107 protein-coding genes and 7 tRNA genes (2 of these 114 running past the window's edge) are annotated in these 115,343 nt (G+C 59.3%); 84 read left to right on the plus strand and 30 right to left on the minus strand.

The window, feature by feature from the left end; genetic code table 11:
• Window positions 1-931, plus strand: partial view of a DEAD/DEAH box helicase gene (locus ACKFRY_RS07555; RefSeq protein WP_408922591.1) — the 3' portion only. It extends 836 nt beyond the left edge of the window; 931 of the gene's 1,767 nt are visible here — the last part of the coding sequence; the start codon falls outside the window, past its left edge; it ends in the stop codon at window positions 929-931.
• A gap of 86 nt (window positions 932-1,017) precedes the next feature.
• Here the strand turns inward: ACKFRY_RS07555 and ACKFRY_RS07560 are convergent, their stop codons facing one another.
• Together ACKFRY_RS07560 and ppgK are read right to left on the minus strand one after the other, a co-directional pair.
• A complete protein-coding gene (locus ACKFRY_RS07560) occupies window positions 1,018-2,478 on the minus strand; it encodes an RNA polymerase sigma factor (protein ID WP_408922592.1) in 1,461 nt (486 codons plus the stop codon).
• A 200-nt stretch (window positions 2,479-2,678) separates the two neighbouring features.
• Window positions 2,679-3,437 carry a polyphosphate--glucose phosphotransferase gene (gene ppgK / locus ACKFRY_RS07565; RefSeq protein ID WP_408922593.1) on the minus strand — a complete coding sequence of 253 codons (759 nt, stop codon included), beginning with the start codon at window positions 3,435-3,437 and terminating at the stop codon, window positions 2,679-2,681.
• Here ppgK and ACKFRY_RS07570 point away from each other — a divergent pair.
• Entirely contained in the window at window positions 3,436-4,323 is an 888-nt protein-coding gene (locus ACKFRY_RS07570) for an inositol monophosphatase family protein (protein WP_150851638.1), read from the plus strand. The two genes, ppgK and ACKFRY_RS07570, sit on opposite strands and share 2 nt — an antisense overlap.
• A gap of 112 nt (window positions 4,324-4,435) precedes the next feature.
• A complete protein-coding gene (locus ACKFRY_RS07575; RefSeq protein ID WP_005325023.1) occupies window positions 4,436-4,726 on the plus strand; it encodes a DUF4193 domain-containing protein in 291 nt (96 codons plus the stop codon).
• A gap of 111 nt (window positions 4,727-4,837) precedes the next feature.
• Here the strand turns inward: ACKFRY_RS07575 and ACKFRY_RS07580 are convergent, their stop codons facing one another.
• On the minus strand, window positions 4,838-5,308 hold the full coding sequence (locus tag ACKFRY_RS07580) for a DUF3093 domain-containing protein (protein ID WP_005328559.1): 471 nt from the start codon (window positions 5,306-5,308) through the stop codon (window positions 4,838-4,840).
• A 130-nt stretch (window positions 5,309-5,438) separates the two neighbouring features.
• Between ACKFRY_RS07580 and dut the strand changes: the two genes are divergently transcribed.
• The 5 genes from dut to dxs all read left to right on the plus strand — a co-directional run bounded on the left by dut (window position 5,439) and on the right by dxs (window position 10,928).
• Entirely contained in the window at window positions 5,439-5,912 is a 474-nt protein-coding gene (dut, locus tag ACKFRY_RS07585) for a dUTP diphosphatase (protein ID WP_408922594.1), read from the plus strand.
• A gap of 48 nt (window positions 5,913-5,960) precedes the next feature.
• Complete coding sequence (locus ACKFRY_RS07590) at window positions 5,961-6,908, plus strand: DUF3710 domain-containing protein (RefSeq protein WP_408922595.1); 948 nt, start codon at window positions 5,961-5,963, stop codon at window positions 6,906-6,908.
• 17 nt (window positions 6,909-6,925) lie between these two features.
• Window positions 6,926-7,648 carry a DUF3159 domain-containing protein gene (locus ACKFRY_RS07595; RefSeq protein ID WP_408922596.1) on the plus strand — a complete coding sequence of 241 codons (723 nt, stop codon included), beginning with the start codon at window positions 6,926-6,928 and terminating at the stop codon, window positions 7,646-7,648.
• Window positions 7,641-8,864 carry a class I SAM-dependent RNA methyltransferase gene (locus ACKFRY_RS07600; RefSeq protein WP_408922139.1) on the plus strand — a complete coding sequence of 408 codons (1,224 nt, stop codon included), beginning with the start codon at window positions 7,641-7,643 and terminating at the stop codon, window positions 8,862-8,864. The genes ACKFRY_RS07595 and ACKFRY_RS07600 overlap by 8 nt, the downstream gene beginning before the upstream one ends.
• 138 nt (window positions 8,865-9,002) lie before the next feature.
• Window positions 9,003-10,928 (plus strand): 1-deoxy-D-xylulose-5-phosphate synthase, encoded by a 1,926-nt coding sequence (gene dxs / locus ACKFRY_RS07605; protein WP_408922140.1) that lies wholly within the window; start codon window positions 9,003-9,005, stop codon window positions 10,926-10,928.
• Window positions 10,929-10,949: 21 nt separating this feature from the next.
• Here the strand turns inward: dxs and ACKFRY_RS07610 are convergent, their stop codons facing one another.
• Window positions 10,950-12,194 (minus strand): HRDC domain-containing protein, encoded by a 1,245-nt coding sequence (locus ACKFRY_RS07610; RefSeq protein WP_408922141.1) that lies wholly within the window; start codon window positions 12,192-12,194, stop codon window positions 10,950-10,952.
• Between the two features lies 1 nt (window position 12,195).
• Window positions 12,196-12,855, minus strand: a complete 660-nt coding sequence (locus ACKFRY_RS07615; protein ID WP_005325015.1) for a DUF3000 domain-containing protein — start codon at window positions 12,853-12,855, stop codon at window positions 12,196-12,198.
• A 146-nt stretch (window positions 12,856-13,001) separates the two neighbouring features.
• On the opposite strand from ACKFRY_RS07615, the gene hemQ reads away from it, so the two are divergent.
• Window positions 13,002-13,703, plus strand: a complete 702-nt coding sequence (hemQ, locus tag ACKFRY_RS07620) for a hydrogen peroxide-dependent heme synthase (RefSeq protein WP_040425314.1) — start codon at window positions 13,002-13,004, stop codon at window positions 13,701-13,703.
• A gap of 113 nt (window positions 13,704-13,816) precedes the next feature.
• On the opposite strand, the gene msrB is transcribed toward hemQ, so the two are convergent.
• From msrB to ACKFRY_RS07645, 5 genes are all read right to left on the minus strand, one after another.
• Window positions 13,817-14,239, minus strand: coding sequence for a peptide-methionine (R)-S-oxide reductase MsrB (msrB, locus tag ACKFRY_RS07625; protein ID WP_005325013.1), 423 nt, complete (start codon window positions 14,237-14,239; stop codon window positions 13,817-13,819).
• A 9-nt stretch (window positions 14,240-14,248) separates the two neighbouring features.
• Window positions 14,249-15,400 carry a glycosyltransferase family 87 protein gene (locus tag ACKFRY_RS07630; RefSeq protein WP_408922597.1) on the minus strand — a complete coding sequence of 384 codons (1,152 nt, stop codon included), beginning with the start codon at window positions 15,398-15,400 and terminating at the stop codon, window positions 14,249-14,251.
• An 18-nt stretch (window positions 15,401-15,418) separates the two neighbouring features.
• The gene (locus ACKFRY_RS07635; protein ID WP_408922598.1) at window positions 15,419-16,105 is read right to left on the minus strand and encodes a pyrimidine reductase family protein; all 687 of its coding nucleotides are present in this window, start codon (window positions 16,103-16,105) and stop codon (window positions 15,419-15,421) included.
• A 72-nt stretch (window positions 16,106-16,177) separates the two neighbouring features.
• Complete coding sequence (locus tag ACKFRY_RS07640; protein ID WP_408923418.1) at window positions 16,178-17,080, minus strand: DMT family transporter; 903 nt, start codon at window positions 17,078-17,080, stop codon at window positions 16,178-16,180.
• Window positions 17,081-17,153: 73 nt separating this feature from the next.
• Window positions 17,154-17,225: transfer RNA gene (locus ACKFRY_RS07645), tRNA-Val, on the minus strand.
• 245 nt (window positions 17,226-17,470) lie between these two features.
• Between ACKFRY_RS07645 and ACKFRY_RS07650 the strand changes: the two genes are divergently transcribed.
• The 15 genes from ACKFRY_RS07650 (at window position 17,471) to ACKFRY_RS07720 (ending at window position 26,861) form a co-directional block, all read left to right on the plus strand.
• Window positions 17,471-17,546: transfer RNA gene (locus ACKFRY_RS07650), tRNA-Gly, on the plus strand.
• 47 nt (window positions 17,547-17,593) lie between these two features.
• Window positions 17,594-17,665: transfer RNA gene (locus ACKFRY_RS07655), tRNA-Val, on the plus strand.
• 38 nt (window positions 17,666-17,703) lie between these two features.
• Window positions 17,704-17,779, plus strand: a tRNA-Gly gene (locus tag ACKFRY_RS07660).
• 30 nt (window positions 17,780-17,809) lie between these two features.
• A tRNA-Cys gene (locus ACKFRY_RS07665) sits at window positions 17,810-17,880 on the plus strand.
• A gap of 27 nt (window positions 17,881-17,907) precedes the next feature.
• Window positions 17,908-17,979 (plus strand) — tRNA-Val (locus ACKFRY_RS07670).
• Between the two features lie 44 nt (window positions 17,980-18,023).
• A tRNA-Gly gene (locus ACKFRY_RS07675) sits at window positions 18,024-18,096 on the plus strand.
• Window positions 18,097-18,626: 530 nt separating this feature from the next.
• The gene (locus tag ACKFRY_RS07680; protein ID WP_408922599.1) at window positions 18,627-19,193 is read left to right on the plus strand and encodes a copper resistance protein CopC; all 567 of its coding nucleotides are present in this window, start codon (window positions 18,627-18,629) and stop codon (window positions 19,191-19,193) included.
• A complete protein-coding gene (locus ACKFRY_RS07685; protein WP_005328539.1) occupies window positions 19,193-19,759 on the plus strand; it encodes a copper chaperone PCu(A)C in 567 nt (188 codons plus the stop codon). Before ACKFRY_RS07680 ends, ACKFRY_RS07685 begins: the two co-directional genes overlap by 1 nt.
• A gap of 2 nt (window positions 19,760-19,761) precedes the next feature.
• Window positions 19,762-20,988: a Dyp-type peroxidase gene (locus ACKFRY_RS07690; protein ID WP_408922600.1), complete on the plus strand. Its 1,227-nt coding sequence runs from the start codon at window positions 19,762-19,764 to the stop codon at window positions 20,986-20,988.
• Between the two features lie 77 nt (window positions 20,989-21,065).
• Window positions 21,066-23,129, plus strand: coding sequence for a threonine--tRNA ligase (gene thrS / locus ACKFRY_RS07695; protein WP_408922601.1), 2,064 nt, complete (start codon window positions 21,066-21,068; stop codon window positions 23,127-23,129).
• A gap of 49 nt (window positions 23,130-23,178) precedes the next feature.
• Complete coding sequence (locus tag ACKFRY_RS07700; RefSeq protein WP_150850607.1) at window positions 23,179-23,715, plus strand: HIT domain-containing protein; 537 nt, start codon at window positions 23,179-23,181, stop codon at window positions 23,713-23,715.
• Window positions 23,708-24,313 (plus strand): phosphatidylinositol phosphate synthase, encoded by a 606-nt coding sequence (gene pgsA / locus ACKFRY_RS07705; protein ID WP_005325002.1) that lies wholly within the window; start codon window positions 23,708-23,710, stop codon window positions 24,311-24,313. The genes ACKFRY_RS07700 and pgsA overlap by 8 nt, the downstream gene beginning before the upstream one ends.
• Window positions 24,314-24,352: 39 nt before the next feature.
• Window positions 24,353-25,297 carry a phosphatidylinositol mannoside acyltransferase gene (locus ACKFRY_RS07710; RefSeq protein ID WP_239228302.1) on the plus strand — a complete coding sequence of 315 codons (945 nt, stop codon included), beginning with the start codon at window positions 24,353-24,355 and terminating at the stop codon, window positions 25,295-25,297.
• Window positions 25,297-26,400, plus strand: a complete 1,104-nt coding sequence (locus ACKFRY_RS07715; protein WP_005324995.1) for a glycosyltransferase family 4 protein — start codon at window positions 25,297-25,299, stop codon at window positions 26,398-26,400. The genes ACKFRY_RS07710 and ACKFRY_RS07715 overlap by 1 nt, the downstream gene beginning before the upstream one ends.
• Window positions 26,400-26,861 carry a hypothetical protein gene (locus ACKFRY_RS07720; protein WP_179386583.1) on the plus strand — a complete coding sequence of 154 codons (462 nt, stop codon included), beginning with the start codon at window positions 26,400-26,402 and terminating at the stop codon, window positions 26,859-26,861. The genes ACKFRY_RS07715 and ACKFRY_RS07720 overlap by 1 nt, the downstream gene beginning before the upstream one ends.
• 21 nt (window positions 26,862-26,882) lie before the next feature.
• Here the strand turns inward: ACKFRY_RS07720 and ACKFRY_RS07725 are convergent, their stop codons facing one another.
• Complete coding sequence (locus ACKFRY_RS07725; RefSeq protein ID WP_408922602.1) at window positions 26,883-28,220, minus strand: DUF2029 domain-containing protein; 1,338 nt, start codon at window positions 28,218-28,220, stop codon at window positions 26,883-26,885.
• A gap of 182 nt (window positions 28,221-28,402) precedes the next feature.
• Here ACKFRY_RS07725 and ACKFRY_RS07730 point away from each other — a divergent pair, with 182 nt between their 5' ends.
• From ACKFRY_RS07730 to ACKFRY_RS07790, 13 genes are all read left to right on the plus strand, one after another.
• Window positions 28,403-29,275: an acyl-CoA thioesterase gene (locus ACKFRY_RS07730; RefSeq protein WP_408922603.1), complete on the plus strand. Its 873-nt coding sequence runs from the start codon at window positions 28,403-28,405 to the stop codon at window positions 29,273-29,275.
• Between the two features lie 93 nt (window positions 29,276-29,368).
• Entirely contained in the window at window positions 29,369-30,124 is a 756-nt protein-coding gene (locus ACKFRY_RS07735) for a YebC/PmpR family DNA-binding transcriptional regulator (RefSeq protein ID WP_150851185.1), read from the plus strand.
• 178 nt (window positions 30,125-30,302) lie between these two features.
• Window positions 30,303-30,869: a crossover junction endodeoxyribonuclease RuvC gene (gene ruvC / locus ACKFRY_RS07740; protein ID WP_040425252.1), complete on the plus strand. Its 567-nt coding sequence runs from the start codon at window positions 30,303-30,305 to the stop codon at window positions 30,867-30,869.
• 34 nt (window positions 30,870-30,903) lie between these two features.
• On the plus strand, window positions 30,904-31,521 hold the full coding sequence (gene ruvA, locus ACKFRY_RS07745) for a Holliday junction branch migration protein RuvA (RefSeq protein WP_408922604.1): 618 nt from the start codon (window positions 30,904-30,906) through the stop codon (window positions 31,519-31,521).
• Window positions 31,522-31,543: 22 nt separating this feature from the next.
• Window positions 31,544-32,623, plus strand: a complete 1,080-nt coding sequence (gene ruvB / locus ACKFRY_RS07750; protein ID WP_179386579.1) for a Holliday junction branch migration DNA helicase RuvB — start codon at window positions 31,544-31,546, stop codon at window positions 32,621-32,623.
• A gap of 74 nt (window positions 32,624-32,697) precedes the next feature.
• A complete protein-coding gene (yajC, locus tag ACKFRY_RS07755) occupies window positions 32,698-33,057 on the plus strand; it encodes a preprotein translocase subunit YajC (RefSeq protein WP_250408449.1) in 360 nt (119 codons plus the stop codon).
• Between the two features lie 238 nt (window positions 33,058-33,295).
• Window positions 33,296-35,188, plus strand: coding sequence for a protein translocase subunit SecD (gene secD / locus ACKFRY_RS07760; protein WP_408922605.1), 1,893 nt, complete (start codon window positions 33,296-33,298; stop codon window positions 35,186-35,188).
• 2 nt (window positions 35,189-35,190) lie between these two features.
• Window positions 35,191-36,351 carry a protein translocase subunit SecF gene (gene secF, locus ACKFRY_RS07765; protein ID WP_179386577.1) on the plus strand — a complete coding sequence of 387 codons (1,161 nt, stop codon included), beginning with the start codon at window positions 35,191-35,193 and terminating at the stop codon, window positions 36,349-36,351.
• A 236-nt stretch (window positions 36,352-36,587) separates the two neighbouring features.
• The gene (locus ACKFRY_RS07770; protein WP_005324979.1) at window positions 36,588-38,072 is read left to right on the plus strand and encodes an ABC transporter substrate-binding protein; all 1,485 of its coding nucleotides are present in this window, start codon (window positions 36,588-36,590) and stop codon (window positions 38,070-38,072) included.
• Window positions 38,073-38,125: 53 nt separating this feature from the next.
• Window positions 38,126-38,671, plus strand: a complete 546-nt coding sequence (locus ACKFRY_RS07775) for an adenine phosphoribosyltransferase (protein WP_200435678.1) — start codon at window positions 38,126-38,128, stop codon at window positions 38,669-38,671.
• An 86-nt stretch (window positions 38,672-38,757) separates the two neighbouring features.
• Window positions 38,758-41,046: a RelA/SpoT family protein gene (locus ACKFRY_RS07780; protein ID WP_408922606.1), complete on the plus strand. Its 2,289-nt coding sequence runs from the start codon at window positions 38,758-38,760 to the stop codon at window positions 41,044-41,046.
• A 204-nt stretch (window positions 41,047-41,250) separates the two neighbouring features.
• Window positions 41,251-43,323 (plus strand): bifunctional metallophosphatase/5'-nucleotidase, encoded by a 2,073-nt coding sequence (locus ACKFRY_RS07785; RefSeq protein WP_408922607.1) that lies wholly within the window; start codon window positions 41,251-41,253, stop codon window positions 43,321-43,323.
• 97 nt (window positions 43,324-43,420) lie between these two features.
• Window positions 43,421-43,993: a DUF421 domain-containing protein gene (locus ACKFRY_RS07790; protein ID WP_294164684.1), complete on the plus strand. Its 573-nt coding sequence runs from the start codon at window positions 43,421-43,423 to the stop codon at window positions 43,991-43,993.
• A gap of 129 nt (window positions 43,994-44,122) precedes the next feature.
• Here the strand turns inward: ACKFRY_RS07790 and ACKFRY_RS07795 are convergent, their stop codons facing one another.
• Window positions 44,123-44,410: a hypothetical protein gene (locus ACKFRY_RS07795; RefSeq protein ID WP_294164683.1), complete on the minus strand. Its 288-nt coding sequence runs from the start codon at window positions 44,408-44,410 to the stop codon at window positions 44,123-44,125.
• Between the two features lie 354 nt (window positions 44,411-44,764).
• Window positions 44,765-45,625, minus strand: coding sequence for a peptidylprolyl isomerase (locus ACKFRY_RS07800; protein WP_179386572.1), 861 nt, complete (start codon window positions 45,623-45,625; stop codon window positions 44,765-44,767).
• 142 nt (window positions 45,626-45,767) lie between these two features.
• Here ACKFRY_RS07800 and tpx point away from each other — a divergent pair, with 142 nt between their 5' ends.
• The 3 genes from tpx to hisS all read left to right on the plus strand — a co-directional run bounded on the left by tpx (window position 45,768) and on the right by hisS (window position 48,279).
• A complete protein-coding gene (gene tpx / locus ACKFRY_RS07805) occupies window positions 45,768-46,265 on the plus strand; it encodes a thiol peroxidase (RefSeq protein ID WP_408922608.1) in 498 nt (165 codons plus the stop codon).
• Between the two features lie 83 nt (window positions 46,266-46,348).
• The gene (locus ACKFRY_RS07810) at window positions 46,349-46,984 is read left to right on the plus strand and encodes an MBL fold metallo-hydrolase (RefSeq protein WP_408922609.1); all 636 of its coding nucleotides are present in this window, start codon (window positions 46,349-46,351) and stop codon (window positions 46,982-46,984) included.
• Between the two features lie 5 nt (window positions 46,985-46,989).
• On the plus strand, window positions 46,990-48,279 hold the full coding sequence (hisS, locus tag ACKFRY_RS07815; RefSeq protein WP_179386569.1) for a histidine--tRNA ligase: 1,290 nt from the start codon (window positions 46,990-46,992) through the stop codon (window positions 48,277-48,279).
• A 27-nt stretch (window positions 48,280-48,306) separates the two neighbouring features.
• Here hisS and ACKFRY_RS07820 read toward each other — a convergent pair whose 3' ends face one another.
• From ACKFRY_RS07820 to ACKFRY_RS07850, 7 genes are all read right to left on the minus strand, one after another.
• Entirely contained in the window at window positions 48,307-48,882 is a 576-nt protein-coding gene (locus ACKFRY_RS07820; RefSeq protein WP_179386568.1) for a TetR/AcrR family transcriptional regulator, read from the minus strand.
• A gap of 10 nt (window positions 48,883-48,892) precedes the next feature.
• Window positions 48,893-50,302 (minus strand): L-serine ammonia-lyase, encoded by a 1,410-nt coding sequence (locus tag ACKFRY_RS07825; RefSeq protein WP_408922610.1) that lies wholly within the window; start codon window positions 50,300-50,302, stop codon window positions 48,893-48,895.
• Between the two features lie 170 nt (window positions 50,303-50,472).
• Window positions 50,473-51,132: an FMN reductase gene (locus ACKFRY_RS07830; protein ID WP_005324961.1), complete on the minus strand. Its 660-nt coding sequence runs from the start codon at window positions 51,130-51,132 to the stop codon at window positions 50,473-50,475.
• 2 nt (window positions 51,133-51,134) lie between these two features.
• Window positions 51,135-52,247 (minus strand): LLM class flavin-dependent oxidoreductase, encoded by a 1,113-nt coding sequence (locus ACKFRY_RS07835; protein WP_005324960.1) that lies wholly within the window; start codon window positions 52,245-52,247, stop codon window positions 51,135-51,137.
• A 75-nt stretch (window positions 52,248-52,322) separates the two neighbouring features.
• Entirely contained in the window at window positions 52,323-53,045 is a 723-nt protein-coding gene (locus tag ACKFRY_RS07840; protein ID WP_408919930.1) for a CBS domain-containing protein, read from the minus strand.
• A gap of 143 nt (window positions 53,046-53,188) precedes the next feature.
• Complete coding sequence (locus tag ACKFRY_RS07845) at window positions 53,189-54,775, minus strand: inorganic phosphate transporter (RefSeq protein ID WP_408923419.1); 1,587 nt, start codon at window positions 54,773-54,775, stop codon at window positions 53,189-53,191.
• Window positions 54,776-55,015: 240 nt separating this feature from the next.
• Window positions 55,016-55,894, minus strand: coding sequence for a neutral zinc metallopeptidase (locus ACKFRY_RS07850; RefSeq protein ID WP_005328496.1), 879 nt, complete (start codon window positions 55,892-55,894; stop codon window positions 55,016-55,018).
• Between the two features lie 244 nt (window positions 55,895-56,138).
• On the opposite strand from ACKFRY_RS07850, the gene aspS reads away from it, so the two are divergent.
• From aspS to ACKFRY_RS07915, 13 genes are all read left to right on the plus strand, one after another.
• Complete coding sequence (gene aspS / locus ACKFRY_RS07855; protein WP_005328495.1) at window positions 56,139-57,971, plus strand: aspartate--tRNA ligase; 1,833 nt, start codon at window positions 56,139-56,141, stop codon at window positions 57,969-57,971.
• Window positions 57,972-58,094: 123 nt separating this feature from the next.
• A complete protein-coding gene (locus ACKFRY_RS07860) occupies window positions 58,095-59,309 on the plus strand; it encodes a phosphotransferase (protein WP_005328494.1) in 1,215 nt (404 codons plus the stop codon).
• 43 nt (window positions 59,310-59,352) lie between these two features.
• A complete protein-coding gene (locus ACKFRY_RS07865; RefSeq protein ID WP_005324949.1) occupies window positions 59,353-60,744 on the plus strand; it encodes a replication-associated recombination protein A in 1,392 nt (463 codons plus the stop codon).
• Between the two features lie 101 nt (window positions 60,745-60,845).
• Complete coding sequence (alaS, locus tag ACKFRY_RS07870; RefSeq protein WP_005328492.1) at window positions 60,846-63,530, plus strand: alanine--tRNA ligase; 2,685 nt, start codon at window positions 60,846-60,848, stop codon at window positions 63,528-63,530.
• Between the two features lie 10 nt (window positions 63,531-63,540).
• Window positions 63,541-64,092: a Holliday junction resolvase RuvX gene (ruvX, locus tag ACKFRY_RS07875; protein WP_408922611.1), complete on the plus strand. Its 552-nt coding sequence runs from the start codon at window positions 63,541-63,543 to the stop codon at window positions 64,090-64,092.
• A gap of 38 nt (window positions 64,093-64,130) precedes the next feature.
• Complete coding sequence (mltG, locus tag ACKFRY_RS07880; RefSeq protein WP_034668418.1) at window positions 64,131-65,324, plus strand: endolytic transglycosylase MltG; 1,194 nt, start codon at window positions 64,131-64,133, stop codon at window positions 65,322-65,324.
• A gap of 31 nt (window positions 65,325-65,355) precedes the next feature.
• Window positions 65,356-66,183, plus strand: a complete 828-nt coding sequence (locus ACKFRY_RS07885; protein ID WP_408922612.1) for a shikimate dehydrogenase — start codon at window positions 65,356-65,358, stop codon at window positions 66,181-66,183.
• Between the two features lie 112 nt (window positions 66,184-66,295).
• Window positions 66,296-66,688: a prepilin peptidase gene (locus ACKFRY_RS07890; RefSeq protein ID WP_250410601.1), complete on the plus strand. Its 393-nt coding sequence runs from the start codon at window positions 66,296-66,298 to the stop codon at window positions 66,686-66,688.
• A gap of 68 nt (window positions 66,689-66,756) precedes the next feature.
• Entirely contained in the window at window positions 66,757-67,968 is a 1,212-nt protein-coding gene (gene aroC / locus ACKFRY_RS07895) for a chorismate synthase (protein ID WP_408922613.1), read from the plus strand.
• 3 nt (window positions 67,969-67,971) lie between these two features.
• Window positions 67,972-68,508, plus strand: coding sequence for a shikimate kinase (locus ACKFRY_RS07900; protein WP_005328489.1), 537 nt, complete (start codon window positions 67,972-67,974; stop codon window positions 68,506-68,508).
• 65 nt (window positions 68,509-68,573) lie between these two features.
• Window positions 68,574-69,644: a 3-dehydroquinate synthase gene (gene aroB / locus ACKFRY_RS07905; protein ID WP_408922614.1), complete on the plus strand. Its 1,071-nt coding sequence runs from the start codon at window positions 68,574-68,576 to the stop codon at window positions 69,642-69,644.
• Between the two features lie 2 nt (window positions 69,645-69,646).
• Entirely contained in the window at window positions 69,647-70,075 is a 429-nt protein-coding gene (gene aroQ / locus ACKFRY_RS07910; protein WP_408922615.1) for a type II 3-dehydroquinate dehydratase, read from the plus strand.
• 121 nt (window positions 70,076-70,196) lie between these two features.
• A complete protein-coding gene (locus ACKFRY_RS07915; protein ID WP_408922616.1) occupies window positions 70,197-71,303 on the plus strand; it encodes an aminopeptidase P family protein in 1,107 nt (368 codons plus the stop codon).
• Here ACKFRY_RS07915 and ACKFRY_RS07920 read toward each other — a convergent pair.
• The gene (locus tag ACKFRY_RS07920; RefSeq protein ID WP_408922617.1) at window positions 71,300-72,196 is read right to left on the minus strand and encodes a GDSL-type esterase/lipase family protein; all 897 of its coding nucleotides are present in this window, start codon (window positions 72,194-72,196) and stop codon (window positions 71,300-71,302) included. The two genes, ACKFRY_RS07915 and ACKFRY_RS07920, sit on opposite strands and share 4 nt — an antisense overlap.
• A gap of 253 nt (window positions 72,197-72,449) precedes the next feature.
• Here ACKFRY_RS07920 and efp point away from each other — a divergent pair, with 253 nt between their 5' ends.
• Window positions 72,450-73,013: an elongation factor P gene (gene efp / locus ACKFRY_RS07925; RefSeq protein ID WP_005324919.1), complete on the plus strand. Its 564-nt coding sequence runs from the start codon at window positions 72,450-72,452 to the stop codon at window positions 73,011-73,013.
• Between the two features lie 38 nt (window positions 73,014-73,051).
• A complete protein-coding gene (nusB, locus tag ACKFRY_RS07930) occupies window positions 73,052-73,690 on the plus strand; it encodes a transcription antitermination factor NusB (RefSeq protein WP_408923420.1) in 639 nt (212 codons plus the stop codon).
• Between the two features lie 218 nt (window positions 73,691-73,908).
• On the opposite strand, the gene ACKFRY_RS07935 is transcribed toward nusB, so the two are convergent.
• The 3 genes from ACKFRY_RS07935 to ACKFRY_RS07945 all read right to left on the minus strand — a co-directional run bounded on the left by ACKFRY_RS07935 (window position 73,909) and on the right by ACKFRY_RS07945 (window position 76,329).
• Entirely contained in the window at window positions 73,909-74,418 is a 510-nt protein-coding gene (locus ACKFRY_RS07935; RefSeq protein ID WP_408922618.1) for a YbjN domain-containing protein, read from the minus strand.
• Window positions 74,411-74,902 carry a YbjN domain-containing protein gene (locus tag ACKFRY_RS07940; protein WP_086587601.1) on the minus strand — a complete coding sequence of 164 codons (492 nt, stop codon included), beginning with the start codon at window positions 74,900-74,902 and terminating at the stop codon, window positions 74,411-74,413. Before ACKFRY_RS07940 ends, ACKFRY_RS07935 begins: the two co-directional genes overlap by 8 nt.
• A gap of 74 nt (window positions 74,903-74,976) precedes the next feature.
• Entirely contained in the window at window positions 74,977-76,329 is a 1,353-nt protein-coding gene (locus tag ACKFRY_RS07945) for a TIGR01777 family oxidoreductase (RefSeq protein WP_408922619.1), read from the minus strand.
• Window positions 76,330-76,474: 145 nt separating this feature from the next.
• Between ACKFRY_RS07945 and pyrR the strand changes: the two genes are divergently transcribed.
• From pyrR to whiA, 25 genes are all read left to right on the plus strand, one after another.
• Entirely contained in the window at window positions 76,475-77,083 is a 609-nt protein-coding gene (gene pyrR, locus ACKFRY_RS07950) for a bifunctional pyr operon transcriptional regulator/uracil phosphoribosyltransferase PyrR (RefSeq protein WP_408922620.1), read from the plus strand.
• Between the two features lie 2 nt (window positions 77,084-77,085).
• Window positions 77,086-78,042 carry an aspartate carbamoyltransferase catalytic subunit gene (locus ACKFRY_RS07955; RefSeq protein ID WP_408922170.1) on the plus strand — a complete coding sequence of 319 codons (957 nt, stop codon included), beginning with the start codon at window positions 77,086-77,088 and terminating at the stop codon, window positions 78,040-78,042.
• 34 nt (window positions 78,043-78,076) lie between these two features.
• The gene (locus ACKFRY_RS07960; protein ID WP_408922621.1) at window positions 78,077-79,414 is read left to right on the plus strand and encodes a dihydroorotase; all 1,338 of its coding nucleotides are present in this window, start codon (window positions 78,077-78,079) and stop codon (window positions 79,412-79,414) included.
• Between the two features lie 23 nt (window positions 79,415-79,437).
• Window positions 79,438-80,619: a glutamine-hydrolyzing carbamoyl-phosphate synthase small subunit gene (carA, locus tag ACKFRY_RS07965; protein WP_408922253.1), complete on the plus strand. Its 1,182-nt coding sequence runs from the start codon at window positions 79,438-79,440 to the stop codon at window positions 80,617-80,619.
• Window positions 80,620-80,644: 25 nt separating this feature from the next.
• Window positions 80,645-83,986, plus strand: coding sequence for a carbamoyl-phosphate synthase large subunit (gene carB / locus ACKFRY_RS07970; RefSeq protein WP_408922622.1), 3,342 nt, complete (start codon window positions 80,645-80,647; stop codon window positions 83,984-83,986).
• The gene (pyrF, locus tag ACKFRY_RS07975; RefSeq protein WP_408922623.1) at window positions 83,970-84,809 is read left to right on the plus strand and encodes an orotidine-5'-phosphate decarboxylase; all 840 of its coding nucleotides are present in this window, start codon (window positions 83,970-83,972) and stop codon (window positions 84,807-84,809) included. The genes carB and pyrF overlap by 17 nt, the downstream gene beginning before the upstream one ends.
• Window positions 84,810-85,068: 259 nt before the next feature.
• Entirely contained in the window at window positions 85,069-85,389 is a 321-nt protein-coding gene (mihF, locus tag ACKFRY_RS07980; RefSeq protein ID WP_005328460.1) for an integration host factor, actinobacterial type, read from the plus strand.
• A gap of 8 nt (window positions 85,390-85,397) precedes the next feature.
• Window positions 85,398-85,967: a guanylate kinase gene (gene gmk / locus ACKFRY_RS07985; RefSeq protein WP_005328458.1), complete on the plus strand. Its 570-nt coding sequence runs from the start codon at window positions 85,398-85,400 to the stop codon at window positions 85,965-85,967.
• Window positions 85,968-86,007: 40 nt separating this feature from the next.
• Window positions 86,008-86,310 carry a DNA-directed RNA polymerase subunit omega gene (gene rpoZ / locus ACKFRY_RS07990; RefSeq protein ID WP_005324891.1) on the plus strand — a complete coding sequence of 101 codons (303 nt, stop codon included), beginning with the start codon at window positions 86,008-86,010 and terminating at the stop codon, window positions 86,308-86,310.
• A gap of 129 nt (window positions 86,311-86,439) precedes the next feature.
• Complete coding sequence (gene coaBC / locus ACKFRY_RS07995; RefSeq protein ID WP_179386547.1) at window positions 86,440-87,687, plus strand: bifunctional phosphopantothenoylcysteine decarboxylase/phosphopantothenate--cysteine ligase CoaBC; 1,248 nt, start codon at window positions 86,440-86,442, stop codon at window positions 87,685-87,687.
• A 109-nt stretch (window positions 87,688-87,796) separates the two neighbouring features.
• The gene (metK, locus tag ACKFRY_RS08000) at window positions 87,797-89,029 is read left to right on the plus strand and encodes a methionine adenosyltransferase (protein WP_408922624.1); all 1,233 of its coding nucleotides are present in this window, start codon (window positions 87,797-87,799) and stop codon (window positions 89,027-89,029) included.
• Between the two features lie 11 nt (window positions 89,030-89,040).
• The gene (locus ACKFRY_RS08005; protein WP_408922625.1) at window positions 89,041-91,080 is read left to right on the plus strand and encodes a primosomal protein N'; all 2,040 of its coding nucleotides are present in this window, start codon (window positions 89,041-89,043) and stop codon (window positions 91,078-91,080) included.
• Between the two features lie 99 nt (window positions 91,081-91,179).
• Window positions 91,180-91,692, plus strand: a complete 513-nt coding sequence (def, locus tag ACKFRY_RS08010; RefSeq protein WP_005328451.1) for a peptide deformylase — start codon at window positions 91,180-91,182, stop codon at window positions 91,690-91,692.
• A 76-nt stretch (window positions 91,693-91,768) separates the two neighbouring features.
• The gene (fmt, locus tag ACKFRY_RS08015; RefSeq protein WP_408922626.1) at window positions 91,769-92,716 is read left to right on the plus strand and encodes a methionyl-tRNA formyltransferase; all 948 of its coding nucleotides are present in this window, start codon (window positions 91,769-91,771) and stop codon (window positions 92,714-92,716) included.
• Complete coding sequence (locus ACKFRY_RS08020; protein WP_408922627.1) at window positions 92,713-94,266, plus strand: RsmB/NOP family class I SAM-dependent RNA methyltransferase; 1,554 nt, start codon at window positions 92,713-92,715, stop codon at window positions 94,264-94,266. The genes fmt and ACKFRY_RS08020 overlap by 4 nt, the downstream gene beginning before the upstream one ends.
• 19 nt (window positions 94,267-94,285) lie before the next feature.
• Window positions 94,286-94,954: a ribulose-phosphate 3-epimerase gene (rpe, locus tag ACKFRY_RS08025; RefSeq protein WP_250408511.1), complete on the plus strand. Its 669-nt coding sequence runs from the start codon at window positions 94,286-94,288 to the stop codon at window positions 94,952-94,954.
• Complete coding sequence (gene ribD, locus ACKFRY_RS08030; RefSeq protein WP_408922628.1) at window positions 94,954-95,976, plus strand: bifunctional diaminohydroxyphosphoribosylaminopyrimidine deaminase/5-amino-6-(5-phosphoribosylamino)uracil reductase RibD; 1,023 nt, start codon at window positions 94,954-94,956, stop codon at window positions 95,974-95,976. The genes rpe and ribD overlap by 1 nt, the downstream gene beginning before the upstream one ends.
• A gap of 35 nt (window positions 95,977-96,011) precedes the next feature.
• Window positions 96,012-96,605, plus strand: a complete 594-nt coding sequence (locus ACKFRY_RS08035; RefSeq protein WP_408922629.1) for a riboflavin synthase — start codon at window positions 96,012-96,014, stop codon at window positions 96,603-96,605.
• Window positions 96,606-96,637: 32 nt separating this feature from the next.
• Window positions 96,638-97,900, plus strand: a complete 1,263-nt coding sequence (locus ACKFRY_RS08040) for a bifunctional 3,4-dihydroxy-2-butanone-4-phosphate synthase/GTP cyclohydrolase II (RefSeq protein WP_408922630.1) — start codon at window positions 96,638-96,640, stop codon at window positions 97,898-97,900.
• Window positions 97,901-97,929: 29 nt separating this feature from the next.
• On the plus strand, window positions 97,930-98,409 hold the full coding sequence (gene ribH, locus ACKFRY_RS08045; protein WP_408922631.1) for a 6,7-dimethyl-8-ribityllumazine synthase: 480 nt from the start codon (window positions 97,930-97,932) through the stop codon (window positions 98,407-98,409).
• A gap of 75 nt (window positions 98,410-98,484) precedes the next feature.
• On the plus strand, window positions 98,485-99,033 hold the full coding sequence (locus ACKFRY_RS08050; RefSeq protein WP_408922632.1) for a PH domain-containing protein: 549 nt from the start codon (window positions 98,485-98,487) through the stop codon (window positions 99,031-99,033).
• Between the two features lie 3 nt (window positions 99,034-99,036).
• A complete protein-coding gene (gene uvrC / locus ACKFRY_RS08055) occupies window positions 99,037-101,112 on the plus strand; it encodes an excinuclease ABC subunit UvrC (RefSeq protein WP_200435651.1) in 2,076 nt (691 codons plus the stop codon).
• A gap of 40 nt (window positions 101,113-101,152) precedes the next feature.
• Window positions 101,153-102,034, plus strand: a complete 882-nt coding sequence (gene rapZ / locus ACKFRY_RS08060; RefSeq protein WP_200435698.1) for an RNase adapter RapZ — start codon at window positions 101,153-101,155, stop codon at window positions 102,032-102,034.
• Between the two features lie 23 nt (window positions 102,035-102,057).
• The gene (gene yvcK, locus ACKFRY_RS08065; protein ID WP_005324869.1) at window positions 102,058-103,041 is read left to right on the plus strand and encodes a uridine diphosphate-N-acetylglucosamine-binding protein YvcK; all 984 of its coding nucleotides are present in this window, start codon (window positions 102,058-102,060) and stop codon (window positions 103,039-103,041) included.
• 174 nt (window positions 103,042-103,215) lie between these two features.
• The gene (gene whiA / locus ACKFRY_RS08070) at window positions 103,216-104,205 is read left to right on the plus strand and encodes a DNA-binding protein WhiA (RefSeq protein WP_408922633.1); all 990 of its coding nucleotides are present in this window, start codon (window positions 103,216-103,218) and stop codon (window positions 104,203-104,205) included.
• Between the two features lie 131 nt (window positions 104,206-104,336).
• On the opposite strand, the gene ACKFRY_RS08075 is transcribed toward whiA, so the two are convergent.
• Window positions 104,337-105,983: an L-lactate permease gene (locus ACKFRY_RS08075; protein WP_408922634.1), complete on the minus strand. Its 1,647-nt coding sequence runs from the start codon at window positions 105,981-105,983 to the stop codon at window positions 104,337-104,339.
• A 540-nt stretch (window positions 105,984-106,523) separates the two neighbouring features.
• On the opposite strand from ACKFRY_RS08075, the gene gap reads away from it, so the two are divergent.
• The 4 genes from gap to secG all read left to right on the plus strand — a co-directional run bounded on the left by gap (window position 106,524) and on the right by secG (window position 110,106).
• Window positions 106,524-107,531 (plus strand): type I glyceraldehyde-3-phosphate dehydrogenase, encoded by a 1,008-nt coding sequence (gene gap, locus ACKFRY_RS08080; protein WP_005324862.1) that lies wholly within the window; start codon window positions 106,524-106,526, stop codon window positions 107,529-107,531.
• A 118-nt stretch (window positions 107,532-107,649) separates the two neighbouring features.
• The gene (locus ACKFRY_RS08085) at window positions 107,650-108,867 is read left to right on the plus strand and encodes a phosphoglycerate kinase (protein ID WP_005324861.1); all 1,218 of its coding nucleotides are present in this window, start codon (window positions 107,650-107,652) and stop codon (window positions 108,865-108,867) included.
• A gap of 38 nt (window positions 108,868-108,905) precedes the next feature.
• Window positions 108,906-109,688 carry a triose-phosphate isomerase gene (gene tpiA / locus ACKFRY_RS08090; protein WP_005324858.1) on the plus strand — a complete coding sequence of 261 codons (783 nt, stop codon included), beginning with the start codon at window positions 108,906-108,908 and terminating at the stop codon, window positions 109,686-109,688.
• Between the two features lie 184 nt (window positions 109,689-109,872).
• Entirely contained in the window at window positions 109,873-110,106 is a 234-nt protein-coding gene (gene secG, locus ACKFRY_RS08095; RefSeq protein ID WP_005324856.1) for a preprotein translocase subunit SecG, read from the plus strand.
• A gap of 145 nt (window positions 110,107-110,251) precedes the next feature.
• Here the strand turns inward: secG and pgl are convergent, their stop codons facing one another.
• The 5 genes from pgl to tkt all read right to left on the minus strand — a co-directional run.
• Window positions 110,252-111,013 carry a 6-phosphogluconolactonase gene (pgl, locus tag ACKFRY_RS08100; protein ID WP_005324854.1) on the minus strand — a complete coding sequence of 254 codons (762 nt, stop codon included), beginning with the start codon at window positions 111,011-111,013 and terminating at the stop codon, window positions 110,252-110,254.
• Between the two features lie 42 nt (window positions 111,014-111,055).
• Window positions 111,056-111,991 (minus strand): glucose-6-phosphate dehydrogenase assembly protein OpcA, encoded by a 936-nt coding sequence (locus ACKFRY_RS08105; protein ID WP_005324852.1) that lies wholly within the window; start codon window positions 111,989-111,991, stop codon window positions 111,056-111,058.
• 14 nt (window positions 111,992-112,005) lie between these two features.
• Window positions 112,006-113,538: a glucose-6-phosphate dehydrogenase gene (zwf, locus tag ACKFRY_RS08110; protein ID WP_005324850.1), complete on the minus strand. Its 1,533-nt coding sequence runs from the start codon at window positions 113,536-113,538 to the stop codon at window positions 112,006-112,008.
• 99 nt (window positions 113,539-113,637) lie between these two features.
• Window positions 113,638-114,723 carry a transaldolase gene (gene tal, locus ACKFRY_RS08115; protein ID WP_408922635.1) on the minus strand — a complete coding sequence of 362 codons (1,086 nt, stop codon included), beginning with the start codon at window positions 114,721-114,723 and terminating at the stop codon, window positions 113,638-113,640.
• 27 nt (window positions 114,724-114,750) lie between these two features.
• Window positions 114,751-115,343 carry the final stretch of a transketolase gene (gene tkt / locus ACKFRY_RS08120; RefSeq protein ID WP_408923421.1) on the minus strand. 1,480 nt of this gene lie beyond the right edge of the window, so only the last 593 of its 2,073 coding nucleotides appear in the window; its start codon lies beyond the right edge, outside the window; the stop codon is at window positions 114,751-114,753.

A 115,343-nucleotide genomic window follows, 5' to 3' on the forward strand; every position in this document is an offset into this window, starting at 1 on the left:
GACGACAGCACGCGCGTATGCCAAGATCCTCAAACAGCTTTCTAATACGCCAGTGTCGGTGATTTTGTCTGATGATCCCGGCTCCTCGGACCGCATTCAGGAATTTTCTGAGTCCACCGATGAGTGGATGGTAGCAGTGCGCATGGTGTCCGAGGGCGTCGACGTCCCGCGCCTAGCGGTGGGCGTTTATGCTACCTCGGCATCGACCCCGCTCTTTTTCGCCCAGGCCATCGGCCGCTTCGTGCGCTCGCGCATGCCGGGCGAGACGGCATCGGTTTTCCTTCCATCGGTTCCTGTCCTGCTGGGCTTGGCCGAAAATATGGAAAAGTCCCGCGACCACGTCTTGGGTGAAGAAAAGCCTGACAAGGAAGGCTGGGACGACGAACTGCTAGAGCAGGCGAATCAGAAAAAGACCGAACCAGACATGCTGGAGAAGTCTTATGAGTCGCTTGGTGCCGAGGCAGAGTTTTCGGGGCTGCTCTACAACGGTTCTCAGTTCAATACCGGGGATATGACCACCGATGAGGAAGCAGACTTCCTTGGCATTCCCGGGCTACTTGATGCGGACCAAGTCAAAGATTTGCTGCGCAAGAAGCAATCCGAGGAAATGGACCGGCGCGAAGCGGAGGAAAAGGCGCGACGTGCCGCTGAGGCGGAGGAAGCTCACCGCCGCAAGCTCTACGGCATGGACTATGCGCCGGCCTCACGGAAGAAGTCTATGGAGTCTGAGTCCAGCGACACCGGAGTTGTCGATGAGCTAGGCCAGCTGCGCAAAGAGCTCAATACGGTCGTCTCCATCGCTGCCCAGCGCTCGGGCCGCCCTCATGGTGCTATCCATACCGAGGTGCGCAAGGCCTGTGGCGGCCCGCCCACCGCGCTGTGCAATGCCGAGCAGCTGCGCGAGCGCATCGAATACCTGCGCAAGTGGTAGAACGGCCATGGTGGTTAGAGAGTAGTTACACAGAAAGCCCGCACCGAAATTGGTGCGGGCTTTCTACGTTTCTGCAGCTGCAGCGATTAGTCGAGGTAGTCGCGCAGAACCTGCGAACGAGATGGGTGGCGCAGCTTCGACATCGTCTTGGACTCGATCTGGCGAATACGCTCGCGGGTCACTCCGTAGACTTGGCCAATCTCGTCTAAAGTGCGCGGCATACCGTCGGTCAAGCCGAAGCGGAGGCGAACCACGCCGGCTTCACGCTCGGACAGGGTAGTCAGCACGTCTTGCAGCTGATCCTGCAGCAAGGTGAAGGAGACGGCGTCGACCGCAATGACGGCCTCGGAGTCCTCGATGAAGTCACCCAACTGGGAGTCGCCTTCGTCACCGATGGTCTGATCCAAGGAAATGGGCTCGCGGGCGTACTGCTGGATTTCGAGCACCTTCTCCTCGGTGATATCCATCTCCTTCGCCAGCTCCTGCGGGGTAGGCTCGCGGCCCAAGTCCTGCAAGAGCTCGCGCTGGATGCGGCCCAGCTTGTTGATGACCTCCACCATGTGCACTGGGATGCGGATGGTACGAGCTTGGTCAGCCATGGCGCGGGTAATGGCCTGGCGGATCCACCAGGTGGCGTAAGTGGAGAACTTATAGCCCTTGGTGTAATCGAACTTCTCCACCGCGCGAATAAGACCCAAGTTGCCTTCCTGAATGAGATCCAAGAAAGCCATGCCACGGCCGGTGTAGCGCTTCGCCAAGGAAACCACCAGACGCAGGTTGGCCTCCAGAAGGTGGTTCTTGGCCTTGCGGCCATCGCGGGCGATGCTGCGCAGGTCGCGCTTTTCCATGGGGGAGAGCTTGGCGGCCTTATCGCCTTCGGCGCGGGCCTTTTCCATCTCATCCATGCGGTGCTGTGCGTACAGGCCAGCCTCGATGCGCTTGGCCAGGGAAACCTCTTGCTCGGCGTTGAGCAGGGCGACCTTACCAATCTGCTTGAGGTAGGCGCGGACGGAGTCAGCAGAGGCGGTCAGCTGCGCATCCTTGCGTGCCTGACGCAGCGCAGCGGACTCTTCCTCGTCCCAGACGGAAGAGGAGTCTTCCTCTTCTTCCTCATCGTCGTCGTCCAAATCCTCTTCGAGGTCATCGTCCTCGAGGTCTTCGCCAGCGTCGAAGTCATCATCGTCTTCGATGTCCGCATTGGTGGGATCGAAGTCGACGTCTTCGTCGTGCTCGTCCTCCTCGAGCTCCTCTTCTGCTTCCGGCTGTGCCTGCTTTTCGGACTCGGCTGGGGATTCCTGCTTCTTTGCCGCGGATTTGCGGACCGTCTTCTTAGTGGCCTTTTTGGCAGACTTCTTAGTGGTCTTCTTGGCCGACTTTTTGGCGGTCTTCTTCGCAGTCTTCTTGGCTGTTTTCTTAGCGGTCTTTTTGGCCGTCTTTTTCGCGGTTTTCTTTGCCGTCTTCTTGGCGGTCTTCTTTGCAGGAGTAGATGCCTCAGCGGCGTTTTCGCCCTCGCCGAGTGCCTGGTCTGAAGATTCAGTGGCTGCCACGTACGCCCTTTCGACTAACTTCTTGATTGAAACAGCTCAGTGCGCCCTAGTGGGGCGCTCGTGCATCAGTGTGATGTTAACGCGTTGTGGCCTTAAGCAGGCCAGACACGCCCTAGAGCTATTTAACTTAGGATCGACCGCCCAGTATAGAGGATCTTTCCAATCTGCCGGTGGATAGGGTCACCTGCAGTGCGTAAATACTACGGTTTCAAACCGTCTACCGCCGCCATCGCAGCTCCGACAATTCCCGCGCGATTGCGCAGTTGTGCAGGCATGACGGGGGTTTCAATATCAAGGTGTGGGCCCCACTTTTCAAACTTGCGGGAAATCCCACCCCCAATGAGGAAGGCCTGCGGGTTAAAGAGCTTTTCATATTCCGCGAGGACCTTGTTGAGTCGCTTAGTCCACTGCTTGTATTTGAGTTCCTCGCGGTCCTTCACGGCCGAGGACGCAATTTTCTCAGCCTCGTCATCGCCCACCGTGAGGTGCCCCAGTTCGGTATTAGGGAACAACTGGCCGTCCAGGAAGAAGGCCGAGCCGATACCGGTGCCGAGGGTTAGGAAGATAACGGAGCCCTGCTTGGCGATGTCCTCTCCGTAGGCAACCTCGGCTAGTCCCGCCGCGTCGGCGTCGTTAAGCACGGCAAAATCCGCATCCAGGTAGTCCGCGAAGAGCTCTGTGGCGTTGACCCCAATCCAGTCCTTGGAAATATTTGCCGCAGTCTCGACTTCCTGGTTGCGAACCACGGAAGGCAGGGTGATGCCAACGGGGCTGTCCCACTGCTTTTCCTGCACGATTTGGGCTACTACCTTGGCAACTTCATGCGGCGTAGACGGCTGTGGGGTGGCGATCTTCAAACGCTCGCCCACGAATTCGCCGGTGGCAAGGTCCACCTCAGCGCCTTTAATGCCGGAGCCTCCGATATCGATGCCAAAGGAATGGCCAGAAAGAGTAGTCATGCCCGACAGTCTAGAAGAAGGCACAATAGTTGGCATGACTGAGCAGATCGATTTTCTCCAATTGCGGGATTTTGCCGTTTCTACCGCCACGCGCGCTGCGGAATTAATTACTGCGCGCCGCGCAGAACTAGTCGCAGGTGACGGCATCGCGGCGCATACCCACACCAAGTCCAGCGACGTAGATCCCGTAACGGAGGTCGATACCGCGACAGAGGAGTTCATTGCCACCACCATCCGCACCCAACGCCCCGGGGACGGAATTTTCGGCGAAGAAGGCGCCAATGTGGAATCGACCAGTGGCGTTACCTGGATTGTCGATCCGATTGATGGCACCGTGAATTTCCTCTACGGGGTGCCGGACTACGCCGTATCCATTGGTGCGGAATACCAAGGGCACCTCGTAGCTGGCGCGGTGGTCAACGTAGCACGCGGGCGCACCTATGCTGCCGCAGCCGGCCAAGGCGCCACGGTCACCGGCCCAGACGGAATTGAGCACGCACTGCGGTGTGGCCAGACACAAGATACTGCGTTGGCCTTGGTAGCAACCGGATTTGGTTACGAAGCTGACCGGCGTGCAGCCCAAGCCGAGCTTCTCACCAAGCTTCTGCCTAATGTGCGTGATATTCGCCGCATCGGCGCTGCCGCGCTCGACCTATGCCGTGTGGCAGAGGGAACCGTTGATGCCTACTTTGAGCACGGCATCAATGCGTGGGACTTCGCCGCAGGGGCAATCATTGCTCGCGAGGCAGGTGCGGTAGTGCGCCATCCAGGCTTTGATAAAGGCTCCGCCGACGGTGAACTTACCTGGGCCGCGGGGGCAGATTTGGCCCCCGCATTCGAAAAGCTTTTAGCAGCGCACAGGGCCACGGACGCGCTGCGGGGGTAATAGTTTCCCACGCCGGCAAGCGGTGAGATGACATCTAGCCATTTGTGCTTTACTATGCGCGATCGATAAATACCCATTCCTTAAAGCAACTTGACCATTAGGGGCGTGCATTATGGCCACCGATTATGACGCACCGCGCCGGCGCGCGGAAGATGAACTCGAAACTGACTCCCTAGAAGGACTCAAAGCCGCTGAGAGCGATAACAACGGCATGGACGATGACGGAGAAATCGTCGAAGCCTTCCAGCCGCCATCAGTAGACCTCACGGGCGAGGAGCTTAATGTTGAGGTAGTTCCACGTCAGGAAAATGAGTTTACCTGCGGCTCGTGTTTCCTGGTGCAGTCCAATAAGCGTTACTCCCACGAAGAGGACGGCCAGCCAATCTGCAAGGATTGCGCCTAAAGGAATACGCAGCAGAAACGAAACCCCGCACTTGGCAATTTTCTACGTGCCGAGTGCGGGGTTTGCTGTTGCAGCCACCACATTCTCTGTGGTGTGCGAAGTCAATAAAGATTAGTGCTGTTCCGGAACGAAAGCGTGGAGCAAAGCCTCCGGATCCTTCGAGGCGATGAGCCAATAAGGAGTATCGTCCTCTGGATCATTGAGCACCATCATGGCGTGCTCATCCACCCAAGCGTGGGAGACCAAAAACGCCGCGGGATCGAACTGCGGGCCCAGGGCATTGCGCCGCGCAGATTTGGGAACGGTGATAGACCGCGAGACGACGTCGTTAGGCAATTGGGCATCTTTGACCGTGAGCCAACGCGTTCCGTCCGGGTCGCGCTCTACCTTGATGACTGTATTGGACCAGGTAATAAGTACCCACACGGCGATAGCACCAAGGAGGATCGCGGGAATAATGGTCCACCACATGGAGCGATTGAGGCCGGCGGTAGCGGAAGTAAGCCCCACGATGGCGGCTGCAAAAAGCCAAAAGTACCAAGGGACCCATTGGCGTTCGCGGTACAGCACCTGAGGGGCCACCGTGCCCTGTGCCGAAGCGGCGCTTGACGGTGCCGGAGTTGCGGAAGTAGCAGATTTATCAGACACGTCTAGTCAGTCTAGTCCACACGCGCCGCAGAATGAACCTCCCAAGGCAGGTAGGATTGGCCAAGTGACTGACTCGATTCCGCATTCTCAACCAGAAAGCCCCTTTGGGGACGTTAACGTCAAGCGCCTGGATAAGGAGCTTCCGCTGCCGCACCGCGCACACCGTGGTGACGCCGGTGCGGACCTCTATGCAGCTGAATCTCTTACCCTGCAACCCGGCGAGCGCGCCCTCGTCGGCACCGGGATTGCCATTGCGCTGCCACTAGGAACGGTCGGTTTAATTCACCCGCGCTCCGGACTAGCCGCCAAGCAAGGGCTTTCCATTGTCAATACCCCGGGCACGGTGGATGCCGATTACCGCGGGGAGATCAAGGTCTGCCTCATCAACCACGACCGGCACACTCCTATTGAGATCGAACGCGGAATGCGCATTGCTCAGCTCGTGGTCCAGCGCGTAGAGCTGGTGGGGTTTGCTGAGGTTGCAGAATTGGATGACACCGTCCGCGGAGCCGGTGGCTATGGCTCTACCGGTGTGTAGTTAAAGCAGTAGAGACTCAACGACACTTTTAGAAAGGACGTAGCACCCATGGGAATCTGGCCCTTTGGCAAGAAGAAAGACGAAGAAAAGAAGGCTCAGGAAAAGCCTGCAGCACAAAGCGAAAAGCCGGCGGACCCCACGTCCGCGGATGCAGAGGCGCAGGAGACCTATGCTCCAGTAGGCGACACCGCAGCAGATGCCGCGGCGGCTTCTGGCAATGAACCCCGCGAATTTGCCCATGATGCCATCAATGGCCAGACCGGCCCCTTTGACGGCGACTCCGTCGATATCGAGACCTTCGATTTCAGTGACTTTTCCATCGGCGTATTAGATCTGGGGTCCCTGCGCATTCCACTGCCAAAGGAATCCCAGGTACAGGTGGAAATGGGCGAACAGGGCCCACGAATGCTGCACATCGTGACCAAGGTAGGCCGAATTACTCCCGTAGCCTTTGCCGCCCCACGTAAGCCAGGCCAGTGGGCAGAATCCGTGGAGGAAATCAAGGAGGGCATGAGCCGCGACGGACTTACCGTTACTACCGAGCCAGGCCCTTGGGGTGCTGAGGTCGTGGGCAAGAACGACAACGGTCAGGTCCGCGTCATCGGTGCAGACGGTCCGCGCTGGATGCTGCGCATGACCCTGGCCGCGCCGGCCGGCATGGAAGCAGACCTCGCAGACATGGCTCGCGAGGTGGCCGCCCGTACCTTCGTCTACCGCGGGGAAGACCCCATCTTGGCAGGAAATGCTTTGCCGGTCATCATGCCCGAGCAGCTCGTAGAGCAGGTCAAGCAGGCCATGGACCAGCGCCAGCAAGAACAGCAGGCAGCCGCTAATGCTCAAGACCACCCAGAAAACGGAGTGGGCGGCCCCGACCCTGCGGCAGAAGCAGAGGCGGAACAACACTTGCGCGATTTGGGCGGCAGCCCACAACAGGGTGAGAATGGATCGTCCCCGCAGAACCCCGATGAGGGATCTGCACCTAATTCCAAGAACTAGGCAAAGTAGTAAACCACGTGACACATTCTTCCTCGCCTCAACCTTCCCCGGACGCTAAGAACCTGGACTCTGAGGAGTCTGCTGCCGAACCCACCTTGCTGGAGCAAATGGGTGGCTTATCAGGGCTCGTGTCGGCTACTTTGCCGGTCATTGTGCTGATTCCTGTCAATAACTTCTTTGGGCTGGGACCAGCCTTGGCAGCGGCGCTCGGCGTGGCCGTTGTTATTGCACTCTGGAGGGTAATCCGGAAAGAGACCCTGCAGCCAGCCATATCGGGTCTGCTGGGAGTGGCCCTTTGCGCAGCCATCGCCTGGTTTACCGGTGATGCCAAAGGGTATTTCTTGTACGGCATCTGGATGTCGTTGGCGCTGTGTATTGCCGCGGTACTATCAATCCTCTTTCGGTGGCCCGCTGTGGGTGTCATCTGGAAGGGGATTAATGGCGAGGAAATGCAGTGGCAAAAGGTTGCCCAGGCGCGCCGGGCCTATGCCATCGCTACTGGTGGGTGGGCGGTTATCTTCCTGGCCCGTTTTGTTATTCAGCGCGCCATTTATGATGCGGATGCAACCACGGCCTTAGGGGTGACCCGAATCTTGATGGGGTGGCCATTGACGCTTCTAGTTACGGCGCTGACCGTGTGGATGGTGCGCCGCGCGGATGCAGCCGTTGACGCAGCGGCGGGCACAGGTGAGCACACTAACGCAGAACAAGAACCAAAGTCTGAGGCAGAAAATGACTGAATCAACGATGAGCCGCGGCGATAGTCTTGAGGTCACCATTGACCGCATGGCGCACGGCGGGGAAGGAATTGGCCAGGCGCCGGATGGGCGAGTGGTATTCGTTCCTCGCGCTTTTCCCGGCGACGTCGTAAAAGCTACGGCCGGCCGTGTAAAGAAGTCGTTTATTAAAGCGGAACTGGAAAGCGTACTAAGCCCTGGGGCGTTGCGCGTTCCCTCGTCTTGTCCTGCGGCCGCGCAAGGAGCTGGCTGCTGTGATTTCGCCGAGCTGGATCCCGCGGCCGAAACCGGAATCAAGGCAGAGATCTTGTCGGAGCAGCTGCGCCGCACCGGCGTTGTCACTGGCGAGGAACTGAACATTGAGCAGCACACCCTAGAGCCGGTTCGGGGATGGCGCACGCGGGTGAGGTGGGGCGTCGACAAGCAAGGGCGCGCCGGAACCCGTCAGCGTCGGTCCAATGAGCTTGTTACGGGCGCTGCCTGTACACAGCTGGCTCCGGGATTGGCAGACGGGCTCGTTGGAGAAGGTGCGCGCCGGTTTACCCCAGGTGCTGAGGTCATCGCCGTTCTCGATGGCGAGGGCAACCGCCACGTGGTAGAAACCCGCAAGGCCCCACGCGGGCGCCGCGTGGAGACCATCCGTGAGGTGGTAGAAGGCAGCGGCAAGGTGCACGAGCATGTCGACGGGCGGACGTTTAGCTTTCCTGCTACGGCCTTTTGGCAGGCCCACAGCCAGGCACCGGCGGCGTATACCGAATTAATAGCGGAGTGGCTCGGGGAGCGCGAGTACCAAGAGCACACCGCCTGGGATCTCTACGGTGGCGTTGGCCTATTTGTTCCCGCACTGGCCCATGCCGTGCAGGGCAAGGTTATCTCCGTGGATTACTCGCTGGCGGCTACGGCCGGGGAACAGGCCGCCCTTGCGGACTGCGATGTGGAAGTAAAGTCCGCGAAGGTCGAGCAAGTCGCCGCCCAGCTTTCCAAGCCTGGCGCTGTAGTCCTTGATCCGCCGCGCACCGGAGCAGGGGAGGATGTGATTCGTTCCGTGGCGGCCGCTGCACCCCAGACGGTCGTTCACGTGGGATGTGACCCCGCCACCTTCGCGCGCGACTTGGGATACTGGAACCAGCACGGATACGGAATAGAAAAGATGGCGCTGATTAACGCGTTCCCCGGAACGCACCACTTTGAAACGATTGCGCTCATTACCCCTGCCTAATGAGCTTTTATGGCTCCGAGGCGGGGTGCGGCACGTTGCCGCGCCGTTCTCGGAACATTGACCGATATAATATTCACCGCCCGCCGCGGGTACGGTAGAAAAGAAGAACTAAGCACAGAAGGAGTTGAAGGCCGCTCCATGACTATCTTGGATACCATTAACTCGCCGCAGGACCTCAAGGTGCTGTCTGCAGACAAGCTTGAGGAGCTGGCGGCAGAGATTAGGCAGCGCCTCATTGACAAGGTCTCCGTCACGGGCGGACATCTGGGGCCTAACTTGGGCGTGGTGGAATTGACCATTGCGTTGCACCGTGTATTTGATTCTCCGCGTGAGCCCATTATTTTTGACACTTCGCACCAGTCCTATGTGCATAAGATGTTGACGGGGCGCACGGATCAATTCGATACCTTGCGGCAAAAGGACGGCCTTTCGGGGTATACGGACCGCGGCGAATCCGAGCATGACTGGACCGAGTCCTCCCACGCTTCGGCGTCGCTGTCTACGGTCGATGGCTTGTCTAAGGCCTTCAAGATTCGCGGCGACGGTCACCGCAATGTCATCGGTGTTGTCGGCGATGGTGCCCTTACCGGCGGCATGTGCTGGGAGGCGTTAAACAATATCTCTGAAGACAAGGGCCGCAATGCGGTCATCGTGGTCAATGACAACGGCCGTAGCTATTCGCCCACTATCGGTGGCATTTCCGAAAACCTAGGCCGTATCCGTTCCCAGCACGGTTATGACGAGCTCATGGAACAGGGTAAGCGCCGCCTGAAGCAAATGGGGTGGGTAGGCGAGCGCGCCTTTGATGCCTTGCACGCCATGAAGGAAGGCGTCAAGTCCACCGTCTTGCCTACCGAGATGTTTCCAGAACTGGGCATGAAGTACATCGGCCCCATCAACGGGCACAATATCGATAGCTTGGTGCATGCCCTGACTTATGCCCGCGATTATGACGGGCCCATCATCGTGCACGTGGTTACCGAAAAGGGCCACGGTTTTGCCCCGGCCGTCAATGAGCCGAAGGACCAGATGCACTCCACCGGTGCTATCGATCCGGTCACCGGTGTGGCAAAGGGCACCAAGCAGCCTGGCTGGACGGCCGCCTTTTCAGAGGAGCTGGTAGCCGCTGCCGAAAAGCGCGATGACATCGTTGCCATTACGGCTGCTATGGCCGGACCAACTGGGCTCGCTCCCTTCCAAGAGCGCTTCCCAGAGCGGTTCTTTGATGTGGGAATTGCCGAGCAGCACGCAATGACCTCTGCCTCTGGTTTGGCGCTCGGCGGGATGCACCCCGTCGTGGCGGTATATTCCACCTTCTTAAACCGGGCTGTGGACCAGGTCATTATGGATATTGCGCTGCTAAAGCTGCCGGTAACCATCGTGCTTGACCGCTCCGGGGTTACCGGTTCCGATGGCGCTTCGCATAATGGCGTGTGGGATATGGCGCTCATGAGCATTGTGCCGGGAATGCATATTGCTGCCCCGCGCGATGGCGCGCGTCTGCGGGAGCTCTTCCGTGAGTCGCTAGAGATTGAATCTGGCCCGTCCGTGGTCCGCTTCCCTAAGGGCAACCTGCTGCCGGATATGGAAGCGGTGGATACGTTGGGCGATGGCGTAGACATCCTGCACTATGGCGAAGCCGATGCCGGCGAGGACACCCCTGAGGTACTCATCGTGTCCATCGGTGCCATGTCCGCGCGCAGCATCGAGGCTGCGAAGCTGCTGGGCGAGCAGGGCGTGAACGTTACCGTTGTTGACCCGCGTTGGGTAGCGCCGGTGGCAAGCTCTGTGGTGGCTCTCGCCGCTGACCACGACTTGGTGGTTACGGCAGAAGACGGCCTTGTTCGCGGCGGTATTGGCTCCATGATTTCGGAAGCCCTCAGCGCAGCCGAGGTCGATACTCCTGTGCGCCGACTCGGCGTTCCGGGTTACTTCCCTAAGCACGGCTCTCGCGGCGAGGTTTTGGAAGAGTTCGGGTTGACGCCGGAGCTTATGGCGGCGTCGATAAGCGAGTGGCTAGAAAACCTCACCGCTGATGCCAACGCGCGAGGAGAAGAGAGCTAAACCTAGCCTGCTAAATAGAGCCTAGAATAGACCGTCCACGATAATCGGGGCGGTCATTTCTATTTGCCATTCGCGCGCGCCCTCCGCGCGGAGGAAGGCAGCGACGTCGCCTGGCTGCCGGATGGCGCCGGCGACAGAATCAGCTCCGCGGTGGCGCTTATCGGCGCGCACACCTACCTTCGCCCATACCGCTGCACGCAAAGCGGCAGGGCGGATAAGGAGTTCGGATGTCATACCGAGTTCAGTGGCGAGATCGGCGATGTCCGCGCGGATGGTTTGGTATATCTCCCATAGGTCCGGGTAGTCCTTGGCCCAGATGGTTTTGGAAGGAACCGGTTGTGGGGCGCGGTGGACGCGAGGCCGCTGCTGCGGGGGAACGGCGCGCGCCTGGTGAAGCACAGCCATCCACTGGGCGGTCGCGCCCTTGCGCCGGCGGGGAAATCCCTTGACTCGGGCAAGATCGCCGGCGGTGGTGGGAAGGGCGCGCGCAATTTCTACCAGCGTCTTATTCCCTAATACCCGGCCGGGCGCAGTATCTGTGCGCCGAGCGATAGCGTCACGCTTGAGCCACAGCGCCCGAGCAGCGGCGAGCTGACTGCCGCTGCGCAAACTGGAGATGCCCTTAAGATCGCGCCACGTGTGCGGCTGGGGAGCGAAGTCTCCGGAATGTTCCTGGACTATGGTGGAAAATTCCTCTAAAGCCCAGTCCATCTTGTCTTGTTCGGCCAAAATGTCGCGCAGGGCGTCGGCTAGCTCGAGGAGCAGTTCCACATCGAGCGCGGCGTATGCCTTGAGTTCCTCGCTGAGCTGCGGGGTGGACCAGTCGGCGTCGCCGTAGCCCTTTTCCAATTCGACGTCAAAAAGCTTTGCGACCATAGTGCCCAGATTGGGCCGTTCAAATCCCGCGAGCCGCGCCGCTAGTTCCGTGTCAAAGATAGAGCCAGGAAATAGACCGAGCCACCCGAGGCAAGGCAAATCCGAATGGGCGGCGTGAATAATCCACTCCGTGCCGTTGAGCACTGGGGCAAGGGCGGTCGTGAGCTCCTCGCGGTGGCCCTCAGGGGCAAAAAGCATCGTGCCCGCGCCGCGGCGGCGAATTTGCACTACGAAGGCTCGATCATCGTAGCGATAGCCGGAGGCGCGCTCGGTATCGATGGCAAAGGGGCCCGTACCCGCGGCGAGGCGGGCTGCGGCAGCGGTGAATTCCTCCGGGGTGGCAAGAACCGGCGGGATGCCCTCGAGCGGCCGGCTGCGCAATTCTGGCATATTAGCGGCCGAGCTCGGTGACGCCCTCAGGGGGTAGTCCGGCAACGTTGGCCAATACCTGGGCAAAGGCCTGCACGTGGGGTGCGAGATCGAGGCCTTCGGCAGTCCACGAAGCGCGCATTTCGATCTGGTAGGCGCGCGGTGGCCCGCCAATCTCGCCAAAACGCACGGACGCGGTGGAAGTGACGGTGCCGCCCAAATTCGTGTGGCCGGCCCCTTCCTTTTCTAAGCCCTCGTTGAGCCACTGCCACGCCACATCGGGCAAGAGTGGATCGCCGGCTACGGCATCATCCATATCCGCCTGGATATAGGCCACAAGGCGCATGGCGCCCTCCCAAGCTTCCTCGGCGCCTGGATCGTGGAGCAGGATGAGGCGACCAAAGGCGTCACCCTCTGCATCGGTGGGCACGATATCTGGGTTATCTTCGTTTCCCACCTCGAGGCCGATTGCGTGGCTAAACGGCGCAAGGCGTTGCGGTGGGCGAATGGAGCCTAGGGTTATCTCAGGGCGCAGGTCGGCCGCGTGCATGGACTCCACTGCTTGGGTGAAAGCGGCGGGGGTAGCTGGCTCGTGGCTTTCCGCCTGCCCGTGCAAAGGGGTGGGGGCGGAGGCCTCGGCGCTGCGTGGGGTGGTCGATTCGGAATTGCTCACGACGTTCAAGCTATAGTTTCGCGTCCTCTAGCTGGGGGAGGCGCGCCGATGCGGAGGCGTGTCGTCCTCCTTATGGTCGAGAAGTGACAAGGTTTCATATCCAACTTATGATGGATATGTTCGTTAACCCAAAGGCTTCTGCAAAGGAGAACGCAATGGCGAAGCTTGATTACAAGGAACTCAACGCGGTTCAGCAATATTCCCAGCACGCAGTTTTTAAGGTGATTCCGAACGCGCTCGGCACCGAGCGAGCGGAGATCATCGCCCAAGCGCAGGAGTTCTTTGCCGGCGTGGAAAAAGCCGGAAAGGTAACCGTGCGCGGCATTTACGACCTCACGGCTATGCGCGATTCCGCCGACTTCATGATCTGGTGGCACGCCGAGGAATTCTCTGACCTACAAAAGGTCTTCGGGGACTTCCGCCGCGAGACCACCCTGGGCCAGGTAAGCGAAGTGACCTGGGTGGGCAATGCCTTGCACCGTCCGGCGGAGTTTAATAAGTCGCACTTGCCGTCTTTCATCATGGGTGAGGAGCCCAAGGAGTGGATCTCGGTGTACCCCTTCGTGCGCTCTTATGACTGGTACACCATGGAGGATGAAAAGCGCCGCCGCATCCTCATGGAGCACGGTATGCAGGCGCGCGACTACCCCGATGTGCGCGCAAATACCGTCCCAGCCTTTGCCCTGGGTGACTATGAGTGGATTTTGGCCTTCGAGGCGGATGAGCTCCACCGCATCGTCGACCTGATGTACCTGATGCGCTACACCGAGGCCCGCCACCACGTGCGCGAGGAGATTCCTTTCCACACCGGCCGCCGCGTCAAGGACGTAGCAGAGCTCATCGCAGTTCTGCCCTAAAAGTAACGCCGCCCAGCAGTAGCCCTGCTTGGCGACGTCCTCACTTAGCCGCGCCCCGTCACTAGCCTGCACGTTAGGCTGCTGACGGGGCGCGCTTTCTTGTGCATGCCCCCTTAGGCGGTGCCATCTTCTACCGGCTTTTCCTCCAAGTCCAGGCAGATGGAGTTGATGCAATAGCGCAAGTCGGTGGGGGTATCGTAGCCCTCACCCTCAAAGACGTGCCCCAGGTGAGATTCGCAGTTGGCACACAGAACCTCTACGCGGCGCATGCCTAGCGAATTGTCTTCGCGCTCAATGATTTTGTCCCCTGCGAGTGGGGAGAAAAAGGAAGGCCAGCCGCAGTGAGACTCAAACTTTTCCGTAGAGCGGAAAAGCTCCGTTCCACACGCGCGGCAAGAATAGACCCCCTCGGTGGTGGTATTGGTGTACTCGCCTACGTGGGGCGGCTCGGTGCCGGCTTCGCGCAGGACGTAGTATTCCTCGGGACTTAAGCGCTGGCGCCATTCGGTATCGGCAATGAGCTTGAAATCGGTCATGGGCCGAGTCTAAACCGTGCTGCGCGCGGCACGCCACCAGCCGGCAACCGTAGCGAAAATTGCGACGATAAGCAGCGCCCATCCCGCCGTGGCCGTGAAAAAATTCATCCACCGACCAGCATCCGGGTGCGCTGTAGACGCCCAGGAAACGGGAGCCAAATAGAGAAAGGCCGCAAACCACGCACCCGCAGAATGGAAAACCGAACGCTTGAGCACCACGGTAAACATCAATGGGAATAGCCACATGGAGTAATACTGCTGGCCAAGAGAAGACAGGAAGAAGATACCCACCATGATCGCCCCGCTGGTCGTTAGCGCCCACAAGGTCGGGTTGGAATTGCGGAAGCGCAAAAGCCCGAGAATCGCTGCGGCCGAAAGCGCGGCAAATATCAACCACACGGTCCAATACAGTCCCGCGCCAAAGTCAACGTAGGCGTGGAAGCCTGCCCAGGAAGAATTGGCATAGTCACGGGTTTCTGAGAGGTAGGGCAGGAGGTTATCCACAAAGCCGCTAGCGCCCGGCACGAGCGGCCACGCTAGGAGGTTGAGAATTACCGGTAGGCCAATGCCAGTCGCGAGACTGCGCCATTGCAGCTTGACCAAGGGCAGGAAGAGCAACGGCGCAAATTGCGGCTTAATGACGATGGCCAAGCCAATGACTACGCCTGCCACCCAGCCCAGCCATGGGGTGCGCTCGGCGCGCACGAAAGCCCACAAGAACACGGCCATGCATAGCAAGAGAATGCCATTGATATTGGTAAATGCGAGCGTATTGGTCACCGATTCGGTGACAAAGGCCAAAGCGATAGATACTGGCCACACTGCCGAAGTAAGTGTGCGGCCCACTACAAGGGTGAGCACCGCTAGCGCTGCCACGATTGCAGCCGCGTTGGCGAAGATGAATAGTCCCCGTGCTAGCGAAAAATCAATATGAGCTAGCGGTGCGAGCAGCAGCGTGGCCCCCGGGGTATACAGGTACAGCGGGTCCACGTGGTTATAAGCCTGCTCATAGACCGGCTGGCCAGAGGACATGCGTGCCACAGCGTTATACACGGTGGTGAAATCATCCGTCGGCGTGCCATTGCGCGCGATGATGAACACGCGATGCACAACAAGCAGGATGGCCACAGGCCAGGCGGCGACATTGATTCGGGAATTCACGGCCCCTTAGTCTACGGCCTAGCGGGCGCGGGAATACCGCAGAAACACCGTGCCATCGTGATCGGCCGCGACATTTTCTAACTGCATGCGGCGATGGGAATGCTCGCCCTTAAACGTCGCCATGGGAGTTTCCACACCGGTGGATAGATGTGGGTCCAGGGTCAAATACATCTGGTCGATGGCATCGATGTCTACCAGCTGCCCAATCATTCCTGGCCCGCCCTCGCAGAGCACGCGCTTAAACCCGCGGTCCTTTAAGACGGAAATGTAGTCCTGCACGGTTCCTTCGCCAGCATCGCAGACTTCCGCGCCTGTGGATTCGATGGTCGCGATGCGCTTTGCGAGCTCTTGATTGTCCCGGCTGCTATGGGGGATCAGGATGATGGGAGGGGTAGTGAAGTCTGTGAAGAAGTCCGCGGTGATATCGAAATCAAGGCTGCGGGAAGGCACGGCAATAGGAGCCGGCCGCGAACCATCCCCGTTAGGTTTTACTCCGGAGTAGTCCTCCGCGCGCACCGTTTGCGCGCCCACCAACACGACGTCTGCCCAATTACGTAGCGCAGCAAAAAGCTGCCCATCAGTGTCATTTCCCATGTCCTCGGAAACGTGGTTCATGGTTGCCGATCCAGTTAGTGTGCTGACCATATTTGTGCGGACGGTGAATACATCACCGGAATCGGGGCCCAATAGCGAAGAGATATCCATGCCTTCCCAGCCTAGTCAAGGCACCAGATACCCAGCACGGCAAAGTACCGGGCATAGCCACAGGAGAGGGGCTTACACCAGGCGGATGAGTATTACACCAAGCAAGATCACTGCAATGCCGGCTACCTGGCGCATTGCGACTCGCGCACCCCGCAGGCGATCAATGAGCACGGACCCCAACATGGAACCGAGAAGGGTTGCCACCACAGTAAGCCCAGTGCCAATTTGTGGTACTAAGGCCGCGTTGCCAAAGACAAATAAGGCTCCCAAGGCGCCGCCTGCCCACATCCACCAGGGGTTAGCCTTTCCCTCGGGACGCTCAATGCGAGGGCGCCAGCGCAAAACAATATTGAGCATTACGAGCGCGGAAACGCCAATGCCAAAAGACACCAAAGCCGCACTCACGGGCGACCCGGTAATCTGGCCCAGGTGGCCGTTAATGGCGGATTGGCTTGCGGTAAAGCAGCCAAAGACAAAACCTGCGAGGAGCCAAAGCCACAACGCCGTAGCGCTGTCTTCTTGCTTCGTCGGCGCGCCGGGGCTGGCGACGATAGAAATCACTCCACCGAGGACAATTAGTGCCCCAAGGGCGCGTACCAGGGACAGTGGGGAAGTGGGGGAGTCAAACAGCCCAAAGTGGTCGATGACAAGGCCCATCATGATTTGGCCCGCGATGGGAAGGACTACGGTCTGGACCGCGCCCAAATGAGGAAACAACAGGATATTTCCAGTAAGCGCAACCACGCCGAGCAGACCACCGAACCAAACCCACAGCGGTTCCCCAAAGGCGCGGGAAATGCCAAACTCGCCGCCGGTGACGGCTGTCGCGATGACAAGCAAAGTCAACGTGCCCACGGCAAACGAGATGAGCGAAGAGGAAAACGGCGTGCCAGTAGATGCGCGAAGGCGCGTATTAACCAGGGTCTGAACGGGTAGAACGAGTCCGGCGATAATGCCTAAGAGAATCCACAACACGTCGGGACACTTTACAGACATATAGAGAAACCCGCCCAAGCTCCTATGGAGGGGAGCGATGGGCGGGAGATTGTGGTCCTAACTGGGATTGAACCAGTGACCTTTCCGGTGTGAACGGAACGCTCTCCCACTGAGCTATAGGACCTTGCGGTGGCTTAATCTACACCGCACCAAATTCAAACACCTAATTGGCTGGGCAGGAGTGCGCATCAAGGGGAGGTGGCCTGCGGTCCACTGTCTTGGGAGAATCACACCAGTGTGTTTTGGGATGGCTCGAATGTGAAAAATCGGTGCCAGAAAGAATGCCGCTGGGCTGGGGATTTGGAAACTGGCGCGGAGCACGATAATGTTTCTTCTCGCACCGCAACGGTACAAAGTTCGCGGGGCAATGCGGATGTAGCGCAGTTGGTAGCGCATCACCTTGCCAAGGTGAGGGTCGCGAGTTCGAGTCTCGTCATCCGCTCCACGCTTTTCTTGGGTTTCACCCGTGAAGAGTGATTCTAAATGAATAGCGCGCGATTAGCTCAGTGGGAGAGCGCTTCCCTGACACGGAAGAGGTCACTGGTTCAATCCCAGTATCGCGCACAAGGACTTTGTCCTAGAAACCGGGCCTGGTTTCGCATGCGGATGTAGCGCAGTTGGTAGCGCATCACCTTGCCAAGGTGAGGGTCGCGAGTTCGAGTCTCGTCATCCGCTCCAGCACTGTATTGTGTGAGGCGGTATCGCCACGGTGGAATGGCCGAGTGGTGAGGCAACGGTCTGCAAAACCGTGCACACGGGTTCGATTCCCGTTTCCACCTCAACTTCTTAATGCCTTCGGGCATTAAGCGCGATTAGCTCAGTGGGAGAGCGCTTCCCTGACACGGAAGAGGTCACTGGTTCAATCCCAGTATCGCGCACGAGAGTCCTATTTGGGGCTCTGCAACAAACTCCGGTTTGTTATGCGGATGTAGCGCAGTTGGTAGCGCATCACCTTGCCAAGGTGAGGGTCGCGAGTTCGAGTCTCGTCATCCGCTCAGGTGAGCCGCCCTAGAAATAGGGTGGCTTTTCGCATGTCTAGCTAGGATCGCAGGGTGAACAGCTGTTAGTTGCAGTAGCCACAGTGGAAGGGGTAGCGATGTCACGCAATGTTTTAGTTCCGCTACTGGTGGGTGCCTCAGGCTGCCTGTCACTCTTGGTAGGAAGCGCACTATTTGCTGTGGGGCTATCGGAGGCGGATATCGGTGGCAATTCCGGTAACGCGATTTGGCCCTGCGCTCTCATCGTTGCAGGTACGGTTTCGATAGTCACTGCCTTGATGCTGACTGGTCCTGCATTTGAAAGCAGGCGTGCTGGGGAATGCTGAGGGAGCCAGCTCCAATCATTGAGTTGGCATTCCTTAAATAGTGATAAATGCCTCTTTTTATTCAAGGCGGGGAACTTGTGCGCACTACAGCCCGACATATGACTCGACGCGCTGCTTATCGCGATTGCCGCTCCGGCAAACCGCGCGGCTAGTATGTCTGACAATTCAACTTGTGCATTTTCAACACAAAAGGAGCTATTTATGGGCTACCGCGTACCTTGGCTGCGCCGCACGGCGGCAGCAGTCGGCACTGCAGCACTAGTTCTGGGCGGGTCGATGCCGGCCGCCTTCGCGCACGACTCCGTTATTGGCGGTTCGGTCAAAGACGGCGACCAACTCGACGAGTTTCCGAAGGAAATCACCCTCGAGTTTTCTGGTATCCCCAAAGAAGACTTCAATACCTTTGCCGTGACCAACGCGGATACTGGTGAGAAACTCTTTAGCCAGGAACCGAAGCTCAATGAGCGGGATCTCACCATTGAAACCCCTGCGGATGTCCACCCTGGGCCGGGTAATTACCAGGTGGGTTTCCAGATCACGTCTTCGGACGGACACGCTACCCGCGGGGGAGTGGAATTTTCCGTCAAGGGTGACTCCTCCGAGAGCACCGAGGCGTCTGAAGCTGATTCGGCGTCCCAGGATGGGGATGAGGGCCTACCGACCGCGCTGAAAATCATCCTGGGTGTGGGCGGCGTTTTGGCAATTGCCGCAGTAGTTGCCCTATTTATTGCCAAGTCTCGTCGCATTGATTCGGAAGGTGAAAAATAATGTCCAAGATTTCTAGCATCGCCCTTGTGGGCTTGACTGTGGCCGGCCTCGCCCTGGCGGGTTGCTCACCGCAAAACCAAAATGATTCCACCGAGTCGAAGACGGATGCTGCCACTAGCACAGGGGAAACATCCTCCGCTGCGGAATCTAAGGAACTGACCTTTGAGGATGCTGTCGTGCGCGCCAATGAGGACAAGGACATGACCGCCATCTTTGGCACCCTGGTCAACCATTCCGACAAGGACATCACCATCACTGGATTTTCCACCAGCCTCAATGCCAAAGTGAACCAGATGCATGAGACTGTCGATGGCAAGATGCAGGAAATGTCGAGCCCATTGGTAGTTAAAGCTGGCGAGTCCCACGAGCTGGCACCTGGTGGTGACCACTTCATGCTCATGGAGATGGAAAACCACATCGCTCCCGGTGAATCCCTTGACCTCAAAGTGGAGCTAGAGGGCGGCGAAGAGCTCGATCTGGGCGAGATTCAAACGCGCAGCATGCCTGCCGGCGATGAGGACTACGGCGATATGGCAGGCCACGGTATGGAAGGCCACAACCACTAGTTATGTCTGGATTCAGCAGAAGGGGATTTCTCACCGGCGCTGCGGTATCGACCAGCGCCTTCGCGTTGGCTGGCTGCACTGATCGGGGCTCTTCCCCGGATGCTCAGGCGCAGGATAGGCCCGCGCTTGCCGACGCCCTCGTGGCCTTCGATGGCGACCATCAAGCGGGTATCGCTACCGCAGCGCAGGCCCACCTGAATTTGGTGGGGTTTGACCTTAAAAGGGGCGTCGACAAGCGGGGGTTCGCCAGCCTTATGAAGCTGTGGACCGAGGACGCCCGCGCGCTGTGTACGGGGGAGGCGCCGCTGGGCACGCTAGAGCCGGAAATGGTGCAACAGCCTGCCAACCTGACTATCACCTGCGGCCTAGGCGAGAAGGTTTTTAACCTGCTCGGAGTGGACAAGCCCCAGTGGCTGGGAGACGTACGACCCTTTGAGCGCGATGAGCTGGAGGATAAGTGGGGCCAAAGCGATCTCGTCCTGCAGATCTGCTGCGATGACCCACTGATGAATACCTACGCCCTGCGGCACATGGTGCGCGCAGGCGAGCACTATGCCAGCGTGAAGTGGTTGCAGCAGGGCTTTATTAACGCCTACGGCAGCCAGGAAAAGGGCGCCACCGCGCGCAATATGTTCGGACAAAAGGACGGCACTGTTAACCCACGCAGCGAGGAGGACTTCGCGGCCCAGGTGTGGATTGATAAGGGCCCGCAGTGGGCCAAAGGGGGAACGGCGATGGTGGTACGCCGCATCCGCATGAACGTTGATACATGGGAAAAGCTGGATCGCTCTTCCCGCGAGAACGCTATCGGCCGCAAGCTCGATACCGGCGCCCCACTTACCGGCAAGGACGAATTCGACGCTGCGGATTTCGATGCGGTAGATGACTATGGACTGCCGGTTATCGATAAAAACTCGCACATGGCCGTTGCCGCCCCGCCCGCTGACCACCCGGAGCAGCGCATCCTACGCCGCCCGTATAACTATGAGTTAGCTCCCGATGGCAAGGACAGGCAGCTATCCAATATTGGGCAGGTTTTTATCTGCTACCAGCAGGATCCCACCCAGCAATTTGAGCCTATCCAGGCCCGATTGGATGAATCCGACCTAATGAATGAATGGCTAACCCATATCGGCTCCGCTATGTATTTCTGTCCGCCGGGCACCCTTGCTGCCGATGGGCGTGAATCATGGTGGGCAAAATCGCTCTGCGAGCATGCGGGGTTGTAGAATAGCTATCCGTAAATTTAAATAGCGGACGCGGCCAGGTATGCCGCCGACGCACGAGCGCATAAAGGAGCGCGATTATGGCGGAACTCATCCCCGCAGTACCGGTCAATTACGATTCCTTCACCGTGCCCGCCGGCCAGGCCGTGGGTGCAGCAATGCGAGAGCTCAACCTTCCCGATAAGGGCCCTGAGGCTGTCGTAGTCGTTCGCGGTGAGGACGGCACTCTCTTTGATTTGTCGCACACCCCAGACACGGAGTCCACCTTCACCCCGGTTGCCGCCAGCGAGGAAGACGGCCGCGCCGTCATCCGCCACTCCTGCGGTCACGTTATGGCCCAGGCCGTGCAGGCCGAATTCCCCGGCACCAAGCTGGGCATCGGTCCGGCCATTGAGAATGGCTTCTACTTCGATTTCCAGACCGCCGAGCCTTTCACGCCGGAAGATCTCAAGGCGATTGAAAAGCGCATGAAGAAGATCATTAAGGGCGGCCAGCGCTTTGAGCGCCACGTCTACGAATCTGCTGAGGAAGCGGAAAAGGCCCTCGCCGAGGAGCCTTTCAAGCTCGAGCTGGTCCAGGACAAGGGCAATGTTGACCCTGACTCCGACGAGGCCGCAGAGGTCGGGTCCGGCGATCTCACCCACTATGACAACATCAACCCGCGCACCGGGGAGGTAGAGTGGTTCGACCTCTGCCGCGGCCCGCACGTGCCAACCACCAAGTACATCCCGGCCTTCACGCTGACCCGTTCTTCTGCCGCCTATTGGCGCGGCGACCAGTCCAAGGCTGGCCTGCAGCGCATTTACGGCACCGCTTTTGAGTCCAAGGAGGCGCTGGAGGCCTACCAGACCATGGTGGAAGAGGCTGAAAAGCGCGACCACCGCCGCCTGGGTCAGGAACTAGATCTCTTCTCCTTCCCGGATGAGATTGGCTCCGGCTTCCCGGTATTCCACCCGAATGGCGCGACCGTGCGCATGGAGATGGAAAACCACTCTCGCAACCGCCACGTCCAGGCTGGGTACTCCTTTGTTAATACCCCGCATATCACCAAGGGTGACCTATTCAAGAAGTCTGGCCACCTGGACTTCTACGCCGACGGGATGTTCCCGCCGATGCAGCTCGATGGCGAGTATGACGAAGAGGGCAATACCGTCAAGGAGCCGCAGGACTACTACGCCAAGCCTATGAACTGCCCGATGCACAACCTGATTTTTGCATCCCGTGGCCGTTCCTACCGCGAGCTCCCGCTGCGTCTATTTGAGTTCGGTACCGTCTACCGCTACGAAAAGTCTGGCGTGGTCCACGGCCTGACCCGTGCCCGCGGCTTTACCCAGGACGATGCCCACATCTACTGCACCGAAGAGCAGCTGGAAGAAGAGCTAACCAAGGTCCTCGACTTCATCATTTCCTTGCTGAAGGACTACGGCCTGTCTGACTTCTACCTGGAGCTTTCTACCAAGGACCCGAATAAGTTCGTCGGTTCCGATGAGATCTGGGAGCGCTCTACGTCTATCCTGCAGTCGGTCGCAGAAAAGTCCGGCTTGGAGCTGGTTCCGGATCCCGCAGGTGCAGCCTTCTACGGCCCGAAGATTTCTGTGCAGGCGCGCGACGCCATCGGCCGTACCTGGCAGATGTCTACCGTGCAGTTGGACTTCAACCTGCCGGAGCGCTTCGAGCTGGAATACACCGCGTCGGACGGCACTAAGAAGCGCCCAATCATGATTCACCGTGCGCTCTTCGGCTCCATCGAGCGATTCTTTGGCGTCCTGCTGGAGCACTACGCCGGCGCCTTCCCAGCATGGCTAGCACCGCACCAAGTGGTGGGCATTCCGGTGGCTGACGAATTCTCCCCGCACCTCGAAGAGGTTGCCACCCAGCTGCGTCAGAAGGGTATCCGCGCCGATGTGGATACCTCTGATGACCGCATGCAGAAGAAGATTCGCAACCACACCACCGGTAAGGTTCCGTTCATGCTGGTGGCTGGCGCGCGCGACGTAGAAGCTGATGCCGTATCCTTCCGCTTTCTCGATGGCACCCAGGTCAATGGTGTGCCGGTAAAGGAAGCCGTGGAGCTCATTGCCGCATGGGTAGCAGAGCGTAACAACGAGCAGCCGACCGAAGAGCTCATCAGTGCCCGACGCTAAAGAGACAAACGAAACCGACAGCTCCGCCGTCGCTGAAAGCCAAGCTGCGGTGGAGACCTTCGTTGACTCAGGTGCTGGCGAGCCGGACCGTCTTGAGCGGTTATGGGCGCCTTATCGCATGGCCTATATTGCCAAGCGCTCTAAAGACCCCTTCGTGGAAGCCCCGAAGGGCAGCGATGAGGACGGGCTCATTATTGCTCGCGGCAAGACCGTCTATGCATTGTTGAACCTGTTTCCGTACAACGCCGGGCACCTCATGGTGGTGCCGTATCGCAAGGAATCGCAGCTGGAGAACCTTACGCAAGAGGAATCTCAGGAGTTGATGGCCTTCGCGCAAAAGGCGGTTCGAGTGCTCAAACGAGTCTCACACCCAGAAGCCATCAACGTAGGACTCAACCTGGGTCGTGCTTCGGGCGGCTCGGTAGGAGACCACCTGCACCTGCATGTGGTGCCAAGGTGGCCCGGGGATAGTAACTTTATGACTGTTCTCGATGGGACTAAGGTATTACCGCAGCTTCTGCAGGATACGCGCCGCGTGCTGGCAGAAGGATGGCGCGAGATGGAAGAGGAGGATTCGCGTGCTTAGCGTGCATGGGCGAAAGCCCGCCGCCGTGGTGGTGGAACCTATAGCCAAGGCCTTTTTAAAGCTGGGCCTGACCCCGAATGTGGTCACGGTTGTGGGTACCATCGTCACCATTGCGATTTCGGTGATCCTTATTCCTACCGGCCACCTCTTTTTCGCTGCGGTCCTGTCCGGTCTCTTCGCCGCTTTCGACATGCTCGACGGCACCATGGCGCGCCTGAGCGGCAAGGCTACTGCCTTTGGTGCGACCTTGGATGCGTCCTGTGATCGCATCACCGATGGCGCATTGTTCAGTGCTATTGCATGGTGGCTGATTTATTCTGCGGATTCTTCCCGCATCACGGTCATTGCCTGCTTTGTCACCTTGGTATGTTCCCAGGTCATTTCCTATATCAAGGCTAGGGGAGAAGCGTCCGGATTCAAGATGGTCGGCGGCCTTATCGAGCGTCCCGAGCGGCTTATTTTGGCCCTGGGCGGCATCGGCCTCGAAGGCCTAGGAGTACCGCATGCCATTGAGGTTGCGCTGTGGATCTTGGCCGTGGGCTCCGTCTTTACCGTGTGCCAACGTATGGTTATCGCCGCCCGCCAGGAGCAGCAGTAGCTCATACTGCACCACCTAAAACCAGGAGGTTGTAACACCATGTGGGACAAAGAAGACCTCTCCGCGGCGGGTTACCTCGCGGGGTGGAAGGTGGTGCGCCGTCTGCCCGAGCCCATCGCGCGCACGCTTTTTCGCTGGGGTGCGGACTACGCAAGCGGCAACGGTCGCGGAATGGAGGGCTTGCGCCGCAACCTGGCGCGCGTGGTAGGCCCAGAAAACGTTACCCGCGCGTTGGTGCGCGATTCCGTGCGCTCCTATATGCGCTATTGGATGGAGGCCTTCCGCCTGCCAGCCATCCACGGTGATGCCGGGCTGCATGAGCGCTTGCTCAGTGGCTTGGAAGGCCTCGAGCATTTTGATGCTTCGGCTCAATCCGGGCGCGGCACCATTTTGGCGTTGCCGCATTCCGGGAATTGGGATATGGCGGGCGTCTTCCTCGTTGGCCATTATGGGCAGTTCACCACCGTTGCGGAGCGCCTTAAGCCCGCAGTGCTTTTCGACGCCTTCGTGGACTACCGCGAAACCCTTGGCTTTGAGGTTCTTCCCCTCACCGGCGGCGAAGCCTCGCCTTTTGCTCGCCTCAAAGAGGTGCTGGAAGCCGGTGGCGTGGTATGCCTGCTGGCTGAGCGCGACCTGACCCGAAGCGGTGTCACCGTGGATTTCATGGGGGAAGAGGCCAATATGGCCGCAGGCCCCGCGCAGCTTGCTATAGAGACCGGCGCCGCCCTGCACGTGGTGCACTCGTGGTTTGAAGGCGAGGGCTGGGGGCTCTCTGTGTCTCCTGAGCTCGAGGTAACGGATCTGCAGGAGACAACTCAGCGTATGGCCGATGGCTTCGCCGCCAATATCCGCCGCCACCCAGAGGATTGGCATATGCTGCAGCCGCAGTGGAATGTGGACATAGAGAGGCGTCGGCAAGCGCGGGCGGCCAAAAATGCCCGCAATGCCCGCCACACCGGGCCATCGCAGGAAGGGGAGAGCTAGTGCGCATAGGAATCGTATGCCCCTACTCCTTCGATGAACCAGGTGGAGTTCAAGCCCATATCCTTGATCTAGCCACAGTTTTCATTGAGCAAGGGCACCACGTTCAGGTCATTGGCCCCGCTGCGGAATCCACCCAGCTGCCAGATTTCGTAGTCAAGGGAGGGCCGGCTTTCCCCATCGCGTATAACGGTTCGGTGGCGCGCCTGTCCGTGGGACCCCACGTAACACGCAAGGTAAAGCAATTCATCAAGCAGGGCGACTTCGATGTCTTGCACATCCATGAGCCTAACTCCCCGAGCTTTTCCATGACCGCGCTGGCCGTGGCCCAAGGCCCACTGGTGGCGACCTATCACGCCTCTGCATCGAGCTCCCTGGTGCTGACTCTGGCCAAACCATTCCTCGTTCCCTTCTTGGAAAAGATCCGCGGCGGCATCGCGGTATCCGATATGGCGCGGCGGTGGCAGGTGGAGCAATTGGGCGGCGACCCGGTGCTCATTCCCAACGGCGTGGATACATCGGTCTACGCGCAGGCTCGGCGCCGCAGCCCGGCCAAAGCCCCCGGCGATCCCTTGGAAGTTGTCTTCTTGGGACGGTTGGATGAACCGCGCAAGGGCCTCGATATCCTGCTGAGCGCGCTGCGCCAAGTACACCACGATATCCGCGTGACCATCATGGGCGGCGGCCGCGCCCGCGAGGTTGAGGGCGTGGATTTTGTCGGCCGGGTCAGTGACGCCGAAAAGGCAGAAATCCTGGGCCGTGCCGATGTCTACGTGGCCCCAAATACTGGTGGCGAAAGCTTCGGAATCGTGCTCGTAGAGGCTATGGCGGCCGGCGCGGCTGTTGTTGCTTCTGACCTCGAGGCTTTCCGTGCGGTGTGCAATGCCGATTCCGACGAGGTTGCCGGCGCACTCTTTCGCAATAAAGACAGCGAGGATCTGGCACGCGTCCTCAACGAGGTGCTCGATGATGCCGAGTATCGGGCCCAGTTGGTGCGCAATGGCGTCCAACGCGCCAGCACCTATGACTGGGACCATGTAGCGGCGGCCGTGATGCAGGTCTACGAGACTGTCCAAGACGGCACCAAGGTGAGGGTAAAGCGTTGATGACCATCGAAATCGCCCTAGTCCTCTTCCTACTTATCATCGTAGGTTTGTGGGCACTTTTTACCGCCCAGCGGCTTAACTCGCTGCACATCCGCACTGATGCCTCGCTTGCCCAGCTGCAGGCGGCACTCGACCGCAGGGCAGCGGTAACAGCGGCGGTCGCACCATCGCTTGCGGCGCTAGCTCAGCGAGCAGAGTCTACCGAGCTCTATCAAGGTCACTTTGAACCGCGCACGATGGCCGAGCGGGAACTATCTGCCGCCATCGTGCGGGAGTTTCCCGCGGACCGTCGCCCTGCCGCGCTTGCCGACGCCGAGGGCCGCATCCAACTTGCCCACCGCTTCTACAACGAGGCGGTCAGCGACACTCGCGCGCTGCGCCTGCGCCCTGCGGTACGGCTCTTTCATCTGGGCGGCACCGCAAAATTACCGGAATATTTTGACTATATGCTGGCCGAGTAGCCAGCAGGTCTACCTCAAGATTTAGGAGGCAAGTGCGTGCCGGCCGCGTCGGCGACGGAATACCGGCTTCGCCTCGGTGCTAGCGGCCGAGTCTTCCTCCGGGGCGTTAGGCGCTTGCTGCTGCATCTGCGCCCGCTCGATCTTTGAAGCCAACGCCACCTCGACTGCAAACCAGACAAGTCCGATGATGGCCATGACAACGATGAGGATATTGCGGGCTACCAATAGGTAGACGGCGAACATGTTCTCGCCCACGTGGTTCCAGATGTAGTCATAGTTGAATGGGTAGACCAAGGTGCCCAGCACGGCGGCGATAATGGTGCAGGACGCTAACAAGGCTTGGAATATCCGCACGGAGGCGAATCCTTGCGGCAGGCGCTGGCGGATCACCACGGCAAGCAAGGGGCCCAGCCAGACGATGTATTGCGGGGAGAAAACCTTATTCGTCGCGATGAGCAGCAGGACCATAACGGTAAAAAACGCCATGGTTGTGCGGGTGGTCCACCCGCCGGCACACAGCCGGTACAGCGCCCAGCCCACTGCGAAAACGAGCATGGCAATGGTGGCAATCGTGCTCCACGTCATTGCGGTATCTACGCCAGGCCCGGAAATCTCAAAGCTCTTGGACGGGGCGTAGCCCAAGTGCCAGCGCCCTGGAGTGCGATGTGCCTGCAGCAACAGGAACGTCGCCGGGATGGACTCCAACTGGAGACCGCGCACGCCCTGATAGTTCAGCGGTGAAAGCAGGCGCTCGGTACCAGAGGCAGCAATCGTGACGGTGCAGACTGCGACGATGGTGCAGAAAAACGCGAGTAGGCGTTGCCAGGTTGCGGATCTGTTGAAGCGGCCCACTAAGCCGGCAGCGAGGACTCCTGGCCATAGCTTCATCGTGGTGGCAAAACCCAGTACCGCCGAGGCGATGAGCGGGCGGGTAGCTAGAAGGGCAGCTGCCCCGGCCACGGCTAGGGCGGGGAATATATCGAGACGCCACACAAAGGTGTGGCCAGCTGCGGTGCCAAAGAGGACCCAGAACCAGGCGGCCTGGAAACTGCGCGGTTGAGTCGCGTGGTGACGCAGGAGGAGGGCTAAAAAGGCGGCGTCCACTAGCAGGGTCATGATGGTGAAGCCGATATAGAATGCGGTGATATTCTCGCCGGTGAGCCACCCCAAAAGCACCGTGGGCCACGTGCCCGCGTGAGGGTATTCGGTCATCTTTGTCGGGTCATCGCCAAAGCGTCCAGCAAAATAATATGCGACATCGCCCCTGGGATTGTGGTTAATCTTGAGTAGGTAAATAAGGACAAGGCGGGCGATGACCCACCCAATCCATACTGCTGGAACAGAAGCGATGCGTTTCACTCGAAAGACTTTATTCAATGCGCGCTTACTTCGGTAGCGGACATAGTTTCTTCTAGAAAATTCCTCTACTTTTGCGCCCAGAAGTGGGGGACGAATTGGAAAAACAAACTGTCGGCTCGTCCAGTGAGTAGTGTGGACAGCAAACGCTGGGAGAAGTGACGTAGAGCATAGGGAGCGTGCAGATGGCATCCATTCGCGAGGTCTTGGCCGTCGAGGAAACGAAAACGGCCGATGTCTTTACAGGCCCTGCTGTGGAGTCGCGGATTGAGCGTACCTTTGGCGGGCAGATTGCTGCGCAAGCAGTGGCCGCAGCCCAGCGCACTGTGTCTGGCAAAGAAATCCACTCCCTGCATGGTTACTTTGTAGGCCCTGGCGATGTGAGCCGGCCGATTGAGATCCGGGTCGAACGCATTCGGGAGGGGAGATCTTTTGCCAACCGGCAGGTACGCGTCTACCAGGGACATGTGCTCCTTTTTATTCTTATGGCTAGTTTCCATCGCGACGGGGATCGCGGCCCGCAGCATCAGGATCCTGCGCCAGAGGTGCCAGGGCCCGAGGAAGCAGCTCGGATGGGCGGCGGAGCCCCGTACTCCACCCGGATCATCCTCAAAGAGTGGGAGGAGTGGGATATTCGCCTCGTGCCAGAAGAAGGCCGCGATCCGGTGGCTGCAGAGCGCACCGGTGCCGGCTATCGGTATATCTGGTTTCGCAATACTGCCAGCCTGCCTGCGGATTCTTCCTTTCACCGTGCGGCGCTGACCTATATGTCTGATATGACGCTGATTCGCTCCGCGCTTATTCCGCATCAGGGAGAAAAGGTGCAATTGGCCAGCCTTGACCATGCGATATGGTTCCTGCGCCCCTTCCGCGTGGATGAGTGGTTGCTGTATGAGCAGGTATCACCCACAGCGTCGAATGCTACGGCGGTTGCGCGTGGCAAGATTTTTACCGAGCAGGGTGAATTGGTGGCGTTGGTGAACCAAGAGGGGCTTACGCGTTACTTAGATGAAAATTTGGGCAGCGGCTCTGCCCATGGCAATTGGCACAATGTATAAGAGTGTCCCGCTTATAAGGGGGTCGCTTTCACGCATTCGTGCAGCACACGTATAATTGCCACCAGTTTCAGCACCCGATTAGAAAGGGACTACATGTCAGGCCACTCGAAATGGGCAACTACCAAGCATAAGAAGGCTGCCAACGATGCCAAGCGTGGCAAGGAATTTGCCAAGCTGATCAAGAACATCGAAGTGGCGGCTCGTACTGGCGGTGGTGACCCAGCGGCTAACCCAACACTTGATGACATGATCAAGAAGGCCAAGAAGGCCTCCGTCCCCAATGACAACATTGAGCGTGCTCGCAAGCGCGGTTCCGGTGAAGAGGCCGGCGGCGCCGATTGGGAAACCATCATGTACGAAGGCTACGGCCCGAACGGTGTAGCCATGCTCATTGAGTGCCTTACGGATAACCGCAACCGTGCGGCGACCGACGTGCGCACTGCGATGTCCAAGAACGGCGGCAACCTGGGTGAGTCCGGCTCTGTGGCCTACATGTTCACCCGTACCGGCTACGTCTTGGTAGAAAAGGGCGAGCTAACGGAGGATGACGTCTTGATGGCCGTGCTGGAAGCAGGCGCGGAAGAGGTCAAGGACCAGGGCGAGAAGTTTGAGATTGTTTGCGCGCCGACGGACGTGCAGGCAGTCAAGGATGCGCTCAAGGACGCCGATATTCAGGTCGATGACTCCGACAATGATTTCCGCGCCTCCGTTGAGGTACCGCTGGAGGCCAATGACGCCAAGAAGATTTTCCGCCTCATCGACGCCTTGGAAGACTCCGACGATGTGCAAAACGTCTACACCAATATGGATCTCTCCGATGAGGTTCTAGCCGAGCTGAACGAGGACTAACCACCTCGCCGCAAGGACGGCTCTTAGCGCCGGTAGCGCTCCGTGGGTATAGCCCAGGAGACGTTGCCGGCGCTTCGTTATGTGACAGCTGGATGCTACGCTTGTAGAACACCTGTGTGTAGTCCATAATGGGGCAGTAGGCGGTGCACAGTGGTGCCAACATGACAATGGGGGAGAGATGAACCTAGAAGGAATGCGCGTGATGGGAATTGACCCAGGCTTGACGCGCTGCGGACTTTCCGTGGTTCAGGCTGGTCGTGGCCGAGCAATCCTTCCTGTTTCTGTCGGTGTGGTGCGCACCCCTAGCGATAAGGACTTGACGGAGCGCCTCCTGCGCCTTTCGGTGGCGGCGAAAGAGTGGATGGATGACTATTCGCCAGATGTGGTTGCGATCGAGCGCGTCTTCGAACGCGGCCAGGTGTCCACAGTCATGCAAACGGCCCATGTAGTTGGTGTGCTGGTGCTAGCTGCCGCCGAACGCGATATTCCGGTCTACATGTACACCCCGTCCGAGGTGAAAAAGGCCATCTCTGGAAACGGGCGCGCGGATAAGAAGCAGATGACCACCATGATTACCCGTATTCTGGGGTTGACTGAACCGCCCAAGCCTGCCGACGCCGCCGACGCTCTTGCGTTGGCAGTCTGCCACTGCTGGCGTGCCCCGGCCATTGTGCGGATGGATCATACCGGTCTCGGGCTTGGTGCTAAGACCAGCGGCGTGCGCGGCCAGGGCAAGAAGCGCTAGGGAATTTTACTGAGAGTGGAAGGATAGGAAGCCAATGATTGCTGCACTGCGTGGAGAGGTAATCCATATTGGACTCGACCATGGGGTTATCGACTGTGCAGGTGTGGGGTACAAATTTTTAGCTACCCCAAAAACTCTGGGCACCTTGCGTCGCGGGGAACAGGCTACGGTTCTGACTAACTTGGTGGTCAAAGAAGATTCTCTGACTCTCTATGGCTTTAGCGCTGATGAAGACCGCGAGATGTTCCACGTGCTGCAATCCGTGTCCGGCCTAGGGTCTAAACTTGCCTTGGCGGCGCTGTCGGTAATGGGGGCAGGGGAGCTTGCTGCGGCAATTGGCGCGGAAGATGTAAAGGCGCTGCAGTCTATCCCGGGCGTCGGCAAGCGTATGGCCCAACGCTTGGCGCTGGAGCTGAAAGATAAGGTAGCGGCCTTTGCGCCAAGCGAGCCCGCCGCCGCAGGTTCCGTTGATACTGCCGTCGCGCCGGCCGGTGGTGCCGTGGTAGAAAGCGTGACTGAGGCACTCATTGGCCTTGGGTTTACCGATAAGGGAGCGCGTCCCGTAGTGGAATCCGCTTACGCGGACAACCCCGATGCCGATACGTCCTCTCTCTTGCGCGCAGCGCTGGCGCAGCTGGGCAAGAAGAAATAACCGGCAGGAAGGCTGAAGAATCATGTCCGATATTGAGCGCACCGAGTTCAATCTCCCTGAGGGCGTCGACGCGGCGCACGCCACCCAGCGCAATAGCGATGTGGATGCCACCGCACACTCCGAGGAGCATGATATTGAACGCTCCTTGCGTCCAAAGTCGCTCGAGGAATTTATCGGCCAACCCAAGGTGCGCGAGCAGCTCTCCCTTGTGCTTAAGGGGGCAAAGAACCGTGGGGTGACGCCCGACCACGTTTTGCTTTCAGGTCCGCCGGGCCTGGGCAAGACCACTATGGCGATGATTATTTCCCAGGAGCTGGGCACCTCGCTGCGTATGACTTCCGGGCCCGCTTTGGAGCGCGCCGGTGATTTGGCCGCAATGCTTTCTAACCTGATGGAAGGCGATGTCTTGTTCATCGATGAAATCCACCGTATTGCCCGGCCAGCAGAAGAAATGCTGTACATGGCAATGGAGGACTTCCGCATTGACGTCATTGTGGGCAAGGGGCCTGGTGCTACTTCCATTCCGCTAGAGATCCCGCCTTTTACCTTGGTCGGCGCGACTACGCGTGCCGGCATGCTCACGGGCCCATTGCGCGACCGCTTCGGTTTCACCGCGCAGATGGAGTACTACGACACGGCCGATCTCACCCAGGTGATCAAGCGCGCTGCCCACATCCTGGACGTGGAAATTGACCACGATGCGGCAGTAGAAATTGGCTCTCGGTCGCGCGGAACCCCGCGTATTGCTAACCGTTTGCTGCGCCGCGTGCGTGACTATGCCGAGGTCAATGGCACCGGCTTGATTGATCTCAGCGCGGCCCAGGGAGCGCTCGAAGTCTTTGACGTAGATGACATGGGACTTGACCGCCTCGACCGGGCGGTGCTCAATGCCTTGATTAAGGGGCACGGCGGCGGACCGGTTGGCGTGAGCACGCTGGCCATCGCAGTGGGCGAGGAGCCCTCGACGGTCGAGGAGGTGTGTGAGCCTTACCTGGTGCGTGCCGGGATGGTTGCGCGCACTGGGCGCGGCCGTGTAGCTACCGCTGCAGCATGGCGACACCTGGGGCTTACCCCGCCGGAGGGCGCGGCCGGGCTGTTTTAATTCAAGGGCTAGCCTGCTTGGCGATGCCCCCTTGGGGTTTCTGTGTGCATCGCCGTCTGGCACACTAGGGTGCTATGGAAATCATCATTCTCATCATTATTGGCATCCTCTTCGTCGTTCCCTCGTTTATGGCCATGCGAAAGCAGCGCCAGCGCCAAAACGAGATGCAGGCCCTCCAGAACTCCCTGCAGCCGGGCGACGCCATCGTTACGGCGGGCGGCGTGCACGGCGTAGTGCGCAGCACTGGCGATAAGGATGTGGATCTAGAAATCGCCCCTGGCGTAGTGGTTACTTTTGACAAGATGGCGGTCATTCGCACTGAGCAAGAGGCCAATGAGCTTGCGCGCCCCGCTGCTGGGGAAGAGAAGAATGATGCGGCAGATAGCCTGCCTGATGAGAAGTACCCTCCGTTTGACGGCGAGGAGAAGAAATAGCCCGCCACTTCCTAAGAGTTACCTTAATGTTTGCTAGGTAGGTGGGGCCTTCGCGGAGCGTAGACCCCGTCACACTTTGGGCCTTTTCCGGCCCTCGTTAAGGAAAACTCCGCCTGATGACGTACGATTGTGCGTTGTTGACGTGCCTGCGCCGTATGGCGGGGCCGTATTTAATGTTTAAACACCCTGTTATAAGCAGCACAGGAGATTATCGTTGTCCGCAAAATCCCGTGGCGCTATGAAAAATAGCAAACGCCAATGGCCGAAGCGTGCGATCGCGCTCTTCGTTCTCATTGTGGTTGTTATCTATGCGCTTATCTTTTTAACTGGTAGCCGTCAAAGCACTCCAAAGCTTGGCATCGACTTGCAGGGCGGTACCCGCGTAACGCTGGCGCCGCAAGGCGAGGAACCCACCCAAGACCAACTCAAGCAAGCACGCAATATTTTGGAACAGCGTGTTAACGGCATGGGTGTTTCTGGTTCTGAGGTTGTCATCAACGGCAATACCCTGGTCATTACCGTGCCAGGTGAAGACGCCTCCCAGGCACAGGCCGTGGGCCAGACCTCGCAGCTGTTCTTCCGTCCGGTGGCAAAGCCATCCATGCCGGACATGGAAAAGCTCAATAAAGAGCTGGAAGATATGGCCAATCGTTGGGTGAAGTACGACGTACTGAGCGCAGACGAGGCCAATAAGCAGATGGAGCAGATGACCCAGGCCATCGCTCAGCAAGAAGCGCAGATGACTGGCAAGGAGCCAAAGAAACAGAAGGCTCCTAAGGTCAGCGCCAAGCCGCTTGAGGAGCCAAGCAACTCCATTGAGCAGACAAAGCGCCGCGATGAAGTCACGGAGATGCTGCTGAAGGACCGCCAGTCCGAGGATCCGACCACCCAGGCTGCAGCCTCCGCGCTGATGACCTGCCAGGGCAGCACCGATCCCTTGGCCGGTGCCGACGATCCTGCCAAGCCATTTGTTACCTGTGACTACTCCAACGGCAACCCGTACGTTCTGGAGCCAGCACCGCTTCTCAATGGCATCAAGGACGAAAACGGCACCCGCCTCACCGGTAACGAGATCGATACCAATTCTCCGATCGAAGGCGGCCTGAACGGTCAGTCCGGCCAGATGGAGATCAACTTCTCCTTCAAGACCGGTGATGGCCCGAACGGTTCTCAGACCTGGGCAGACCTGACGCAGGAACACTTGAAGGACCAGGTAGCCATCACCCTTGACTCTGGGGTTATTTCCGCACCGGTCATTCAGGGAGCAACCCCAGTCGGTTCTGCTACCTCCATTACTGGTGACTTTAGCCAGGAAGAGGCACAAAACCTGGCTAATAACCTGAAGTACGGCGCACTGCCGTTGTCCTTCGCAGGTGAAAATGGCGAGCCGGGTGGCACCGTAGAGTCCATCCCGCCAACACTGGGTAAGGCCGCTCTGCAGGCCGGCCTCATTGCAGGCCTTGTTGGCCTGGTACTCGTGATGGCCTACTCGCTGTACTACTTCCGCGCGCTGGCCGGCGTATCCCTCATCTTCCTCATTGCCTCCGGCGTACTGACCTATGGCTCCCTGGTTTTGCTGGGCCGCTGGATCGGCTACTCGCTGGACCTTTCCGGTGTCGCGGGTCTGGTCATCGGTGTGGGCGCAACCGCTGACTCCTTCGTGGTCTACTACGAGCGCATCAAGGACGAGCTCCTCGAGGGACGCACCTTCCGCTCCGCTACACAAAAGGCGTGGGAGCGCGCGCGTGCCACCATTGTGACCGGTAACGCGGTGACCCTGATTGGCTCTGTTGTGGTCTACTTCCTCGCCATCGGTGAGGTGAAGGGCTTCGCCTTTACCATGGGCCTGACCACGGTCTTCGACCTAGTCGTATCCTTCCTGGTCATGGCACCACTGATGCAGATGGTCGGCCGCCGTCCGGCTGCCGCTAAACCTTCGATGAATGGCCTCGGCGGTATCTACGCACTGGTGGAAGAGCGCCGTGAGCGCGGCTACTTCGGATCGGGACGTCGTCAAGCGAACGCTGCTGAATCCGCGAGTGCAAAGGAGCCAGCCACCAAGGAAACGGCAGGAGATTCTGCCGCAGGAACCGCACGTCCCGTAGATGCTGCGGAAGATGAGGAGAAATAAGCATGGCTGTTTCGACTAAGCACAAGATTTCCCGGATGGACCGCCTCTACGAGGATGAGCGCGGTTATGACTTCATCGGTCGCACCAAGCTGTGGTACGGCATCACTGCAGCACTAATCGTGGCCGCAGTGGCCGCGATCCTCATTCGTGGATTCTCGCTCTCGATTGACTTCGAAGGCGGCACCACGTTGTCGATGCCGGCAGGCGACCTCAAGGAAGACGAGGTAAGCCAGGTCTTCGAAGACTCCACCGGTGTAGAACCCGAGCAGGTTCACATCGTGGGCGCTGGCGATTCCGAGACCTTGGAAATCGTTTCTGAGCGCCTGAGCCAAGAGGACGTGAATGCGGCCCGCGCGGCTATCTATGACAACTTCCAGCCGAAGGATGAAAACGGCAAGGCCACCCCGGATGCCATTGGCTCGTCCACGGTATCCGAATCCTGGGGTTCTTCTATTACCCAGCGCATGCTCATTGCCATGCTGGTCTTCCTGGTAGCCGCGACCGTCTACGTGGCCATTCGCTTGCAGAAGAACATGGCTTTTGCCGCCATCATCGCGCTGATTGCAGACGGCGTGATTATCGCCGGTATTTACGCCCTCTTTGGCTTCGAAGTTTCCCCGGCCGTCATCATTGGTCTGCTTACCGTCCTGACCTTCTCCATGTATGACTCGGTCATTGTCTTTGACAAGATCAACGAGAACACGGAAGGCCTCGAAGGCCAGCGCAAGAAGACCTTTGCTGAGCTGACAAACTTGGCTATTAATCAGACCGTCATGCGCTCGATTTCTACCTCGGTAATCTCCGCGCTGCCTATCATCGCGCTCTTCGTGGTCGCCGTGTGGCTCATGGGTATCGGTACCCTCCGCGATCTGGCACTCATCCAGCTCATCGGCGTGGTCGAGGGCATTTTCTCCTCCATCTTCTTTGCTACGCCGCTGGTCGTGACCTTCGCCAACATGTCCAAGAAGATCAAGCGCCACAACAAGCGGGTCGCGGACTACCGTGCCGGCAAGGACCAGGATGCAGCGGTAGAATCCGGCGCAGCATCCTCCGGTCGCACCGTGGTCTCACCAGTGAGCGCAAAGTCCACCCCGGCTGAGATCGAAGACGATCCGTCCGAGTCCACTGGGCAACCTGGCGCAACCTGGCGCCCGGGCCGGTAGCTTGCGGTAGTAAAATTTTGGCGAAGCGGTAGCTGAAGTGAGGGCAAATTACGGTGCTTAAATCAAAGAGCAGTTCTAGAAATCGTCACTGGGGAAGGAAGGCCATTGCCTCGTGCGTTTCAGCTCTAGCTCTAGCTGCTTCTGCCTGTAGCGGGCAGGGCGGCGAGGAGGACACCTCTAGTGCTCCCCAGGAGCCAGAATCCTATGGATACTTTGGCTACCAGGTTAATTCCCGCTTGGCCACCACTAATGCTGGCACGTCTTTTGGTGATGCTACCTCCGCCGGACTGCTGTCTACGCGGCTTTATCCGGGGCTTTTTGTGCCCGGTCCCTCTGGCGAATTAATTCCCAATGCGGATCTGGTTGAAACTGAAGAGCTTCCGCCCGTTGCCGGCAGCGACCAGCGCAGCGTTCAGCTCACTTTGGAGGAGGACGCCGTATTCTCCGATGGCACTCCTGTTACCTGCGATGATTACTTGTTGACGTATGTGGCCGGTACTCATCCAGCTGAATTTGCCTCCCATATGCCGTTGATGAATGACATCTCGGAATTTAGCTGTGAGCCCCAAAGCAAAACCTTCACCCTGACCTTTAACAAGGATCAGGGGCAGCGCTGGCGCCACATGTTTGGCGCCGGCACGGTCATGCCGGCCCATGCGCTGGCCAAGAAGTCCGAGTTGAGCATTGAGGAACTCAACGCCGCCCTGGCAGTAGAAGACATGCAGGCGCTTGCGCCGGTAGCTAAGGAATGGCGCTATGGCTTTTCCGTGGCCAAGGATCAACTAGATCCCGAGCTGCAGGTCTCCTTCGGACCCTATGTCATTGACAAGGTAGGCGACGAAGGGGAGGTTATTCTCAAGGCAAACGAAAAGTACTTCGGAGACGCCCCAGCGGAAGATCATGTTGTGGTCTGGCCTTCGGATGCTGACGCACAGAAGCTTGCTGATAAAGGCGCACTGCGCGTAGTGGATGCCGCAAGCGAAAATCCTGACTGGCTGGACAGCACGAAGGATGAGGCAGGGGAGTCCCCCTATGAGGTCACTCCAATGGTAGGCGAGCTAACGGATACGCTCACGCTATCTGAAGCTGGAGTATTCGCGGAGCCGTGGGCGCGCGAGAGCTTCGCAGCCTGCGTCGATCAGCAGGCGGTTGCGCAAGCAAGCTCAGCGGCCTCCGGTGTGGAGGTGCCACCGGCTTACTTGCGTACCGTCTCCGCGACCAACCCAGTCGCCGGCGGTCTAGACAAGGTGGGCAAGGAACACCAAGGCACGGATTTGGCTAAGGCCGGTGACCTCAACGGTACGACCATCAAGGTCGGCTATTTGGGGCCAGACAAACGCTACGCCGCCATGGTGGAACAACTCCGTGCATCCTGTGAGCCGGCTGGTATCACCATCGAGGACGCGTCTGGGGAGTTCATGTCCCAGCACTACTTGGAAATGGATCCGGAAACCTGGGCGCCTACCGTCGATGCCTTCCTCGGCCCGGTCGATCCCCAGACGGAGTATTCCACTGTGGAGTCAAGCATGAAGAACTCTGCGGAGCTGAAGAAGACAGAAGAGGCTCTGTGGAAGGATGTACCATCCATTCCTCTCTCCGCGCAGCCGCGCGTCTTCCTCGTCCGCCGCGACGTGGAAGGCGTCCTGCCGTACACTGGCGTCTCGGGCATCGGTTGGAATATGGATCGCTGGCACAGCACCGCCCCAACGGACACGGAATAGGCCCCGAATATCGGGCGTTCAAAACCTCTCGCAATTATTTCTCAAGGAAGACTATGAGTTCGCACTACGAATCAGCAGCACAGACACTCAAGGATAAGGTTCGCCTCGTTCAAGACTTCCCGGAGGAGGGCATCCTCTTTGAGGACCTCACCCCAGTCTTGGCGGATCCAGAGGCATTTCGCACCGTAGTGGACGGCTTGGCGGCCGCCTGCGAGGAATTGGGCGCGGATATGATCGGCGGCCTGGATGCTCGCGGATTCCTCCTCGGTTCGGCCGTTGCCTACAAGATGGGCCTAGGCATCTTGGCCATCCGCAAGAAGGGCAAGCTTCCGCCTCCGGTATATACCGAGGAATATGAGCTGGAGTATGGTTCTGCGGCGCTGGAGATTCCAGCCAGCGGCGTTGACATCAAGGGCAAGCGCGTAGTGCTTGTCGACGACGTCTTAGCCACCGGTGGCACCCTCCACGGCGCCAAGCTTTTGCTTGAGTCCGCAGGTGCCGAAGTCGCTGGCAATGTGGTGGTCCTGGAAGTCAAGGGTCTCAACGGGCGTGAGCGTTTATCCGGCCCACCGCTCATTGTGTTGAATGCCACAGACTAAGATGGGATGTCTAAGCTAGATCGCACGATCTAGATGGACATGAGGCCACAAGGCCCGTGGCACTGTGAAGGGCGGTAGATTTGGCCATGGACAAACCCGTAAAGCGCCAGTCCGGCGGCGGAATGCGCAGCATGTCGGCTCGCCTAGCTCGTTCGCTTACCGGCGGCCGAGTGAAGGTGAATCCGGTGCTGGACCCGTTGATGTCCATCCACCGCAAGTTTCACCCGAAGGCCGATGCTGATCTGCTCAATCGCGCCTATGACACCGCGGAGCGGCTCCATGAAGGTGTCTTTCGCAAATCCGGAGAACCGTATATCACCCACCCGCTCGCCGTGGCGACGATCGCGGCAGAGATCGGTATGGACACCACCACCATCGTCGCAGCGTTGCTGCACGATACCGTGGAGGATACGGACTACTCGCTAGAGGACCTCACTCGGGATTTCGGTCCTGAGGTAGCTCGCTTGGTCGATGGCGTGACCAAGCTGGACAAGGTGGCACTGGGCTCGGCCGCAGAGGCGGAGACCATTCGTAAAATGATTGTCGCCATGGCCACCGACCCCCGAGTCCTGGTCATTAAGGTCAGCGACCGCCTGCACAATATGCGTACGATGCGGTTCCTCCCACCCGAAAAGCAGGCTAAAAAGGCGCGGCAGACCCTCGAGGTGATTGCTCCGCTAGCTCACCGCCTCGGCATGGCCAGCGTGAAGTGGGAGTTGGAAGACCTGTCCTTTGCCATCTTGTATCCGAAGAAGTACGACGAGATCGTACGGATGGTGGCAGATCGTGCCCCCTCGCGCGATCGCGCGCTGAAAGAGATCATTAGCCAGGTCAGCGGGGCGCTGAAGGAAAACGGCATTGAAGCCGAGGTTATGGGCCGACCAAAGCATTACTGGTCCATTTACCAAAAGATGATTGTGCGCGGCCGCGACTTCGCGGAGATCTTCGACCTCGTAGGAATCCGCATCTTGGTCGAGGACGTCAATAACTGTTATGCCGCGATCGGCGTGGTCCACTCGATCTACCAGGCATTGCCGGGGCGCTTTAAGGACTATATTTCCTCGCCGCGATTCGGCGTGTATCAGTCGCTGCACACCACGGTGCTGGCAGATGGCGGCGCTACCTTGGAAGTCCAGGTACGTACCCACGAGATGCACTATAACGCCGAGTTCGGCGTGGCTGCTCACTGGCGCTACAAAGAAACCAAGGGCAAGAACTCGGGCCACCAGGAAGAAGTGGACCAGATGGCGTGGATGCGCCAACTTCTGGACTGGCAGAAGGAGGCCGCCGATCCCAACGAGTTCCTCGACTCCCTGCGCTACGACCTGACCGCCAAGCAGATCTTCGCCTTTACCCCCAAGGGCGATGTGGTGAACCTGCCTGCCGGTTCTACACCAGTGGACTTTGCCTACGCAGTACATACTGAGGTGGGGCACAGGTGTATCGGTGCCAAGGTCAATGGCAAGCTCGTCGCGCTCGAATCGAAGCTAAAGTCCGGCGACAAGGTGGAGATCTTTACCTCCAAGGATCCCAATGCTGGTCCGTCCCGCGATTGGCAAGACTTCCTCGTGTCTGCTCGAGCCAAGACCAAGGTGCGGCAGTGGTTTGCCAAGGAACGCCGCGAAGAACACTTGGAAGCCGGTCGCGATGCCCTAGCGACCGAAGTTCAGCGCGGCGGCCTGCCTATGCACCGCCTGTTTACTGCCAGCTCCATGAAGCAGGTAGCGGAACAGCTGCACTACACCGACGTCGATTCGCTGTATACCGCCATCGGGGCCGGCCACGTATCTGCTCAACACGTTGCCAACCAATTGGTTGCCATGTTTGGCGACCAAGATGATGCCATCGACACCCTGGCCTCGCGCACGCCGCTTTCTGAGATTGAGCACTCCCGTGCCCAGCACACCGAAGATTCGGCATCGGGCACCGGCATCTTGGTGGAAGGCAGCCCCGATGTGATGGCAAAGCTCGCCAAATGCTGCCAGCCCGTGCCGGGCGATGCCATTTTCGGTTTCGTTACCCGCGGCGGGGGAGTCTCCGTGCACCGAGCCGATTGCACAAACGCGGAAAAGCTCAAGGCAGAACCAGAGCGCATGTTGGAGGTGGCCTGGTCTTCTGGTACCTCCGCAACGGGCGCTTTCTCGGCGACGCTGCAATTGGAAGCCCTCGACCGTCAGGGCCTCCTCTCGGAGCTCACTCGGGTAATGAGCAATCAAAACATCAACGTTTTGACCATGAACTCGAATCGGGGCGATGACCACATCGCGACGGTTAGGTTTACATTCTCCGTTTCGGATACCAAGCAATTGGGCACCTTGATGACCACACTGCGCAATACCGAAGGCGTCTTTGACGTTTACCGCGTAACCGCCTAAGGCGCTGTGCCCCACCCTCAAGGAGGGGCGGGGCAAGCAATGCAAAGGCATCGGGGAGGTTACTTGTATGTGAATTCTTGACTGCTGCAAGGTAAAACTCCAGCAAGCAAGCTTGATTTCTCCTGCCAAGTAGTTAGCGAAGCGATATAAATTATGAAGCGATATAAATTATCCTGTCGCTTTCTACTATCTAGGAGTACTTCAATGCAGTTCCGTCGCATCGGCCAGCTTGTGGCCGCCACTACCGTTTCCGCTGTTGCTCTCTCCGGCGCGCAGGCGGTGGCACAGGAAAACAAGACCACCATCTCCGTCACCAATATCACCGATATTCACGGTCACTTGGAAGACAAGATTGGTGACCCAGCCAAGGCCGGTGATGAGATCGGCGTAGCTCGTCTGCAGACCCTCATTAAACAGGTAAATGAGGGTCAGGAATTCAACCTGACCTCCTCGGGCGATAACGTGGGTGGCTCCGCCTTCGTATCTGCAATTTCTGATGACAAGTACACCCTTGAGGCTCTCAATCAGATGGGCATGAAGGTGTCAGCGGTGGGCAACCACGAGTTCGATAAGGGCACCGAGGATCTCACCGAGCGCATTCAGCCGAACTCTACGTACCCCATCCTGGGCGCAAACGTGCTTAAGGATGGTCAACCCTTGCTCGAGCCTTCTCACGTTGAAGACGTGGACGGCGTCAAAGTGGGTTATGTCGGAACCGTGACGGAAAATACCAAGTACAAGGTATCCGCGGCGAAGATCCCGGGCGTTACCTTCACGGACCCAGTAAAGGCAACGAATGAAGAGGCCACCCGCCTGAAGGAATCTGGCGAGGCGGACGTCGTCGTCGCGCTCTTCCACGAGGATGCCCAAGACTATGCCGAGGGCTTCAATAAAGACGTAGACGTGCTCTTCGGCGGCGATACCCACCAGCGCACCAAGGGCGAAATCCCCCGCGAAGGTGCCCTTCCATTGCAGTGGGCAGAGGGTCATGAGTATGGCAAGCTGCTTAACGACGTCGACATCACCTTTGACAAGTCCGCCAAGAAGGTAACCGACATCAAACTCAGCCAGTACGATGCTACGGATGCTGCCGATGTTGAGCCGGACGCCGAGATTGCGGACCTCGTTGAGAAGGCACAGAAGGAAGCCGAGGTTGAAGGTTCTAAGACAGCCGGCAATGTGAAGCAAGACCTGTTCCGTGGCTCTGACGAAGGCGCAGAGGCTGGTTCCAACCATGGCGTAGAATCCACTCTCAATAACTTCATCGCAGAAGGCCAACGCTATGCCATGAGCAAGCAGGTAGGCAAGGATATCGAGATCGGTGTGATGAACGCCGGCGGTGTACGTGCCGACCTAAAGGGCGGAGATGTTACCTACAAGGACATCTTTGAAGTACAGCCTTTTGGCAACTCCGTGATTACCGCCAAGATTTCTGGTGAAGATTTCATCAAGGCATTGGAAAACCAGTGGCAGGAGGGAAGCATTCCACGCCTTGCCATGGGGATTTCCAATAACGTCCAGGTGGTCTACGACCAGAAGGCTGGCAAGGGCGAGCGCGTAAAGTCCGTGACTATCAATGGCGAGCCAATTGATCCGAAGAAGGATTACTCCATTGCGCTGTCTTCCTTCCTTGCTTCCAGTGATGAAGAAGCAGGCGGTGACGGCTACTTCAACGCTGGTTCCATCAAGGACAAGAACGATGTGGGCTACATGGACACTCAGGCCATGATCGACTACATCAAGTCGGGTGAATCGGAGGTCCGCACGGGCCAGGGCCAGATCGGTGCACACATTGAGGGAGACGTGAAGCCGGGTGAGGAAATCACGGTGAACCTGTCCAGTCTCAATTACTCCACTGACGGTGAGCCGATGGCGAAGAAGGCAACCGTGAAGTTGGGCGACGCTGAGCAGACCGTAGACATCGACAACGCCGCACAGGAAGGCGATGCGCAATTCGGTGAGCGAGGTCGCGCAACGGTAAAGCTCACCGTTCCGGAGAACCTGAGCGGTACCCAGAACCTGGAAATCACCACCGACGCCGGCACTAAGGCAACTCTGCCTCTCGAGGTAAGCGGCGAGGGCTCCGAAAAGCCGGGAGCTAAGCCTGCGCCAAAGGGCTCTTCCTTCTCTTCCAACGGCTCTTCCGTGGGTGCCGCAGTATTCGCCATCGTTGCAGCGTTGGTAGCTGGCGTTGCGGTTGTGGGCATGAACCCGCAGATTCTTCCTGCCCCAGCTCGCAAGATGATTGAGGACCTGCGCAAGCAGTTCCACATCTAAGACAGCACAGCACTAGGCGGAGCGGCTCTTCCTGAACGGGGGAGAGGCGCTCCGCCTTTTCTGTATGTCTCGCGGCTGCCGGGTAACCTAAGCAGTCGTGGATACTCTAGAACTCTTCCTGCGCGAGATTACCTATCAACTGGGTATTGAATGGCACCGTATTCCCGTTGTCGTGCTGGCGACTTTGGGTATCTACCTATCCTTTATGGTTTTGGTGAAGTTATTTGGCTCTCGCGTACTTACGTCCATGACGGCCTCAGATGCCATCATCATTATTATGTTTGGCGCGGTCGCGGGCCGTGTCATCGTGGGCAATCCACCGACACTAGCCGCCGGCGTCATCGGCCTGACTACGCTGATGGCGCTCGAAGCCGCTTTCGGTACCATTCGCAAGGTAGTGAAGTGGACGCGCTTTCTGGACCGTCGCCCCATCCTCTTAGTCTTTAGCGGGGAGATGGTTGAAGATAACCTGACGTTGGCCCATATCACTGAATCGGATATCTACTCGGCGGCCCGTAGAGCCGGCATTAGCCGTATGGAAGACGTGCAAATAATGATCCTTGAGCCTACAGGCCATATCTCCGTCATCAAGGTCGGTCAAGCCATCGACCCGGAGCTTTTCAAAGACCTCGTGGGGGCCGAATACATCGAAGACGCTAAAGACTCTTAGCGCGCACCTGACAGCTTAGCTAGGAGCGCAAAGACCATTTGTGGGCTCCCTTTGCCTAAGGCACATGAAAAAGCCGCTGCATTCCACTAAGGGAAGCAGCAGCTTTAGAATCGCTATGAAGCGGTGGCCTTACTTGTTGCCGAAAGGCAGGTCGAGGTACTTGTTAGCGAAAGCAAACAGGGTGCCCAGAGCGCCGATAACAGCGGTGACAACACCGATCCAAGCCTGGATCTCCTTTGGATCAGCGTCCTTGAGGGAGGAGCCCTGCTCAGCCGGCTCAGCTGGCTTGGTGGTGGTCGGCTTAGCAGTAGTGGACTGGGTGGTCGACTCAGCTGCCGTAGCAACGGTGGTGCCAGCGAAGGTCATGGACAGAGCGGTTGCGCCAGCAACGAGTGCCTTGCGGGAGAAAAGCTTCATTTTTGATTCCTAACAAGCTTGGTGTGGTCAAAGACGTTTCAAATACTAGACAGGTTGACAGCCTTCCGCAACAGTATTGGCAGGTTTTGTTCATCGGATGAACTAGCTGAAAGTCTGCTGTGTGCTGCGAGTTTACTATTGTGACTCTTGTGATCTGGGGGAATTTCGGTGTTTTCGTGTTTCTGCAGCTTAGCCCTCATAATCGGGCTCAGCTTAATTTAAAGAAAGGATAAGCCCCGGCGCATTCGTCCACGGAATGTGTGGTGAATGGCCGGGGCTATATACCCGCCCCCGTTAGGGGGTGTGGGGTGGGGGTTAAGAGGGGGCGTCGTCAAGCAGGGCTTTTTCTGTCGCCTAAGCCTTGACGGTTGCCTTCTTGATCTTGACTTCCTTTGCCGGCTTGCCGTCTGGCTGCCCGCCTTCGACGCCGTTCTTGGCAATCTTATCCATCGTCTTCATGCCCTTGTCGGTGATGGTGGCGAAGTAGGTGTAGTTCGGGGCCAGCTCAGAATCGTCGTAGTTGAGGAAGAACTGGGAACCATTGGTGTCTGGGCCGCTGTTGGCCATGGCGACGGAGCCGCGCGGGTAGACAACGGGGTTCTGTGCGTCCTTCTCATCCACCTCGTCGGTGGGGTACTCATCGGCGAAGCTGAAGCCGGGGCCGCCGGAACCGGAACCGGTGGGGTCGCCACACTGCAGTACGTTGAGCCCGCCCGAGGTCATACGGTGGCAGACGGTGTCGTCGTAGTAGCCCGACTTGGCTAGCTCAGAAATAGCATTGGTGGTACACGGCGCCTTGGCGCGGTCCATTTCCATCTCAATAGTGCCCTGGTTGGTTTCAAAGGAAACGGTGACGGTGCCCTTGGTGGAAATATCCTTGCCGTTCGGCTTCTTCGCGCCGTTGGACTCTTGCCCGTTGTCCTCATACTTACAGGTCACGGTATCCGGCAGGGCCTTGGCGCGCTTGTCAGCGATGGGCTGCGCCTGTGGGGTTTCCTGCGAGGTCTCAGCTGCGGAAGATTCCTCAGCCTGTACGTTTTCATCGTCACCCTCGCGGGTGGACAAGAAGTAGATGCCTCCGACGAGGGCGAGAATTACTACGAGGGAGGCGGCAACAACGCCTAGGGGGCGTGCCTTTTGTTTGCGTTCGCGGGATTTCAGCTCGCGCTCCAGCTTGCTCAGCGCCTCTTCGCCGCGCTTTTGATTATTTGGCACCGGGAGTCAACCTTTCTAGCGATTATCGGTGGCATGATTCAACCTGACCGAGTCTAGCGGTTCCATACTCTCGTGAGAGCGTTGGCATGAAAATAGGTCAAGTTAATAGCTTTTAAGCCCAATCATAAGTACGCTGGTTTCTATGGTTGAACCAGATTTTACCGATCCGCCAACGCCCACCGTTGGTGAACTTCCCGCAGTGGGAGACCCGCTGCCCGAATTTGAACTCATCGGTACCGACCTGCGTCAGATTACCAATGAGACTTTTGCGGGCACGCGCCTTATTATTTCCATCTTGCCCTCTATTGAAACCCCTGCCTGCCAGGACCAGCTGCGCCGTTTCCATGAGCAGGTTTCGCAGCTAGATAACACTAAGCTTCTTTCCGTTTCTCTCGACTTGCCCTTTACTCTCAAGCGTTTTTGCGCTGCTGAAGGCATTGAGGATGTCATTGCCGCCTCCGCATTTCGCTCTGACTTTGGTGAGAAGTTCGGCGTGACTGTGCGCGATTCCGTCCTGGAAGGTCTGCTTGCCCGCTCCGTGGTGGTGGCTGATGAAAACCACAAGGTCATCCACACTCAATTGGTTCCAGGCGTGGTCAACCAGCTTGATTATGACAAGGTCTGGGATATTTTGCGTTAAGCCGTTTGGCGCTGCCGGCCTCTACTCATCCTGAAAATGGGGGAGACCGGCTCTTTTTGTTTCGGGCAGCTAGGGTAGTGGGTATGGAAATCTACGGTTTTACTGCCGGTCCATTTCAGACCAATACCTACGTGATTGCGGAAGGCCGCCGCGCCTTCATAGTGGACCCGGGCAAGGATGCGATGGAAAAAGTCCTCGAGCATGACTTGGAGTACGAGGCTATCGTGCTCACCCACGGCCATATTGACCACACCCGGGATGCCGGGTCTTTGGCAGAAAAGCTCGACATCCCTGTCTATATTCATCCCGCTGACAAGTTCATGCTTGACAGCGGTGAAGGTGTTTCGCCCCAGGCCCAAGAGCTTTTCGACGCCGCCCATATGACCCCCATCTCCGACCTCCGCGAGCTCCAGGATGGCGAAACCCTGGAGCTTATCGGTCATACCTTTGCCCTCAAACACGCGCCTGGGCACTCGCCGGGCTGCGTCATGATCGTCGCCGAGGACTTTGCCCTCACCGGTGACGTGCTCTTCGCCGGGGCCATTGGACGCACCGACTTACCTCACTCGGACCCCAATGCCATGCAAAAATCGCTTGCCGGTCCAGTGTGGAGTCTGGCAGATAACCTCGACATTCTGCCCGGCCACGGGCCCACCACCACGATGCGTAAGGAGAGGGCGACCAATCCCTTCTTCGCAACATTGAGGGAGGTACTGTAATACCCGTGAGTAATAAGAAGCAGTTCCAAGCCCTGTCCGCCCCCAAAGGTGTCCCAGACTATTTCCCACCGCAGTCGGCCGCGTTCTATATGGTGCGCCAGACCATGGTGGAGCAGGCACATCTCTCCGGCTTCCAGCATATTGAGCTGCCCATTTTCGAAGACACCGCGCTTTTCGCCCGTGGCGTGGGCGAGTCCACCGACGTGGTGTCTAAGGAGATGTACACCTTTGCGGATCGCGGCGACCGTTCCGTTACTTTGCGCCCGGAGGGCACCGCTGGCGTGATGCGCTCGGTCATTGAGCACAACCTAGACCGCGGACAGCTTCCCGTGAAGCTCAACTATTTTGGTCCGTTCTTCCGCTATGAGCGCCCCCAGGCTGGCCGCTATCGCCAGCTACAGCAGGTCGGTGTAGAAGCCATTGGCGTGGACGATCCTGCGCTTGACGCCGAGGTCATCGCTTTGGCGGATCGTTCTTTCCGCGCGCTGGGGCTTAGCGGATTCCGCCTCGAGCTCACCAGCTTGGGCGATCGCAATTGCCGTCCGGCTTACCGCGAGAAGCTGCAGGAATTCCTCTTCAAGCTCGACTTGGATGAAGAGACCCGCCACCGTGCAGAGATCAACCCTTTGCGCGTGCTGGATGACAAGCGCCCAGAGGTCCAAGAGCAGCTTGCCGACGCCCCCTTGATGCTCGACCACCTCAATGACGAATGCCGCGAGCACTTCGAAACTGTCACCGGCATGCTAGACGATATGGGCGTAGCCTACGAGATTAATCCGCGCATGGTCCGCGGCTTGGATTACTACACCAAGACCTGCTTCGAGTTCGTCCATGACGGACTTGGTGCGCAGTCCGGCATTGGTGGCGGTGGTCGCTACGACGGGCTGATGGCCCAGCTGGGCGGTCAAGACCTATCTGGTATTGGCTACGGTCTGGGTGTCGACCGCGCTCTGCTGGCGCTGGAGGCTGAGGGCATCACCCTCGATGGCGTTGAGTCCCGCGTGGATGTCTTTGGCGTTGCACTGGGTGCTGCTGCCAAGCGCACCATGACCACCCTGATCAATGACCTCCGCAAGGCTGGAATCTCTGCGGATATGTCCTTTGGAGACCGCGGCCTGAAGGGTGCGATGAAGGGCGCCGACCGCGCCGGCGCACGCTTCGCGCTGGTCTTGGGTGAACAAGAGCTAGAAAATGGCACGGTTGCGCTCAAGGACCTTGCCGCCCATGAGCAGCACGACGTACAGGTTTCTGACCTAGTGTCTGTACTTGCTCGGGAAATGAACGGCGAGGCCTAAATTTCCTTTAGCCGGTGGGCATTGCGCTTAGGCGCGGTGCCCACTTTTTATGCCCGCCAGAAAGAGGTCAATGATCTTTTCCTGAATATCCGGCTGGTAGGCATCGATATCAACCTCGCGGGGTCGTGCCAGGCTCAACAGTCCCACAATGAATTCGAGGTGGGTGACGCCGGGGCCAATCTCGCCTTGCTTTTGGCCCAGCTCAATAAACCGTCGGCCGTTGCGCTCTAGGAGGTCGCGCTGGGCGGTTAATTCAGGGCTCAGAGAGTCCAAATCCTGCGGGACGAACGCTGGAATAAGGGTGTTCAGTCCCATGGTCAGGATATGAGTGGCGTAGGTCCGGACGTAGTCTTTCCCGGAATGGGTAGAGTTCTCAAAGTCCGCGATGAGGCGCTGTTGAAACTTGGCAAAGGCATCACCCATATATTCCGCGCACGCGCGGATGAGGCTCGCACGGTTGGGGAAGTTGCGATAGACCGTAGCCACACTTACGCCTGCCTGCGTAGCCACCTTTTCCAAAGCGACATCATCGCCGTGGGTACGAAAGAGCTGGCATGCCGCAGCGATAATGGCGGTGCGGCGGTGAAGGGCATCTGCGCGCATGGAGTTCTTTTTAGCACTCCACCTGCGAAACGCTAAAGCCCATGGTCTTGGCCAATCCGCCCAGGGAGGTCTCCTTGTACTTGGAGAGCATATCCCGGCCGGTTTCAGCCATGGTTTGTACCGCATTATCCAAGGTCACGTGGTGAGTGCCTTCGCCCATTTTGGCCATGCGCGCGGCGTTGATGGACTTTACCGCGCCAATGGCATTGCGCTCGATGCACGGAATCTGCACCAATCCGCCCACTGGGTCGCAGGTAAGGCCCAAATTATGCTCCAAAGCAATCTCCGCGGCGTTTTCCACCTGCGCCGGGGCTGCTCCCAGCAGCTCTGCCATGCCTGCGGCGGCCATAGCGGAGGCGGAACCCACCTCGCCTTGGCACCCGACCTCGGCACCAGAGATAGACGCGTTTTCCTTGATAATCATGCCGATGGCACCGGCAGTCAATAGGTAGCGACGGGCAGTGGAACGGGTGAAGTCGGCGCGGAAATCGCGCGCATAATGCAGTACTGCTGGAATGATGCCGCATGCGCCGTTGGTAGGTGCAGTAATAACGCGGCCACCGGCAGCGTTTTGCTCATTGACCGCTAGGGCGTACAGGTTAACCCACTCCATGGCGGAGAAACCGCAGCTGGTGTCGTCCTGGTCTTCTAGCAACTGGGCGTACATCTTCGGGGCACGGCGTGCCACACGCAGGCCACCTGGAAGAAGGCCCTTGGTGGAAATACCCTCAGTCACACACTCACGCATGATGTCCCAGACCAAATCAAGGTGGCGCAGAACGTATTCCGCGCCGCCTTCATCGCGGTGCAAGGCCTCCTCGTTGGCAAGGACGAGCTCCCAAATTGCTTTGTCATACGCCTCGCAGAGGTTGAGCAGTTCTTCGCCCGTGGTGAACTCATAGGGAACGGAGTCATCTACCTGGGCGGCGGCTACGCCGGCGGGAACCTCATGGCTCTCGGCGACTTCCGCATCGAGCTCGGCGCGGGAGAGGATAAAGCCGCCGCCGACAGAAAAGTACTCTTCCTTTTCTGCGAGCAGGTTTCCGCTGTCATCCCAGGCGCTAAAAATCATGCCATTCGGGTGCTGGGGCAGCGGTTCATTATCAAAGACGATCTCATAGTCCACCGTGCCCCGGGGACCAGAAATAGTTCCTTCGCTGGGGATAAAGCCGCCCGCGTGAGGTTCGGCGTCGATAGGCACGCTTAGCGGATCCCAGCCAGCGAGCCCAAGGATAACGGCGCGATCGGAAGCGTGGCCACGGCCAGTGGCGGAAAGCGAGCCGCGCAACTCCGTATAGACCTTAGCTGGGTGCTTCTCTAGGGAATCGAGGAATTGCTTAGCCGCGCGCATGGGCCCGACGGTGTGCGAAGAGGAAGGGCCAATGCCGATGGAGAAGATGTCCGTGACGCTAATTGTCATAGTTAAGCTGTGCCGAACCTTTCTGAAGGGATAGCTATAGGGTGCTTGCTGTGCCGTTATTGGGGTCAAGCTGGACCCAAAGGGTCGAGGCAGATTTTATGTGACCAGGGTAGCGAAAGTCACACCTTCTATCAATCGCTGTCTATGCGTAGCGCTGCTCGCGTTGTGGCTTATTTGCCGTACCCATTCAGGAGCTTGTCGAGGGGGATGAAGTTCTCCTTTGCTAGCCGTACGGTGGAGCGGCCTCCCAACCCAGTGAGATCGCCGGCAATTCCTGGCACCCGGTCCCGCGGGGTAACGATCTGGTCAGCCAGCTGGATGGCTGAGCGCTCAATTCTGGAGGCAATGCGCTCGCCCTCCGGAGTGCCTAGGTCTTCTGCGGCCTGAAAAACACCCGTCGGCACGATGTTTGCGTGCAATTGGTTAAATAGCGGGCGGAGCGCGTAGTCCAAAATGAGGGCATGGCGCGAAGAACCGGCCGTCGCTGCGATGATGGTGGGAAGGTTGTCGAGGGCATGGGGCTCCAAGGTGTCAAAGAACATCTTGAAAAGGCCCGAATAGCTGCCTTGGAATACAGGGGTGACGGCGATGAGTCCATCGGCATCGGCAACTTGCTGCTTGGCTCGAGACAAAAGGGGCGTTTGCGCAGTCTGATCGGTCATGGCGGTAGCTAGTTCGAAAGCGAGATCGCGGACCTCAATGACATCGATTTCGGCTCCTTCACCGCGCGCGGAGATTTTGGCGCGGGTGGCTTCTGCGAGCATGTCCGCCAACCTGCGAGAGGAAGACGGCTGCGAAAGGCCAGCTGAGACAACGAGGAGGGAGCGCATAACTAGTTTTCCTTTCCTGGGCTGACCTGAAGGTGCGAAGGATGAGGCGCAGAGAGCAAGCTTGCGTGCGTCGGCGGGTCAGAAGGCACGTGGCTCGGACGGCGCTGCTCAAAGCGGCGTCGCAGCTCGGGGACAACCTGCGTGCCTAGGATTTCTATCTGTTGGAGGACTACTTCTTGTGGAAGTCCCGCGTGATCGATGAGGAATAGCTGGCGCTGATAGTCACCGGCCCAGTCAGCGAAGCTGAGGGTCTTTTCAACTACCTGTTCCACGGTGCCGACGGTCAGTGGAGTCTGCGCCGTGAAATCCTCGAGGCTTGGCCCGTGGCCATAGACTGGGGCGTTGTCGAAGTAGGGGCGGAAGAAGTCTTTAGCTTCCTGTTCGGTATCGCCGATGAAGACTTGGCCGCCAAGTCCGACGATTGCTTGGTCCGCTTGACCATGGCCATAGCTTTCAAAGCGACGGCGGTAGAGGTCCACCAACTGAGCGGTGTGCTCCTTATTCCAGAAGATATTGTTGTGGAAGAAGCCATCGCCGTAGTAGGCCGCTTGTTCTGCGATTTGCGGCGAACGAATGGAGCCGTGCCAGACAAAGGGCGGAATTCCATCCAGCGGTGCCGGAGTTGCGGTAAACCCTTCCAAACCCGCACGGAACTTTCCTTGCCAGTTAACGACTGGCTCGCGCCACAGCCTGCGCAGCAAGTGGTAGTTTTCAATAGCCAAAGGAATGCCCTGCTGGATGTCTTTGCCAAACCAGGGATAGACCGGGCCGGTATTTCCGCGTCCGAGCATGAGGTCTACGCGGCCGTCAGCAAGGTGCTGCAGAAAGGCATAGTCCTCTGCGATTTTTACCGGGTCATTGGTGGTAATGAGCGTGGTCGCAGTAGATAGCTGCAAGCGCTCCGTCTGCGCGGCGATATAGGCCAAGTGCGTTGTAGGAGAGGACGGCACGAAAGGTGGGTTGTGGTGCTCGCCGGTAGCAAAGACATCAAGGCCGACCTCTTCGGCTTTAAGCGCAATTTCCGTTAGGTTGCGGATGCGCTCAGCCTCATTGGGTGTCTTTCCTGAGATGGGGTCAGTAGTTAAATCCCCGATAGTGAAGATGCCGAATTGCATGGTTGCCTTTCTATGCGGTGCACAGGAGTAAAGATAGACGCCGTGCCGACTGCGGAAAAGCCGACTGCGGGAGAATTATTCCCATTCTAGGGCATCAAAAAGTGCCGGTAGATCGGCCGGTGCAACGAGGCGCAGGGGCCTCTCAGTGACCTTGCCGTGTTCCGTGATGACCGCTGCGCATGGGCGATGTCCTTGGTTGTCGGTTTCTGAAAGGGCGTCCACCGTTTCCTGCACGCTGACTGTGCGGGCAAGAAAGATAGCGCGATCACTGGGTTCTTGATATTCCACGATGTCCGCGATGTCCGCCGCATCGAGCACGTGATTATCGCTGAGGTCCCCGGCTACCCATCGCGCAATGGTGTTGGTGGTTAGCAAAGCGGTGAAGCGGCCCTCATCGTAGATGGGGATTTGGGAGAAGTCCTTATCCTTTATGACGCTAAATGCCTCCATGATGGATGTGGCAGACGTCAAGGTGAATACCTTTTGTGGCTGCAAAACTTGGAGTGTGTCGGGCGGGGACACCACTATGTCTCGGAGAGCCGAAATCTGCTTAACCACTGCTTCGTGCGGTTCAGCAATGGGCTCTGATTTGTAGTAGCGCCCGTGGGCAATTGCATTGCGTAGGTTGGAAAAATCTTTGAGTGCCTCGGCTTGCTTACTGGAAAGCACGTGCTTGTCTCGTGCCTTGTCTACTATCCACCAGAAGGAATCGGAGTTCTCAGCGTTGAGAGCCGAGCGCAAGTGTTGTTCTATGTCGTTGAATGCGGCCAGGAATGCAGTAGCTCGGTGCGCGGTCATATGGGCCAGTGTAGAGAAGGGGGCGTCGCCAAGCAGGGCGTTTGTCCAAGCCACCTAATGGAAAATCCGCTAGCCCCGGCACAATGGCCGGTGTGGCTAGCGGATGCAATGGGGAACCGATGATATGCGGCGCTGAGCTATCCCTAGAAGACTACGCGCAGCACAGACACAGTAATGGCGGCGATGACTGCCGCGGCGGGCAGGGTGATGACCCACGCCAAAGCGATAGGCTTCATCAGGTTCCAATTGGCTGCCTTGTTGACAATGCCCACGCCCAGTACGGCGCCGATGAGGATGTGGGTGGAAGAAACCGGAAGGCCCAAGATCGATGAACCCATCACCACAGCGGCCGCGGCAAGCTCAGCAGCGAAGCCGGAGGACGGGTGCATTTGGGTGAGGCCCGAGCCCACGGTCTGAATCACGAAGCGGCCGATGAACCACAGGCCAGAAATCAGGGCGACACCCATGGCAATCATGACGGCAACGGGCACGGAAGCTTCATCGCTTACTTGGTCGGTCTTGAGGACGTCAATAACCGCAGCGAAGGGGCCAATAGCATTGGCAATATCGTTGGAACCGTGGGAGAAAGCGAAGGCGGAAGCGGTAAATACCTGCATCCAAGAAAAGAGGAGGAAGGTGGACTTTGCCAGCGACTTCTTTTTCAGGGAGCGGGCGAAAATGAAGACGGCCATCCACACTACTGCGCCGACCATGCCCATGACCAAGAGGTTCTGAAGGACGCTGAAATCGAGTCCGGTGTGCTTGAGGCCCTTGAACATCACCATGGCGGAGATGATGATGGCACCGATGGCGGCTAGTACCGGTACCCAGCTCTCCAGGGCGCGGTGAGCCTTGACATTATCCATGTCCTTGTTGAGGTTATACAGATCGCGGTAATACTCAGATTCCAGCTGATCCGGATCGAAGTCTTCTTCTGCCACCAAGGCGGCGTCCCGGGCCATGGCGTTGGTGTAGCTGATCTGCTGGATTTCATTGAGGCGCGAAAAGCGAGACTTGTGCTCTTGGCGCAGCTCCGCACGACGGGTCTTGATTTCACGCAGCTTCTGGTCTGCTTCCTCGTTGTAGACCAAGATGGAGGTCTTAATCCACTTGAACAGGATGAACGCAGCGAGACCGCCGAGAACAGGGGAGAGCACCCACGAGATGGCAATAGTGCCAATCCCGCCCCACTGCACCATGTCCAAGCCGCCCTTGCCGGTGACGAAGCCGACGGTGAGCGCGGCGCCGACGATGCCGCCAACGATGGAGTGGGTGGTAGACACTGGCCAACCCATACGGGTGGCAACGAGGAGCCAGATGGCCGCACCCAAAAGGGACGACATCATGATGTAGACGAACTCCATGGGGTCGAGCCCATCGATGGCGTCAAGGTCGACGATGCCAGAACGCACGGTATCGGTGACCTCGCCGCCGGCGAGGATGGCGCCAGAGACTTCGAAGATGGCGGCGACAACGAGGGCCTGCTTCATGGACAGCGTACCGGCACCTACGGAGGTACCGAAGGAGTTGGCAACGTCATTGCCGCCAATATTGAAGGCCATGAAGAGAGCGAAGAGAATGGCAGTGCCAAGCAGAATAGGTTTAGAGCCATCGACGTAGTCGTGGCCCCAGATCATAAAACCGATGAGGGTAACGGCGGTAAGGCCGCCAAAGATGGCGTGCCAAATCCAGTCGTTGCCCTTGCCATTGACGGCCTCAATGTCCGTCATCTGGGTGGTAGGGGTAGACACAGGAAGAACCTTTCAGTCAAGCGTGCACGAGGGGTATGGCCGCGCTTGTCAGCGTGGCGAAAAGGATTCTCAAAGGAAATTCTTATGTAGAGAATGCACGCTCAGACTAAAGGCCCTAGGTGTCGGGAAAGTGAACTCAAGGTGTGGAGTTCGTGAAAGCATTGTGGATATTTGCGAACATAGTGGCCGCCGCTTTAGGTGGCGGCCACGTTGTGAGTATTAGCCGCGGTAGGCGCCGCGCTCCAGGGTGTCGCACTGGGACATTTTGCCGGAGTTATATCCGGCAAGGAATGCCTTCTCACGCTGCTCGGAGGAACCATGCGTCCAGGAGTCGGGCTGGACCTGGCCGCCGGAGCGGCGCTGGATATTGTCATCGCCCACCGCCTGGGCTGCCGCGACGGCATCCGAGACCTGTTCCTTGGTGATCGGCTCGAGCAAGGGGTTATCGCCCTTGTCGGCGTAGGAAGCCCACAGGCCTGCGTAGCAGTCAGCCTGGAGCTCGATCTTTACCGCGTTGGAATCGGCGCCTGGGTCGTCATAGTCCGACAGGCCGAGGGTGCCCTCAAGGTTTTGAATGTGGTGGCCGAACTCGTGCGCCACGATGTACATGCGGGCCAAAGGGGCATTTTCCGCGCCGAAGTTGCGCAGGGAATCAAAGAACGCGGTGTCGAAATAGGCGGACTCATCGCGCGGGCAGTAGAAGGGGCCGGTAGAAGAAGAGGCCGCGCCGCAACCGGTATTAACGCCGCCGTGGAAGACCACGCGCTCCGGCTCGGTGTATTGGATATCGGCCTGTTCCGGCAAGACCTTGGACCAGACGTTGTCTACGCTGCGACCGGTGAACTCAACGAGGCATTCATCCTTGGTGTTGCCATCTTCTGCAGTTTCGCATTCGGGGCTTTCGCCTTGTGCAGCGCCGTCGGATTGGGTCTGCTCGCTGCCCAGAATTGAGCCCAAGTCTGAGGGATTGCCGCCCAAGAGGAGGAAAAGGCCTACTAGAACAATCGAGCCGACGCCACCGCCAATGGCGATACCACCGCCACCACCACCCGAACGCGCTTCTTTGCCGCCGAAATCGGCACCTGATCTAAAAGTCATGCCTAAATAGTGCCACATGGTCCCCTCATACACTGGATGGAGATTGTTGCAAAGAAGCCGAAGGAGGGAAACGGGGGTTCTTCTGCGGCCTTCAGGGTTAGCTTGCGTCCACCTAACTGCGCTCCGCGTACCGGTAGGGATGTAGAATTGTGCGCGTTCCTAGTCTTGTGCTTGGTTTGGCGCGCGCTGTTTACGCGTGGCGGGACCCGCAAGTGACACAATTTTCAGAAGGGATTGAACAACAGTGCTGCGTACCCACTTAGCAGGTGAGCTCCGCAAAGAACTCGCAGGAGAGACCGTCACCCTAACCGGTTGGGTTTCCCGCCGCCGCGATCACGGTGGTGTGATCTTCATTGACCTGCGCGATCGCTCCGGCATCGCCCAGGTTGTCTTCCGTGAATCTGACGTGGCGGAGCGCGCCCACGACCTGCGTTCCGAATACTGCGTTAAGGTCACCGGTACCGTGGAGCCTCGCCCAGAAGGCTCAGAAAACCCCAACCTGCCGTCCGGTGAAATTGAGGTCAATGTCGCGGATCTTGAGGTTTTGAATAAGTCCGCAGCGCTGCCGTTCCAAATTGATGATCCTTCCACCTCGGGTGAGGTAGGCGAGGAGACTCGCCTGAAGTACCGCTACCTGGACCTGCGTCGCGAGCGCCAGGCACAGGCGCTGCGCCTGCGTTCTGCAGCCAACCGCGCGGCCCGCAAGGTGCTGGATTCGCATGACTTTGCTGAAATCGAGACTCCAACCCTGACCCGTTCCACCCCGGAGGGTGCACGCGACTTCCTGGTTCCAGCACGTTTGAAGCCGGGCACCTGGTATGCACTGCCACAGTCCCCGCAGCTTTTCAAGCAGCTGCTCATGGTCTCCGGCATGGAGCGCTACTACCAGATCGCGCGTTGCTACCGCGATGAGGACTTCCGCGCTGACCGCCAGCCGGAGTTTACCCAGCTGGACGTGGAGATGTCCTTCGTAGACCAGGACGATGTCATCGCCTTGGCGGAAGAGATTGTCACTGAGCTGTGGAAGCTCATTGGCTACGAGATTAAGACTCCGATCCCGCGCATGACCTACGCCGATGCGATGAAGTACTACGGTTCCGATAAGCCGGACCTGCGCTTCGACATCAAGATTGTAGAGTGCACCGAGTTCTTCAAGGACACCACTTTCCGCGTCTTCCAGAACGAATACGTCGGCGCCGTGGTCATGGAGGGCGGCGCCTCCCAGCCGCGCCGTCAGTTCGATGCTTGGCAGGACTGGGCTAAGCAGCGTGGCGCCAAGGGCCTGGCCTACATCACCGTGGGTGAGGACGGCACCTTGGGCGGTCCGGTAGCTAAGAACATTACCGACGCCGAGCGCGAGGGCATTGCAGAGCACGTCGGCGCCAAGCCGGGCGACGCCATCTTCTTTGCCGCTGGTGACACCAAGTCTTCCCGTGCCCTCCTGGGCGCTGCACGTGGCGAGATTGCAAAGAAGCTGGACCTTATCAAGGAAGGCGACTGGGCCTTTACCTGGGTTGTAGATGCTCCGCTCTTTGAGCCTTCCGCTGATGCGACCGCTTCTGGCGACGTCGCACTGGGGCACTCCAAGTGGACCGCGGTTCACCACGCCTTTACCTCTCCTAAGCCGGAGTACCTGGACAACTTTGACCAGAACCCGGGCGAGGCGCTGGCATACGCCTATGACATTGTCTGCAACGGCAATGAGATCGGCGGCGGCTCCATCCGTATCCACCAGCAGGACGTGCAGAAGCGCGTCTTCGACGTTATGGGAATCGGTGACGAGGAAGCCCAGGAGAAGTTCGGCTTCCTGCTCGATGCTTTCCAGTACGGCGCCCCACCGCACGGCGGCATCGCCTTCGGCTGGGACCGCATCGTCTCCCTGTTGGGCGGCTTCGACTCCATCCGCGACGTCATTGCGTTCCCGAAGTCCGGCGGCGGCGTGGATCCGCTTACCGACGCCCCTGCGGCAATCCCTGCCGCACAGCGTAAGGAGACCGGCGTAGACTACAAGCCGGAAAAGAAGAAGGAACAGGAAAAGTCTGGTTCCACTGCGGCCGAGACTGCTGAGGAGAAGTAAGCCGGGAACTTAAACCTCGGCCTTTCAGGCGCACCGTGCGGGGCACATCGTAGTCCGCGGCAATTTCGCTGCGGGCGAACTTGTGACCCCGCTTTGGTGTGAGGGGGCATACTGGATAGAACTATGGTTGATAACGAAGCTGTGCTATCACCCGAGGATGTCATCAAGGCCGCCTCGGAGATGTTGTCGCGCCGTTTTGGTGGTACCCCGGAGATGTCGGGTGTGGAGCGCTTGGACGGTTCCGGCAATGCAATGGTCCTGCGCGCCAGGATTGCCCCCGGAGCCTTCCTGCCGCACCGCTCGGTAGTCATTAAGTACAACCCGGTCACCGGCTATGGCGTCGACGATGCCGCGATGCTGCGCGAGGTGGTGGCTTATCAATTCACCACTGCGTTATCTGAGGACGTGCGCCCGGGACCCGTACTTCTGGCCCACGATCTGGAGCAGCGCATTATCGTGTTGACGGACTTGGGTGAGGGCGAAACGCTTGCCGACGTCCTTGTACAGTCCACCGATGATGACCGCGTGCGGGTGCTGCGCTCGCTGGGCAGTGCGTTGGGGCACATGCACGCTGGAACCGCGGGCCACGAGCAAGATTATGAAACCCTGCTCAATAGGATGCTGCGCAAGAATCCGGACTTGGCCCCGCACCAGTCCGTGCGCGATGAGGCGCTGGAGCGCTCCATTGGCATCGGCCTCGACTTGCTGGATAAAGCCGGGCTCGAGGCACCGGCCAGCTTCCGGGATCTTGCGGGTCAAGCCGCACGCTCCCTGGCATCCGGCAAGGACCGGGCCTTTACTCCCTTCGACCTTTCACCGGATAACATCATTGTGTCCCAGCGCCTGCACTTCTTGGACTATGAATGGGCAGGATTCCGCAATGTTGGCTTCGACGTAGCCTGCGTTATCGCCGGATTCCCACAGTTCCTCTTCTCCAAGCCGATTACGGACGAAGAGGCAGATATCTTCATCTCTGCTTGGTCCCGTGCCGTATCTGAGGTGTGGCCGCTATTTTCCAATGCGGAAGAAACCCATGGTCTCATTGTGGCCTCGCTCATCGGCTGGGCGCTATCGAGCGTGACCACGATGCACGCCGGCGGCATCGAAGGGCTGGTTGCCCTAGCCAGGGGTGAAGCCGAAGTGGTCCACGATCCGCAGCGCTCCATCTTGCGCCCTGCTGACCATGGTCCGTTCACGGAAGATGAATTGCTCGTGCGCCGCGACCTCTATGAAACCTTTGAGGCGCTATCCCGGTATGCCGCGCGCTGCGATGGCCCCGCCTGCGCGCCCATCGCGGAATTTGGCAGCGCCATTGCGCGCCGCTTGGATGACGAATAGACAATCACGATGTGCCCGCACGCTTTTAGGAGGTAGCTTTCCAGTGTCTCAAGACTCATTATTTGGCGGGCCCACTCCGGACCGCAGCGCGTCGCCGCTGCCGGGGAAGAACCTTTTTGCCACCCACGCTGGGTCCCCACTGGCGGCGCGCATGCGTCCCCAAAACCTCGATGAAGTGGTCGGACAAGACCATCTGCTGGCGCCCGGCAAGCCATTGCGCCGCCTCGTGGAAGGATCAGGAGAGGCCTCCGTCATCTTGTACGGGCCGCCGGGCACCGGCAAGACCACCATTGCCTCGCTCATCGCCAGCCAAATGGGGCAGAACTTCGTGGGCCTTTCCGCGCTTGATTCGGGCGTCAAGCAGGTCCGCGAGGTCATCACCCACGCCCGGCAAGAGCTCATTCATGGCCGGCGCACGGTGCTGTTCATTGATGAGGTACACCGATTTTCCAAAACCCAGCAGGACGCACTCCTCGCAGCCGTGGAAAACCGCACGGTACTGCTCGTCGCGGCAACGACGGAAAACCCTTCCTTCTCCGTCGTCGCGCCGCTTTTGTCTCGTTCGCTGCTGTTGCAGCTGCATTCGCTCAGCGACGATGACTTGAGGGGCGTCGCCAAGCGCGCGCTAGAAAGCGACCGTGGCCTAGGCGAGCGCAAGATTCGGATTACCGATGAAGCCTTGGACCAGTTGGTACTCCTCGCCGGCGGCGATGCGCGGCGCACGCTGACCTATCTCGAGGCCGCGGCAGAGGCGGTTGACGATGGCGGGGAGATTACCCCACAAACGGTCACGGACAACGTCAATAAGGCGGTGGTGCGCTACGACCGCGACGGCGACCAACACTACGACGTGGTTTCCGCGTTCATTAAGTCCATTCGCGGCTCCGATGTCGACGCTGCGCTGCATTATCTCGCCCGCATGGTAGAAGCCGGGGAGGACCCGCGCTTTATCGCCCGGCGGCTCATCGTGCACGCCTCCGAGGACATCGGCATGGCCGATCCCACCGCGCTCCAGGTGGCCGTGGCGGCGGCCGAGGCCGCTCAGCTCATTGGCATGCCAGAAGCCCGAATTCCGCTGGCGCAGGCCACCATTCACCTGGCCACCGCGCCAAAATCGCCCTCGGTCATCTCTGCCATCACGCAGGCCCAAGCCGATGTAGCCGCCGGCAAGGTGGGCCACGTGCCACCGCACCTGCGCGATGGGCACTACGAGGGTGCCAAGCGGATGGGAAATGCCGTGGGCTATGTCTACCCCCACGATGATCCCCGCGGCGTTGTAGAGCAGCAGTACCTGCCCGATGAGCTGGAGGGTTCGGTTTACTATGAACCCACCGATCACGGGGCTGAGAAGCGTGTTTATGACTATATAGGCCGCTTGCGCAGCATTATTCGCGGCAAGCGTGGTCCAGGCAAAAACGCTCGCCGGCCGCGCTGATCCCCACCGATGGGAAATCGCTGTGCAGCGAAGGGTAGAGTTGGGCGGGTTAGAAACTTCTTGATAGAAGATGAAAGCTCAGACAGTTAGGATTGTTGCTCGTGAAGACTCATGAGATCCGGGAACGGTTTACCCAGCACTTCGTCAATTCTGGTCACGAGGCAGTACCAAGCGCCTCGCTGATCCTGGATGACCCTAACCTGCTTTTCGTTAATGCCGGCATGGTTCCGTTTAAGCCCTACTTCCTAGGCCAGCAGAACCCGCCCTTTGCCAAGGGCCTTGCTACTTCCATCCAAAAGTGCGTGCGCACCTTGGACATTGATGAGGTGGGCATTACCACCCGCCACAACACCTTCTTCCAGATGGCCGGCAACTTCTCCTTCGGCCAGTACTTCAAGGAAGGCGCCATCACCAATGCGTGGACCTTGCTTACCGGCTCCGTCGATGAGGGCGGCTTTGGCCTAGACCCAGATCGCTTGTGGGTCACCGTTTACCTGGATGATGATGAGGCCGCCGAAATTTGGCGCGACAAGATCGGAGTTCCAGAAGAGCGCATTCAGCGCCTCGGCATGGAGGACAACTACTGGTCCATGGGTATCCCTGGACCCTGTGGCCCGTGCTCTGAGATTTATTATGACCGCGGTCCCGAGTACGGCAAGGACGGCGGCCCGATTGCCGATGACAACCGCTACATGGAGATCTGGAACCTGGTCTTCATGCAAAATGAGCGCGGCGAGGGCATTGGCAAGGGCAACTTTGAGATCGTCGGCGAGCTGCCCAAGAAGAACATCGATACCGGCCTGGGCATCGAGCGCGTGGCCTGCATTTTGCAGGACGTAGACAACGTCTATGAAACGGACCTGCTGCGCCCAGTCATTGACGTAGCCGAGGAGCTTACCGGCGCCACCTATGGTGACAAGGCCTCCCACGAGGACAATATCCGCTTCCGCGTGGTAGCTGACCACTCCCGTACCGGCATGATGCTCATCCTGGATGGCGTGACCCCGGGCAACGAGGGCCGCGGGTACATCCTGCGCCGTCTGCTGCGTCGCATTATCCGTTCCGCCAAGCTGCTGGGCGCTAAGGGCGCGACTATGGAGCGCTTCATGAATACGGTCATGGACACCATGACCCCGTCCTACCCGGAGATTGCAGACAACCGTGAGCGCATCCTGCGCGTTGCCGTGAATGAGGAAAAGGCCTTCCTGAAGACCCTCGAGTCCGGCACCCGCCTCTTCGATGATGCCGTCCAGGAGCTCAAGTCCACCTCCCGCGCGAAGACCGCAAAGGTCCTGCCAGGCGAGAAGGCCTTTGAGCTGCACGATACCTACGGTTTCCCTATCGACTTGACCTTGGAGATGGCCCAGGAGGCTGGTCTTGAGGTCGACATGGATGGCTTTAACGACGCCATGGGCGAGCAGCGCCGCCGCGCCAAGGCCGATAATCAGGCCAAGAAGCACGGCCACACTGACCTTTCCCTCTACCGCGACTGGGTGGACAATAACCCCACCGTCTTCACTGGCTTTGAGGAGCTTACTTCCGACGCCCGCGTGATCGGCCTCGTCCGCGGCGGCGAGAAGGTCGACCAGGTACGCGAGGGCGAGCAGGTTGAGGTCATCTTGGACCACACCCCGCTATACGCCGAAGCTGGCGGCCAGATGGCAGACCGCGGCCGCATCATGGCCGGCGAATCCCTCCTTGAGGTCAACGACGTTCAAAAGATCGGTAAGAAGCTGTGGGTACACAAGGCGACGGTTACTGCCGGCGGCCTTGACTTGGGCATGTCCGTTGAGGCGGCCGTCGACGAGCAGTGGCGCCACGGTGCTACCCAGGCACACTCTGCTACGCACCTCATTCACGCCGCACTGCGCCAGGTGCTTGGCCCCACCGCCGTCCAGGCCGGCTCCATGAACCGTCCGGGCTACCTGCGCTTTGACTTCAACTACACCGAGCAGCTCAGCCAGGCACAGTTGGAAGAGATTGCTTTGATTACCAACCAGGCAATCGACTCCAACTTTGCCGTGAACACCATTGAGACCTCCCTGGAGGAGGCCAAGGCCATGGGCGCTATGGCACTATTCGGTGAGAACTACGGCAAGGAGGTCCGCGTAGTAGAAATCGGCGGACCGTTCTCCATCGAGCTGTGCGGTGGTACCCACGTTGGTTCCTCCGCTGAAATCGGACCGGTGTCCGTGCTGGGTGAGTCCTCCGTTGGCTCTGGTGCTCGCCGTATCGAGGCCTACTCCGGTTTGGATGCCTTCCGTTATTACTCCAAGGAAACCGCCTTGGTAGAGGGCGTTTCCCGCGAGCTGAAGGTGCAGACCGAGGATCTGCCAGAGCGCATCGCGCAGCTGTCTGAAAAACTCAAGGCAGCGGAGAAGGAAATTGAAACCCTGCGCAAGCAGCAGCTGGCTGCGCGTGCTTCCGAGTTCGTCAGCGCAGCTAAGGACGTCAATGGTTTCAAGGTCATTGCGCTGACCTTGCCAGAAGGCACCACCGGTGGCGACCTGCGCACCGTTGCAACGGACCTGCGCAACCGCCTGCGCGAAGAAGAAGCCGTCATCGTCCTGGGCGCCGAAGACAAGGGCAAGTTCCCATTCATCGCGGCAGCCACGGACAAGGCTGTTGGCCGCGGCGTAAAGTCCGGCGACATCGTCAAGGAGTTTGGACAGTACGTCGACGGCCGCGGTGGCGGAAAGCCGGATATGGCCCAGGGCTCTGGCTCTACTGCGGCCGGCGCTGAGCGCGGCTTTGAAGCTGTCAAGGACATGCTCGAGTCCCTGTAGGAGTTCGACCGTGGCAAAAGTGGAACCAGATAGCCCCGGAGTTGATGACCTGGGGCAGGGCCGCCGGCTCGCGCTCGATGTCGGTACGGTGCGCATTGGTGTGGCAGTGTCCAATAGGGAAGCAACGCTTGCCACTCCAGTGGAGACCGTGCGCCGAGAAACCGGGTTCAAAGACCGCGATAAGGGCGATATTGACCGCATCCTGGAGCTCATTGATTCCTATGATGCAGTTGAAGTTGTCGTTGGCCTGCCACGGGACTTGCAGGGAAATGGCTCCAAAAGCGTAAAACACGCTAAAGAAATTGCGTTTCGGATCCGCCGTCGGTTGAATCGAGATGCAAATATAGATAAAGTTCCACCACCAGTACGTTTGGCTGATGAGCGTCTGACTACCGTGGCAGCGACCACCGCGCTGCGCGCGTCCGGCGTGTCCGAGAAGAAGGGCCGTAAAGTCATCGACCAAGCAGCAGCGGTGGAGATATTGCAGACTTGGTTGGATGGGCGCGCGAGCGCGCTACGATCCCATGATGCAATAGACCAGCCTTCAGACTCAGGAGACTAAAACACGTGAGCCGTAATCAAGAACGCCTCGGCCGATCGATGGAGCCGAAATACGTCAAGCGCCGCCAGCGCGGCATTGCCGTTGTTATTGCGTCGATCATCGTCATCCTTGGCGCCCTTATCTACATCGGATTCCGACTCGGCAATACCTCCGCCGATTATGAAGGAACCGGCAACGGTACCACCCAGCTGGTGGAGGTGCCGGAAGGCTCGTCCATGTCCGAGCTCGGACCTGCATTGGTAGAAAAGAATGTGGTGAAGACGCAGGACGCTTTCGATTCTGCTGCGTCGATGAACCACGGCGCGAGCCAAATCCAGCCGGGCTTCTATCGTCTGCAGGAAGAAATGAGCGCGGACGCGGCAGTCGAGGCACTGCTGGATGAGAATAACCGCGTGGACATGCTCGAGGTCCAAGGTGGCGCCACCTTGGAGGACGTCAAGGTTGTGGGCGGAGACGTCCGCTACGGCATTTACTCCCTGATTTCTGAGGTCAGCTGCAACGATGGCAACTGCCTGAAGAAGGAGGACTTGGAAAAGGTTGCGGCGGAAACCGACCCTGCCGAGCTGGGCGCACCGGAGTGGGCCTTGGACGCCATCAATAAGCGCGGCAATGATCCCAAGCGCATTGAGGGCCTTATTGCCCCAGGCCAGTATGTCCTCGACCCCAACATGGAGGCCAAGGATATCCTCAAGGACCTCATCACCCGCTCCACCAAGCGCTACAACGAGACCAATATCGAGGAACGCGCCCAGGCTATCGGCTTGAGCCCTTATGAACTGCTCACCTCCGCTTCCTTGGTGGAGCGCGAGGCTCCGGCGGGCGAGTTCGATAAGGTTGCCCGCGTTATCCTCAACCGCTTGGACGAGCCAATGCGCCTGGAGTTTGACTCCACCGTGAACTACGGCTTGGAAGACGTTGAGCTGGCCACCACCGATGAGGCCCGTGGGGAGAAGACCCCGTGGAATACCTACGCGAAGGAAGGCCTACCGGATACCCCGATTGCTTCTCCTTCGGACGATGCAATCAAGGCCATGGAAGAGCCGGCTGAAGGCAACTGGAAGTTCTTCGTCACCGTGGACAAGGAGGGCACCACCGTCTTCTCCGATTCCTACGATGAGCACTTGGGCCGCGTCGATGACGCCATCCGCTCCGGCGTGCTTGACTCCAAGCGCGAAGGTGAGGGCGCTGGTTCCGGCAACGGCGACGCCGCTGCCGAGCAGCCCGCCCAGTAGAGTCGCGACAACCACAAAGAGGTAGAACACCATGCCACGTGCGGCGGTCCTTGGTAGCCCCATCAAGCACTCCTTGTCTCCGGTGCTCCACAATGCTGGCTACGAGGCCGCCGGGCTGGCCGGTTGGGACTACACCCGCTTTGAAACATCGGCGGAAGGCTTGCCGGAATTGGTGGCGGCAAGCGACTCAGAGTTTGTTGGTTTCTCCGTGACCATGCCCGGCAAGTTTGCCGCCCTCCGCTTTGCGGACACCGTAAGTGACCGGGCCCAACTGATTGGCTCAGCAAATACCTTGGTGCGCAGGGCTGATGGTTGGTATGCGGACAATACCGATACCGAGGGCGTACGCGGTGCGCTCGCCGAACTTCTGGGGGATGATCCAGCAGCTCATGCGCTGCTCATTGGTGCTGGGGGCACCGCTCGTCCCGCGTTGTGGGCGCTTTCCGAGCGCGGGGTGAAAAAGGTTACGGTCCTCAACCGTTCCGACCGCAGCACCGAACTTTTGCCGCTCGCGCAGAACCTAGGGCTGGAACTTTCCTTTGTTAGCTTCGACGGGGACTTATCCGCGCTGGCTCGCAGCGTCGATGTCATTGTGTCCACCGTTCCAGCCGCGGCGGTGGAAGACTATGTCTTTGACCTCGCCCACGCACCGGTGCTGGACGTCATCTATGATCCCTGGCCCACACCGCTGACCTCGTGCGCGGCGGCCAATGGCTACAAGACCGTGGGCGGGCATGTCATGCTCGCGCACCAAGCATTTAGCCAGTTCGAGCAATTTACCGGGGTGGCCGCCCCGCGGGAAGACATGCTGAAGGCATTGAACCAGGAGCTGCAGAAGCGGTCGCAGACGACTAAGTAGGAGGGGCGTCGGCAAGCGCGGCCTGCAACCCCCGTGCCGTAAAAGCTGCAGATTTCGCCATGTAGACATTGGCGCCCAGCGCTTCTTCACAGCGTGCCTTAGGGTGATCCCCGTGTTAATAGTCGGGGGAATTATTTATGGTTTGTGGGCAGCAGCCTTGTCTTGGTGGGATATTCGGCAGCGCCGATTGCCAGACTGGCTGACGCTTCCAGCTGCGGTGCTCTCGCTTGCCCTTGCCAATTGGAGTGGGCTGTGGTGGCCAGGGATGTACCTCGTGCTGGGGCTGGCCCGTGCAGGCGTGGGCGGAGGCGACATAAAACTCGCCTGGCCCCTGGGAATGCTGGTGGGGCATGTGGCCGGGTTTATGGGCGTGGTAGCGGCAAGCGGCAGCGCGTCCCTCCTGACTCTTATGTGGTCGGTGTGCAGTGGGCAGAAGGAGAGCCCGCATGGTCCTGCAATGTTGCTAGCGGCAGCGGTCGTTATCGCATGTGCGCACCCTCTTTGAGGGGGTGGAAGAATATATTGCGGGGCCAAGTTGGTACTGGATTGGCCAGGCCGTGCGATAATACCCGCATGCTTCGTTGGACTACTGCAGGTGAATCCCACGGCCAAGCTCTTATTTCGATGCTGGAGCACATGCCCGCTGGGGTTCCTATTACCCGCGCCGATATTTCCCATCAGCTTTCCCGGCGCCGCCTCGGTTATGGCCGCGGTGCCCGTATGAAGTTTGAGGCTGATGAGGTGACCGTGCTGGGCGGAGTCCGCCACGGGCGGACCTTGGGTAGTCCCATCGCCATCATGATTGGCAATACGGAGTGGCCGAAATGGACCACCATCATGTCGGCCGATCCGCTGGATATGGACGATGAAGACACTATTAAAGCGATGAACTCCGGCCGCGGTGCCGCCTTGACGAGGCCGCGCCCAGGGCACGCGGACTTTGCCGGAATGGTGAAGTACCGCCACAGGGAAGCACGCCCCATCCTCGAGCGATCCTCTGCGCGTGAGACGGCGGCGCGAGTGGCCGCAGCTACCGTTGCGCGCAATTTCCTGCGCGAGACCCTCGGCGTCGAGGTTCTCTCCCACGTGATTTCCATTGGCGCTTCCGAGCCTTATGAGGGGCCTGCGCCAGCGTTCGCGGACATCGAGGCTATCGATGCCTCGCCGGTCCGCGCCTGCGATAAGGCGGCTGAAGCCTCCATGATTGCGGAAATTGAGGCCGCAAAGAAGCAGGGTGATACCTTGGGCGGCATCGTTGAAGTTGTGGTCGATGGCCTGCCTATCGGCCTGGGCTCGCATGCTTCCGGCGATGACCGCTTGGACGCCCAATTGGCCAGCGCATTGATGGGCATTCAGGCTATCAAGGGCGTGGAAATTGGCGATGGCTTTGCCGAGGCCCGTCGTCGCGGTTCCGCTGCCCACGATGAGATGGTGCGAACCGAAGACGGCGTATCCCGCCTTAGCAACCGTGCTGGCGGTCTCGAAGGCGGCATGACCAATGGGCAGCAGCTGCGCGTGCGGGCGGCAATGAAGCCGATTTCTACCGTTCCGCGTGCCTTGCGCACCATTGATATGGAATCCGGCGCTGCAGCTACTGCCATCCACCAGCGCTCCGATGTGTGCGCGGTTCCGGCGGCGGGCGTGGTAGCAGAAGCAATGGTTGCCCTCGTCCTTGCGCGCGCCGTGCTAGAAAAATTCGGTGGCGATAGCCTCGAAGAAACCTCTGCGGCCATCGCCGCGTATGATAAATACGTTTCGGACCGCCTTGCTTTTGACCAGGAGTAAGTTATGACCACCCCAACCGCCGTTACGGGCCTGCCCCGTCCACGCGTTGTTTTGGTTGGCCCGCCAGGTGCGGGTAAATCCACCATCGGCCGCCGCCTTTCCCACGCCTTGAGCTGCGAACTGGTGGATTCGGACCACCTTATCGAACAGGCTAAGGATAAGCCGTGCGGAGAAGTCTTTAGCGAGCTTGGTGAACCAGACTTTCGCGCGCTCGAAGCCGAGCACGTTGCTGCGGCACTGCGCACCGGTGGAGTAGTCAGCCTCGGCGGCGGGGCAGTGCTGACGGACGCCACCCGTGAGCTGTTGGAGCGCCATACCGTCATCTTTTTGGATATCTCGCCCGAAGAAGGCGCACGGCGGACGTCCGGGGATAGCAATCGGCCGGTTCTCGCAGCCGCAGATCCCCTTGAGCACTACCGCAACCTCGTGGAGGCGCGCCGCCCCTATTACCAAGAGGTGGCCGATTACCGGGTACGCACCGATGCCCGGACCCCACAGCAGGTAGTGGGCGATATCCTCGGCTTCCTCGATACCCTGTAGATTCCCCGCCGCGCTAACACTAGTTGCTCGCCCCATTGGCTTGGCGGCGAACGGAAAGGACCATCATGCCCAGCATTGCCGTTAATGGACCACAGCCCTATGAAGTTCGCATTGGTGCCGATCTCAACCGGGACATCGCGCAGCGCTGTGCGCAGATTGGTGCAGGCCAGGCGGGCATTATCTGCCAGCCGCCGCTGCGTTCCGCGGCCGAGCGCTTAGCGGAACTCGTTGCCGCTGAGGGGGTGGAGCCTACGCTTATCGACGTCCCCGATGCCGAGGCCGCCAAGCAACTCAGCGTCATCGGTGGCGTATGGGATCAGCTGGGGGAAAAGGGCTTTAACCGCCGTGACGTCATTATCGGCCTCGGCGGCGGCGCCACCACCGATTTGGCTGGGTTCGCTGCGGCTGGGTGGATGCGCGGCATCAAGGTCATTCAGGCGCCTACCACGCTATTGGCCATGGTTGATGCGGCCGTCGGCGGCAAAACCGGTATCAATACCGCAGCCGGCAAGAACCTCGTTGGCGCCTTCCACGAGCCAGATTCTGTGTTTGTGGACCTCGAGCACTTCGATACCCTGCCCGCGGCGGAGATCATTGCTGGCTCGGCAGAAATCATCAAAACCGGATTCATTCATGACCCGGTAATCCTTGAACGCTATGACAGTGACCCCGCCGCATGCGTGGACCCGCAGGGCTATCTTCCAGAATTGATTGAGCGCTCCATCGCGGTAAAGGCCGCGGTGGTGGGCGAGGACCTTAAAGAATCGGGCCTGCGCGAAACGCTCAATTACGGCCATACCTTTGGCCATGCGGTGGAGCGCCATGAACAGTATCGGTGGCGCCATGGTAATGCGGTGGCGGTGGGCATGATGTTTATCGCCCACCTGGCGCATGCGCGCGGCCTCATTGACGCTGAACTCGTGGAAAAGCACCGCCGTATCCTGCACAGCATTGGGCTGCCGACTACGTATAGGCCAGGGCAGTTCGCGGACCTGTATGAGGCAATGACCCACGATAAGAAGAACCGCGACGGACAGATCCGGTTTGTAGCCTTGACCGGGGTAGGTGAGAGCACCCGTCTCGAAGGCCCCAGTGCGGAAGAGCTAGAGGCGGCCTACGCCGCGATATCGGAGTAGAAATGAAGATTATTGTCCTCAACGGCCCGAACTTGAACCGCTTGGGAAAGCGGCAACCGAATGTCTACGGTTCCACCACCTTGGCAGATGTAGAAGAGATGATCTCCTCGCGCGCCGCCGCGCACGGTGCAGAAGTAGAGTGCTTCCAGTCCAACCATGAGGGCGAGCTGATTGAGAAAGTACATGCCGCCGCGGATGCGGGCCACCCAGTAATCATCAACCCCGGCGGATTTACCCATACCTCAGTGGCCCTGCGGGATGCCCTGGCAGAGGTAGCCGATGGCGCCGGATTCGTAGAGGTGCATATCTCTAATGTGCATGCGCGCGAGCCCTTCCGACATCACTCCTATCTCAGCCCTATCGCCCGCGGCGTTATCGCCGGGTTGGGTATCTTTGGCTACGTGGCGGCAGTGGATTACCTTTGCCAATAGGCACCCCACGAACGGGCTGGGCGGCAGCCGGCTAGAAAGAAATCCGCCCAACTGCGGTGGCGGGGCCGATATACTGGGTGGATACTTTCTACACCGCAGTCGACCCTAAAAGGATGAAATCATGGCTTTGGCAGATACCCGTTTTAGTGACCGGCGCCGCAAGCTTGCCGCGGAACTAGCCGGCCAGCGCATCGATGCCGTTCTGGTCACCCACCTCACGCACGTGCGCTACCTTTCGGGATTCTCCGGCTCGAATGGCGGGCTACTTTTGCGCAAAGACCTTACCGCGCAGGTTGCTACCGACGGCCGGTACACCACGCAGATCGCCCGCGAGGTCCCCGATCTGGAGGCTATCCAAGGCCGCGCGGTAGGAAAGGTGCTCCTGCAGCAATTTGCCGATGTCGAGGGGCCGGTCCGAGTCGGTTTTGAAGCCGACTACCTCTCGGTCTCTGAACTGAAGGAACTGGAAGACTCCGCCCCGGAGTCGGTTACCTTGGTCCCTATCGCTGGGGTCATTGAAAAAATTCGCCTCGTCAAGGACTCGCTCGAGCTAGAAAAGCTGGAAGAGATTGCCGCGCTGGCTAATCAGGCGCTGGAGGATCTGCTCGCTGCTGGTGAGTTGCGCGCCGGACGCACCGAGCGCCAGGTGGCTGCCGATTTGGAATATCGGATGCGCATGCTCGGCTCGGAGCGAGTGAGCTTCGATACCATCGTGGCTTCTGGTCCGAACTCGGCGATGCCGCACCATGGCGCTGATGACCGGGTCATCGAGGACGGTGACCTAGTGACCATCGATTTTGGTGCTCACCTGCGTGGATTCAACTCCGATTGCACCCGAACCTACGTCGTGGGCACGGCGAATGACTTTGCCAAGGAAATCTATGATGTGGTGCTCCGCGCCCAAAAGGCAGGCGTGGCAGCGTCGGTGCCGGGCGCTAAGCTTGCCGACGTCGACGCCGCCTGCCGCGATGTCATCTCCGCCGCCGGCTATGGCGACTACTTTGTGCATTCGACGGGCCACGGCGTGGGCCTAGACGTCCACGAAGCCCCGTTCGCGGCACAGACGGGTAAGGGCGAACTCGCCGCCGGCATGACCCTGACCATCGAGCCGGGCATCTATGTGCCCGGCAAGGGCGGCGTGCGCATCGAAGATACGCTCATCATTACCGATGGCGCACCGAAGATCATTACCGCCGCGACGAAGGAATTTACCGAACTGCCCGCTTAGTGGGCCAACACCTTGGAGTTAAGCAGCTGGGCGACGTTACGGTTGCCTAGGTGCGTGAGGTGATTAAAGAGGTTGTGCGGTACGGAGTACTCCCACTTGCCGGAAATCCAGCGGGAGCTGTCCGGCGCGCACATGCCGTGATCAATGGAGTCGGCACGTAGGTCGTAGTACTGCACGCCGTTTGCGCGTGCTGCCTTGTACATGGCGCTATTGACCTGGTCCTCACCGGTGCGAACCAGGCCCGCGTAGTCCATGTTGAACCCGGCTTCAGAGGAACCCGGTGCGGAGGTGCGCAGCGGGCATACCGCGCCATTGCGGGCGGAGATAGCGGGATAGCCTACAACGGTGATGCGGGCATTCGGGGCGGCGTGGCGAATCCGCTGGATCGAATGTTTCATGCCGTCGTAGTAGGGGTTAGAAGAAGAAAGCGATGGGCGCAGGATTTCCTGGAGATCATTGGCGCCAAACTGAATCAAAACGTTCTTCGTTTCGCCATTGAGATCATTATTGGCAATGGCTCCGTTGATCTGCTCATTGAAGTCCTTGCGGTGCGAGTGGCCGGCGGCCTTTGCCGCAGAGCATGCGTAGTTGGCTACGTGCTGGCCAGAAACGCGCCCCAATTCGCGGCCAACATTACTCTGACCCTGCGGGCAGCCCTGCGGGGATGGTGCGCCGGGAGCGTCTTCGATGCCGTGGGTGGCAGAAGAGAGCGTAGTGCCTGCCGAAGGGGACAGGCTCGAGGTCGTGCCAACTTGGCCATAGGTTGGGTTGGCAAAGACAGAATCGCCGAACATCACGGTCTGGGCGTCTGCCGCCAGGGCCTGCGGGGCGGAGAGTGCTGCTACGGCTGCGCCAGTAGCGGTAGCCGCGGCGTAAAGCTTTTTGAGAGGCATCGCAAAAATCCTTGGTAGACATGTGAAAAATCAATAAAGCAAAGCCTTATGGTACAGCGAGTTATTGCTGGATAAAAACCTTTGATTGCTCGCGTGTCTGATGGTTTAGGGCAGGCGACGGGCCCCAAAAGTCACTCCGCTATCAACTGTGGGGAAGAAATGGGGGACCGGTAATACCCCAAGGGGCAGTTGTCCGGTAGGCTTAAACATTGTTTTCAACCTTTAGTCCACAATTTTCGGGAGTTTAACCGCAATGGCTGATACTACTGATTTCAAGAACGGCCTCGTTCTGAAGATCGACAACAAACTGATGCAGATCGTTGAGTTCCAGCACGTGAAGCCGGGCAAGGGCCCAGCCTTCGTGCGTACCAAGCTCAAGGATGTTGTCTCCGGTAAAACCGTGGACAAGACTTGGAATGCTGGCGTTAAGGTAGAGACCGCTACCGTGGACCGCCGCGATATGACCTACCTGTACAACGATGGCACCAGCTACGTTGTTATGGATGAAAAGACCTTCGAGCAGTACGAGCTCCCGCCGGAGAAGTTCGGCGATGCCGCTCGCTTCCTGCTGGAGAACATGCGCGTTCAGGTTTCCTTCTACGAGGATGAGGCACTCTTTGCAGAACTGCCTATTTCCGTAGACCTTAAGGTCGAGCACACCGAGCCTGGCCTGCAGGGCGACCGTTCTTCCGGCGGCACCAAGCCTGCCACCCTGGAAACCGGTGCTGAGATCCAGGTTCCGCTGTTCATCGAGATCGGCAACGTTCTCAAGATCGATACCCGTACCGGCGAGTACCTCTCCCGCGTTAACAACTAGGGCATCTGACTGTGTCTGATAACACCCCTAAGCGCGATATCAATTACAAGCGGCACACCGCGCGGTACCGCGCACGTCGTCGTGCCGCCGATATTCTCTACGAAGCAGAAAACAGGGACGTTGACCCCGTTGCCATCGTGGAGGATCGCATCGCCTTGGCACGTGAGGATCGCAATGCGGTAGCACCTGTCGCCGAATACACGCAGGTGATTGTTAAGGGCGTAGCCGAAGAGCTGGATGCCATCGATGACACCATCTCTCGCTTCCTTGCCGAGGACTGGGAACTGCACCGCATCCCGGCCGTTGACCGTGCGATCCTGCGCCTATCGGTATGGGAGCTGCTGTTCAACCCGGATGTTCCCACCGCTACTGCGGTTGTGGAAGGCGTGGAGATTGCCTCCCAATATTCCAACGATCAAGCGGCGCCATACATCCACGCTGTGTTGGATGACGTTGCACAATCCCGTTCTGCGGAAAACCCGATGTCCGCTGAACACCAGGGCAGCGATGCAGACGCGGACGGCGAAGATTCGACTGACGCGGAGCCGCTAGACTCCGAGAACGCGGATGATGCGGCCGAGGATACTTCCGCATCCACCGCTTCGGACTTCGCTGCCGCGGCCGATGACTCGGCTGTAGCAGACCGTTCTGCGCAGCAGGACCCCACTGCGGAATAGTCAGGTTTAGACTGGCCCGCATACTTAAACCGCCCGCCCAGCTCGATGGTGAAGAGCTGTGGCGGGCGGTATTTTCATGCCCAAGACCGTGCCAATCGACGCTCATCCTCGCGTCTCCGTGTGCCCAGTATGGCCAAGAGCAAAAAGAACTCTCCCCGTCACCCTTGCGTCATTGTTAAGGCAGAAGGAGAGGGGAGAGCAGTGAATTCTAGGGCGGCTTAGCTCTGCGGGGCGTCGCTTGCGGCAGCGTCGCCAGATCCGGCGTTGGCTGCGGTCTCGGAGCCAAGCTTGGCCATCTCTTCGGCGGCAGAAACCATGGCGTCCTGGCCGCGGATGACGCCATCCACGGCGGACTTCAGGGCAGCCTGCAGCTGCTCATCGGTCATGCCGGCGGCGGCAGGGATATCGCGCTCGGTGCGCACCACGAGCATGTCATCGTGCTCCGAGATAACTGCGCGGGCGCCGAAGGCTACGGAGTTGATCTGGTTAGCCGCGAGGAAGAGGCCGGCATCGGCCTTGGAGTAGGCGGCGTCGGTAGGCACATCGCAGCGGACAATAACCACGGAATCGAGAACCGCGAACATGGTGGGCAGGCCGTTGAGGTTGGCGGTAGCTGCCTCAATATCGCTGTCCATCTTGGTCAATTCGATGTCGAAGGTGCGCATGGCCGCGACAACGCGGTCAAGGGTGATCTCCGGTAGATTGTTATCGGTAGAGGCATTAGTCATGGTTGTGCTCCTCCCAAGTCACGAGCTGTGGGTAGTGTTCTTCCACGAAGGCGAAGGACTGCAGCATAGAATCCAGCGTGGACATCACGAAGGCGCCGATCTGGTTGCGGGACAAACCGTGGGCAATGTTGATCTCGCGCACGCCAGAGACGGCGAGGTTATTCTCGGCAGACTCAAAGAAGCGCAGAGTCGGCGCGAAGTGCTGCTGGTTCCACTGGTTGAGCACCATCAACAGGCTTGGGCCCTCAGAAGAAGGAACATTGCCGCGCCACACGGAATCCGCCACGAGCACATCATCGCGCACCTGCATGGCGATGGCGACGTTGGAGAAACCCGTGCGCAGGATCTGCACGGTTTCTTCCTCGCTCACTGGCTGCTCTTCGAGGCGGTATTCCAGGTTCTCAGATGCAAAGATCTCGCCGATGCGCTCGAGAGTTACGGGCTCTACCGGCGTATCGGGATACAGGGTTGGTTCTTCAGACACTTAAGTAGTCTCAATCCATGTACTAATCGGGGATAAAGGTCAACCTTTACCAGTTTACCTAAGTTCCCATCCAGTTAGTGGGACTGCCATAGACGCTCGCCGCCAAGTTCGTGCGCGAGAGCAGTATCGATCGTGGGGTAGCGGAAAGTATGCCCGATGTTGTGTAGAACCGTGGGGCTTACGCGTTGTTGTGCCAAAGCCAACTCTTGGGCGCCCTCCTTGCCCAGCAAGATTGCGGGACCGAAGGGTGGAACGGGGAGCAGGGCTGGGCGGTGTAGCTCTGCGCCGAGGGCTTTGACAAAGTCCTTGTTGAGCACCGGGTTAGGCGAGGCCGCATTGACCGGGCCTTCTAGCGAATCGTCCACGATGGCGCGGAAGTAGGCATCTGTCAGGTCATCGAGGGCGACCCAGCTGAACCAGAACTCACCGTCGCCGAAGGGGCCGCCCAGGCCGGTAGAGAAGAGGGCGCGCAGCAGCGGCAGGAGGCCGGAACCGCCCGACATGGCGATGCCGGTACGAATATTGACCACGCGGGTGCCCGCGGCGCGGGCGGGCTCGCAGGCGCGTTCCCAGTCGACTACCACGTCTGCCAGGAAGCCCTCGCCAGGTGCGGAGTCTTCGGTGAGGACCTCATCGCCGCGGTCGGATCCGTAGTAGCCCACGGCAGAGGCGCAGACCATGGTGCGGACGGAATCCGTGGTGCCCGCTAGACGGGCTAGGCGCTCGGTGGGGCCAACGCGGGAATCGCGGATGGCGGCCTTGTGCTCGTCATTGAAGCGGCCGAAGATGGGCTCGCCTGCCAGGTGGACGAGGACGTCGACGCCGCGCAGGAGGTCGGGATCGGGGTGTTCTGGTCGCCAGGTGCGCTGGCCCTTGGAAGCCGTGCCGCGCACGAGCTGGATCACCGTGTGCCCGGCGGTGCGCAGTTGGGCGGTAAGCGCTGTACCCACGCTGCCGCGGGAGCCGGTCATGGCGATGGTTAGTGGTTGGGTGTTCAAGGAGGCGTCGGCAAGCTGCTGGAGAAAGGAAAAATCCTCAATGAGCTGGTGCTGCCGATAAGCAAAGACCGATTCCAGCGCCGCCGAAGGGATGCGGGTGGTGACTTCATCGCGAACGAGCGTGCCGTCCGGGTGATCCGCAAAGGTGTGATGGTGTTGCCATGCGGCGAATTTGCGAATGGGGGAGTTTACGCACACATCGGTGAACTCATAGCCCTCGCGGTACTGGGAAAGCTTATGCTGCGCGGTCCAGCGCAGGCCGCCCGGAAGGCCCAGGATGGAGGTGCCATCGCCCAGGCTCTCTGCCTGCTGGATGGGCTTCATGAAGGCAAAGGGCGCGTTCAGGCGGGTTAAAGCGCCTTGGCGGGTATGCCATTGCCAGACCTGCTCGCGAGGGGCGGGGACTATGTGTTCGGCGGAAAAACTCACTGTGTGAAGTGCCTCCTTCTTTTCGCCCTCACCCAAATGGTGGGGAAGGTGCTAGAGTATTTTGTGTCTAAGAGCATAGACATTTTTGAGACCATCAACCGGCATCCTTTAAAGACCGCACCGTGAGGCGGGGAAGGAGGTCACGATGAGTGGAACTGACGCTACCGCGAACAAGCTAGAGCTTTTAAGCTCCGATGATGTTTCGCGTACCGTTGCACGCATCGCGCACCAGATCATTGAAAAAACGGCGCTCGATTCCGCGGACGCACCGCGGGTCATTCTGCTTGGCATTCCCTCTGGTGGCGTGCCACTTGCACAGCGCCTAGCGCACAAGATTGAAGAATTTTCCGGGGTCGCAGTCCCGTGGGGCTCCCTCGATATCACCCTCTATCGCGATGACCTGCTTGGTAAGCCGCATCGCGCGCTACAACCCACGACCATCCCCACCGGTGGCATCGATAACGCCACCGTTATTTTGGTCGACGATGTGCTGTATTCCGGCCGCACTATCCGCGCCGCCTTGGACGCGTTGAGTGACGTGGGCCGTCCGGACATTATTCAGCTGGCCGTCCTCGTAGATCGCGGCCACCGCGAGGTTCCTATCCGCGCCGACTATGTGGGCAAGAATCTGCCCACCGCGCGAGAAGAAGACGTCACCGTATACAACAGCGAGATTGACGGCCGGGATGCGGTCGTATTGACCCGAGCCGCCGCTACTACTAGTGGAGCTGGCTCTGAAACGGGGGAGGCATAACCATGAAGCACCTCATCGATATGGCAGAGCTAGACCGAAGCGAAATTACCGATCTAATGGATGAAGCGGATCGCTTCCGCGAGGCCCTCGAAGGCCGCGAGGTAAAGAAGCTGCCGACCCTGCGGGGCCGGACCATCTATACCCTCTTTTATGAAAACTCCACCCGCACCCGCTCTTCCTTTGAAACGGCCGGAAAGTGGATGTCCGCGGACGTTATCAACCTGTCCGCCTCCACCTCCTCGGTAAAGAAGGGCGAGTCCCTGAAGGATACGGGCCTGACCTTGGCCGCCATCGGCGCCGATGCGATCATCATGCGCCACCCTTCCTCTGGTGCGCCGCAGCAGCTGGCCCAGTGGGTAGCCCCTAACGGCAAGGGACCTTCAGTGATCAACGCGGGCGACGGCGCGCACCAGCACCCAACGCAGGCGCTTCTCGACGCCGTCACGATGCGCCAGCGCTTAGGCCTGCACAGCGACGAAGGCTTTGCCGGCCTGAAGGTAAAGATTGTGGGCGATTGCCTGCACTCGCGCGTCGTGCGCTCCAACGTAGATTTGCTTACCACTCTCGGTGCTGAAGTAACCCTCGTAGGCCCAGCCACCCTCATGCCCTTTGGGGTTGAGAATTGGCCGGTGCGGGTGTCCTATGACTTTGATGCGGAAATCGCAGACGCCGACGTCATCATGATGCTGCGCGTCCAGCAAGAGCGCATGAATGGCGGCTTCTTCCCCTCCCACCGCGAGTACGCCAACCTCTTTGGCCTGTCCAAGGATCGCGCGGCGGCCATGCACAAGGACGCCATCGTCATGCACCCCGGCCCGATGCTGCGCGGCATGGAGATTAACTACGGCGTCGCAGATTTGGACAAAACTGCGGTCCTACAGCAGGTACACAACGGTGTGCACGCCCGCATGGCGGTGCTGTTTACCCTGCTGACCAATGGCGAAAACGCCGGCATTTAAAACCGCGACCCACACTCAACTTTAGGGAGAGACAATGACTACTTACCCGGAAACCGGTCGCCTTTCCGCGCCGGCGGAATCCCCACTGGTGATTAAGAATGTGCGCCTGTACGGCGAAGGCGAGCCCACCGATGTCGTGGTCAAGGACGGCATCATCGCTACCATCGGCGCTACGGCAGAAGCCGAGGATGCACAGGTCATCGACGGCCAGGGCAACGTGCTCTTGCCAGGTCTGGTGGATATGCACGTGCACCTGCGCGAGCCCGGTCGCGAGGATACCGAGACCATCGAGACCGGCTCCAAGGCTGCCGCCAAGGGCGGTTTCACCGCCGTGTTCACCATGGCTAATACCAACCCTGTGACCGACCAGCCGATCATCGCTGAGTCCGTATGGGCCAAGTCCCAAGCACTGGCGCTGTGCGATGTCCATCCGGTGGGCTCCATTACCAAGGGCTTGGAAGGAAAGACCCTCACCGAGTTCGGCATGATGGCCCGCTCGGACGCCAAGGTCCGCATGTTCTCCGATGACGGCAAGTGCGTCCAGGATCCGCAGCTAATGCGTCGTGCTTTGGAATACGCCAAGGGCATGGACGTGCTGCTGGCGCAGCACGCCGAGGACGACCGCATGACCGGCGGTGCCTCCGCCCATGAAGGCGAGACCGCGGCCAAGCTAGGCCTGCGCGGCTGGCCGCGCGTGGCGGAGGAATCCATCGTGGCTCGCGACGCCTTATTGGCGCGCGACTACGGCAACCGCGTGCACATTTGCCACGCCTCGACGCAGGGCACCGTGGAGCTGCTGAAGTGGGCAAAGGAGCAGGATATTCCTCTCACCGCCGAGGTAACCCCGCACCACCTATTGATGACCGATGACAAGCTGCGCACCTACGATGGCCTCTTCCGCGTCAACCCGCCGCTGCGCGAACAGCGCGATACCGAGGCCCTGCGCGAGGCGCTGCTTAACGGCACCATTGACTGCGTTGCCACCGACCACGCCCCGCACGGCTCCGAAGACAAGTGCGTGGAATTTGAAAATGCCCGCCCTGGCATGTTGGGACTGGAATCTTCCCTGGCCGTCATCGCCAAAATCTTCGTCGAAACCGGCCTGGCCGATTGGCGCTTTGTCGCCCGTGTGATGTCCGAACGCCCCGCAGAAATCACCCGCCTGCCGGGCCATGGCCGCCCGATCGCAGAGGGCGAGCCTGCCAACTTGACCATTGTGGACCCAAACCACCACTGGGTTTCTGATTCCGCCAAGCTGGCCTCCAAGTCCGAAAACAACCCGTACGCTGGCGAAGAATTTGGCGCCCGCGTTACCCACACCATTTTGCGAGGTGCCGTCACTTTTGACTTGGCAGCCTCCGAAGAAGACTAACCTTGCACACTGAGACCACCTATATGGCAGAGAAAGGCCACGACGTGACTGATAGAACCCCAGCAATCCTCGTTCTCGCGGACGGGCGCACCTTCCGCGGTTATGGCTTTGGCGCCACCGGCACCACCTTGGGCGAGGCCGTATTCACCACGGCGATGACCGGCTACCAGGAGACCATGACGGACCCGTCTTACCACCGCCAGATTGTGGTTTCCGCAGCGCCGCACATTGGCAATACCGGTTGGAACGACGAGGACAATGAGTCCCACGGCAACCACATCTGGGTTGCGGGCCTCGTCATCCGCGACCTCGCGCAGCGCGTTTCTAACTGGCGCGCGGAGCGCAGCCTGAGCGAGGAGATGGAAAAGCAGGGTGTCATTGGCATCCGCGGCATTGATACCCGCACCTTGGTTCGCCACCTGCGCAACTACGGCTCCATTGCCGCCGGCCTGTTCTCCGGCGAAGATGCACAGCGCCCGGTAGAGGAGTTGCTCAAGGAAGTTAAGTCCCAGGACTCCATGGAAGGCGCCGACCTCGCCGCAGAGGTATCTACCGACGAGCCGTACACGGTTGAGGCCGTAGGGGAGAAGAAGTACACCGTCGTTGCCTTCGACATGGGCGTGAAGACCGCAACCCCGCGCCACTTTTCCCAGCGCGGCATCGAAACCATCGTCGTGCCCGCAAATACCTCCTTTGACAAGGTGAAGTCTTATAACCCGGATGGTGTCTTCGTCTCCAACGGCCCGGGTGACCCGGCTACCGCCGATGAAATGGTGGGCATCATCAAGCAGGTGCTCGAAGCCAAGATCCCGTTCTTCGGCATCTGCTTTGGCAACCAGCTCCTGGGCCGCGCGCTGGGCCTGGACACCTACAAGATGAAGTTCGGCCACCGCGGCATCAACGTGCCGGTGCGCAATAACGTGACCGGCAAGATTGATATCACCTCCCAGAACCACGGTTTCGCGCTGAAGGCGCCGGAAGGCTATGACCTAAACAGCAACGACGCCGAGTTCGCCACCGACTTCGGCCCCGCGCAGGTCACCCACATCTGCCTCAACGACGACACCGTCGAGGGCGTGGCATTGCGCAACGGCATGGCCTACTCCGTGCAGTATCACCCAGAATCCGCTGCGGGCCCGCACGATGCCAACCCGCTATTTGATCAGTTTGAAGAACTGATGGCTAACCACACCCCAAATAAGTAGACAACCAGGAAAAGGAAGAATAACTATGCCAAAGCGCAACGACATCAACCACGTCCTGGTCATCGGCTCCGGCCCAATCGTCATCGGCCAGGCTTGCGAGTTCGACTACTCCGGTACCCAGGCCTGCCGCGTGCTCAAGGAGGAGGGCCTGCGCGTAACTCTGGTCAACTCCAACCCGGCCACCATCATGACCGACCCTGAGTTTGCGGATCACACCTACGTCGAGCCCATTGAGCCGGACTACATCGAGAAGATTTTGGTCAAGGAGCGCGAAGAGGGACACCCCATCGATGCTGTGCTGGCTACCCTGGGTGGCCAGACCGCCCTGAATGCTGCAGTTCAGCTGGACCGCAAGGGGATTCTGGACAAGTACGGCATTGAGCTCATCGGTGCCGATATTGACGCCATCGAGCGCGGCGAGGACCGCCAGAAATTCAAGGACATCGTCGCCTCCATCGGCGGTGAGTCCGCCCGCTCCGCTGTGTGCCACAACATGGATGAGGTCCACGAGACCGTCGACAAGCTTGGCCTGCCTGTCGTAGTCCGCCCATCCTTCACCATGGGCGGCTTGGGCTCTGGTCTAGCCTTCAATAATGAGGACCTAGACCGCATTGCCGGCGGCGGCCTGGCAGCATCCCCCGAGGCCAATGTCCTGATTGAGGAGTCGATCCTCGGCTGGAAGGAATACGAGCTCGAGCTCATGCGCGATGGCGACGATAACGTCGTGGTTGTTGCCTCCATCGAAAACGTGGATGCCCTTGGCGTGCACACCGGCGATTCCGTCACCGTCGCCCCGGCGCTGACCCTCACTGACCGTGAGTTCCAGAAGATGCGCGACTTGGGCATCGCTATTATTCGCGAGGTCGGCGTCGATACCGGCGGCTGTAATATCCAGTTCGCGGTAAACCCGGATGACGGTCGCATCATCGTCATCGAGATGAACCCGCGCGTGTCCCGTTCCTCCGCGCTGGCATCCAAGGCCACCGGTTTCCCGATTGCGAAGCTGGCGGCCAAGCTCGCCATTGGCTACACCTTGGACGAGGTGCAAAACGACATCACCGGCGAGACCAAGGCCGCCTTCGAACCCACCTTGGACTACGTCATCGTCAAGGCTCCACGCTTTGCCTTTGAGAAGTTCCCGGGTGCCGATGACACCCTGACCACGACCATGAAGTCTGTGGGCGAGGCCATGGGTATTGGCCGCAACTACATTGCGGGCCTGAACAAGGTCATGCGTTCTTTGGAAAACAAGCCGAATGGTTTCTGGACCAAGCCGGATGAGTACTTCGCCGGTGAGCGTGCTACCGACCTGCAGGCGGTGCTCAAGGATCTGGAGCGCCCAACCGAGGGCCGCATGTACGACATCGAGCTGGCCCTTCGCCTCGGCGCTTCTGTAGATGAGGTACATGAGGCCTCCGGTGTTGATCCCTGGTTCATCGCTGAGCTGGCTACATTGGTGGCCTTCCGCCAGGAGCTTATCGACGCCCCAGTGCTCACCGAGGAGCTTTTGCGCGAGGCCAAGGTCTTTGGGCTTTCCGACGCCCAGATTGCCGCCCTCCGCCCCGAATTCAACGGCGAGGATGGCGTACGCAGCCTGCGCTGGCGCATGGGCATCCGCCCCGTGTACAAGACCGTAGATACCTGTGCCGGCGAATTCGAAGCACAGACCCCGTACCACTACAGCTCCTATGAGCTCAATCCGGATGCCGAGACCGAGGTTCGCCCGGCACCGGAAGGCTCCAAGGGTAAGGTCATCATTTTGGGCTCCGGACCTAACCGCATTGGTCAAGGTATCGAGTTTGACTACTCCTGCGTTCACGCGGCCCTTGAGCTCTCGGAGCAGGGCTACGAGACCGTCATGGTCAACTGCAACCCGGAGACCGTCTCCACCGACTACGACACCGCAGACCGCCTCTACTTCGAGCCGCTGACCTTCGAGGACGTCATGGAGGTCTACCACGCGGAGGCCGCTTCCGGTGACGTTGCTGGTGTGATTGTCCAGCTGGGTGGCCAGACTCCGCTGGGCCTCGCTGCCCGCCTGGAGGAGGCAGGCGTTCCGGTTGTGGGCACCAGCCCTGCAGCAATCGATTCCGCCGAGGACCGCGGCGAATTCGGCAAGGTCCTCGATGAGGCAGAATTGGCAGCTCCGGAGTACGGCACCGCCACCTCCTTCGCGGAGGCCCGCGAGGTTGCTTCCTCCATCGGTTACCCAGTACTGGTTCGTCCGTCCTACGTGCTGGGCGGCCGCGGTATGGAAATCGTCTATGACGAAAAGGCGCTGGAAGACTACATCGAGCGTGCCACCGAGCTGTCTCCGGACCACCCGGTTCTGGTGGACCGCTTCCTGGATTCCGCCATCGAGATTGACGTTGACGCTTTGTGCGACGGCAACGAGGTCTACCTGGGCGGCGTCATGGAGCACATTGAGGAGGCCGGCATTCACTCCGGCGACTCCTCCTGTGCGCTGCCTCCGATGACCCTTGGACCAGAGGACATTGAAAAGGTCCGCCGGTCCACCCGTCTGCTCGCCGAGGGCATTGGCGTCAAGGGCTTGATGAACGTCCAGTTCGCCTTGAAGGATGACATCCTCTACGTCATCGAGGCGAACCCGCGTGCTTCCCGTACCGTGCCGTTTGTCTCTAAGGCCACCGGCGTACCACTGGCTAAGGCAGCTTCTCGCGTCATGATGGGCTCGAGCATCGCCGACCTGCGCGCCGAAGGCATGATTCCTTCCGAATACGACGGTGGCTCTTTGCCGCTGGAGCACCCGATTGCCGTCAAGGAAGCAGTCTTGCCATTCAATCGCTTCCGCCGTCCCGATGGCAGCCTGCTCGATACTCTGCTCTCGCCAGAGATGAAATCCACCGGTGAGGTCATGGGCTTGGCTACCAACTTTGGCGCGGCCTATGCCAAGGGCGAAATTGCAGCCTTCGCCGTGCCGCCCACGGAGGGCACCGTCTTCGTTTCTGTTGCCAACCGCGACAAGCGCACCCTGATCTTCCCGATTCAGCGCCTGGCCAACATGGGCTACAACATCGTCGCTACCGCCGGCACCGCCCAGATGCTGCGCCGCAACGGTATCGAGTGCGAGGTTGCCGCCAAGGTCTCTGAGGCCAAGGAAGGCGAAGAGTCCATCGTGGATAAGATTTTCAACGGCGAGATCGACTGGATTCTCAATACCCCGGCCGGCTCCGCCGGTGCCCGCCACGACGGCTACGATATCCGCGCCGCGGCTGTCCACATGGAGATTCCGCTGGTGACCACCGTGCAGGGTGTAACCGCAGCGGTCCAGGGCATCGAAGCGATGCGCATTGGCAACCTGCAGGTACGTGCACTCCAGGAGCTTGAGCATGGCCCACAGCACTAAAGGATTTGGCGAGCGCCTAGAAGAAGCCGGCCAGGAACGCGGGCGCCTGTGCGTTGGCATCGACCCCCATCCGTATCTCTTGGACAAGTGGGGGCTGGAGCCCACCGCTGATGGTCTGCGGACCTTTAGCATGCGCTGCGTTGAAGCCTTTAGCGATACCGCCGCCTTGGTAAAGCCACAGGTAGCCTTCTTTGAGCGCTTTGGCTCCCAGGGCTTTGCAGTCCTCGAAGACGTTCTGGCTGCCCTGCGCGAAGCGGGCTGCCTAACTGTGGCCGATGCCAAGCGCGGCGATATTGGCTCCACTATGGCCGGCTACGCAGACGCATGGCTCGGCGATAGTTCGCCGCTGCGCGCAGACTCTGTGACCGTGTCGCCCTATCTAGGCGTTGGTGCACTCGGGCCGGTATTCACCAAGGCCGAAGAAACCGGCCGCGGTGTATTCGTCCTGGCGGCTACCTCCAACCCGGAGGCACGTGCCATCCAGTCGGTCCCGGTGGGCGAGGAGAGCACTATCGCTCAGGGCGTCGTCGATGAGTGCGCCGCGTTCAATGTCGAGGCGCACAAGGCGGGCAAGCCTGGCGATGTCGGCGTAGTCGTCGGCGCTACGTTGGACAATCCGCCGCGCCTCGATGCGCTCAATGGCCCAGTTCTTCTGCCGGGCGTCGGTGCCCAGGGCGCCGGCCCAGAGCAGGTGCACGGCATTGTTTCTGCTCGACCATCGCTGGGATTCGCCAATGTATCCCGAGCAGTGCTGGAGCAAGGTCCTGACGTCGCTGACCTGCGCAAAGCGGTTGCTCAGGTGGCGGCAGAGTTCCGGGACTAAAAGGGGCGGCGTGGCTGATTAACGGCCGCGCCGTTTACCTGGTACTTTGTTTAAGGTATGTGCGGTGACGTGCTAAAATAGCCGTGCTTTTGGACCCGCTAATCGTCACCGTTCAATGAGCAGTGCTAGGATTGCCAGAAGTCGGTTTGCTCGAAGGTTATTGATGACTTTCCGCGGTGTATAAACTGCGTTAGGCAGCCGTAATCTGGTACCAAGTACTAGACGTAACAGAATCAATCTAATGAATCGGAGGAAACCCGTGGCCCTTCCAAAGTTGACTGATGAGCAGCGCAAGGAAGCTCTCGCAAAGGCCGCTGAGGCCCGCAAGGCTCGCGCCGAGCTCAAGGCTGCGCTCAAGCGCGGCGAGACCGACCTGAAGGACGTGCTCGAAAAGGCTGAGACCGATGAGATCATCGGCAAGACCAAGGTTTCTGCACTCCTCGAGGCTCTGCCGAAGGTTGGCAAGGTCAAGGCTAAGGAAATCATGGAGGATCTGGAGATTGCTCAGACCCGCCGTCTGCGCGGCCTGGGTGAGCGTCAGCGTCGTGCTCTCCTCGAGCGTTTCGGCTACGGCGAATAGTCACAACCATGGCTGACGCAACTGCACGCGGGCGCCTCGTCGTATTGGCGGGGCCTTCCGCAGTGGGAAAATCCACCGTAGTTTCGCGTCTTCGCAGTGACGTCGAGGGGCTGTACTTCAGCGTGTCTATGACCACGCGCCAGCCCCGCCCCGGGGAGCAGGACGGTGTCGACTACTTCTTCGTCACCCCAGAAGCCTTCCAGCAGCGAATCGATGCCGGGGAGATGCTCGAATGGGCTGATATCCACGGCGGATTGCAGCGCTCTGGAACGCCCGCCCAGCCGGTAGAGGAAGCTTTGGCCGCTGGCCGCCCGGTACTCGTTGAGGTTGATCTCGCGGGTGCTCGGAGTGTGAAGAAAGCGCTGCCGGAGGCAGACCTGGTCTTTTTGGCACCCCCGTCATGGGAGGTACTTGTGGAGCGGCTCACCGGCCGCGGTACCGAGCCGCAAGACGTCATTGACCGTAGGTTGCAAACTGCGCATGAGGAACTAGCCGCACAGGACGAGTTCGATCACGTCGTTGTGAACGAGGATTTGGACGAGGCAGTAGCTGCCATTAGTGATATCCTGCGAGCATAGACCTCCTTTTTGACCATCTTCAATCAATGTAAAGGTGCATGTGACTAACGTGACCACCCCTTCTAACACTGAAGCCGCAAAGGCGGAACCAGTATTTGATGATCCGATCGGCATTACTGATCCCCCGATCGATGAGCTTTTGGACAAGGTTTCCTCTAAGTACGCTTTGGTCATCTTTGCCGCTAAGCGCGCACGCCAGATCAATAGCTACTACCAAGAGCAGGATGAAGGTGTCTTCGAGTTCGTAGGCCCGCTGGTTACCCCAGAGCCAGGCGAAAAGCCTTTGTCCATCGCATTGCGCGAGATTGATGCTGGCCTGCTTGACCACGAGGAAGGCAAGTAGCTAGCACTAAGCGTGTAATAGCTTTAAGGCTCCACGCGCCGCCACAGGCGTGTATCCCCGGTTTGGGGTGCACCTCTTGGTCGCGGCGGGTGGAGCCTTTCTCTATGTCGGCAGGTACCATCGTGCGGTGTGACTGATAAAGATACCTCTCGCAATATTGTTCTGGGCGTCGCTGGCGGCATCGCTGCCTACAAGGCGTGCCACCTTGTGCGCAATCTCAAGGAAGCGGGCGATGATGTCCGCGTTGTCCCGACGGAAAGTGCACTGAACTTCGTGGGCGCGGCTACGTTTGAGGCTCTATCTGGCCATCCTGTCTCCACGAGCGTGTTTGAGGCCGTGGATGAGGTGCAGCACGTCAACGTAGGACAGCATGCGGATGCAGTGGTCATTGCGCCTGCCACCGCAGACCTTATCGCGCGCTTGGCCGCAGGCCGTGCAGACGATTTGCTCACGGCCACCGTATTGGTCGCGACGTGCCCGGTTATTGTGGCCCCGGCCATGCACACTGAGATGTGGCATAACCCCGCTACGCAGGACAACGTGGCTACTTTGCGACGTCGCGGTATCACCGTCATCGAGCCCGCCCACGGCCGCCTAACCGGCAAAGATTCTGGCCCGGGTCGTTTGCCGGAGCCGGAACAGATTGCGGAGATTGTCCGTACTGAAATGGCGGGCTACCGAGTGCAACACACCTGGCAGGGCAAGAAGGTCGTCATATCAGCCGGCGGTACCCAGGAAGAGCTGGACCCGGTCCGATACTTAGGCAATCGCTCTTCCGGCAGGCAGGGATTCGCGCTCGCGGAATGGGCCGCCCAGATGGGGGCCAAGGTCACCCTCGTGGCGGGTAATACCGCCCAGCTTCCTGTGCCGAGCGGCGCGAAACTCCGGCACATTGTCTCCACCCGTGAGTTGGAGGATGCCATGCGCGAGGAGTCCCGCAACGCGGACGTGGTGATCATGGCCGCCGCGGTTTCTGACTTCCGTCCCGCGGAGGTCGCCGAGTCAAAGATGAAGAAGGGGCAGGCAGACGATGCGCTCTCGACGCTCCATCTGGTGGAAAACCCCGATGTACTCAAAGGGCTCGTCGCTGCGCGCGAGCGCTCGGAAATCCCTGCCGAATGCGTAATTGTAGGGTTCGCCGCCGAAACTGGCGATGCCCAGAAGTCCGCCTTGGACTATGCCCAGGAAAAGTTTGCGCGTAAGGGCTGCGACGTGCTCATGGCCAATGAGGTCGGGCGCGGAAAAACCTTTGGTCAAAAGTCCAATGAAGGGTGGATTTTACGTCCGGATTGCGCGCCACAACGTGTGGAGCATGGCTCGAAGCAGGTTGTCGCCGCTCAGATTCTTTTGGCTGTGAATGAAATGTTTCAGGTGTAGACAACTAAAATTGCGTTTATAGACCGCTTGGTCTAGGATTGTGAGGTATTAGGCTTGGGCGTAGAAAACCCACAGCATCGAATCAACAGTGAGAGCGAAGGAAGTTTTTGTGACTGATAACGCTGCAGTGGCAACTCGTCTTTTTACCAGCGAGTCCGTGACAGAAGGCCATCCCGATAAGATTTGTGACGCCATTTCTGACGCCATCCTTGATGCCCTGCTGGAAAAGGACCCAGCATCCCGCGTCGCCGTCGAGACGTTGGTAACCACCGGCCAGGTCCACGTGGTGGGCGAGGTTCGCACCGAGGCATACGTAGAAATCCCGGCGCTGGTGCGCGACACCCTTAAGTCCATCGGCTTTACTTCTTCCGAAGTCGGCTTTGATGGCAACACTTGCGGTGTGAATATCGCCATCGGCGAGCAGTCCCAGGAAATTGGCGCCGGAGTGGACAACTCCACTGAGGCCCGCGCCCATGACGAGGACTATGACGCCGAAAACGATACCGCCGGTGCCGGCGACCAGGGCCTGATGTTCGGCTACGCCTCCAATGAGACTGCTGAGTACATGCCACTGCCCATCGCTTTGGCGCACCGCCTGTCCCGCCGCCTGACGCAGGTACGCAAGGAAGGCATCGTCGATCACCTCCGACCGGATGGCAAGACCCAGGTGACCTTTGCCTACACCGATGACAATGAGCCGTCCCACCTGGATACCGTGGTGATTTCCACGCAGCACGATGCCGAGGTCGATAGCGCTTGGTTGGAAGGCCGCTTGCGCAGCGAGGTCCTTGAATGGGTTATCAAGGACGCCGGCTTGGAGAAGTACTACACCGAAGACACGACCTTGTTGGTCAACCCTTCCGGTTCCTTCATCCTTGGCGGACCGATGGGAGATGCCGGTCTTACCGGCCGGAAGATCATCGTCGATACCTACGGCGGCATGGCTCGCCACGGCGGCGGCGCGTTCTCTGGCAAGGACCCGAGCAAGGTGGACCGTTCCGCTGCTTATGCCATGCGCTGGGTGGCTAAGAATATCGTCGCCGCGGGCTTGGCAGATCGCGCTGAAGTCCAGGTGGCTTATGCAATCGGCCGCGCAAAGCCGGTGGGTCTGTACGTGGAGACCTTCGGTACCGCTAAGGAAGGCCTGAGTGATGCGAATATCCAGGCTGCGGTGAATCAGGTATTTGACCTGCGCCCGGCCGCTATCATTCGCGAGCTCGACCTGTTGCGCCCCATCTATGCGCAAACTGCCGCCTACGGTCACTTTGGCCGCACCGACGTTGAGCTGCCGTGGGAGCAGTTGAACCGAGTGGAAGCATTGCGTGCTGCCGCTGGTCTGTAGAATCGAGGCCTATGCCTAAGAAAACACCCGCCACCCGGAAGCCGGTTGCGCGGGTGTTGCCTCTTTTGGGGGTTGCGCACCTAGACCGGGGATTTGATTACCTCGTAGAAGAGGCAGACTCAGAAGAAGTCCAACCGGGGATTAAGGTGCGCATCCGCTTCAATGGGCGCTTGGTGGATGCGATTGTTTTAGAACGCCGGCATGACTCCGAATTTGGCGGCAACCTGCGCTTTATCGAGCGCATTATCTCACCCTTCCAGGTTTATCCGCCGCAGCTGGCCCGGCTTGTCGACGCCCTGGCAGACCGCTACGGCGGCGTGCGCTCGGACATTATCCGCTCTGCTATCCCGCCGCGGCACGCCAAGGCGGAGGAATCCGATTTAGAGACCCCGTGGGAGGAGCTCGGCACCACGAGCGAGCCCGACCTATCAGGATGGTCGGCCTATCAACATGGCGAGGCTTTCGTCGATTCGATTCTGGCCGGCAAGCTCGCCCGTGCCGCCTGGCAAATCGCCCCGGGCGATGATTGGGCACATGCGCTGGCTGCACTCGCTGCTAAAGTGGCGCTTGGCGGAGGAGGGGTTCTCCTCGTCGCCCCGGACCAGAAGAGCGTCGATGCTGTAGAGGCTGCGCTTCGCCGGGTACTTGGGGCAAAGCAGATAACGGTGCTGACTAATAGCATGGGCCCGCAGGCGCGCTATCGCCGTTATCTCTCCGCGCTAGTGGGCCAAGCCCGCGTGGTCATTGGTACCAGGTCCGCCGCTTTTGCCCCGGTCAAAGACCTGCAACTGGCGGTGATCCTCGATGATGGCAATGATAATTTGGTCGACAACCTCAAGCCCTATGTCCATGCGAGGGAAGTGCTCACCACCCGCTCAGCCTTCGAAGGCTGCAGCATGGTTTTGGCCAACCATTCGCGAACAGCAGAGACACAGCTGCTCGTGGAATCAGGATGGGCGCACGATGTGGTGGCCAAAGAGCAAACCATAACGGCGCGGTGCCCGGCTATCGAGGCGGTGGGGTCGTTCGGTCTGTCTATCGCCCGTGACCTCCACGGCGGCACCACCAAAGTACAAGCGCAGGCCTTCCAAGCCGCCCACCAGGCGCTGGATAGGGGAGAGCCGGTGCTGGTGCAGGTACCGCGCAAGGGCTATGCGCCCATTTTGGCCTGTGGCCAGTGCCGAGCGCCGGCTCGCTGCCGGCATTGCAATGGGCCATTGGGGCTGCCGCCCAAGGGGGCGTCGGCAAGCGCGGGCTCGGACGAAGCGGGAATGCCTACCTGCCGCTGGTGTGGTCGCATTGAGGCACGGCATCGGTGCACCGAATGCGGGTCCCCACGCCTGCGAGCCATCGTGTTGGGCTCGGAGCGTACCGCGGAGGAAATGGGCCGGGCCTTTCCCAATACGCGGGTGGTGGTCTCGGGTGGAAATAAGGTGCTCGATGCGGTGGACAATGCGCCGGCCCTGGTCATTGCCACCCCTGGCGCTGAACCGAAAGTAAAAGATGGTGCCTATGGCGCGGCGTTGCTCTTGGACGCCGGAGCATTGCTCAACCGGCAAGACCTGCGCGCCACGGAGGACACACTAGCGAAGTGGGCGCAGGCGGCTACTTTGGTGCAACCGCATTTCAAGGGTGGTCGAGTAATCTTGGCGGCCGATGAGACGCTCACCGTGGTCCAGCACTTCCTGCGTTGGGATATGGTGGGCGCGGCCGCCGCAGAGCTTGCTGCCCGGCGCGAGGTGCGCTTCCCACCCGCGGTGCATTTTGCTGCCATCGACGGTGCGGATGCATCCTTAGATGGCTTTGCCGAGCTGGTGGATCTTCCAGACCATGCGGAGGTATTAGGACCAGTTCCCCTTCCGCCGGGGCAGAGCCTGCCTGGTGACTACGATAGCCAGCGCTTTGGCCCACCGCAGCGGTTGGTCGTGCGCACCCCGCTGGGGCCGCGTTCCCAATTGGGGCGGGCATTGCGCAGCGCCAACGCCGCGCGCAGCGCCCGCAAGGATGACCTGCCTTTGCGCATCGTGGTTGACCCCATCCACGTGGGTTAGCCATATCGGGACCATAGGTGCTCATGCGCTAGTCTCGACGGAGGAAGCCGCCACCACCGGCCGGTTTGGTCTCGGTGCCATGAGAAAGGTGTGATTGCCATGTCCCTTCGAGAGCTGCGTATCTACGGCGACCCAGTCTTGGGTAGCCGCGCGGAGGAAATTAGTAAGTTTGATGCCGGTCTGCGTGCTTTGGCGAGCGATATGCTCGAGACCATGGATAACGCCGGAGGAGTAGGGCTAGCGGCTAATCAGGTGGGAATTTTGAAGCGCATCTTTGTCTATGACTGCTCGCATACCCAATCTGGGCTGCGCGGGGCGATTGTTAACCCGGTCTGGACTCCGGTGGGAGAGCAACAGCAAACAGGCCCGGAAGGATGCCTATCCATTCCGGGAATTAGCGCGGAAACCACGCGGTTCAACCAGGTCTTTGTGTCCGGCCAGGATATTGAGGGGCGCCCTGTGTCCATGGTGGCCTCAGGACTGATGGCTCGGTGCATCCAGCATGAGACCGACCACCTCGATGGGGTGCTCTTCCTACAACGCCTAGAGGCGCCAGTGCGCAAGGAGGCCATGCGCGCCATCCGTGAATCCGAGTGGTTTAACGCCTCGTAGCCCACTCGCTGTGGCGGCAGCGTTGCGGCGTTGTAGCCTAGTATTTTGAACGATATTAAGAGGAGAGTTTCCCCGCATGCGGATCATTTTTGCCGGTACCCCTGAGCCAGCCGTTGTGGCCTTGGAAAAGCTGCTTGCCTCGTCGCACGAGGTGGTGGCGGTAGTCACTCGCCCAGACGCGAAGAAGGGCCGCGGCCGCACTCTTCACCCGAGCCCAGTGAAGGCGCTCGCCCAAGAACACGGCATCGAAGTATTGACCCCGACCACCCTGCGCCCTGACTCGGAGGACGGTCAGGCGCTGCGCTCCCGCTTAAAGGAATTGCAACCAGAAGTGATTCCGGTGGTGGCCTACGGCAATCTGGTGACTAAGGACTTGCTGGAACTACCACAGCATGGCTGGGTAAACCTGCACTTTTCCTTGCTTCCGGCATGGCGCGGCGCGGCACCAGTGCAGGCTGCCATCGCCGCAGGCGATGACGTTACCGGCGCATCAACCTTCCGCATCGAAGAGGGCCTGGATACGGGCCCGGTGCTCGGCACCGTGACGGAGGAGATTAAAGGCACCGATACTGCCGATGACCTGTTGACGCGCCTGGCCTATTCCGGTGGCGACCTGCTCGTGGCCACCATGGATGGCTTAGCGGCGGGGCAGCTGGAGGCACAGCCGCAGCAGGGGGAGGCTACCTATGCGCCGAAAATCTCTACCGCGCAGGCCCGCGTGGAGTGGACCCAACCGGCCTTTGCCATCGATCGGCACATTCGCGCACACACGCCTGGGCCGGGTGCATGGACCATGTGGGGCGAGGCCCGCGTGAAGATTGGACCGGTCAGCCTCATAGAAGAAGTGGCGGTTCCACAGGAACTAGAACCAGGGCAGCTGCACATTGCCAAGAACGCCGTATTCGTCGGTACCGGTACGCAGCCAGTCCAGCTGGGTAAAATCCAGGCTCCGGGAAAGAAGATGATGAATGCGGCCGATTGGGCCCGCGGACTAGGCAAGGATGCCGAGGTGAAGTTTCAATGAGTGGTGGTTTCCGTTCCCGCAGCAAGTCCGGGGATAAGTCGCCGGCGGGCAAACCGCAGGACTCCCACAAATCCACTGGCGCGAAGGACCGCGGTGGCCGCCCGCAACGGCAGCAGCGTGGCAGCCGCGGTGGGCAGCACAGGGGCAGGCAGGCTGCTGCTAAGGGCCAACGTCCCGGCAAGCGCCAGGAAGGCGGATTGATTCAGGCCGCGCTGGCCGCGGGCGTGGATGCGCCGCGTGCGGTCGCCTTCGACGTGGTGCGCAGGGTAAGCGAGGATGATGCCTTCGCTAACCTCATTTTGCCCAAGGCACTGCGCAAGCAAAAGCTCAAGGGGCGCGACGCCGCCTTCGCCACCGAAATCACCTATGGCACGCTGCGCACCCTTGGCGTAGTTGATGCCGTCATCGCGGAGTGCTCTTCGCGCGGCCTCGAGGACATTTCCCCCGCCGTGGTTGATGCCTTGCGCCTGGGCACCTATCAAGTTCTCTATACCCGCGTGGAGCCACACGCGGCGGTTGATACCACCGTTCGTTTGGTAGAAGCCGCCGGTGAAGTCAAGGCCAAGGGCTTTGCTAATGGCATCATGCGCACCATTACGCGCACGCCAGCTAAGACCTGGCTGGACAAGCTCGCCCCGCAGGGGGAAATCGCCGGCATCGCCTTTAAGCATGCCCACCCCACCTGGATTGCGGAATCGTTTAGCCGCGTGTTGGGCCTAGGGGAGTTGGAGGCTGCCCTGGCGGCGGACTCTGAGCGCCCTTCGGTGCACCTGGTGGCGCGCCCCGGGGAAATCTCGGCCGAGGAATTGGCCCTGATGACCGGCAATGAGGAGGGGCGCTATTCCCCTTATGCGGTGTACATGGAATCCGGTGACCCCGGCCAATTGGAACCCGTGCGCCAAGGATTGGCGGCCGTGCAGGACGAGGGCTCGCAGCTGATTGCCCGCGCGGTATGCGAGGCGCCCCTCGAGGGAGAGGACACCGGCCGGTGGCTCGATCTCTGCGCCGGTCCCGGCGGAAAGGCGGCCCTCATGGGCGCGCTTGCCCGCATCGACTCCGCGCACGTTGATGCAGTGGAGGTATCCCCGCACCGAGCGGCGCTGATTGAAAAGACGGTCAGCGATTTACCCGTGGACGTCCATGTGGCAGATGGCCGCAATCCCGGCGTGGGAGAGGACTTTGACCGCGTGCTTGTCGATGCCCCCTGTTCCGGCCTTGGCGCGCTCCGTCGCCGCCCAGAGGCGCGGTGGCGCAAGTCGGAGGCCGATATTGCCGAGCTTAACCAGCTGCAATTCGAGCTCCTGTCCTCCGCATTAAACCTGGTGCGTCCGGGTGGCGTGGTCATCTACTCCACGTGTTCGCCAGATCTGCGCGAAACCCGGGGCATCGTTGACCGCGCCGTGCGCGAACTCGGCGCCGCAGAACTCGACGCACATGCTCTCATTCCTGATATGGGCGATGTAGGCCATGAGAAATCCGTGCAGATGTGGCCGCATCGGCACGGTACCGACGCCATGTTCTTTGCGGCCCTTCGCCGCGCAGCCGACTAATCGCGATAGACTGGTGGGCATGTCCGCACCGATTATTTCCCCTTCCATTCTGGCCGCCGATTTTTCTCGCTTGGGCGAGGAACTTGCGGCGATTGATACCGCAGACTGGGTCCATGTGGACATTATGGATGGGCACTTTGTGCCCAACCTGTCCTTCGGCCCAGATATCACGGCCACGGTCCATCGCAGCACCAATAAGCCACTAGATGTCCACCTCATGATCGAGGAACCCGAAAAGTGGGTGGAGACCTATGCCAAGGCGGGCGCACATACGATTATCTTCCACGTGGAGGCCGTCGCCGATGACCAGGCGGCAGTGGACTTGGCCCAGCGCATCCGCGATTTGGGCGTGTGTGCGGCCTTTTCCATCAAGCCAGGCACCGCCATCGAGCCGTGGTTGGATAAGCTGCACCATTTCGATGAGGTGCTCGTGATGTCTGTGGAGCCTGGCTTCGGCGGGCAAAAGTTCATGCCAGAGATGCTGGAGAAGGTCCGTAAACTGCGCCGCAGCATTGATGAGCAGGGCCTTGAAACCGTCATCGAGATCGATGGCGGCATTTCGCCCGAGACCATCGGGGCAGCCGCCGAGGCGGGTTGCGACGCTTTCGTGGCAGGCTCAGCCGTATTCAAGTCGGACGATCCCGCCGGCGTCGTCAAGCAGCTGCGTGATCTGGCGGCTGGTGCCTGATGGCCGCGGAGAACCAGAACAGCACTCTCTCCGCAGCGCTGTTGCGCGCGATGGCCGCGGGTGCTGAGGTACGTGGAACCACGAGCCCTAATCCACCGGTAGGCGCGGTCATCGTGTCGCCAGCTGGGGAAATTGTGGGCGTCGGCGCCACCCAGCCCGTGGGAGGCGCGCATGCCGAGGTCATGGCGTTGCAGGAGGCCGGAGATAGGGCGCGCGGCGCCACGGCCGTGGTCACCTTGGAACCCTGTGCGCATACCGGCCGCACGGGTCCCTGCGCGCAGGCGCTTATCGATGCCGGCGTGGCTCGCGTGTACTACCTCCACGCCGATCCCACCCCGCAGGCTGCGGGTGGAGCAGAAGTGTTAGCGGAGGCCGGAGTGGACGTCGCCAAGTTAGAAAAGCCCCCGCACGCCGAGGATGCTTTGGTGCCATGGCTATTCGCCGTGCGCACCCAGCGGCCCCACGTCACCTTGAAGTTCGCGCAAACGCTGGACGGTTTTACGGCCGCGGCCGATGGAACCAGCCAATGGATTACGGGCGAGGAGGCACGCGACTGGGTGCATGCCGATAGGGCGCACCGCGATGCCATCGTGGTAGGTACCGGCACTGCGCTGGCTGATAATCCCTCGCTCACCGCACGCTTTCACGACGGGAGCCTGCGCGCGCACCAGCCACGCCGGGTGGTCATCGGCAAGCGTGATTTGGAATCGGCGGGCGATGCAGCAAGCCACCTGCGCGAGCTAGGGTACGAGCAGTACGAGAGCATCGAAGAGGCGCTCTTCGAGCTCTACGCCACCGGTGCCCGCGACGTCCTCGTGGAAGGAGGCGCAGGCCTAGCCAGTAGCTTCCTGAAGGCCGATTTGGTGGATGCCATCTCTGCCTATATCGCGCCACTTTTGCTGGGCGAAGGCTGCGGCGTGCTCGCGCACCCCGTGACCCAGACGCTGGCAGAAGCCACCCGTTTCCGCCGGGTGGGAATGAAGGCGCTGGGTGATGACGTTCTTATTGAGTACGTGCGCTAGACGCTGGACATAGTAGTGAGCGAGAAAGGTTGGAAGTGTTTACTGGTCTAGTACAAGAGTTGGGCACCGTGGAGGCAATGGAACCGCATGCAGACGCGCTGCGTTTGAGCATTCGTGCCCCGCGTATCGTTGCGGAGGCCGCACTGGGTGATTCCATTGCCATTAACGGCGTATGCCTTACCGTGGCGGAACTGTCGACGGATACTTTTTGTGCGGATGTGATGCAGGAGTCCCTTGACCGCACCGCCCTGGGGCGCCTTGCCGAGGGCGATCCGGTCAATGTCGAACCGGCGCTGCTTCCCACCACCCGGCTGGGCGGGCACATTATGCAAGGACACGTGGACGGCACCGCGACGCTCCAGAGCCGAACTAGCTCCGAGAACTGGGATGTGCTGCGGTTTAGCTTGCCGTCCGAGCTTGCCCGGTACGTCGTGGAAAAGGGCTCCATTGCCGTGAGCGGCACCTCGCTGACTGTGAGCGCCGTGGGCCCAGACTGGTTCGAGGTATCCCTTATCCCCACCACTTTGCGCGATACTATTCATGGCGCCTTGCCGGTGGGAGGAGAGGTAAATCTCGAGGTGGATGTGCTGGCCAAGTATGTAGAAAAGATGCTTCACCCCGAAGCTTAACCCCCTGGGGCTAAGGACTAGACTGCTACCTTATGAGCGCGAGTGATAATTCCATCCGTCTAGATTCCATCGACCAGGCCATCGCGGATATCGCCGCTGGTAAGCCGGTTGTTGTCATCGATGATGAGGATCGCGAAAACGAAGGCGATCTGATTTTCGCCGCGGAGCTAGCCACCCCGGAACTCGTAGCCTTCATGGTGCGCTATTCCTCTGGATATATCTGCGCACCCTTATTGCCAGAAGATTGCAACCGGTTGAACCTACCACCGATGCTGGCGGTCAACCAAGATGTACGCGGCACCGCCTACACGGTGACCGTGGATGCAGCAACGGGCAGCACCGGTATTTCTGCCACCTCGCGCGCAGAAACCATCCGCCGCCTGGCAGACCCCAGCACCACTCCAGGAGAGTTCACCCGTCCAGGCCACGTGGTGCCGCTGTGTGCTCGGCCGGGCGGCGTTTTGGAGCGGGACGGTCATACGGAGGCATCCATTGATCTCGCCCGATTGGCGGGCCTGCGCCCGGCCGGTGTGCTGTGCGAGATCGTCTCCGAGGATGACCCCACGGATATGGCACGCTCGCCAGAGTTGCGCCGCTTTGCCGATACACATGGGCTCTCCATGATCTCTATCGCGCAGCTAATCGAGTGGCGCCGCCATAATGAAACGCAGGTCACCCGCCAGGTAACCACTGAGCTACCCACCGAATACGGTCACTTCACCGCCATCGGTTACCGCCATGAGGTAGACGGGCAGGAACACGTTGCATTGGTCGCAGGGGATCCCGCCCAGCTGCGCGGCGCGCGCGACGTCATGGTGCGCGTCCATTCCGAATGCCTAACCGGTGATGCCTTTGGTTCACGGCGCTGCGATTGCGGGCCCCAGCTGCATGAATCCATGCGCCTTATCAGCCAGGAAGGCCGCGGCGTGGTCATCTACCTGCGTGGTCAGGAAGGACGCGGCATCGGGCTTTTGCATAAGTTGGAGGCCTACCGCCTGCAGGATTCGGGCATGGATACCGTCGATGCCAACTTGGAACAGGGGCTTCCCGAGGACGCCCGCGAGTACTCCGTGGCCGGGCAGATCCTTCGCGATCTCGGCATAGAATCCGCGAACCTTTTAACCAATAATCCGCATAAGGGCGAAGGGCTGAGCGGATTTGGCGTGGATGCCAGCCACCACACGCCGCTGGCCACCCCAGCACACGCGGATAATATTGACTACTTGCGTACTAAGCGCGACCGCATGGGCCACGACCTTCCGCAGGTTGCCCAGTGGGACGCAGAACATAAATAAATCTTTGACGTGCGATTGAAAGGATAGCGATGAGTAAAGAAGGCCTGCCTGATATTGCCCAGGTAGATGGCAGTGGACTGCGCGTTGCTGTGGTTACCGCTACATGGAACGCAGAAATCTGCGATCAGCTCCATGCCCAGGCGGTGCAGACCGCCACCGATAATGGTGCCGAGGTCGACGAATACCGAGTGGTAGGTGCCTTGGAACTTGGCGTTGTGGTCCAAGCAGCAGCTCGCTCCTACGATGCCGTGGTAGCAATAGGCTGCGTTATCCGTGGCGGCACCCCGCACTTTGACTACGTATGCGACTCCGTCACCCAGGCGCTGACCCGAATCTCACTCGATGAATCCACCCCGGTAGCTAACGGCGTGCTGACCGTCAACGACCAGCAGCAAGCCATCGACCGCGCTGGTTTTGCAGATTCGGTAGAAAACAAGGGCGCCGAAGCTATGATTGCAGCTTTAGATACCGTGCTGCAGTTGCGTACACTAAACGCAGCACAGAAGTAACCGCTAGCAATGCGTCAGCGCCCGATGCTTGACCACTAAGGTGGCCGGCGGGGCGCGCCCCAAAGGAGTATGCACATGAACGAGGCGCAGGCCCCAAAGAATCCGCAGCACAGCCGCCAGCTTAGCGACGCCGAAGTATTGGCCTATATCAGCGCCGATCCCTTCGCACAGACCACGTCTAAGCCATGGGAGTTTACGGCAACCTCGCCTTTCCTCCGCAAGGTGGCTATCGCCTGGGTGATCCTCGTTATGGCCATCCATATCTTCATGGGAGTTACCTTGGATGTGTCCTTTACCGGTGCGCACGTGACTACCATCGACAAATTCGCCTTCCCTGGCGTCGGTGTTCTCATTTCCGTTCTGTCCTGGATCGCTCTTAACCGTCCACGCTTGCGCGCCAATGAGGATGGGGTAGAGGTCCGCAATATCGTGGGCACGCGCTTTTATCCGTGGCAGGTGGTCTACGGACTTTCCTTCCCGGTAGGCCAGCGTATGGCACGCCTTGAGCTGCCCGAATTCGAATTCGTCCCCGTCTGGGCGTTGCAATCTGGCGATAAGGACACCGTCATCGACAACGTCCGCCGCTTCCGCGACGTGGAAGCCAAGTACATGCCTCAGGATTAACCATTGGCTGACCCCACTACCTACCGCCCGGCTCCTGGAACCATTCCCACCGACCCGGGCGTCTATAAGTTCCGCGATGAAAACCGCCGCGTTATCTACGTGGGTAAAGCCAAGAACCTGCGCGCTCGGCTGTCCAACTATTTTCAGGACATCACGCAACTGCACCCGCGTACTCGCCAAATGGTGCTCACCGCCAACTCGGTGGAGTGGACGGTAGTTGCCAGCGAGGTGGAAGCCCTGCAGTTGGAGTACACGTGGATCAAGCGCTTTGATCCGCACTTCAACGTCATGTACCGCGACGATAAAACCTATCCAATGCTCGCGGTTTCGGTCGGGGAGACGGTCCCTCGCGCCTTTTTCTACCGTGGCCCGCGGCGCAAAGGTGTGCGCTATTTCGGACCCTACTCTCATGCCTGGGCCGTGCGGGAAAGCTTGGACCTGCTTACCCGCGTCTTTCCCATGCGCACCTGCTCGAAGGGCGTGTATAACCGGCATGAGCGGCTCGGGCGTCCGTGCCTTTTGGGGTACATCGGCAAATGCGATGCACCCTGCATTGGCCGAGTAAGTAAGGAAGACCACCGCGAGACGGTCAACGATCTCGTGTCCTTCATGAATGGCAACACCGGTTCAGTGCGCCGCAAACTCACCCAGGACATGGAGCAGGCCGCCGAGAACCTAGAGTTCGAACGCGCTGCGCGCCTGCGCGATGACTTGGGCGCTATTGACAAGATCATGGAACAGCAAGCCGTGGTCTTTACAGACGGCACGGATGCTGATCTCATTGCTTTTAACTCGGATGAACTTGAGGCAGCGGTACAGATTTTCCACGTTCGCGATGGGCGCATTCGCGGTCAGCGCGGTTGGGTAGTCGAACGCGCCGGCGATCAGGCGAGTTCAGAGCCCTTGGAAGAGGGGCAGCCTGATCCCGCGCTGCCCGCGTTGGTACAAAATTTCCTCATCCAGTTCTATTCCGATGCGGTAGAGCGCGAGAAACAAGAGGCGCGGGAAGATGCTGCGCTCGCCGCGGACGTGAAGCGGCGCGGGGTGGACCAAGAATCGCACATGAAATCCCGCCGCGTGCAGGTTATTCCACGCCAGATTTTGGTTCAGGCCCTGCCGGATGAACCGGAGCAGGTCGTCGCGCTGCTGGAGGAGCTGCGCGGCGCCCAAGTAGACCTGCGCGTTCCTCAGCGCGGCGATAAAAAACAGCTTATGGCCACGGTGGAGAAAAACGCCAAGGAGCAATTGCGCCAACATAAGCTCAAGCGGGTAGGAGACCTCACCGCACGCTCGGCGGCCTTGCAGGATATTCAAGAAGCCCTAGGCATGGAACAAGCCCCATTACGCATCGAATGTACCGATATCTCGCACATTCAAGGCACAGATGTGGTTGCTTCTCTAGTGGTCTTTGAAGATGGTTTGCCCAAGAAGTCGGACTATAGGCGCTACCGCATTAAGGAGGCGGCTGGCGATGGCCGGTCGGATGACGTCGGTTCTATCGCAGAGATCACGCGCCGTCGGTTTAAGCGCCATAAGCAAGATAAGCTCGCCCATCCCGATGAGGAAGTAGAAGAGTCTTCCTTTGCAGAGGAGAAGGTGGCGGAAGAATCTGCCGAAGCGGGTCGTCGCTTTGCGTACCCGCCGCAGCTTTTCATCGTGGATGGCGGCGCGCCCCAGGTGGCCGCGGCTCAAGAGGTATTTGATGAGTTGGGCATCGTGGATGTGACCCTGGTGGGCCTGGCCAAGCGCCTCGAGGAAATTTGGGTTCCAGGCGATGATGAGCCGGTGATTTTGCCGCGTAACTCGCAAGCGCTCTTCCTCCTGCAGCAAATTCGTGATGAAGCCCACCGCTTCGCTATTACTTACCATCGGCAGCAGCGCTCAAAGCGGATGCGTTCCTCGGTACTCGATTCCGTGCCGGGATTGGGACCGCAACGGCGCACCGATCTGGTCAAGCATTTCGGTTCGGTGAAAAAGCTCAAGGCCGCCACTGTGGATGAGATCTGTGAGGTCAACGGTTTTGGTCCAAAACTGGCCCAGACCGTGTACGAGAGTTTGCATGATTCTGCGGGCAGTTAAGTGGCATTCTCCTAGAGGCAGCGAATCTTGAAGCGCTAGACTGAAGAGCATGACGCATTTCGAAACTCCACCCATTTTGATAACCGGCATGTCCGGCGGCGGGTTGAGTTCCGCTGCCAAAGTGTTTGAGGACAAGGGCTACTACGTGGCCCACAATATTCCGCCTCGCGCCATTGTTGACCTTCTCAAGCTGTGCAACCAAGAAGAAACTCCGGTGGGCAAGGTAGCAGCCGTCACGGATGTGCGCTCGCGCATGTTCCCAGGGTCTCTGTTGGAGATTATGGATGAGCTTACGGAACTTAATATGAAGCCCACCGTGCTCTTTTTGGATGCTCGCGATGATGTACTCATCCGCCGGTTCGATTCGGTGCGGCGCACCCACCCCTTGCAGGAGGGGGACACGCTCAAAGTAGGAATCCAACGCGAGCGCCAGGCAGTGGCAGAAGTGCGTTCCCATGCGGATATCATTATCGATACGACCAACCTATCCATTCATGATCTCCGCCGTGCCATTGAGGCCGCCTTTGGTGAGATGCAAAATGCAAAGCAGCATGTCACCGTGGAATCCTTTGGATTTAAGAATGGCTCGCCCCGCGATGCTGACTTAGTAGTAGACGTGCGGTTCCTGCCCAACCCCTATTGGGTTCCAGAACTGCGCGGATACCGCGGTACGGATGAACCAGTTGCCCACTATGTGCTCTCGCAGCCAGCGGCGCAGGAATTCGTAGACAATTTCTTGCAGATGTTTTCCACCATGCTGGATGGCTACCGCCATGAGGGTAAGAACTTCATCACGCTTGGCGTCGGTTGCACGGGCGGTCACCACCGGTCCGTTGCCGTCGCAGAGGCTATTGCGGCGCGCCTGCGGGACAATGACACCTTAGACGTCAGCACCTTACATAGGGATATCGCTCGAGGTTAGAGCACAGGAGTTTTAACGCTTTTATGACCAATCCTTCACACATGGTCTGCCTTGGCGGCGGCCATGGACTTTATCAAACCCTTCTGTCCGCACGCTTTAGCGAGGCGGCCGATATTTCTGCCATTGTTACGGTCGCGGATGATGGCGGCTCCTCTGGCCGTTTGCGCCGCGAGCTGGAAATCATCCCACCGGGTGACCTGCGCATGGCGCTGGCTGCCTTGGCTAATAGTGACCCAGTGGGGGACTTGTGGGCGCGAACTTTGCAACACCGTTTCGGTGGCAATGGCGCGATGGCAGGACATGCGGTGGGCAATCTGATGATTGCGGGATTGACGGATGTGCTCGGCGATTATCAAGCTGCCCTGGATACCATCGCAGAACTTACCAATTCCCAGGGGCGGGTATTCCCAGTAGTCAACCAGGCCCTAGAGATTGAAGCGGACGTAGCCGGGCTTGACGACGACCCCCGTGTCATGCGCCAAGTCCGCGGCCAGGTTGCCGTCGCTTCCACGCCGGGCCAGGTGCGGCGCGTGCGCATCGTGCCCGAACAGCCCAGCGCGAATCCGGATGCGCTCGATGCCATCCAGCGCGCGGATCTCATCACCATCGGTCCAGGCTCGTGGTTTAGTTCGGTATTGCCACATACTCTCGTGCCGGAGGTAGTGGATGCGATTTCTGCTTCCGATGCGCTGCGCGTTGTTGTTTTGAACCTTTCGGCCGAGCCCGGTGAGACTAATGGTTTCTCCGCGGAGCGCCACTTGCATGTGCTCGCTCAACACGCCCCCGATCTGCGGATTGACCGCATTTTGGTGGACGAGGCGGCTTTACCCACCGATAGTGAGCGCGTCTATATTCAGCGCGCCGCGCAGTCCCTAGGCGCTCGCGCTACCTTCGCGGATGTGAGCCAAGTTGATGCCAATGGTCGCAGCATCAATAAGCATGACCCTGAAAAGCTGTCTACAGCACTTCTGGACCTATATTCGGACTATCGCAGCGCTCGCGATTAGAACTGGCGCCTACTCTTCCGGCTAGCGTGCGGCCGATCGCGCTTGACCGACTGCGCGTCGACCGGGCGCGCGCGGTATGATGTCAGAAATCCTTTCACCGCACTGGGCTGGGAGCAATGGCTCTGGCCGGTATGCGTACTTTGTGACTGTGAGAAAAGAAATGGGGCGAACTAGGTGACCACACCATTGACCGACCAGGTCAAAGAAGAATTGACGGCTGTCGTTGTGCCACGCCAGTCCGCTCGCGCTGCCGAACTGGCGGCGATGTTGCGCTTCGCCGGCGAGCTAGATATTTCCGGCGACAGCATGTCCTATGAGCTAGAGCTAGAAAGCCACGCTATTGCACGGCGCTTCATCAACGCTCTTGATGACCTCTATGGCATCACTGCCGAAAGCCATGTCGCCGGCCCGGCAGGAACCACTAAGAAGACTCGCGTGACGGTTCGCATCTCCACCGGCGCGAAAGAGCTGACCCGTCGGCTGGGCCTTATCACCCGCTCCGGCCATGCAGTAGTGGGTCTGCCGCCGCAGGTCATCTCCGGCACCGTAGCCGATAGCGAAGCAGCATGGCGCGGAGCCTTCCTTGCCCATGGCAGCCTCACGGAGCCAGGCCGCTCTTCCGCGCTGGAAGTAACCTGCCCGTGCCAAGAGGCTGCGTTGGCACTGGTGGGCTGCGCCCGCCGCCTTGGTATCTCTGCGAAGACGAAGGAGACTCGTGGCGAAGATCGCGTCGTTGTACGCGATGGTGATGCTATCGGGGCGCTTCTTACGCGTATGGGTGCTCAGGAGACTCGATTGAGCTGGGAAAAGAAGCGCGTTAAGCGGGAGGCGCACGATACGTCGCGGCGCTTGGACAATTTTGATGACGCCAACCTTCGGCGCTCTGCTCGCGCTGCGGTTACCGCAGCAGCGCGCGTTGACCGCGCCATGGAGATTTTAGGCGATGATGTTCCTGAGCATTTGGCAGACGCGGGCCGCTTGCGAGTTCAGCACCGCGAGGCTTCGCTCGAAGAGCTAGGCCGCTTGGCCGAGCCTCCCATGACCAAGGACGCAGTAGCCGGGCGCATTCGCCGCTTGCTGTCGATGGCCGATAAACGAGCCGAAGAGCTTGATATTCCCGATACCAATCAAGCGATTACAGATGACCTCTTCAACGAATCCTGACCCTCGGAATCACCTACATTAAAAGAACTCCCCGCAGTGCGGCTACCAAAGCGGTAGGCGCAGCTGCGGGGAGATTTTTAGTGCCTTCCCGGCTAGCAGGTGCGCAACCGGCTAGCCAGAAGCGTTAAAGACTAGGGCACGAGGAATCCTAGGACGTTGGTCATCAAGAACACGATGACGCAGACAAAGGCCAGGAAGGCTACGGAGTAGCCCACTACGTTCTTCAGGATGACTGATTCCTTGCCCTCCATATTGACGGCGGTAGCCGCAATAGCAAGGGACTGCGGGGAGATCATCTTGCCCACAACGCCGCCTGCGGTATTGGCCGCGAGCATGAGGTCAGGATTCACGCTGATTCGCTCTGCCGCTGCAACCTGCAGGTTGGCAAAGAGGGCATTAGCAGACGTATCGGAGCCAGTAACCGCGGTACCAATCCAGCCCAGGACTGGGGCGAAGAGCGCAAAGATGCTGCCGGCAGAAGAGACGAACTCACCAATAGCAATGGTCTGGCCGGAGTAGTTCATCGTATAGGCCAAGGCCAGCACCAGGATGATGGTAAGAGCCGAGAACTTCATGCGGCTGACGACGTCCCCAAAGGCGCTTACCGGCTGTCCAAAGCTTAGGCTGTAGCGGCCATTTTCATTGAAGAAGTGGTAGACAACCGCAACGATAATGCCCGAGAGCAGCAGGAGCGTACCTGGGTTGCCAAAGACATTGAAGCTGAAGCTGGTATCCATGAGGTTGCCGTCGGCGTCGACAATCGCGTCATCAAGCAAAGGCCAGGCAAAGTGGAGCTTGAGGAATCCGAAGATAGCGGGGACGGCGGTTGCCACGGCAAAGACAACGGTCACTACGGCGTAAGGAAGCAGCGCCATCCAGATACGGCGTCCGTTGAGGTCAGTGGTGGACTCGGCGGCAGGCAGCTCGAGGCGCTCGCGCAGCTCCTTGACGCCCTTCGGCTTCCATACCCGGAGGAAGGCGAAAGCACAGCCCAAGGAGACGATGCAGGCGATGACGTTGGTGAGCTGGTACGCAAAGAAGGTCGCGGACAGCCACTGAGCCAACGCGAAGGAAACGCCAATCACGGCAGCGGCCGGGGCAGTTTCCTTGACACCGCGGATGCCGTCCAAGATAAAGGCGATGAGGAATGGCACGATAGCGGCGATGAGCAGCACCTGCAAGGAGATAAGTGCTGCAATGTCCTGGGTCTGCTCGGCGCTGCGACCGGCAACCTCGCCCGCAGTGGTTACCGGGATGCCAACCGCGCCAAAAGCAACCGGAGCGGTATTAGCAATCAGAACTACTGTTGCCGCGCGCAGTGGCTTCACACCAAGGGCCATGATCATGGTCGCGGTAATGGCCACGGGGGCGCCGAAGCCAGCGAGGGCCTCCAACAAACCGCCAAAACAGAAGGCGATGAGGATAGCCTGGATGCGAATATCACCATCACCCAAAAGGTCGAAGGTCTTGCGCAAATCCTCGAAGCGCCCGGAAGCTACGGTGATTTCATAGAACCAGATTGCGGTAATGATGACCCAGACAATGGGCAGGAGCCCGAAAAGCCCGCCGCGTACGGCGGAGGACAAAGCCATATCTACCGGCATGGAGAAGCCGGCGATGGCAATAATGAGGGATACTGCCAGGGCAACGGCGCCAGAAGTATGCGCGCGTGCCTTTACGCCTAGCAGCATGATAAAGAATGCAATGAGCGGGAGAATCGCCACCAGGGCGGTAAGCCCGAGGCTGTCACCCACAGCAGAGGTATTTATTTCGAACAAGAGAAGTCCTTGATTTCTACGGTGGTCTTGCCCGTAGGAGATTACGGGCACATGAAGCATTCTCACGGTGACCAACGGTGGCGCTAGAGCAGGCAGGGTTGCCTTAAACGCTTTGTGAGCCAGTGAGTAAGGAAAGCATATCGTGCGGTGGGTGTCACGGAAACAATACGGTCGTCTTGGTAGGTGTTAGCGGCAGCATTTCTCAATGTCCGATCGGGCAGAGGCGGGCGCAACTCCTGAAGTGTAGCAGTGATATATCTCACGTTTACGGGGTAAACACAACACAAACCCACGGGTTCGGGCCTATCCAGCGGGTTTATATGTGGGAAATAAAAAGGATCGGAAAGAGTGTACGCGCTTTTGGAAAGTCTGTCATCTACTAGTTCTTAAGGCTGCTGGGAGCCTGCGCTGACAAAAAACGCTCGGTAGTATCGGCACTGTAAGGGAAAACGCTCGGGCGCTTCTCAAACACAGACTTCATCGAAAGACCCGCGCACATACCCGTACACACAATTACTCGACTCTTTGAGGAGAAATACAGTGACTATCCGCGTAGGTATCAATGGCTTTGGCCGCATCGGCCGTAACTTTTTCCGTGCAGTCGCTCAGGGTGACAACGACCTCGAAGTTGTTGCAGTAAACGACCTGACCGACAACGGCACGCTGGCTAACCTGCTGAAGTACGACTCCGTACTGGGCCGCTTCGATGGCGAAATTACCCACGACGATGAGTCCATCACCGTTAACGGTCACCGCATCGTGGTAACCGCAGAAAAGGACCCGAAGCAGCTCAAGTGGGGCGAGTACAACGTAGACCTCGTCATCGAGTCCACCGGCCGCTTCACCAACGGCAACGACGCCAAGGCTCACCTCGAAGCTGGCGCCAAGAAGGTCATTATCTCCGCTCCGGGTAAGGAAGTAGACGCAACCTTCGTCTACGGCGTCAACTCTGACACCTATGATCCGGCAAACCACAACGTCATCTCCGCAGCATCCTGCACCACTAACTGCCTGGCACCGATGGCAAAGGTTCTCAATGACGAGTTCGGCATCGAAAAGGGCCTGATGACCACCGTTCACGCTTACACCGGCGACCAGCGCATCCAGGACGCTCCACACAAGGATCCGCGCCGCGCCCGTGCCGCTGCAGTAAACATGGTGCCTACCTCCACTGGTGCTGCTAAGGCCGTTTCCCTGGTTCTGCCTGAGCTGGACGGCAAGCTGGATGGCTACGCAATGCGCGTCCCGGTTATCACCGGCTCCGCTACCGACCTCACCTTCACCGCTTCCCGCGACGTCACTGCTGAGGAAATCAACGCTGCCCTGAAGGAAGCTGCTGAGGGCGAGCTCAAGGACACCCTCGCATACACCGAGGATCCGCTGGTTTCCACCGACATTGTTACCTCCCCGCACGGCTGCATCTTCGACTCCGGCATGACCAAGGTTTCCAACGGCAACTTGGTCAAGGTTCTGGGCTGGTACGACAACGAGTGGGGCTACACTTCCCAGCTCGTTCGCCTGACCAACCTGGTGGCAGACAAGCTCTAAACTAGAGCTCTAGCAATGAGGATCCGGCCTCGATGCAAGTCTCAACGGCACTGCGTCGCGGCCGGTATTCTTATATCTATAGCCTTTTAACCCGTCCGAATTAATTAAGGAGTAAATAATGGCTTTCCAGACTCTTGACGATCTCCTCAAGGAGGGCGTCGAATCCCGCCACGTCCTCGTCCGCTCTGACTTCAATGTTCCACTCGATGAAGAAGGAAACATTACCGATCCCGGACGCATCAACGCTTCTCTTCCGACCATCAAGGCACTGGTAGAGGGCGGCGCAAAGGTCATTCTTTCCGCACACCTGGGTCGTCCAAAGGGTGAGGTAAACGCTAAATTCTCTTTGTCGCCAGTAGCTGAAGCGCTGTCTGAGGCACTTGGCCAGTACGTTGCCCTAGCCGGCGATGTCACCGGAGAAGACGCGCATGAGCGTGCCAACGGCCTCAACGATGGCGACGTGATGTTGGTAGAAAACGTCCGCTTCGACCCCCGTGAGACCTCCAAGGACGAGGCTGAGCGCGGCCAGTTCGCTGACGAGCTCGTTGCTCTGGCAGCCGATAACGGCGCTTTTGTTTCCGATGGCTTTGGCGTTGTCCACCGTGCGCAGGCATCTGTGTATGACGTCGCTAAGCGCCTGCCGGCTTACGCAGGCAAGCTCGTAGAAAAGGAACTGTCGGTTTTGTCCACCGTAGCTAAGGAGCCGGAGCACCCGTACGTGGTTGTGCTCGGCGGCGCTAAGGTTTCGGATAAGCTCGGCGTGATTGAAGCACTGGCCGGCAAGGCAGACAAGGTCATCATTGGTGGCGGCATGTGCTACACCCTGCTGGCTGCCAAGGGCTACAACGTGCAAGAGTCCCTGCTGCAAGAAGATCAGATCGAAAACTGCAAGGACCTGCTCGAGCGCTTTGGTGACAAGCTGGTGCTTCCGGTTGATCTGATTGCTGCAAGCAAGTTCGCGGCGGATGCAGAGACCCAGGTGGTCGAGCTCGATAGCATCCCAGAGGGCTGGATGTCCCTGGATATTGGGCCAAAGTCCGTGGAAAAATTTGCAGAAGTTCTTGCTTCTTCCAAGACCGTCTTCTGGAACGGCCCAATGGGCGTATTCGAAATGGAAGCTTTCTCCAAGGGCACTGCTGGGGTAGCGCAGGCTATTATCGACGCCACCGCAAACAACGGTTCCTTCTCCGTCGTCGGTGGCGGCGACTCCGCTGCCTCCGTGCGCATGCTTGGCTTGGACGAGGACGGCTTCAGCCACATCTCCACCGGTGGCGGCGCCTCCCTCGAGTACCTCGAGGGCAAGGAGCTTCCGGGCGTATCTGTCCTGGAAGCCTAAAACTGCCTGATCAACTTGCCAAAAGAGAGGAAAAATTCATGGCACGCACCCCACTTATTGCAGGTAACTGGAAGATGAACCTTGACCACGTCGAGGCCATCGGCTCCGTTCAAAAGTTCGCCTTCTCCCTGCCAAAGGACTACTACGAGAAGGTCGATGTGGCCTACATGGTCCCGTTTACTGATATTCGCACGATCCAAACGTTGGTAGAGGGCGACAAGCTGCAGGTCACCTACGGTGCGCAGGACATCTCTAAGCACGAGTCCGGCGCATTCACTGGTGAAGTGTCTGGCAAGATGCTGAGCAAGCTCGGCTGCAGCTGGGTGGTCGTGGGACACTCGGAGCGCCGTCAGTACCACGGCGAGACCGATAAGCTCGTTGCAGAGAAGGCAGCCGCAGCATTGGACAATGGCATCAGCCCCATCGTGTGTGTAGGCGAGCCGTTGGCTGTACGCGAGGCCGGTACCCACGTGGACTACGTGGTTAACCAGACCCGCAATTCTTTGGCTGGCCTGAGCGCAGACCAGCTTGCCAAGACTGTTATCGCCTACGAGCCAGTGTGGGCTATTGGCACCGGCAAGGTTGCCTCCGCAGACGATGCCCAGGAAGTCTGCGCCGCCATCCGTGAGCTCGTAAAGGAGCTCGCAGGTGAGGAGGTTGCTGCAGGTATCCGCATTCTCTACGGTGGTTCCGTCAAGGTTGATTCCGTTGCAGAGATCGTCAGCAAGCCTGACGTCGACGGCGGCCTCATCGGTGGCGCCTCCTTGGTTGGCGAGGAGTTTGCCAAGTTGGCTGCCAACGCAGCTAATGCCCTGAGCTAACAGGAGTTATCACCTGTCACAGGTTCGCGCTAAGGTGCGGGTTGGAATGGTTCCAGCCCGCGCCATCGTGTAGAGTGGGCCGATGTGATTGCTTTGCTGTACGCGAAGTCTAAAAGTACGATTCCGCGCTAGCGGGTGGCGAGAGTTACCCACAGGGCGCACGTTAGAAATAAGGATTATCCTCATGGTCTTGGCACTGGAAATCATCTTGGTCATCGCAGCTATTTTGATGTCCATCTTCGTGCTGCTGCACAAGGGCAAAGGTGGCGGCCTGTCCAGCCTCTTCGGCGGCGGCGTGCAGTCTAACCTTTCCGGCTCGACCGTCGTGGAAAAGAACCTGGACCGTTACACCGTGGTCATGGTAATTATCTGGCTTGCGTGCATCGTAGGCCTCAACCTCATCCAGGCATTCGCTTAAGCTACCAGCTGGAATAGCGAAAGCGCCGGTATCGGCTTCCAACTTCCTGGTTCCCTGTGGGAACTGGGGTGGGGAAGCGGTACCGGCGCTTTTTGCGTGGCGCCGAGCCACAAGTTCAGCTCGGCTGCGCACTAGGCTGACGTGACTACAGCTCGGAGGCAGCGTCATCGGCAAGGAAGAGGATGGTCTCTTCCTTCCCGTGCACGCCTGCAGCCGGCCATTCTTCGGGCTCAGCGCCTTCAACGACATGCTTGGCAGCTTCCGCCTTGGCCTCGCCTGCAACAAGAAGCCAAATACGAGCAGACTTGTTTACCGCGGGAAGAGTAAGGGTAATGCGCTCGCTCGGCGGCTTGGGAGAGTCATGGACGGGAACAGCTAGCTCTTCTTGTTCCCGAACCGCCTCAGAATGGGGGAACAAGGAATTGATATGGCCCTCTTCGCCCATGCCCAGCAGATGCAGGTCGAATCCGTTCGGGGCGAATTCCTTTAGCTCTGGCTCATACGCACTCGCTGCGGCTTCCATGGACACCGCGCCCAGATCAAAGCCGTGAATATTCTGGTCCGGAATATCTACGTGATTGAGCAGGGCACTGCGTGCTTGACCTTCATTAGAATCTGCGTCAGAGACGGGCACATTACGCTCGTCGCCGAAAAAGACGTGAACGCGCGACCAATCGATGCGCTGGGCTGGAAAATTCTCGCCTTGCTGCTGTGCCGCGAACTCCAAACGAGCTAGCTCGTGAAGAACGCCAATTCCAGCGCCACCGCCGGTTAGGACAACTCGCGCGACCCCATCGTGGTGGAGCCCGCCACCGGCGGCCTGGATACGCGCTACGGTATCCACGAATTTCAGCGCGGCCTGGGAGATAAGGTCATCCACATCGCTTACGCGGTGAAGAGTTACCATGAGGTATCGCTATCCTTTGCAAAGAATCAGAGTTAAGCCGTTTTACTGCTTACTGTAGTCTACTTGCGCGAGCGCACGGAGTGCTTGCGCATAAGTCTTATCGGCATCTAGATGGCGCAATTCTTCAGAGAGAACCTCAGCTTGGGAGCGCTTGCTAAGGCTCACCAGGGAATCCGGGGAACCTGGAACGCACACACGCACCGTGCGCTCGTCGACGACATCTACGTCGACGTGGCTCGTTTCCCGATTAAACCGCAAGTGGGTCACCGGGAAGTGCGGCTCCTGAGAGTCGGTCACGGTGCGGTGGACGGGGACTGCAAGGCGATCGAGGAGCCATCCGGCCGCGAAGTCTGGGGCTGGGTGGCCCGCAGGTCCCGCCACTTCGACGGACTGCACGGGCTCGTGAGGATGGCGGTCCAATGCGGAGGCCACGACGCCGCGCCACAAAGTGATGGCGGCCCAGGACATATCGGAATCGCCCGGCGTGTAGCCGGCGGATAATGTGCGTAGATCTTCGCCAGTGACGCGTCCGTCATGGGCAACGTTGGTGATGCGGCGTTGAGCCAGCTTGCCCACCGAGCTGGAAGCTGGGTCGGGCGGGCACAAGGTAGGCCACCAGGCGACCAAGGGGGTATCGGGAAGCAGCAGTGGAGTAACGACTGCCTCGTCCTGGTTCGCCAAAGCGCCGTGCAACTTCATGATGACCATCTCAGAGGCACCTGCCTCACCACCCACGCGCAGCTGCGCATCTAGGTGGGTATCTGCCTGCGGGTCGCCCGTCACGACGACCAAAACGCGCGACGGGTGCTCGTGGGAGGCATCGCGCACGGAGGACAGGATGTTTTCCAGATCATCGTCCTCGCGGGCCGCCACGATTAGGGTAAGTACTCGGCCGGTAGTAAGGGTGTAATGCTCTTGGGCCTCTACTAGCTTCTTGGAGATTTCACGCGTAGTGGTGTTGGGCAATGGAATAATCATTGTCTGCGTCCCTCCTATGGGCGGCGCCAGGAGTGGCCCCAGCGGCGCAACATTCTATCGGCGGATTCCGGGCCCCACGTGCCAGCGCGGTATTCCTCCGGCTGGCCTGCTTCGGCCCAGTAATCGATGATGGGATCCAAAATCGACCAGGAAAGCTCTACCTCTTCGTTGGTGGGGAAGAGCGAGGACTCATCGAGGAGGGCATCCAAAATCAATCGCTCGTATGCTTCCGGAGATTCCTCGGTAAAGGCCTCAGCATAAGCAAAGTCCATATTGACGTCGCGGACCTCCATGGTGGAGCCGGGCACCTTGGAACCAAAGCGCATGGTGACACCTTCATCCGGCTGTACGCGGATGACCACGGCGTTTCGGCCCAGCGCATCGGTCTGGCCGTCAACGAATGGTTGATTTGGCGCTGCCTTGAATACCAACGCAATCTCGGTCACGCGGCGGCCCAAGCGCTTGCCCGTGCGCAGGTAGAAGGGCACTCCTCCCCAGCGGCGGGAGTTTACTTCCAAGGTGCAGGCTGCATAGGTCTCCGTCGTGGACTCCGGATCGAAGCCTTCTTCTTCGCGCAGGCCCTTGACAAATTCGGAGCCTTGCCAGCCGGCGGAGTACTGGCCGCGAGCGGTGGTCTTATTTAGCGGGTGCACGGCGTGGGTAGCGCGCAGCACCTTGACCTTTTCTGCCTGCAGGGCCTCAGGCTCGAACGAGGAGGGTTCTTCCATCGCAACCAGAGCCAAAAGCTGCAGCAGGTGGTTCTGGATGACGTCGCGAGCCGCACCGATGCCGTCATAGTAGCCAGCGCGTCCGCCCAAGCCAATATCTTCGGCCATGGTGATTTGGACGTGATCGATGTAGTGGGCGTTCCACATGGGCTCAAAAATTTGATTGGCAAAGCGCAAAGCCATGATGTTTTGCACCGTTTCCTTGCCCAGATAATGGTCAATGCGGAAGACCGCGGACTCAGGGAAGACGGCGTTGACAATCTCATTGAGCTTGCGGGCAGACTCTTGATCGTGGCCGAAAGGCTTCTCAATGATTACTCGGCGCCACGAGTCCTCGACGGAGTTGGCCATGCCCACCCGCTCCAGCTGGTGGCAGATATTAGAGAAGAATTCCGGTGGAACCGAAAGGTAGTATGCCCAGTTGCTGCCGGTGCCGCGCTCGCGATCTAGCTCGCCCAAACGCGCCGAGAGGCGATCGAATCCAGCATCGTCGAAAGAGCCTTGCACAAATTCGATTCCCTGGGATAGATGCTGCCAGACATCTTCATTGAACTCGGTACGTGAGCCAGCGATGACGGCTGAGCGAACGTAGTCACAGAATGCGACCTTGTCCCAGTCACGGCGACCATAACCCACAAGGGTAAAGCCAGCGGGGAGGAGACCACGGCTCGCTAGGTCGTAGATTGCGGGCAGTAGCTTTTTATATGCTAGGTCACCGGTAACGCCGAAGATGACCATGCCCGCGGGTCCTGCGATTCGCGGCAATCGCTTGTCGCTGGCATTGCGCAAGGGGTTGACCCAAGCGGCTGAGTCGGTCACGAAGAATCCTTCCTGAGTTTATGGGCTTTAAGCTCGCTAATATTCTAGCGGCAGAATGCCCCGCCGAATTCTCGGCGGGGCACAAGTCACACGGCTAGTTTACGCGAGTCGCTCCTCAATGGAAGCAAGCAGTTCCTCCCACGCAGCGACAAACTTATCAACGCCCTCGCGCTCCAGCACTGCAAAGACATCATCGAAATCAATGCCAACCTCTTCTAGCTGGGCAAAGACACCTTCTGCAGCCTCGCGGCTATCAGACAGGGCGTCGCCGTGGAGGTTGCCCTCGGAGAGAACCGCATCGATGGTCTTTTCCGGCATGGTGTTGACCGTGTGCGGGCCAGCCAGCTCCGATACGTACAAGGTGGCCGGGTACTCCGGATTCTTTACGCCGGTAGAAGCCCACAGTGGACGCTGGAGGTGGGCGCCTTCGGGCAAGTCGGCGTCGTTAAGCAAGGCGTCCTGGAAAAGAGCATAGGCGCGCTGCGCATTGGCGATGCCCGCCTTGCCCCGCAGTGCCAGAGCAATCTCGCTGCCAATAGCTTCCAAGCGCTTATCCACTTCGGTATCCAAACGGGAAACAAAGAAGGAAGCCACGGAGTGAATGGTAGAGACGTCCTTGCCTGCTTCGGCGGCACGCTTGAGGCCAGTACGGAAAGCCTCAATGACATCGCGGTAGCGATCTACGGAGAAAATAAGGGTGACGTTGACGCTGATTCCCTCTGCCAGGGCATCTTCGATGGCCGGGAGGGAGCCGGTCGTGGCCGGAATCTTAATCATCACGTTGGGACGATCAACCTTGGACCACAGCTCACGCGCCTGTTCAAGGGTGGCAGTAGCGTCATCAGAAATGCGCGGGTCGACCTCTATGGACACACGGCCATCTGCGCCGTTAGTAGAGGAGTAGATATCCGCAAAGAGGTCGCAGGCATTCTTGACGTCCTCGATGGCCAATGCGTACACCGCTTCCTCGGCGGTGGCCTTGGTCTCCTTCAACGTGGAAAGCTCGGCGTCGTAGGCGGTGCCGTTGGTCATCGCCGCGGCGAAGATCGCCGGGTTGGTGGTAACTCCCACGATGGACTTAGCGGAAATTATCTCCTTGAGATTGCCCGAGACTAGGCGCTCGCGAGAAAGGTCATCGAGCCAGGTTGAGGTTCCCAGCTGGGCAAGTTCGGAAATGTGGTTCATGATTACTCCTTATCCAGTCCTGGAGGTTTACTTCTGCGCGGCAGCGAGCGATTCCTGCGCCGCTTCAACAATCGCTGCAGTGGTGAAGCCAAATTTCTCAAAGAGTTCGCCCGCAGGAGCAGAGGCGCCGTAGTGCTCGATGGAAATGGTCCGGCCGAAAGAACCGGTGTACTTGTGCCACGGCATAGCGATGCCGGCTTCGATGGACACGCGGGCCTGTACTTCGCTAGGCAGCACGGATTCGCGGTATGCGTCATCTTGCTCATCAAACCACTCAAGGCACGGTGCGGAGACAACGCGGGTGGCAGTTCCGGCGGCCTCCAGTTCCTTAGCGGCGGCGACGGCAAGCTGCACCTCAGAGCCGGTAGCGATGAGGATCACGTCTGGCGTTTCCTTGGACTCTTCCACCAGAACATAAGCGCCGCGGCGCACGCCCTCATGTGCCTTTTCCTTGGTGCCTTCCAGTACCGGCAGTCCCTGGCGGCTCAGTGCCAGGCCCTTTGGTGCGGCCTTGTACTCGAGCGCTGCGGCCCAAGCCTGAGCGGTTTCGTTGGCATCGGCCGGGCGAATAACGGACAGGTTCGGGATAGCGCGAAGGGCAGAAAGGGTCTCTACCGGCT

Origin of the sequence: Corynebacterium tuberculostearicum, from assembly GCF_046097255.1 — a bacterium.
GTDB lineage: Bacteria > Actinomycetota > Actinomycetes > Mycobacteriales > Mycobacteriaceae > Corynebacterium > Corynebacterium tuberculostearicum_J.

What these genes read in the sequence shown, in the direction of transcription:
- ACKFRY_RS07570 (WP_150851638.1), top strand. Translation starts at nt 3,436, where the DNA reads ATGCCCGACAGTCTAGAAGAAGGCACAATAGTTGGCATGACTGAGCAG.
- ppgK (WP_408922593.1), bottom strand. Translation starts at nt 3,437, where the DNA reads ATGACTACTCTTTCTGGCCATTCCTTTGGCATCGATATCGGAGGCTCC.
- ACKFRY_RS07575 (WP_005325023.1), top strand. Translation starts at nt 4,436, where the DNA reads ATGGCCACCGATTATGACGCACCGCGCCGGCGCGCGGAAGATGAACTC.
- ACKFRY_RS07590 (WP_408922595.1), top strand. Translation starts at nt 5,961, where the DNA reads ATGGGAATCTGGCCCTTTGGCAAGAAGAAAGACGAAGAAAAGAAGGCT.
- ACKFRY_RS07600 (WP_408922139.1), top strand. Translation starts at nt 7,641, where the DNA reads ATGACTGAATCAACGATGAGCCGCGGCGATAGTCTTGAGGTCACCATT.
- dxs (WP_408922140.1), top strand. Translation starts at nt 9,003, where the DNA reads ATGACTATCTTGGATACCATTAACTCGCCGCAGGACCTCAAGGTGCTG.
- ACKFRY_RS07610 (WP_408922141.1), bottom strand. Translation starts at nt 12,194, where the DNA reads ATGCCAGAATTGCGCAGCCGGCCGCTCGAGGGCATCCCGCCGGTTCTT.
- hemQ (WP_040425314.1), top strand. Translation starts at nt 13,002, where the DNA reads ATGGCGAAGCTTGATTACAAGGAACTCAACGCGGTTCAGCAATATTCC.
- msrB (WP_005325013.1), bottom strand. Translation starts at nt 14,239, where the DNA reads ATGACCGATTTCAAGCTCATTGCCGATACCGAATGGCGCCAGCGCTTA.
- ACKFRY_RS07635 (WP_408922598.1), bottom strand. Translation starts at nt 16,105, where the DNA reads ATGGATATCTCTTCGCTATTGGGCCCCGATTCCGGTGATGTATTCACC.
- ACKFRY_RS07680 (WP_408922599.1), top strand. Translation starts at nt 18,627, where the DNA reads ATGGGCTACCGCGTACCTTGGCTGCGCCGCACGGCGGCAGCAGTCGGC.
- ACKFRY_RS07685 (WP_005328539.1), top strand. Translation starts at nt 19,193, where the DNA reads ATGTCCAAGATTTCTAGCATCGCCCTTGTGGGCTTGACTGTGGCCGGC.
- ACKFRY_RS07690 (WP_408922600.1), top strand. Translation starts at nt 19,762, where the DNA reads ATGTCTGGATTCAGCAGAAGGGGATTTCTCACCGGCGCTGCGGTATCG.
- thrS (WP_408922601.1), top strand. Translation starts at nt 21,066, where the DNA reads ATGGCGGAACTCATCCCCGCAGTACCGGTCAATTACGATTCCTTCACC.
- ACKFRY_RS07710 (WP_239228302.1), top strand. Translation starts at nt 24,353, where the DNA reads ATGTGGGACAAAGAAGACCTCTCCGCGGCGGGTTACCTCGCGGGGTGG.
- ACKFRY_RS07720 (WP_179386583.1), top strand. Translation starts at nt 26,400, where the DNA reads ATGACCATCGAAATCGCCCTAGTCCTCTTCCTACTTATCATCGTAGGT.
- ACKFRY_RS07730 (WP_408922603.1), top strand. Translation starts at nt 28,403, where the DNA reads ATGGCATCCATTCGCGAGGTCTTGGCCGTCGAGGAAACGAAAACGGCC.
- ACKFRY_RS07735 (WP_150851185.1), top strand. Translation starts at nt 29,369, where the DNA reads ATGTCAGGCCACTCGAAATGGGCAACTACCAAGCATAAGAAGGCTGCC.
- ruvC (WP_040425252.1), top strand. Translation starts at nt 30,303, where the DNA reads ATGAACCTAGAAGGAATGCGCGTGATGGGAATTGACCCAGGCTTGACG.
- ruvA (WP_408922604.1), top strand. Translation starts at nt 30,904, where the DNA reads ATGATTGCTGCACTGCGTGGAGAGGTAATCCATATTGGACTCGACCAT.
- ruvB (WP_179386579.1), top strand. Translation starts at nt 31,544, where the DNA reads ATGTCCGATATTGAGCGCACCGAGTTCAATCTCCCTGAGGGCGTCGAC.
- yajC (WP_250408449.1), top strand. Translation starts at nt 32,698, where the DNA reads ATGGAAATCATCATTCTCATCATTATTGGCATCCTCTTCGTCGTTCCC.
- secD (WP_408922605.1), top strand. Translation starts at nt 33,296, where the DNA reads ATGAAAAATAGCAAACGCCAATGGCCGAAGCGTGCGATCGCGCTCTTC.
- secF (WP_179386577.1), top strand. Translation starts at nt 35,191, where the DNA reads ATGGCTGTTTCGACTAAGCACAAGATTTCCCGGATGGACCGCCTCTAC.
- ACKFRY_RS07775 (WP_200435678.1), top strand. Translation starts at nt 38,126, where the DNA reads ATGAGTTCGCACTACGAATCAGCAGCACAGACACTCAAGGATAAGGTT.
- ACKFRY_RS07780 (WP_408922606.1), top strand. Translation starts at nt 38,758, where the DNA reads ATGGACAAACCCGTAAAGCGCCAGTCCGGCGGCGGAATGCGCAGCATG.
- ACKFRY_RS07785 (WP_408922607.1), top strand. Translation starts at nt 41,251, where the DNA reads ATGCAGTTCCGTCGCATCGGCCAGCTTGTGGCCGCCACTACCGTTTCC.
- ACKFRY_RS07795 (WP_294164683.1), bottom strand. Translation starts at nt 44,410, where the DNA reads ATGAAGCTTTTCTCCCGCAAGGCACTCGTTGCTGGCGCAACCGCTCTG.
- tpx (WP_408922608.1), top strand. Translation starts at nt 45,768, where the DNA reads ATGGTTGAACCAGATTTTACCGATCCGCCAACGCCCACCGTTGGTGAA.
- ACKFRY_RS07810 (WP_408922609.1), top strand. Translation starts at nt 46,349, where the DNA reads ATGGAAATCTACGGTTTTACTGCCGGTCCATTTCAGACCAATACCTAC.
- ACKFRY_RS07820 (WP_179386568.1), bottom strand. Translation starts at nt 48,882, where the DNA reads ATGCGCGCAGATGCCCTTCACCGCCGCACCGCCATTATCGCTGCGGCA.
- ACKFRY_RS07825 (WP_408922610.1), bottom strand. Translation starts at nt 50,302, where the DNA reads ATGACAATTAGCGTCACGGACATCTTCTCCATCGGCATTGGCCCTTCC.
- ACKFRY_RS07830 (WP_005324961.1), bottom strand. Translation starts at nt 51,132, where the DNA reads ATGCGCTCCCTCCTCGTTGTCTCAGCTGGCCTTTCGCAGCCGTCTTCC.
- ACKFRY_RS07835 (WP_005324960.1), bottom strand. Translation starts at nt 52,247, where the DNA reads ATGCAATTCGGCATCTTCACTATCGGGGATTTAACTACTGACCCCATC.
- ACKFRY_RS07840 (WP_408919930.1), bottom strand. Translation starts at nt 53,045, where the DNA reads ATGACCGCGCACCGAGCTACTGCATTCCTGGCCGCATTCAACGACATA.
- ACKFRY_RS07845 (WP_408923419.1), bottom strand. Translation starts at nt 54,775, where the DNA reads ATGACGGACATTGAGGCCGTCAATGGCAAGGGCAACGACTGGATTTGG.
- ACKFRY_RS07850 (WP_005328496.1), bottom strand. Translation starts at nt 55,894, where the DNA reads ATGACTTTTAGATCAGGTGCCGATTTCGGCGGCAAAGAAGCGCGTTCG.
- ACKFRY_RS07860 (WP_005328494.1), top strand. Translation starts at nt 58,095, where the DNA reads ATGGTTGATAACGAAGCTGTGCTATCACCCGAGGATGTCATCAAGGCC.
- mltG (WP_034668418.1), top strand. Translation starts at nt 64,131, where the DNA reads ATGGAGCCGAAATACGTCAAGCGCCGCCAGCGCGGCATTGCCGTTGTT.
- ACKFRY_RS07885 (WP_408922612.1), top strand. Translation starts at nt 65,356, where the DNA reads ATGCCACGTGCGGCGGTCCTTGGTAGCCCCATCAAGCACTCCTTGTCT.
- aroC (WP_408922613.1), top strand. Translation starts at nt 66,757, where the DNA reads ATGCTTCGTTGGACTACTGCAGGTGAATCCCACGGCCAAGCTCTTATT.
- ACKFRY_RS07900 (WP_005328489.1), top strand. Translation starts at nt 67,972, where the DNA reads ATGACCACCCCAACCGCCGTTACGGGCCTGCCCCGTCCACGCGTTGTT.
- aroB (WP_408922614.1), top strand. Translation starts at nt 68,574, where the DNA reads ATGCCCAGCATTGCCGTTAATGGACCACAGCCCTATGAAGTTCGCATT.
- aroQ (WP_408922615.1), top strand. Translation starts at nt 69,647, where the DNA reads ATGAAGATTATTGTCCTCAACGGCCCGAACTTGAACCGCTTGGGAAAG.
- ACKFRY_RS07915 (WP_408922616.1), top strand. Translation starts at nt 70,197, where the DNA reads ATGGCTTTGGCAGATACCCGTTTTAGTGACCGGCGCCGCAAGCTTGCC.
- ACKFRY_RS07920 (WP_408922617.1), bottom strand. Translation starts at nt 72,196, where the DNA reads ATGCCTCTCAAAAAGCTTTACGCCGCGGCTACCGCTACTGGCGCAGCC.
- efp (WP_005324919.1), top strand. Translation starts at nt 72,450, where the DNA reads ATGGCTGATACTACTGATTTCAAGAACGGCCTCGTTCTGAAGATCGAC.
- ACKFRY_RS07935 (WP_408922618.1), bottom strand. Translation starts at nt 74,418, where the DNA reads ATGACTAATGCCTCTACCGATAACAATCTACCGGAGATCACCCTTGAC.
- pyrR (WP_408922620.1), top strand. Translation starts at nt 76,475, where the DNA reads ATGAGTGGAACTGACGCTACCGCGAACAAGCTAGAGCTTTTAAGCTCC.
- ACKFRY_RS07955 (WP_408922170.1), top strand. Translation starts at nt 77,086, where the DNA reads ATGAAGCACCTCATCGATATGGCAGAGCTAGACCGAAGCGAAATTACC.
- ACKFRY_RS07960 (WP_408922621.1), top strand. Translation starts at nt 78,077, where the DNA reads ATGACTACTTACCCGGAAACCGGTCGCCTTTCCGCGCCGGCGGAATCC.
- carA (WP_408922253.1), top strand. Translation starts at nt 79,438, where the DNA reads ATGGCAGAGAAAGGCCACGACGTGACTGATAGAACCCCAGCAATCCTC.
- carB (WP_408922622.1), top strand. Translation starts at nt 80,645, where the DNA reads ATGCCAAAGCGCAACGACATCAACCACGTCCTGGTCATCGGCTCCGGC.
- pyrF (WP_408922623.1), top strand. Translation starts at nt 83,970, where the DNA reads ATGGCCCACAGCACTAAAGGATTTGGCGAGCGCCTAGAAGAAGCCGGC.
- gmk (WP_005328458.1), top strand. Translation starts at nt 85,398, where the DNA reads ATGGCTGACGCAACTGCACGCGGGCGCCTCGTCGTATTGGCGGGGCCT.
- ACKFRY_RS08005 (WP_408922625.1), top strand. Translation starts at nt 89,041, where the DNA reads ATGCCTAAGAAAACACCCGCCACCCGGAAGCCGGTTGCGCGGGTGTTG.
- def (WP_005328451.1), top strand. Translation starts at nt 91,180, where the DNA reads ATGTCCCTTCGAGAGCTGCGTATCTACGGCGACCCAGTCTTGGGTAGC.
- fmt (WP_408922626.1), top strand. Translation starts at nt 91,769, where the DNA reads ATGCGGATCATTTTTGCCGGTACCCCTGAGCCAGCCGTTGTGGCCTTG.
- ACKFRY_RS08020 (WP_408922627.1), top strand. Translation starts at nt 92,713, where the DNA reads ATGAGTGGTGGTTTCCGTTCCCGCAGCAAGTCCGGGGATAAGTCGCCG.
- rpe (WP_250408511.1), top strand. Translation starts at nt 94,286, where the DNA reads ATGTCCGCACCGATTATTTCCCCTTCCATTCTGGCCGCCGATTTTTCT.
- ribD (WP_408922628.1), top strand. Translation starts at nt 94,954, where the DNA reads ATGGCCGCGGAGAACCAGAACAGCACTCTCTCCGCAGCGCTGTTGCGC.
- ACKFRY_RS08040 (WP_408922630.1), top strand. Translation starts at nt 96,638, where the DNA reads ATGAGCGCGAGTGATAATTCCATCCGTCTAGATTCCATCGACCAGGCC.
- ribH (WP_408922631.1), top strand. Translation starts at nt 97,930, where the DNA reads ATGAGTAAAGAAGGCCTGCCTGATATTGCCCAGGTAGATGGCAGTGGA.
- ACKFRY_RS08050 (WP_408922632.1), top strand. Translation starts at nt 98,485, where the DNA reads ATGAACGAGGCGCAGGCCCCAAAGAATCCGCAGCACAGCCGCCAGCTT.
- yvcK (WP_005324869.1), top strand. Translation starts at nt 102,058, where the DNA reads ATGACCAATCCTTCACACATGGTCTGCCTTGGCGGCGGCCATGGACTT.
- ACKFRY_RS08085 (WP_005324861.1), top strand. Translation starts at nt 107,650, where the DNA reads ATGGCTTTCCAGACTCTTGACGATCTCCTCAAGGAGGGCGTCGAATCC.
- tpiA (WP_005324858.1), top strand. Translation starts at nt 108,906, where the DNA reads ATGGCACGCACCCCACTTATTGCAGGTAACTGGAAGATGAACCTTGAC.
- secG (WP_005324856.1), top strand. Translation starts at nt 109,873, where the DNA reads ATGGTCTTGGCACTGGAAATCATCTTGGTCATCGCAGCTATTTTGATG.
- pgl (WP_005324854.1), bottom strand. Translation starts at nt 111,013, where the DNA reads ATGGTAACTCTTCACCGCGTAAGCGATGTGGATGACCTTATCTCCCAG.
- ACKFRY_RS08105 (WP_005324852.1), bottom strand. Translation starts at nt 111,991, where the DNA reads ATGATTATTCCATTGCCCAACACCACTACGCGTGAAATCTCCAAGAAG.
- tal (WP_408922635.1), bottom strand. Translation starts at nt 114,723, where the DNA reads ATGAACCACATTTCCGAACTTGCCCAGCTGGGAACCTCAACCTGGCTC.